The following is a 115,343-nucleotide window of genomic DNA, read 5'->3' as shown; positions in this document are numbered from 1 at the left end:
CTCCATGCGGGTGTCTCCTCAAGTCGTCGCCAACCAGACTGTGGGCACAGTGCCCGAACTCGGTGTTCCGGACCGTGCCACCGCCTCGTTGCCGACGGGTCGAGTCCTGGTCACCGGGGTGTGTCCGGCGGCGTGTGGCCAGTGAACCGCTGTGACGGGGCCCACTGGCAGTCACCGATGGCATGAAGCCCTTGCCTTGCTCCTGCCGGACATCCTGTACGTTCCTCTAAGGCGGACAATTGCCCTGTACAGCGGAGTGTCCACTGCTAACTACGACCGTAATCCGGCCGTGATTCCGAAGCTATGGGCCCGTGACCCGGGCGCCGGTTGATACGTAACACCGACCATCGGATCTCGGGCACACTGTGAGCCCCTCACCCCCATTCAGACGAAGGAGTCTGCGGATGCGCGTCCGTGACCTGCTCGCCCCCGGCGCCCCGCGGCTGCGGTTGCTCGCGGCCGAGGACGAGCTAGACCGGCAGGTCAGCGGTGTCATGACCACGGACCTGCACGACCCGGGCCGCTATCTGCTCGGCGGCGAGCTGGTGCTCACCGGCATGCTCTGGCGGACCGCACCCGAGGACTCCGAGCGCTTCGTGCGGACCATCGTGGCCGGTGGCGCGGTCGCCCTGGCGGCGGGCGAGGCCGAGGTCGGACCGGTCCCCGAGGACCTGGTGGACGCCTGCCGCCGGCACCGGATGCCGCTGCTCGCGGTCCCCGACGACATCGCCTTCAGCACCCTCACCGAGTTCATCGGCCGCCAGGTCTCGGCCGACCGGGCCGCCGACCTCGCCGCCCTGGTCGACCGGCACCGGCTGCTGGTCTCGGCGGCGGGCGGCGGCGGCCTGGACGCCGTGCTCGACCTGCTCGGCGGCGACCTCGACCTGGACTGCTGGGTGCTCACCCCCACCGCACGGGTGATCGCGGGGCCGGCCGACCGGCTCGGTGCCGAGGACCGTGACCAGCTGGTCCGCGCCCACCTCGCCGCCCAGCGCCAGCGCCGCCGACCCCCGCACCGGGCCCGGCTGGCCACCGGCTCGTACTCGCTGCTGCCCGCCTCCGCCACCCCGGAGACCGAGTCGCCGCTCGCCGACTGGGTGCTCGCGGTGGCCGGTGACGTCACCGAGTGGACCGCCAAGCGCCAGCAGCTCGCCGAGAACCTGGCCCGGCTGGTCGCCGCCGAGCGCACCCGCAGGGACGAGAGCCGCCGGCTGCGCCGCCGCCTCGCCGACGAGGTGCTGACGCTCCTTCAGCGCGACGCCGACCCGGCCGAGATCAGCAGGACGCTGTACGCCTCCTCGGCGATGGCCGCCCGGTACGAGGGTCCCGAGCAGAAGCCGATGGAGCCGGACGGCAGCTGGCTGGTGCTCAGCGCCGAAGGGACAGGCCTACCCGAAGGGGCGGTGCGTTCAATCCTGGAGGAAGCTCTCACCGACGCGACCGACCGCGCCCTGGTGGCCGGTGCGGGCACCGGTGCCGTGGTGGTGCTGCCGGTCCTCGAATCCGGCGTTCCCGCCGAGGCGTTGCGCGACCTGCTCGCCCCGCTGGAGGCCGGTCTCGGCTCGGAGGGCCGGATCACCCTCGGCGTCTCCGCCCCCGCCTCGGAGGCCGGTGGCCTGCGCGGCGCCCTGGAGGAGGCCAGACACGCCCGCCGGATCGCCGCCGCCCGGGTCGGCCGGGTCTGTGTCGCCGGACCGGAGGAACTCGCCTCGCACGTCCTGCTGTTGGCGGCGGTCCCGGACGAGGTCCGGCGTGCCTTCCGCAGCCGGCTGCTCGACCGGGTCATCGGCTACGACATCGAGCACCAGGCCGACCTGGTCCGCACCCTGGAGGCGTTCCTGCGCTCGGACGGCTCCTGGACCCGCTGCGCGGCCCAACTGCACGTCCACGTCAACACCTTGCGGTACCGGATCGGCCGGATCGAGGAGCTGACCGGCCGCGACCTCTCCCGCCTGGAGGACCGGGTCGACTTCTACCTGGCCCTGGAACTGGCCTAGCCGACAGGTCGCCGCACCCCCGGGGCCGATAACCTCGCGCCCGGGGGTCTGTTTTGCTGACGATGCGTCAGGGGGCTATCCGGAAGCCGAACTTCTGCTGGGCGGCCTGCTTGACCACCTCGGCGACGGACGCGGCCGAGCTGTCCACCCGCCAGTCGGTCGGCTGCTTGCTGCCGGGCCACTGCCTGCGCAGGTCGTACCAGACCAGTCCGATCAGGCCGTCGCTCGCCGCCGCGCCGCCGAACAGGTCGTCGATCTGGGCGACCTTGCGCGGGCCCTCGGCCACCCCGGTCTCGGCGATCAGCAGGGGCTTCCCGGAGAACGACCTGACCGTGCGGATGGTCGGGGTGAACAGGGTGCGGTAGTCGCTGCCGTCCTGCGGGCCGTAGTAGCCGATCAGGCCGACCCAGTCGAGGTAGTCGTCACCGGGGTAGTACGGGCGCAGCGCCGCCGGTGTGCCCGAGTCGCCGACGTGCGGGGTCCAGACCCAAATCACATTGGTGGTGGCCTGCTCCCGGAAGACGTCGTGGATGTGCCGCCAGGCGCTGACGAAGTCCGCGGGGGTGGCGTGGCCGGGACCCCACGCGGTCCAGCCGCCGTTCATCTCGGGTGCGAAGCTGATCACCAGCGGGCCCTGGTACGAGCGGACCTGCTGGGCGAACCTGACCAGGTAGGCGTCCTCGCCGCCCGAGGCGATCCGGGCGAGCGGCGCCTGCTCGGGCACCCAGCTGAGCATCGGGACCTGGCCGTTGTGCCACAGCTTGGTGTTGCCCGCCGGGTCGAAGTCGTCCCCCCACTCCTGGTAGTACTCGCGGATGTCCGGCTGGCGCTCGGCCTTGGCGGCGAAGGCGGTGACCGGTGCGAGATCGCCGACCGTCCCGTCGGACGCCACGCCGAACAGCCGTCCGCCGGGCCTGCGCAGGGCTGACGCGTCGTAGGGCGGGGCCGACGGCGAGGCCGTCGGGCCGGCGGCCGCACTGGTGGGTGCCGCGGTGGTGCCACCGCCACCGGTGCTGCACGCCGCCAGAAGCAGTGGGGCGACGACGGCCAGGGCGACCGCACGGCGGTTCCGGTACGGGAGTCCGCGGGCGGCGAGAGCGCTTCTGATCAAGGGTGGCCGTTCCTGGGCGGGATGTTCGGGCCGACTGCGTCGGTGGGCTTCCGCGCATCCTATGAGGTCGTCGGACCGGCCTGCGAAGTGTCATGTTCCAGGAGGAATTGCGATCAGGTCACAAGAGGTGCCCAGATCCACTCAAATCGAACATTGTCCCAGATTCGGTTAATGAGAGTGCATTACCGTCCTCCCTTGCAGCAGACACTGCTCCACGTTTCTTCGGAAAGGCCCGCCCTCGGTGGCACCACCACTTCTCCGATCCGAGCGTCCTGAGACCGGATCAGCCGCCCCGGCCGCGAGCCACTCCCCGGTCTTCGTCGACCAGTCCGGTACCCGCGGGCGCCGGATGCGCGGCTTCGGCTGGCTGGTCGGCCTCGCGAGCGCGATGGTCGCGGCGGCGCTCACCAGCAGCCTCATCGGCCTGCAGTCGCAGGCCCCCGCGCTCCAGGTGCCACCCCAGCCGTCCAGCACCATCGCGAGCCCCTGGCCGAGTGCCACCGGGCTGCCGGTCGCTCTCGGCTCGCCGATGGGGAGCCCGCCACCGGCCACCGGCTCGGCATCGGCGTCCGGTCACCCGGTCATCGGTCACCCGGGCGTCGGCGCCTCGGCCTCCGGCAGTGCGCGACCCGTCGGCACTCCCGCGGCCACCGGGAAACCGGCCGCCTCGGGTGCCCACCCGAGCCACTCCGCCGGCGCAACGACCGGTACCCACGCGGCGAAGCCGCAATCCACGGTCCAGCCCAGCCACCACTGACCGACGTCCCGTTCGTCCCGTTCCGGATCCAGGTACCCATGTCCCGCCATCAGCGCCGTCGGCAGTCGATCCTTCGGCCGCGTCGGCTTGCCGCCCCACCCCTGCGCTTCTTCCTCCCGGTGACCCTGCTGGTCTGCCTGCTCGCCATGCTCGTGCTGCGAGGCATGGCCACCAACGAGGTCTTCCACGACGAGCGGATCGCCGTCTCGGTCGACAAGACCACGGTGCCGCCGAACCTGCTGACCGGTGGTCCGATCATCGACGCCCGAGGCGCGAAGAACGACCACCCCGTCAGCTACTCCGTCCCGGACCACACCGTGGTGCTGAGCTTCGACGACGGCCCGGACCCGGTCTGGACGCCGAAGATCCTCGATCTGCTGGCGGCCCGCCACATCCACGCCACCTTCTTCGTCACCGGCTCGATGACGGCCCACAACCCGGACCTGATCCGCAGGATCGTGGCCGGCGGCAACGAGATCGGCGTGCACACCTTCACCCACCCCGACCTGGCGCTGCAGTCCAAGACCCGGCTCGCCTGGGAGCTGGGCCAGACCCAGCTGGCGCTGGCGGGCGTCGCGGGCGTGCACTCCTCGCTCTTCCGGCCGCCGTACTCCTCCACTGCGGACGCCCTGGACGACTGGACCTGGCCGGTGACCAAGGAGATCGGCAAGCGCGGCTACCTCACCGCCTTCATCGACTCGGACACCGACGACTGGAAGCGCCCCGGCGTGGACGAGATCGTCAAGACGGCGATGCCCAAGGTGCCCGGCAAGGGCGAGCTGGTGCTGCTGCACGACGCCGGTGGCGACCGCTCCCAGACGGTGGCGGCGCTCGGCCAGATCATCGACAGGCTGCAGGCCCAGAACTACCGCTTCGCCAGCATCGGTGAGGCCCTGGGCGCCTCCGACACCATGGTCCCGGTGCACGGCTACCAGCTCTGGGCGGGCAAGGCGTTCATCCTCTGCACCCAGATCGCGGTCCATGTGCTGCCCTGGCTGGTCGGCCTGCTGGCCGTGACCGGCGCGCTGGTCTTCGCCCGGTTCGCGCTGATGCTGGTGCTGGCCACCCGCCACGCCCGCCGCGCGCGCCGCCCGGACTTCTCCTGGGGGCCACCGGTGACCGGCCCCGTGACGGTGCTGGTCCCCGCCTACAACGAGCGCGAGTGCATCGCCAACACCCTGGTCTCACTGGCGGCCAGTGACCATCCGATCGAGATCATCGTCATCGACGACGGGTCCACCGACGGCACCTCGGAGATCGTCGAGGAGATGGCGCTGCCGAACGTCCGGCTGATCCGCCAGCCCAACGGCGGCAAGTCCACCGCGCTCAACAACGGCATCGCCAACGCCTCCCACGACATCGTGGTGATGATGGACGGCGACACCGTCTTCGAGCCGTCCACCGTACGGGAGTTGATCCAGCCGTTCGCGGACCCGGGCGTCGGCGCGGTCGCCGGGAACGCCAAGGTCGGCAACCGGGACACCCTGATCGGGGCCTGGCAGCACATCGAGTACGTGATGGGCTTCAACCTCGACCGCCGGATGTACGACTCGCTCAACATCATGCCGACCATCCCCGGGGCCATCGGCGCGTTCCGCCGCAGCGCCCTGGTCCAGGTCGGCGGGATGAGCGACGACACGCTCGCCGAGGACACCGACATCACCATGGCGATGCTCTGCCAGGGCTGGCGGGTCGTCTACGCCGAGCGGGCCAGGGCCTGGACCGAGGCCCCGGCCTCGATGCAGCAGCTCTGGTCGCAGCGGTACCGGTGGAGCTACGGCACCATGCAGGCGATGTGGAAGCACCGCCGGGCGGTGTTCGACCGGGGCCCGGCCGGCCGCTTCGGCCGGGTCGGCCTGCCGCTGGTGGTGCTCTTCGGCGTGCTGGCCCCGCTGCTCGCCCCGCTGATCGACCTCTTCCTGCTCTACGGGGTGTTCTTCGTGGACGCCCCGAGCACCCTCGGCGCCTGGGCCGCCGTGCTGCTGGTCCAGGGCGGCCTCGCCTGGTACGCCTTCCGGCTGGACGGCGAGAAGCCCTGGCACCTGGTCACCCTGCCGGTCCAGCAGGTGGTCTACCGGCAGCTGATGTACCTGGTCCTGCTGCAGTCCTCGATCACGGCGGTGACCGGCGGCCGACTGCGCTGGCAGAAACTGCGGCGCACCGGTGAGGTCGCGGCACCGATCGTGGAGGTCTGACCATGTCCGCTTCCGAGCCGTACGCCTTCGCCCCGGATCTGCACTCCGAGACCATCCAGCTGCGCATACCCCGGCAGCGACCCGACGCGCTGCCGGTCGAGGAGGGCGCGGAACCGGCCCCGGCACCCCGCAAGGGCGGTCGCGACCGCTACCTGGACCTGCTGCGGGCGCTGGCCCTGGGCCGAGTGGTGCTGTACCACAACTTCGGCTGGGCCTGGCTGCCGCTGGTCTTCCCGTCGATGGGCGTGATGTTCGCGCTGGCCGGGTCGCTGATGGCCCGTTCGCTCAGCCGTCCGGCGCTCAGCGTCATCCGGGGACGGCTGCGCCGCCTGCTGCCGCCGATGTGGCTGTTCGGCGCCGTTCTGATCACCGCCATGGTGCTCGACGGCTGGGGCCCGAACTCCGAGGGCCACCCGGCCTGGTGGTGGGGCAAGCTGGCGTTCTGGGTGCTGCCGCTGAGCACCCCGCCGTTCGGCGACAACCTGCACGGCTTCCACGGCGTGGTCGAGCCGACCTGGGCCGAGCAGATCGCGGTGCCGCTCTGGTACCTGCGCGCCTACCTCTGGTACGTGCTGCTCTCGCCGCTGATGCTGAAGGCGCTGCGCAGGCAGCCGTGGATCACGGTGTTCACCCCGCTCGCGCTCTCCATCCTGATCAACTCCGGCCTGTTCGACCAGGAGGGGCGGATCTGGGAGACCGTCACCGATTTCACCACCTTCGGCTCCTGCTGGATCCTCGGCATGGCCCACCAGGAGGGGCTGCTGCGCAAGCTGCCGCAGTACCTGGCTCCGTCGATGGCACCGCTGATCATGGTGGCCGGCATCTGGTGGCTGCTCAGCAGGCCGGTGGACGATCCGACCGTCCCCAGCGACCTGGACAGCGTGCCGATCGCCCAGGCGGTCTGGTCGTTCGGCTTCGTCCTGCTGCTGCTCCACCTCAGCCCGTCCTGGGAGCGCTGGCCCCGGCCGCTGGAACGCTGGAACGGCCTGATCAGCCTGCTGAACGCGCGGGCGGTGAGCGTCTACCTGTGGCACAACACCGCGCTGGTGCTGGCCATCCCGATCATCGACCGGCTCTGGGACGTCGACTTCATGTTCCAGCACGGGCAGTGGCTGCTGCGGAGCCACTGGTTCCCGCTGATGATCGCGCTCCCGCTGATCGCGCTGTTCGTCCTCTGCTTCGGGTGGATGGAGGACCTGGCGGCGAAACGTTCCCTCAGGCTCTTCCCGTGGCCTCGGCGCCAACGCGGCAAGCGCCGGCTCCCCGGACTCGACTGAGCCGCTGCCCGGAACCGCCCGGAACCGCCCGGAACCGCTCGAACCGCTACCTCGGGCCGCTCGAACCGCTCTCCGGGACCGGCTCGGCCGGTCCCGGAGTCGGCTGAGTGGCGGCTGGGGTCGCTGGACGGCCGATGAACCGGACCTGGAAGTGGTCTGGGAACGCAGAAGGGGCCCGCCGAAACGATTCGGCGGGCCCCTCCCGTGTTCCGGGTCAGTGCTGGACCGGGATGATCCCCGTCAGCCACTTGAAGACCTCGGGAAGCATGTTGCTCCAGACGTCCGTGGTGTGCGGGCCCGTCATCTCCTGGACGGTGACCGTGGTCGGCGCCTTGGCGGCGGCCTTCACGGCGAGACCGGACTCGTAGCCGTCACCCTTGTTGCCGGCCAGGAACAGCGCGACCTTCGGCGGGGTGGCAGCGGTCTTCAGGATGTTCAGCGGGTTGGAGATCTCGCGCAGGTGGGGGTCCTTCGCGGTGAGCGAGGCGTCCTCGGCCGCCGGGTCGTTGTAGCCGGAGAGGCTGATGCCGGCGCGGTAGCGGTTGGGGTGCGCCACCGCCAGCTTCTCGGCGCAGTGGCCACCGGCGGAGTAGCCCGCCACGGCCCAGCGGTCGGCGGACTCGTCCACCCGGAAGTTGTCCAGGACCATCTGCGGGACGTCCCGGGTGAGCCAGGTCTCCGCGTTGACCTTGCCGGGGACGTCGGCGCAGCCGGTGTCGGTGGTGTTGCCGAGCAGCAGGGTGCGCGGGGAGACCAGGATGAACGGAGCGACCTGGCCGCTCTCCATCAGCGGCTTCAGCTTGGTGGTGACGTGCAGCGATCCGTACCAGGTGGAGGAGGAGCCCGGCCAGCCCGGCAGCAGCTCGACGACCGGGAACTTCTTGTCCTTGTACGCCGGGTCGTCGTACTGCGGCGGGGTCCAGACCACGACCTCGCCGTCCACGCCGGACAGCTGGCCCTTCAGGTCGGTGGTCTTGACGTCCTTGGGGACCTTCGGGTCGTCGACCGACTTGAACTGCTGGATGACCTTGGGCCGGTCCTTGGTGGCCTGGTCCGGCGCCGCGTTCGGGTCCTCCTTCGGCACCGTCGGCACCGCCCGGATGTGGTTGCCGGTACCGAGCAGGTCGTCCCAGCTGCCGTAGATCAGGTTGGCGTTGTTGACCAGCACGAAGACCATCAGCACGGCCGTGATCTGGGCGAACAGAATCATGATCAGCCGGGTCAGGAACTGCAGCGGCTTGGGTCCGCGCACCCGCCCCCAGAGCAGCATGGCAACCGCGATCGAGATCGGCACGAGGATGATCGTGAGGATCAGAAATGGCTTACCAGTCAGTTGCATCTACTTCTCGTATCCGGGTTGCAGGCTGACCGGGCTCCGCTAGCCCGGCACGCTCTCCGATGGGATCAGACGGTCTCGAACGTGAGATCAGTTCTTCTTAAACCTGATGGGAAGCTGAGAGGAACGTCACATTTTGCTGGGAACCGGCTTGGTGCGGGGACAAGTCTGCCACTCGCCAGTACCGGTACGTCTAACGGGTCCTGGCCTCACGGGGCATCGCGCGGACCTGGCGTACCGTCACCCGCGCGGCGGTTCGGCGGCGGTGCGTGCGTGACGACCCGCCCGCCGCCCCCCGACACTGGTAGGCATGCCACGAACCGTAATGACGCTCCTCGCCCTCGCCCTGCTGGCCGCAGGGTGCAGCAGTACCGGCGGTCTGCGCGCCGAACAGGCCCGCAGCCGGGAGGCGAGCAAGGCGGGCGGCGCGGTCGACACCCCGCGCTGGACGGTCGCGATGGTCACGCACGCCGGCGCGGGTGACGCCTTCTGGGACACCGTCCGCAAGGGCGCCGAGCAGGCCGCGGCCAAGGACAACATCACCTTCCTCTACTCCAACGACGCGCAGACCCAGGGCCAGGTCCAGCTGGTCGACGCGGCGATCGACCAGAAGGTCGACGGGCTGCTGGTCTCGCTGGCCAAGGGCGAGGCGATGGCCGCCCCGCTGGCCCGGGCGAAGGCCGCCGGCATCCCGGTGATCAGCATCAACTCCGGCCAGGAGTTCTCGTCCCGCTTCGGCGCCCTCACCCACATCGGCCAGGACGAGAGCACGGCCGGCCAGGCCGCCGGGACGGCGCTGGGCACCCGGGGCCGCAAGGACGTCCTCTGCGTGATCCACGAGCAGGGCAACATCGGCCAGGAGCAGCGCTGCTCCGGGGCCAAGAGCTCCTTCGGCGGGCAGCTCCAGACGCTGTACGTGGACGGGGTCAACCTGCCCGACGCCAAGGCCGCGATCGCCGCCAAGCTCCAGGCCGACCCGGCCCTGGACACCGTCCTCACCCTCAGCGCCCCGCTCGCCGCCACCGGGCTGCAGGCGATCCAGGATGCCAGGCGCGGCGTCGAGCTGGACACCTTCGACCTCAGTAGCCAGGTGGTGACCGGCCTCCAGGGCGGCACGATCGGCTTCGCCGTGGACCAGCAGCCCTACCTCCAGGGCTACGAGGGCGTGGACCTGCTCTGGCTCTACCGCTACAACCTGGACGCCCTCGGCGGCGGGAAACCGGTGCTCACCGGACCGCAGGTGCTCACCAAGGACGACGCGAGCGCCCTGGCCCAGTACGTCGCCCGGGGTACCCGGTGAACACCGAGGTGCTCGCCCACGAGCGCCCGCTGCGGCGGCACCACTCCCGGCCGGAGCTCGGCGCGCTGCTCGCCGCCGTCGCGGTCTTCGCCGTCTTCTCCGTGGTGGCGGAGAGCTTCCTGCGGTCCGCCTCGATCGGCACCGTGCTCTACGCCGCCTCGACGATCGGGATCATGGCAGTCCCGGTGGCCCTGCTGATGATCGGCGGTGAGTTCGACCTCTCGGCCGGGGTCGCGGTGACCACCGCCGCGCTGACCTCCTCGATGGTCTCCTACCAGCTCACCGCGGTCACCTGGGTCGGGTCGCTGGTCTCGCTGGCGGTGGCCCTGGGGATCGGCGCACTGAACGGCTGGCTGCTGTCCCGGACCGGGCTGCCCAGCTTCATCGTCACGCTGGGTACCTTCCTGATGCTCACCGGCGCCAACCTGGGCGTCACCAAGCTGGTCTCGGGCACGGTCTCCACCAAGTCGATCGCCGACATGCAGGGCTTCGCCTCCTGCCACTGGCTGTTCGCCTCCCAGTTCACCGTGGGCGGACTCACCCTGAAGGCCACGGTCTGGTGGTGGCTGGGCCTGGTGCTGCTCGGCAGCTGGATCCTGCTGCGCACCCGCTTCGGCAACTGGATCTTCGCGGTCGGCGGCGACGCGGCCGCCGCCCGGGCGGTCGGGGTCCCGGTGGCCCGGACCAAGACCTGCCTGTACCTGGGCGTCGGCTTCTGCGCCTGGGTGCTCGGGCAGCACCTGCTGTACTCCTTCGACACCGTGCAGTCGGGCGAGGGCGTGGGCAACGAGCTGATCTACATCGTGGCGGCGGTGATCGGCGGCTGTCTGATCACCGGCGGCTACGGCTCGGTGGTCGGCTCGGCACTCGGCGCACTGATCTTCGGGATGACCAGCAAGGGCATCGTCTACGCCCAGTGGAACCCGGACTGGTTCAAGTTCTTCCTCGGCGCGATGCTGCTGCTGGCCGCGCTGCTCAACTCCTGGGTGAAGCGACGGGCGGAACGGGGGCCGGGCCGGTGACACTGCTCGAACTGACCGAGGTCGGAAAGAACTACGGGGCGGTCCGCGCGCTGGAGGGCGTCTCACTGGCGGTCGAGGCGGGGAAGATCAGCTGCGTGCTGGGTGACAACGGCGCGGGCAAGTCCACCCTGATCAAGATCATCGCCGGGCTGCACCAGCACGACGAGGGCCGCTACGCCATCGCCGGTGAGGAGGTCCGGCTCGGCTCGCCCCGGCAGGCACTGGACCGGGGGATCGCCACGGTCTACCAGGACCTCGCCGTGGTGCCGCTGATGCCGGTCTGGCGGAACTTCTTCCTCGGGGCCGAACTCGGCCGGTTCCGCCTCGACATTCCCAGGATGCGGGCCATCACCCGCGAGGCCCTGGCCCGGATGGGCATCGAACTGCCCGACGTGGACCGGGCGATCGGCACCCTCTCCGGCGGACAGCGCCAGTGCGTGGCGATCGCGCGGGCCGTCCACTTCGGCGCGAAGGCGCTGATCCTGGACGAGCCGACCGCCGCACTCGGCGTCAAGCAGTCGGGCGTGGTGCTCAAGTACGTGGCCGCCGCCCGGGACGCCGGGCTCGGGGTGGTGCTGATCACCCACAACCCCCACCACGCCTATCTGGTGGGCGACCACTTCACCCTGCTGAAACGAGGGAGGATGGCGGGTAGCCATCCGCGCTCGGAGATCAGCCTCGAACAGCTCACCACCGAGATGGCGGGCGGATCCGACCTGGCCGAGCTCTCGCACGAGCTCGGCCGCACCGACCCGAAGGAGCGTCCGCCGACGTGACCGTGATCCCGAGCGGCACCGCCCGGCCGCCAGTGCTGCCCACCCTCTTCGGCCTCGGCCCGCGCAACGCCGACCGGCGGCGCCGGGCCCTGCCCGCGAGCGTGCTGCGCCTGCCCACCATCGGTGTGGACATCGGCGGCACCAAGGTGGTCGCCGGAGTGGTCGACGGTGAGGGCAAGGTGATCGACCGGCTGCGCACCGAGACCCCGGACAAGAGCAAGAGCGCCAAGGTGGTCGAGGACGTCATCGTCGAACTGGTGCTTGAGCTGGCCGACCGGCACGACGTCCACGCGGTCGGCATCGGCGCGGCGGGCTGGGTGGACGCGGACCGCTCGCGGGTCCTCTTCGCCCCGCACCTGAACTGGCGCAGCGAGCCGCTGCAGGAAGCCCTCAGCGAGCGGTTCCGCTTCCCGGTGATCGTGGAGAACGACGCCAACGCCGCCGCCTGGGCCGAGTGGCGGTTCGGGGCCGGCCGGGGCGAGGACCACATGGTCATGATCACCCTGGGCACGGGCATCGGCGGCGCGGTCGTCCGGGACGGGTTCGTCGACCGCGGCAAGTACGGCCTGGCGGGCGAGTTCGGCCATATGCAGGTGGTGCCGGGCGGACACCGCTGCCCCTGCGGGAACCGGGGCTGCTGGGAGCAGTACTCCTCCGGCAACGCCCTGGTCCGGGAGGCCCGTTCGCTGGTCGAGGAGGAGTCGCCGGTGGTCGAACCGCTGCTCGCCCGCGCGGGCGGCAGCCGGGACGGGATCACCGGACCACTGGTCACCGAGGCGGCCCGGGCGGGTGACCCGGTCGCGGTCGAGCTGCTCTACGACATCGGCAACTGGCTCGGTGTCGGCATCGCCAACCTGGCCGCCGCGCTGGACCCCGGACGCTTCGTCATCGGCGGCGGCGTCTCGGACGCGGGCGACCTGCTGCTCGGCCCGGCCCAGGAGGCGTTCCGCCGCACCCTCACCGGACGCGGATTCCGCCCCGAGGCCCAGATCGTGCACGCGGCCCTCGGCAACGAGGCCGGCCTGGTCGGCGCCGCCGACCTGGCCCGCCAGGTCGCGCGGCGCTTCCGCACCATCAAGCGCCGCCGCTCCGAGCGGGCCCACCTCGGCTGAGCCGCGGAGGCTTCCGGCTTCCGGCTGCGGCTGCGGCGCGGTCGGCCGGACGTCCGGCCCGCCGGGCGGCGTGAGGGCGGGCAACTTCCGGTAGAAGTCCGTGAGTTGCTTCGGCGGGACGATGCTGTCGCCCCAGGCGCGCAGTTCGGCCTCGTGCGGGTAGGCGCTGCCGAGGGAGCGATGGACGAATGTACCGGCCGGTAGTGGCGTAAAGGCGTCCCCATGCGTCGTTGTGGTAACCGCTCTTCGTATGAAAGAACGGGGACTTGACGCTGTCTCAGGAGGCCCGCATGAGAGCTCTGGTCCGATTCGTCCCAACGCTCGCGCTGAGTACGGCCCTGATCTGTTCGGCCGTCGCCCCCGCGCAAGCCGAGGGCGCCGCACCGCCCAAGACGCCGGAGGCGGTCGGGTACGGCGGTGCCGTCGCCAGCGTGGACGCCGATGCCACGGCGGCCGGGATCGAGGTGCTGCGCCGGGGCGGAAACGCGGTGGACGCGGCTGTCGCCACGGCAGCCGCGCTCGGCGTCACCGAGCCCTACTCGACCGGTATCGGCGGTGGCGGCTACTTCGTCTACTACGACGCGCACACCGGCAAGGTCTCCACCATCGACGGCCGGGAGACCGCCTCCCGGAGTGCCGACTCCTCGCTCTTCCTGGAGAACGGCAAGCCACTGGCCTTCGCGGACGCCGTGACCAGCGGCCTCTCGGTGGGCGTCCCAGGCACCGCCGCGACCTGGCAGCGCGCCCTCGACCTCTGGGGCAGCCGCTCCCTCGCCGAGACGCTGAAGCCCGCCGAGCGGATCGCCGACCACGGCTTCGTGGTCGACCGGACGTTCCAGGACCAGACCGCGCTCAACCAGGACCGGTTCAAGGACTTCCCCGACACCCGGAGGCTCTTCCTGCCCGGCGGCCAACTGCCCGTCATCGGAAGCACGTTCCGCAATCCGGACCTCGCCGCCACCTACCGCGAGCTGGGCCGCAAGGGCGTGGACGCGCTCTACCGCGGCGATCTGGGCGCCGACATCGTCAAGACCCTCCAGCACCCGCCGGTGGACCCGGCCTCCGGACGCACCGCCCGTCCCGGGAAGGTGGACGCGGCCGACCTGGCGGCCTATCAGGTCGACCGCCGGCAGCCGACCCACGTCGACTACCGGGGCTACGACGTCTACGGCATCGCGCCGTCGTCCTCCGGCGGCACTACGGTCGGCGAGGCACTCGGTATCCTCTCGCACAGCGACCTGGCCTCGCTGAGCAGCACCCAGTACTACCACCGCTTCCTGGAGGCCAGCCGGATCGCCTTCGCCGACCGGAACCGCTGGGTCGGCGACCCGGGCTTCTCGGACGTGCCGACCCGGCAGCTGCTCTCACCGCAGTTCGCCGCCGCGCGAGCCTGCCTGGTCAGCCCCGACCACACGCTGACCAGCCCGCTCGCCCCCGGCGACCCGCGCCACCCGGCGGCCTGCGGGAGCAGCGGCCCGGCCGTGCCGGAGACGTACGAGGGCCAGAGTACCTCGCACCTGACCGTCGCGGACCGCTGGGGCAACGTCGTCTCCTACACCCTGACGATCGAGCAGACCGGCGGCAGCGGCATCACCGTCCCGGGACGCGGCTTCCTGCTCAACAACGAGCTGACCGACTTCTCCTTCACCCCCGTCACCCCCGGGGTGCCCGACCCCAACCTGCCGGGACCGGCCAAGCGGCCGCGCTCGTCCATCTCGCCGACCATCGTGCTCCGTGACGGCAAGCCGTTCTTCGCCACCGGTTCGCCGGGGGGTGCGACCATCATCACCACCGCGCTCCAGGTGCTGCTCGGCCGGATCGACCGCGGACTGACCCTGGAACAGGCCATCGCCGCACCACGGGCCAGCCAGCGCAACACCGCGCTCACCTACGCCGAGCCGGCGTTCCTGGCGCTGCCCGAGCGGACCGCCCTGGAGGCACTCGGGCAGAGCTTCACCGACGGCGGCGAGATCGGCGCGGCGACCGGTATCGAACGGCTGCCCGACGGCCGCTGGATCGCGGCGGCCGAACCCGTCCGGCGCGGCGGCGGTGCCGCGGCGGTGGTCCGGCCCAGCCGCTGAGCGCCGCGCCGCTCCGAAGGGGCGTTCCGAACGGGGGCTCCGAAGGGGTGTGAGGGGCGCGGGGAGCCGTCCGACCGGTGCGCCGGACGGCTCCCGCGCCTCCGGGGGCCGGGCGGAAGCACGGCTGCGGCCGACCTGTCGGTGGCGGGCGGTATGTTCGGGGTGGGAGCCTCCTGGGGCTCTCCGTCCGTTGTCCGCACCAGCTCCGCACGCCCGGGAAGGCCGCCCGTGACCGTCCGAATCGCCACCTGGAACATCAACTCCGTCACCGCCCGGCTGCCCAAACTGCTGGAGTGGCTCGAGGCCGCCAAGCCCGATGTGCTCTGCCTGCAGGAGCTCAAGTGCGCCACGGACAGCTTCCCCGCCGAGGCCGTCCGCGAGCTCGGCTACGAAGCCGCCGCCCACGGCACCGGCCGGTGGAACGGCGTCGCGATCCTCTCCCGGATCGGCCTGGACGACGTCGTCCGCGACCTGCCCGGGCAGCCCGGCTACCTGGCCGACGACGCGCTGCTGCCCGAGACCGAGCCGCGCGCCGTCGCGGCGACCTGCGGCCCGGTCCGGGTCTGGTCGGTGTACGTGCCCAACGGCCGCGAGGTCGACCACGCGCACTACCGCTACAAGCTGGAGTGGCTGGAGACGCTGCGCCGGGCCGTCCTGGAGGACGCCGCCGGGGCCCGCCCGTTCGCCGTGCTCGGTGACTTCAACGTCGCCCCGACCGACGAGGACGTCTACGACCGCGCCGCCTTCGAGGGCCAGACCCATGTCACCGAGCCCGAGCGCGCCGCCCTCGCCGCCCTCCAGACGGCCGGTCTGCAGGACGTCGTGCCGCGCCCGCTGAAGTACGACCGCCCGTACACCTACTGGGACTACCGCCAGCTCTGCTTCCCCAAGAACCGCGGCATGCGGATCGACCTCACCTACGGCAACAAGCCCTTCGTCGAGGCCGTCAGCGACAGCTACGTCGACCGCGAGGCGCGCAAGGGCAAGGGCACCTCGGACCACGCGCCCGTGGTGGTCGACCTGGCGCTGTAGCCGGGCTCCGGCCGTGCGCCGCCGGGCCCGTGGCCTACCCGAACGGGCCCGTGCGGTGGCCGTCGGTGTCGGCGCTGCCTAGCGTCGGGAGCGACAGGGCGTAGCCGTTCGATCACGTGGACGGCCAAGTCCCCGGCTGCGCCCGAGAAGCTGGAGGTACGGGCATGCGCATTTCGCGTACCGCCGCAGCTCTGCTGGGTGGCTCGGCTCTGGTCGCAGTCGCGGTCCCGGCTGCACTCAGTTCCGCGGCGCCTGAGACGCCGGCCAAGGAGGCCGAACAGGCCCTGGTCAGCCCGGCCGCAGCGGCTCCCGGGGAGTCGGTCATGGTCAGTGTCGCCTGCGGGAACACTGCCGAGAAGCGCGTCACCGCCAACTCGCAGGCGTTCGCGACCGGGAAGGCGACCCTGAACGCCGAGTCGGACGGGAGGTACAGCGGCACCGTGCAGCTGGCCTCCAAGGACGAGTTCACCAAGTTCGCGGCGGCCAAGTCCGGCAAGGGCGAGGACAACTGGGGCGTCGACGGCAAGTGCCCAGACGGCAGCAGCTTCGCCGGAGCCGTCCAGGTCGCGCTGGCCGCCGCCGGTCCCAACACCGGCCCGAACTCGGCCCCCGGGTCCGGCTCGGGCGGCGAGTTCGGCGGCAAGCCGGGCGCGGCGGGCCGCGACAGCGGGTCGGGCCGCGAGAACGGATCGGGTCATGAGAACGGAGCGGGCCAGGAGAACGGGGCGGGCCGCGAAGGCGGCGAGTCCGGGGGCAAGGCGGGTGGGGCGGGTCGTGACAGCGGCGCCGGCCACGAGGCCGGGGCAGGTCATGAGAGCGGTTCGGGTCGCGACAACGGCTCGGGGCATGAGGGCGGGGCGGGTCGTGACAACGGCTCGGGGCATGAGGGCGGGTCCGGCCACGAGAACGGTCGCGACGGGGGCTCGGGCCACGAGAACGGTCGCGACGGGGGTTCGGGCCACGACGGCGGCTCCGGCCACGGCAGTGAGTCCGGGCGCTACCCGCACGGCGGAATGGGCACCGGCCTCGGCGGTTCGATCGCCACCGACCCGCGGCAGCTGACCACCGGCGGTGTCCTGGTCGCGGCCGGGATCGCCGGCTTCTGGCTGCTGCGCCGCCGCAGCAACGCCGCCGGCCAGGACGGGGCGGAGCACTGAGCGGCTGGATGCAGACCTGCCTCAGGCGGCTCGCGCCTGGCGCAGGTCTGCATCCAGCCTCCGGTGACCCGTCGGCAGATCTTCGCGCTCAGCGCCCCGTGGAGTGGACCGGGGCGCCGAGCGGGGTCCGGGCTCCGTGCGGGCCTGCCGCCGTGACCTCTGCGGCCTCCGCTGCCTCCGGGGCGCTGGCCGACTGGGCGCGCAGGGTGCCGACGGCCAGCAGGTACTGGGCCGCGATGTAGGTCGCCATGATCCAGAACTCGTGCCCGGGCAGCTCGCGCCAGCCCGCCAGCTGCGTGGCGATCAGGGTGTCCGAGAGCAGGAACAGCGCCCCGCCCAGACCGGTCCGCCAGCCGAGGCCGGAGGAGGTCACGGCGGTGGAGGCGAGCAGCAGGCTGTACAGCGCGACCGGGAGCTTCAGGTCGCCGAGGCCGGGCCAGAGCTGACTCACCATGGCCGCCCAGGCCGCCGCGTACGCCGCCGCGACCAGCGCGGTGCGCCGGCGGTCGTCCAGCGCGCCCTGCTTGACGAACATCGTCACGTAGCAGACGTGCGCGGCCGCGAAGGAGCCCATCCCGGCCAGGAAGGCGGTGTCGCCGCCGACCTGGAGCAGGACGTCACCGCCGGTGCTGGCCGCCAGTGCCGAGGTGAGCAGCCTGGGCGTCCGCTCGGCCCTGGCCAGGGTGTGCGCGGCGAGCAGCGGCATCAGCGCGGGCTTGGTGGCGAGCTGCAGGGCGCTCGCGCCGGTGGCGATGGCGCCGAGATGGGCGGCGGAGGTGGCGGCGAGTCCGCCCAGCAGGCCGCGGGCGGAGCGCAGGCGTCGGGTGATGGTCATGCGGCGGTGCCCTCCGGGCGGTCGGTCGGGGTCGGCTTCCAGCCGGGGCCCTTGGTGAGGTGGCGGACCCGGTCGCCCCAGGTCTCGGCCTTGGCGAGGTCCCGGGCGATCGAGACGTACTCGTGGGTGGCCACCCGGAGCGGGTTGAAGGAGTTCAGGTCCTTCGTCAGGCCGAAGACCGGCCTGGTGGTCTCCGGGGTGAAGCTGCCGAACAGCCGGTCCCAGACGATCAGGATGCCGCCGAAGTTGCGGTCCAGGTAGCCGCCCTGGGAGGCGTGGTGCACCCGGTGGTGGGACGGCGTGTTGAAGACGTACTCGATCGGGCGCGGCAGGCGGTCGATCCGCTCGGTGTGGATCCAGAACTGGTAGACCAGGTTGGCCGAGGAGCAGAATGCCAGCGCGGCCGGGTGGACGCCGGCCAGGATCATCGGCACGTAGAAGGGCCAGACGGTGGCGCTAGTCCAGGGCTGGCGGAGCGCGGTGGAGAAGTTGTAGTGCTTGCTGGAGTGGTGCACCACGTGGCAGGCCCAGAGGATCCGGATCACATGGTGGCCCCGGTGCGACCAGTAGTAGAAGAAGTCCTGGGCCAGCAGCATCAGCGGTACGGTCCACCAGAGCACCGGGACCCGCAGCGGCGTCAGCTCGTAGAGCACGGAGTAGATCGCCACGATCGGGATTTTCCAGCCGGCGTCGAAGAGCATGCTGCCGAGGCCCATGGTGAGGCTGGTCGCGGTGTCCTTGACGCCGTAGCCCTGCTCGTCCTCGTCCGGATGGAGCCGGAGCGAGACGATCTCCAGGACGGTGAGCAGGACGAAGGCCGGTATCGACCACAGCACCACATCGGGCAGGTTCGGCATGCCCTGGACGATAGGCGACGGTGGGCGGCCTGCGGAAGAGGTTGTTACCGGTGCGTAGGATATCGGGTCCGGGCGTGCCGTCCGGTGCCCGCGGTGAAATTCCCGAGCGGGCCGGATGGTGCCACGGGCGAGCTCACCCACCGTCTAGTCTGGTGTGCGACATGGAGCAGCACGAGTACGCGACCGGCGCCGGGGAGGCGTCCGGAGGCGTGGCAGGCGGGCGCGGGGCGGGAGCGGGGCAGCTCACCGCCGACGCGCGGGTCGACGTACCCGGCGGGACGCGCACCGGCGTCCTGGTCGAGGCCGAGGTGTCCGCCGATGTCCGGGCGGCGGTGGCCGGTGAGAGTCGGGACACCGGGGCGGAGCGGCTCGCGGCGCGGCTCGCGGCGGCTGAACCGGGTGCCGCGCACGATCTCTTCGCGGCGGCCTTCGGCCTCTACGGGGCACGGCACTTCGGCGGGGTACTGGACTCCGGGCGGGCCGCGGTGGCCGGGACCAGCTGGTGGCACGGGCCGAGTGTGCAGCTCCCGGCCGGGCTCAGGTCCCGTGCGGGACGCCCGGTGCGGGGTCCGCGCCGGGCCCGCCGGATCGCCTCCGACGTGCTGCCGGCCGCGGTCCCGGCCACCCGTGGCCGCCATCGCAAGCCCGAGCGCTCGCCCGGCACCACCCCGCAGCAGATCGCGGTCGAACGGCGCACCGCCGCAAGGCTGTTGGTGGCGCACCCGGTGGTGACCGCAACCGGTCCGCACGGGGCGGGGTTTCCGCTGATCCACCGGCACGCGGACTGGTTGGCGGAACGGTTCCTCACGGTGCTCGGCTATCCCCTGACGGTCGGTCACTCGTACGCCCGGCTGCACAAGGCCGGGCTGCCGGGCCGAGGGCTGACCGGGTTCGAGCCCGCCGGGTACGCCTGCCTGGTGCGGGCGCTGGCGGCGCTGGCCGACGGGCAGCCGGCCGGGGTGGACGATCCTGCGGTCCGTCAACTTCTGGACGAGTGGCAGGTGTTGACCTGGAGCGAGGACGGCCGCCCGGTGGTCGACCGCGAACTCGCGCGCGCCCTCGGCCCGCTGGCCGCCCCGCCCGCGGCCGGTCCGGCCCTCTCCGTGCGGCGGCGGCTCGCCGAGGCGCCCGTGGTCCTGCTGGACGAGCTCGGTGCTCAGGAGCGCGGCTGGCTGCTGGAGCACCAGCACGCCGAGGCCGAGCTGTTCGCCGACTTCCTCGGGCTGGAGGCGGAGATCAGGAGCGAGGGCGTCGCCCTGCTCGACCCGGCCGACGAGCTCACCGACCTCGCCTTGCCCGGCACCGGCACGCTCGCGCAGGCCGCCCTGCTGCTGGTCGAGCGACTGGTGGAGGACCTGCGCCCGCTGCCCGAGGAGTCGGCGCCCCCGGCGGTGCTGATCCCGGACGCGCTGATAGACGGCGCGCTCGGCGACATCACCGACGAGTACGGCCTGGCGGCGGGCTGGCGCCGCGACTACCTGGCGGACCTGACGGCGTTCCGGCGCGACGCGCTCGACCTGCTCCACCGGATGCAGCTGATCGCTCCGGCGGGGCGGGCGTGGCTGCTGCGCGCGCCGGCCGCGCGCTACGCGCCGCCGCTGGAGGTGCACCGGGCGCCGGGCTCGGGGCGGCACTCCCGGCCGGGGTCGGGGGCCCAGCAGGAGCTGATGGCCTGAGGGCGGCTGCGCCCGGCTGCGGCTGCCCGATCGCCCTGGCGTTCGGGTACCGCCCGGGGCTGCCGGCCAGGCGGGTCAGCGGGCCGGGGCGCTGACGGCGAGGGTGTCCTGGCGGACGGTCTCGACCGTGGCGGCGACGCCGAGGCTGCCCAGGGCGATCGAGGCGGCGACGGCGGCGCAGGCGAGGACGCGGCGATGCCGCTGGGGGAGCGGGAACCGGTCCGGAGGAAGGGCCTGCGGGGCCGAGGTCGGCTGAGCGTTCATGTCAGAGAGCATTCCAGGAGGGTGTTAAACGGTGACTACGTCCGGGTGAAGTCTGGGCGGGGGCTCGGCATCGGGACATCTGTGCAGGTGGCGGGCGGGTGCGGGGCCGGTGGGCGGGGCACTTTGCGCCGCCGGCCGGGGCCGCGCGGGGTGCGCCGTCCGTTCGGGGCGTGAAGGCGGCGGGCCCGGTGGCGGCCGCGCGGACCGCGTGAGCCGCCGGGCCCGTACGGGGTGCGGCTGCCGCGTCGGTCGCGGGCGCGGAGCAGCCGGGGGGCGCAGGCGGCCAGCAGCTGCTGGGTCATGCCGTAGAAGAAGATCGGCAGCAGTACGGCCGGGTGGCCGCTGAACTGGCTGCCCGCCAGGGCGGCGGCCGCACTGGTGTTGTTCAGGCCGGTGGCCAGGGTGAGCGCGGCGGTGGTGTCCCGTTCGATGTGGGCCTGGCGTGCGGTGAGCCAGCCGGCCAGGAAGGGGACGGCGCACACCGCGCCGCCCGCGAGCAGGGCGAGGGCGACCAGGCGGGGCTCGGGCCGGCGGCCGATCTCGCCGAAGACCCCGGCGGCGTTGAGGTAGGTCAGCCCGAGCGCGTTGAGCAGCCCGAGCAGTCGCAGCCAGGGCAGCACGGCGGCGCGGAACCGTCCGCCGACCAGGCCCCGGGTGAGCCGCCGGGCGGCGAGTCCGGCCAGGCAGGGGGCGGCCACCCAGAGCGCCATGAACCCGCAGGTGGAGTCGGACCTGGCGAGCGCGTCCAGCACCTGGCGCGGGCCGCCGGCCTCGGGCTCCTCGGCGAGGACCAGTCCGAGCGGCACGGTGAGCGGGCTGAGCAGCGTGGTGGCCAGCACCAGGCCGAGGCCGAGCGGCGCGTTGGCCTGGGCCTTGGCGCCCCAGGTCTGGGCGGACCCGGCGACCGGCATGGTGGCGGTGAGGGAGAGCCCGACCACCAGCCAGAGCGCCTCGTGCGGGTCGGGCCAGCAGTCGGCGGCCCGTTCGGCGCCGAGCAGGACGAGCATCCGCAGGACCAGCGCCACCCCGAGCCCGGCCAGCAGCAGTCCGGGGCGCAGCAGCGCGCGGGCGGCGTCCGCCGCGCGGACCTCGAAGCCGCCGATGAACATCGCGGCGAGCAGCATCAGCATCGGCGGGTTGGCCCCGGGCACCGGGCGGCAGTGTCTGATCAGGGCGGCGGTCTCGGGGAGCACCAGGCCGAGGGCGCAGGCCGCGACGGTGGCGAGGGCCAGGTGGGCGCGGACGGCCCGGTCGGTGGTCACGGCCCGGCGGCCGGGCAGGCGTCCGCGCAGGGCCACGGGTCCGCGGGCGGGGCCGGGCGGGGCCGGGTGTTCGGCTGCGTGCGAGGGGCCCGTCGGGCGGGTCGAGCGCGGCAGTACGGACGCTCGTAAGGACATCGTGCGGGCCTTTTCGGCAGCTCGGGCGGGTGGTGCGTCGGCCAGCATGTCACTGATCTGACTGTCTGTAATGCTGGGTTGCGGTCGGTGACCGGACGGAAGTGTCCCGTCCGGCCTGCTTCGGCCGGACGGGGCACGGGAGTTGCGGCATCCGGCCGCCCGGTGCCGGGTGCCCGGATTTCACCCGGACGGAGGAGGCCGGTCACTGTGCTGTTCGGCCATCGCCTCGCCGACCGCGACCCGGACGGCGTCCCGCAGGCCGTGGGCCGGATGCGGCCGGGAAGGTCCGGGCGGAGAACCGTCAGGCTGCGTACGGGACGGTGGCCGGGGCGGCGGCCAGGCGGGCCGTCGCCAGGTACGCGGCCAGCGCGTCGCGGCTCCGGGTGAGGGTGTCGATCCGGCCGTCCAGGTCGGCCAGTTCGGCGCGCAGGGTCGCCAGCAGGTCGGGGCAGGCCTCCAGGGCGGGCAGCGGGCCGGTGGCGCACGGGAGGATCTCGGCGATCACCCTGGTGGAGAGGCCGGCCGCCAGCAGGCCGCGGATCTGACGGACCCGCACCTGGGCGTTCGCGCCGTACTCCCGGTACCCGCCGGAGGTGCGCTCCGAGTGGAGCAGGCCCTGCTGCTCGTAGTACCGCAGCAGGCGGGTGGAGACGTCGGTCAGCCTGGCGAGTTCCCCGATGCGCATATACGGGCCAACGCGGCCGTGCGGCCGGTTGTTCCGGGTGAACGGCGAGGTCACCGGTGCTGCTCGGCGAGGAAGTCCCGGACGGCGGCCAGCAGCTCGGGGCCGCGTTCGACGGCGACCAGGTGGCCGGAGGCGAGTTCGAGCAGCCGGGCGCCGGGGATGCCCTCTACGAAGATCCGGTGCTGGGCCGGGACGGACAGGGTGTCCTCGGTGGTGCTGACCACCAGGGTCGGCACGGCGATCTCGGCCAGGTCGCCGGTGACGTCCACGGTGCGGACCAGCTCGAACTGCCGGTGCAGGCCGGGCGGAGTGCTCGCGACCATCACCTCGGCCAGCAGGGCGAGTTCACCCGCCGAGTGCCGGTCGATCCACTCCGCGCTGAAGGCGAACGGGATGTTGAACCTGGCCCGCAGGGCCGGGCTGAGCCGCTCCGCCTCCAGCAGCGAGTCGACCAGCAGCCGCATGTGCGAACCGGTCCTGGCGACCCCGGCTATCAGCACCAGCGAGCGCACCCGCTCGGGGTGCCGGACCGCGGCCCGGACCGAGACGGCCGAGCCGAGCGAGAAGCCGACCAGGTCGAACGTCTCGTGCCCCTCCTCGACGGCCGCCTCGACCAGCCGGTCCGCCAGGTCGTCCAGGGTGAGCGGGCCGGGATCGAGCGGAGTGCCGCCGGAGCCCGGATAGTCCGGTGCCACCACGGAGTAGTGCTCGGAGAGCGGTCCGATCAGCGCACCCCAGTTCGCCTCGGCGCCGCCGCCCGCGCCGTGCGCGAGGAGGAGGCCGGGGCCGGAGCCCTTGGTGATCCGGGAGAGCGGGCGGGACGTCATGGTGTGCTCCTCGATGGGTCGTCGGGTGTGCCGGCCGGGACTGCCGGTACGCGATGCCGTCACTGAGGACGGTAGAGGTTGACACCCGTGTCAAGGTCAAGCCGTCCGCTGTCGGAGTCCTTCGGATCCGCCCTATCATCCGGGGCATGACAGGGCGGCGCGAGCCCCCAGCCACCCTCCGGGTGCTCGTGATTGCGCGCCGTCTCCCATCCGAGGTTCCGTCCCACCCCGACCGGAATGGATGCGACCGATGAATGCGTTCGAGTACGACCGTGAGCAGCGAGCGGCGCAGGCCGCCTCCGGCAGTGGACTCCCCTCCGGCGGTGTGGAGTTGTCCGCCCCGGTGGCCGGGATCGTCAAACCGCTGCCGCCCGAGTGGTTCGTCCGGCACGAGACCAACGCCGAGATGCGCTGGGACACCCTGCGCGAGAGCTGTACCGGCTTCCACGTCCCCACCGAGCGGTTCTTCGTCCGCAACCACACCGGCACCCCGGTGATCGACCCGGACACCTGGCGGCTCACCGTCACCGGTGACGGACTGCGCGGACCCGCCGTCGAGTTCGGCCTCGCGGAGCTCAGGCGGCTGCCGGCCACCTCGCTCAGCTCCGCCGTCGAGTGCGCGGGCAACGGCCGCAGCTTCTTCGCCGCCCAGCAGCGGCACAGCGTCCCCGGCACCCCCTGGACGCTCGGCGGCATCGGGGTCGCGAGCTGGCGCGGCGTGCGGCTGGCCGAGGTGCTGCGGCTGGCCGGACTGCGCCCCGAGGCGGTGGACGTGATGCCGGTCGGGCTCGACCCCGACTACGTCACCTCCGACGGCCGGAACCTGGGCCACGTCCGCCGCCCGCTGCCGATCGGCAAGGCGCTGGACGACGTCCTGCTGGCGTACGAGATGAACGGCGAGCCGCTGACCCCCGATCACGGCGCGCCGCTGCGGCTGGTGGTGCCGGGCTGGGTCGGGATCGCCTGGATCAAGTGGGTCGGCACCATCGAGGTCGCCGCCGGGCCGCTCCACTCACCCTGGAACACCGAGTTCTACCGGATGTTCGGCCCCGACTACCCGCAGCAGGGCGGTGCGCCGCTCGCCGGGCAGGTGGTGAAGAGCGCCTTCGAGCTCGCCCGGGGCGCCGCGCTCGCCGCGGGGGAGTGCCACCGGCTGCACGGCCGCTCCTGGTCCGGTGCGGGGACGATCCGTCAAGTCGAGGTGAGCACGGACGGTGGTCGCGGCTGGCGCCGCGCGCAGCTGCTGGACCGGCCGGATGCCGGCACCTGGACCCGTTGGAGCTTCGACTGGCGGCCCGAACACCCGGGCCCGTACACGCTGGTGGCGCGCGCCGGCGACCAGGAGGGAAACACTCAGCCCCGCCGCTCCCGCAACAACCGCGAGGGCTATCTGTTCGACGCCCTGGTGCTGCACCCCGTGATCGTTGTCTAGACCATGTGCGGTGACCTGCCCGTCACTCCTGGTAGGGTGCCGGGCTGACGCGTTCTCAATCTGTGAGCAGTCCTTAACGTCGATGAGACTTTGATGAACAGGGGCCTTTTGTGCGCGGATCGCCGGAGAACTGCGTCTAGCCTCGGCTGTGGGGGCAATCGACCGTATACGGTCCGTAGCCGCCTTCGAAGAACCCGCAGTCCACGAGACCGATAGAGCAGGTTGATGGAATCACGTGAAGTAGCGGACTTGAGTCTGCCGCCGCTCGGGACCACACCCGGGTCGGCGGGCGGGGCGCTGTGGCCGGTGAACCCGGCCGCCCCCGCACGGACCCTGATCGACGTGATCGAGGCCGCCGTCCAGGCGCACCCGGATGCCCCCGCGCTGGACGCGGGAGCCGCGGTACTCGACTACCGGACGCTGCTGGAGCAGGTCGACGCGCTCACCGGACGCCTCGCGTCCCTCGGCATCGGCCGAGGAGACCGGGTCGGTGTGCGCGTCCCCTCCGGGACGGCCGACCTCTACGTCGCGATCCTCGCGACGCTGCGCACCGGCGCGGCCTACGTACCCGTCGACGCCGACGACCCCGACGAGCGGGCCGCGATGGTGTGGGCGGACGCCGGAGTCTGCGCGGTGCTGGGCGCGGGGCTGGTCATCGCGACCGACTCCTGCAGACCCTCCGGCGGCCGACCCGGCGCGCCGGCCCCGGACGACGACGCCTGGATCATATTCACCTCCGGAACCACCGGACGCCCCAAGGGTGTTGCGGTCAGCCACCGCTCGGCGGCGGCGTTCGTCGACGCCGAGGCCCGGCTGTTCCTGCGCGGCCGTCCGCTGGCCCCCGGCGACCGGGTGCTCGCCGGGCTCTCGGTCGCCTTCGACGCCTCCTGCGAGGAGATGTGGCTCGCCTGGCGGCACGCCGCCTGCCTGGTCCCCGCCCCGCGCTCGCTGGTGCGGGCCGGCGCCGACCTCGGGCCGTGGCTGGTCGAGCGGCGGATCACGGTGGTCTCCACCGTGCCCACCCTGGTCGCGCTCTGGCCGACCGAGTACCTGGAGCAGGTCCGGCTGCTGATCCTCGGCGGCGAGGCGTGCCCCGAGGAGCTGGTCGGCCGACTGGCCGCCCCGCACCGCGAGTTGTGGAACACCTACGGCCCGACCGAGACCACGGTGGTCGCCTGCGCCGCGCTGATGACGCCGGGTGAACCGGTACGGATCGGCGCACCGCTGGACGGCTGGGAGCTCGCGGTCGTCGACGAGCAGGGCAAGCCGGTCGCCTGGAACGAGACCGGTGAGCTGCTGATCGGCGGCGTCGGCACCGCGCGCTACCTGGACCGGGCCAAGGACGCCGAGAAGTTCGTCAGCAGCCCGTACCTGCAGAGCACCCGCGTCTACCGCAGCGGCGACCTGGTCCGGGCCGATCCCGAGGGACTGGTCTTCGTCGGCCGGGCCGACGAGCAGGTCAAGCTCTCCGGGCGCCGGATCGAACTCGGCGAGGTCGACGCCGCCCTGCAGGCGCTGCCGGGCGTCCGCGCCGCCGCCGCGGCGGTCCGCAGTACTCCGGCCGGCGGCCAGGTGCTGGTCGGCTACCTGGTTCCCGACGGCGGCCCCGGCACGCCGTTCGACACCGCCGCCGCCCGGCTGGCGCTGCTCGACCGGCTGCCCCAGTCACTGGTCCCGCTGCTCGCCCTGGTGGACGACCTGCCGACCAAGACCTCCGGCAAGGTCGACCGCAACGCCCTGCCCTGGCCGCTGGCCGACCTCGCCCCGACGGCGCCCACCGGCCCCGCCCTGACCGGCACCGCCGGCTGGCTCGCCGGGAGGTGGCAGGACCTGCTGGGTCTGCCGGTGGCCGGCGACAGCGACTTCTTCTCGCTCGGCGGGACCAGCATCGCGGCCGCCAAGCTGGTCTCGGTGCTGCGCACCCGTCACCCCGGCGTCTCCGTCGCCGACGTCTACGCCCACCCCACCCTGCTCGCCCAGGCCGCCAGGCTCGACGAACTCGGCGGCCCGCTCGGCGGGACGCGCCTGGTGCGGCCCACCCCCAGGCGGGCGGGCGTGGTGCAACTGGCCTTCCTCACCCTGCTGTTCACCGTCAGCGGCCTGCGCTGGGTGCTGGCCCTGGCCGCGCTCGACAACCTGGCCGTGCTCGGCAACCTGACCGGACGGACGCTGGCCTGGGCCCCGTACACGCCGTGGTGGCTGATCGTCGCCGGTTGGCTGGTGCTGTACAGCGCGGCCGGGCGGCTGGTGATCGGGGCGGGCGCGGCCCGGCTGCTCACCGCAGGGCTGCGGCCGGGCAGTTACCCCCGGGGCGGCTCGGTCCACCTCAGGCTCTGGGCCGCCGAACGTGCGGTGGCCTCCTTCAACGTCGCCTCGGTGATCGGCACCCCCTGGGCCCGCCGCTACGCGCGGATCCTCGGATGCCAGGTCGGCGAGGACGTGCACCTGCACGCGATGCCGCCGGTGACCGGACTCGCCCGGTTCGGCGACGGCTCCAGCATCGAGCCGGAGGTCGACCTGGCCGGCTGGTGGCTGGACGGCGACGTGCTGCACCTGGGCAGTGTCGAGATCGGCACCGGCGCCCGGGTCGGCACCCGCAGCACCCTGATGCCCGGCGCCCGGGTGGGCGACTGGGCGGACGTCGCCGCCGGCAGCTGCGTCCTCGACGAGGTCGCCGCAGGTCAGCAGTGGCACGGCTCACCGGCCCGCCCGACGGCGGAGATGGGCCCGGCGGGCACCGGCTGGCCACTGCCCCGGCACCGCCGCTCCCGGCTCTGGAACGCCGCGTACGGGGTGGGGCTGCTCGGCTTCGGGCTGATGCCGCTGCTCGCCGCACTGCCCGCGCTGGTCATCCTGCTCTCGCTGCTCGACCAGGACCGCACCCTGGCCACCGCGATGGTCCAGCTGCTGATCGCGACGCCACTGGCGGTGCTGCTCTCGATGGTCTGCTACGCGCTGCTGCTGGTGGGCACGGTCCGGCTGTGCAGCCTGGCGATCAAGCCGGGACACCACCCGTCGCTCGGCCGGGTGGCCTGGTGCGTCTGGGTCGTCACCCGGCTGATGGACACCGCCCGCAGGTCGCTGTTCCCCCTCTACGCCAGTCTGTTCACCCCGGTCTGGCTCCGGCTGCTCGGCGCCCGGATCGGCCGGCGGGTGGAGGCCTCCACGGTGCTGGCCCTGCCCGGCCTGATGCGGGTGGACGACGGGGCGTTCCTCGCCGACGACACCCTGGTGGCGCCGTTCGAGGTGCGCGGCGGCTGGCTGCGGCTCGGGACCTCGCAGGTCGGCCGACGCAGCTTCGTCGGCAACTCCGGCATCGTCGGACCGGGCCGCACGCTTCCCGACAACTCCCTGGTCGGGGTGCTCTCCGACGCACCCCCGCAGGCCGAGGCCGGGTCCTCATGGCTGGGACGTCCCGGCTTCTCGCTGCCCCGGGTGGCCCGTACCGACGACCCCGGCCACACCTACGACCCACCCCGGCGGCTGGTCGTCGCCCGCGGGGCGGTGGAGCTGTGCCGGTTCGTGCCGGTGCTGCTGGTCGCCCTCCTCGGCGACCTGGCCTTCGGGGCGCTCCAGGAGCTGATCGACCATGACGGCCGGGCCGCGGCCGCCGCGTGCGCCGGGCTCATCCTGATGGGAGCCGGGCTGGCCGCGCTGATCACCACGACGGTGGCGAAGTGGGTGCTGGTCGGCCGCTTCAAGGCCGGTGAACACCCGCTCTGGTCCCACTTCGTGTGGCGCAACGAGCTGTACGACACCTTCGTCGAGGAGCTGGCGATGCCCTGGCTCGGCCAGGCCATCATCGGCACGCCGTTCCTCAACGTCTGGCTCCGCTCGCTCGGCACCCGGGTCGGACGCGGGGTGTGGTGCGAGACGCACTGGCTGCCGGAGACCGACCTGATCGCCATCGAGGCCGGTGCGAGCATCAACCGCGGGACGGTGCTGCAGACGCACCTGTTCCACGACCGGGTGATGCGGCTGGACACCGTGCACATCGGCGCGGGAGCCAGCACGGGCCCGCACTCCATCACCCTGCCCGGCTCGAACCTCGGTACCGGGGTGTCGGTGGGGGCCGCGTCGCTGGTGATGAGCGGCGAGTCGGTGCCGGACGGCACCCGCTGGCTCGGCAACCCGGTCGCGGCCTGGCCGGAGCCGGCGGCCGCGGGCGGCGCCTCCCGGCTGGTCGGCAGCGGCCCGGGCCGGGGCCGGTCACGCTCCCGGGGCCGACGGGGCACCGGGCGGCGGCAGGTGGGCAGCGGCGTCTGACGGTACGGCACCGGTTGCCGACGGCGGGTGGGGCTTCGGGCCCCGCCCGCCGTTCTGCCGGGCACACCGTGCGGGGTTCCGTACCGTCAGAGCGCTTCGTACGGCGTGAGCACCAGGCGGACCACGTCCTCCAGGCGGCGCCGGGCGTCGTCCAGCGTGGTGCGACCCGTCACCCAGGCGGTCAGTTCGCCCTGCCAGGCGTGGCCGACGATGTGCCGGACCACGTCGCCCGCACCGGGCGGGACCTGGGCCATCACCGCGTTCAGCGCGGCGTCGTCGGCCCGGACCAGACTCTGCAGCGCCTCGCTCGCGAACGGGTCGGTGGAGGCCGCGACCGAGACCCGCAGCCGGGCGAGCTGCGGCTGCCGCTGGTAGGCCCGCATCCCGTGCCGGACGAACCGCACCACCCGGTCGGTGCCGGTGGGCCCGCCGCGCGGGCCGCGCAGGTCCGCCACCAGGTCGGCCAGCAGCAGGCGGTGCCAGTCGGCGATCGCGGCGGCCAGCAAATGATCCTTGGAGGAGAAGTACCGGTACGCGGTTCCGAGCGCGACCCCTGAGCGCTCGGAGACCTGCTTCATCTGCAGGCGTTCGACCCCGGTCTCGTTCACCAGCGCGAGGGCGGCCGAGAGCAGATTCTGGCGGCGTTCGAGCTGACGGGGCGACATCGCCTCGATCGGGCGTGGTGACAGGTCAACCTTGGTCACCCGCACCATGATACGGGGCGGCCACCCGGGAGCGAACGACGCCTGATCAGCGCACCGCCCGCGCGAGCCCGGCCGCCGGCACCGGCCTACGGCTGTGCGGGGCGCGGCTGGTACTCGCGGACCAGGGCCTCCTGCACCGCGGAGGCGACCAGTTCGCCGTCCCGGTTGTAGAACTCACCGAGGGTCAGACCGCGCCCGTCGGAGGCGGACGGGCTGCGCTGTGCGAACAGCAGCCAGTCGTCCGCGCGGAACGGACGGTGGAACCACATCGCGTGGTCCAGCGAGGCCAGCATGACCCGGGTCGGCTCGGAGCGCTGCATCCGGGGCTTCTGGACGTGCAGCGCGGCGGTCGAGGCGAGCGTCAGGTCGGAGAGATAGGTGAGCGCGCAGACCTGGACCAGCGGATCGTCGGCCGGCAGCGGGGTGCCCGCCCGGAGCCAGACGAACTGCTGTGGCACACCCGGGAGTTCCGTCGGCACACCGGGTGCATCGGCCGGGACGAAGCGCATGTCGAGGGCGCGGAAGCCGCTGCTGCGGGCGTAGTCCTCCGGGGCCTTCGCGGCCCAGAGCGGGAACGGGTCCGGCAGCTCCTCGGGCCCCGGCACCGGAGGCATGGTGCGCTGCCGGGTCCCGGCCTCCTCGGGCAGTTTGAAGGAGGCGGAGAGGGTGAAGATCGCCTCGTCCCGCTGTACCGCGGTCACCCGCCGGGTGGCGTAGGAGAATCCGTCGCGGACCCGGTCCACCTCGTACTCGATCGGGCGCTGCGGGTCGCCGGGCCGCAGGAAGTAGCCGTGCAGGGAGTGCACCGTCCGGGCGGGGTCCACCGTCCGCCCGGCGGCGGTGAGGGCCTGCGCCGCCACCTGGCCGCCGAAGGTCCGGGTGGGCGCCCCGGCATGGCAGCTGCCCCGGAACAGGTTCTTGTCCAGCTGCTCGATCCGGAGCAGCTCGATGAACGAACCCACGGTGCCGCGGTCCGGGGCTTCCTGGCTGATGGCGTCGGTCACCTGCCCATACTGGCAGACGAGGGCCGTTCGACGGTGTGACCTGGGTTACCCGTAGTCTCATTTCAGGTGATGGAACGGGTTTCAGAAATGTCGGATGGTCGGTGTCCGGCCCCGGCGGCCCGGGGCGGGCACCCGGTGGTCAGACGGCGACCTCGTCGTCCTCGGCCGAGCGTCCGGTGACCGGGGTGTCGAGGTCCGGCACCAGCAGTTCGGCTCCCCTGGGCATCACCGCGACCGCGCGCCACCAGAGTTGGAGGGCGGGTGCCTCGGCGGGCTCGAACGGCCGGCCGGGGACGGGCACGGCGAGCCGGGCGCCGAGCGCGTGGGCGGCCGCGACCGTGCGTTCGGCGGGTTCCTCCCAGGGGTGCGGGGCGAGGTTGAAGGTGCACCAGTGGATCGGGAGCATCAGCGCTCCGCCCAGGTCGAGGTGGGCCCGGACGCCCTCCTCCGGCGTCATGTGCACCTCGGGCCAGAAGTCGCTGTAGGCGCCGATCTGCACCATGGTCGCGTCGAACGGACCGAGCTTGCCGCCGATCTCGGCGAAGCCGGGGAAGTAGCCGGTGTCCCCGCTGTGGAAGACCCGGTGCTCGGGCCCGGCCACCGCCCAGGACGCCCAGAGCAGGTGCGGGCTGCTCTTCGGCCCCCGGCTGCAGTAGTGCCGGGCGGGTGCGGCGGTCAGCGTGAGCCCCGCCACCTCGGCCGACTCCCACCAGTCCAGTTCGACGATCCGGTCGGCCGGCACTCCCCAGTGCTCCAGGTGCGCGCCGACGCCGAGCGGGACGGCGAAGACCGCGGGGGAGCGGGTCAGCGCCCGGACGGTCGCCATGTCGAGATGGTCGTAGTGGTCGTGCGAGATCACCACCACGTCCACCGGCCCCAGCCGGGCCAGTGGGACGGGGACCGGGTGCAGCCGCCTGGGCCCGGTCCAGGCGAACGGGGAGCAGCGCTCGCCCCAGACCGGGTCGAACAGCACCCGGCGGCCGTCCAGCTCGGCCAGCACGGTGGCGTGGCCCAGCCAGGTCAGCCGCAGCCCGGAGGCGGGCGGCTCGGCCAGTTCGACCGGCCGCAGCCGGTGCAGCGGGACGGCGGCGGCCGGGACCCGGCGCGGCCGGTTGGCGGTCAGCTGGGAGTGGGTGAGCTCCAGCGGTGAGCGGTCGTAGACCAGCCGGCGGGTCGGTACGGGGTTCTGGAAGGCGCCGTCCGCGAAGTTCGGCGAGGCGAGGACCCGGGCCAGCCGGTCGCCGGCCGGCTCCGCGCCGAACGCGTCGGCGCGGACCTTGCGCCAGGTGTGGCGCGGCAGGTCGCGGAGCGGTGGGAGGCCGGGGCCGAGGCCGGTGGCGGTGCCGAGCTGCGTGGTCAGAGTGGTGAACCGGGAGATCCAGGAGACGGAGCTGGGCACAGCACCTCCATGGGCACACAGCAACGCGCGCACGCAGCGGCACGGACGCGCGGGACAACGCGTACGAGCGGGTAGCGGACCCGCCGCCGTACGACATGCATCTGACCGGACCTTACCGTTCCGGCGGCCGTCGAACCCGGTGAACGGGGTACCGAGCACGCCGTTCGGTGGACCGTGCGCGGTTGTGGGCGTACGCGCCGACTGCCGTCGTCGGGCGGGCGTGAGCGCCTGCGGCGGCGGTGGCCGCCGCAGGCGCCCCCGGGGTGCACCGGGACGCGTGGGCCGGGCGTGCGGTGGGGCGGCGCGCGGGGTGGGTCGGGGCGCGTGGTCGGTCGGGTCGTGCGCCCGGCGTGCGGGCTCGGGCTCAGACCGCGTAGAAGCGGGTGATGGTCTCGGCCACGCAGTGCGGCTTGGGGCTGGTCTCGCTGCCGATGGTGAAGCGGACCACCGCCTGGACGCCACCGGTGACCTCGGTGGCCGAGAGCAGCTCGGCCGTGGCCCGGACCGCCGTGCCGACCGGCAGCGGGGCGGGGAAACGGACCTTCTCCGAGCCGTAGTTGAGGGCCATCCGAACGCCCTCGACGCCGTAGCACTCCTTGGCCAGGACCGGGATCAGCGAGAGGGTCAGATAGCCGTGCGCGATGGTGCCGCCGAAGGGGCTGTCCTTGGCGCGCTCGGGGTCGACGTGGATCCACTGGTGGTCGCCGGTCGCCTCCGCGAACAGGTTCACCCGGTCCTGGTCGATGATGTGCCACTCGCTGGTGCCGAGTTCGGTGCCGACGGCTGCGGTCAGGTCGGCGAGCGAGGCGAAGGTCGTCACAACGTGCTCCTGAGGGGGTGCTGCTGGCTGGACTCCGATTCCGCAGAGTATGCCTACTCGGGAGTCACCTGTCAGGAGTCACGTGCCCGGCGGGCTCCAGGGGCCGGCCGGGGCGGAGATCCCGACGGCTCGTCCGGTGGGGAGCGGCAGCCGGCCGCTGGGCAGCTCGGGAGTGATCAGCACGAACAGCTGCTCCTGGCCGGTCACCCAGGGGCGCGGACCGGCGCGCAGCAGGTGCTCGTGCAGGCCGGGGGCGCGGACCGGCTCGGCACGCGGTGGTCACGGTCCATGGCACCGATCGTGCCGCCCCCGCCGCCCTCCCCATCGGGCCCATGGTCCCTGAGCTGCGTCGATTCTCGGCCGTAAACGGCGGTAGCGGCCCGTGCGGCCGATGACACCGGTTCGCGGGCGCCGCGGCGGTAGCTTGTCGGCGGTAGGCCGGTAGTCCGCGGTCGTCGCGGGGCAGATCGACACCGATGGGTCGCGGCGACGGCGGGCGGGTGAGCCGGGTGCGCAGGTCGGCGTTGTGGGGGAGGGGGCGGTGCGGATGGGCGGCGGCATCGAACTAGTGGTGATCGGTGCGGACGGCGGGCCCGACCGCGCCCACGGCGGCTCCGCGCGGGCGGCCCAGGGGGCGGGGCTGCTCGCCGAGGTGCTGCCCGGACGCTGTTTCGACACCGGCACCAAGGGCTGTCGGGTGACCCTGGTGCCGCCGGACGCGGACGCCAACGCCATGCTCACCGCCCTGCGGTCGGCGGCCCAGAGACCCTCGCGCTGGCTGGTGGTCTGCCTGCTCGGCCAGCTGGTGGTCGATCCGCGCGGCCGGCGGCTGGCGCTGGTCGCCGGTGGCAGCACCTCCGACAACGCGTACCGGCGCGGGCTGGCCTGGGACTGGGTGGTCAGCACCATGGTCCACGGCGAGGCCGAGGACACCCTGCTGCTGGTGGACGCGGTCGCGGACCGGGAGGCGTGGGCCGCGCTGGAGCGCGGTGGGGAGGACGGCGCGGGCGAACTGCTCGCGCACTCGCGGGTGCCGCTGTGGGGGCGGGTCGGGCGGTTCGCCACCGGGCGGCGCGGGCGGGACACCGTCCTCCCCGGCGGGGAGGGCTCGTTCGCGTGGGCACTGGCGCGGGTGCTGGAGCACGGCGTACCGGGAGCGCCCGCGGCCGTCGGGCCGGCGGAGCTCCAGCCCGCGGTGGAGGCCGAGTTGGGTCCGGGCGCGGGGGCGGCCGGTGCCCGACTGCTCGTTCCCGGCCAGAACGGACGGCTGTTGATGCGCAATCGGGCCGCCGTGCGGGGTGCATTGGCCGGATTGTCGCTTTCCGAGGAACTGTTGGCGGTTCTGTGGCGAGAAAGTGCCCCAACGGATCCGCCTTCCGCGTAAGGTCAGGGGGCCCGAGGTGTTGCCGGGAAGGGGCGGGTGGCGAAGAATCGATGCCCGGAGCGGCACTGCGGGACGGCGGAAATCTTCTGGCGGCCATGGCAACGGATGGGGTCGGCCGCGATGAGGTGGGGCGATGCGGCAGCGCGGAAATGTGTTGCGCCCTGGGGCGGTTGGGATCAGTGGCGTGGTTCTGCTGACGGTACTCACCGCGTGCAGCGGTGAGGGATCGGCGGGTTCCACGGACCGGCTCGCCAGCCCTGGGGCCAGTGTTGCGACCGTGGCTCCGGTGACTCCTTCGGGTGGTTCGGGAACGGAGTCGATCGCGCCGACCGAAGGGCCCGAAGGAGCGGTCGGCCGGGTGGTCCTGAGGACGTATCAGAGCTGGTGGGACGCCAAGGTGGATGCTTTCGGACGACTCGATTCGGACGGGGCTCAACTCAGTGCGTACTCGGGTGGCCAGGCGCTCAGCGACTCGATGGCAAGTCTGCATCAGCTACACGAGGCCAAAATGGTGATGGTCGGTCTGCCGCGAACTTCTCCCCGGGTGAGTCAGGTCGATCTGAAAGCCAATCCGCAGACCGCAGTGGTGGAAGACTGCCTGGACGTGTCCGAATGGCACCAGGCCGACGCTGCGAGCGGTGCGACGAAAGATCCGCAGCAACGCCTGTCCCGCTATCTGGCGGTGACCAAGCTGCGAAAGTCCGGTAACAGCTGGCTCATTGTGGAAGTCACTCGTGAGGTGGGACGGACATGCTGAGGCCCCTTTGGCGTCTTCTCGTTGCCGCGGTTCTCTCTTTAGGGCTTGCGGCAGCGCTCAACCCAGTCGCGACGGCCGACCCGTCCGGTGACCCCAGCGGTGGTGTTGCCGGATGCAAGAACCTGTACATCTGTGTCGTCGTCACCGAACCCGGCGGGGGGACGCCGGGTGGTGGCGGCGGTACCGGGGGCGGGAGCACCGGGGGTGGTGGCGGCGGGGTGCAGATGTGCAGTTGGAACGGGCAGCAGTGGCCCTGCTGGGACGACGATCTCGGGTGGTTCAGCTCCTCGGACGGGTGCTACTACCACCGGATGAACCAGCAGCCGCCCGCCGGCGCCAAGGAGTGGGGCGGCCACGACCCGTCCGAGGGGGCGGTGTACGAGGTCAACTGCCGGGGGATCGACGGGCAGTTGACGCCGAAGGACCCGATGTTCTTCGCGCAGCCCCCCGGCGGGGAGCCTCCGCCGGACCGGCCGTACGACCTGGGGCTGAAGGCGCTGAAGACGATCCGGCTGGCCGCGCCCGTGCTGCACGCCGCCCCGACCGGTACCGCAGTGGTCGGCGTCCCGGTGTGGCTCTGGTACGACCGGGACGCCGCCACCACGGGCCCGCTGAGTGCCACCGCCACGGGACGGCAGATCAGCGTCACCGCCACCGTCACGCTGGCCGGTGTGCACTGGGACACCGGTGACGGCGCGGGCGTGGACTGCACCTCGCCCGGCACCCCCTACCACGCCGACGCCGGGGGCTCGCCCTCGCCCGACTGCGGCCACCTCTACACGACCGGCTCGGCCAGGCAGCGGGACGGCAGGTACTACCTGACCGCCACCCTGAACTGGAAGGTCACGGCGGTGGTCAGCGGGACGGGCGAGAAGGTGTTCGCCTTCGACTTCCCGGTCACCAGCGACCAGCCGCTCCCGCTGCGGGTCGGCGAGGTCCAGGTCCTCAACTGACCGTCGGCACCCGACCGCGCCCCACAGACAGTCCCCGTACGAAAGGCCGTAGCCCGGTGGAGAACCGAACCTTCGCGTCGCCGAGCCCCGGCACCGCCACCCTCGTGCCCGAACCGGCTCGGGCGGTGCCGCGCACCCCGCCGCGCACCCTGCGGGCCCGGCGCCGCAGGCCGGCCGTGCTGGCCATGGCGGTGGCGCTGATCGCGGCAGGCGGACTCGGCGGCGCGGTGCTCTACAACAGCACCGGCCAGCGGATCGCCGTACTGGCGCTGGCCCGTGACGTCCCGATGGGACAGGCGCTGACCGCCGACGACGTGGTGGTCGCCCGGATCGCCGGGGACCCGGCGCTGCGCCCGCTGGACGCCAGGGACCGGGACCGCACCATCGGGCTGCGTGCCACCACCGACCTGCGCCGGGGCGCGCTGCTGGGCAAGGCCGACGTCACCGCGGACCCGGCGGTGGAGCCCGGTCAGCAGATCGTCGGCGTCGCGGCCAAACGCACCCAACTGCCCGCCACCAGGCTGCAACCCGGCCTGCGGGTGCTGATCGTCGCGACCCCGGACCAGAGCCAGGGCGGAACCACCCGGACGCCGGACACGATGGCCGCCACCGTGGTCACCGTCGGCCGGGTGGACTCGGACGGCGGTCAGGTGGTCGACGTCGCCGTGCCGCCCGCGGACGGGCCCCGGCTGGCGGCCTGGGTGTCCACCGGCAGGTTCCAGGTGATCCTGGCGCCGCGGACGGCCGGTGCCACCGCCCCCGGCCCGTCCGGCGCCGGGTCCGGCACCCCGTCCTCCGGTGCCTCCAGCGCGCCCTCCAACGGGTCGTCACCGAGCCCGAGCGGCGCCGGCGGGGGTGGCAACTGATGGCCGTGGTCGCCGTCGTCGGCGGACCGGGCGCACCGGGCGCCACCACCGGCGCGCTCGCCCTGCTGCTGGCCTGGCCGCTCCAGCCCGGCCGCCGGATCCTGCTGGTCGAGTGCGACCCGGACGGCGGCGCCGTGCTGGCCGGCGCCCTGGAGGGCCGGGTCGAGGCCGTGTACGGGCTGCGCAACCTGGCCGTCGCCGACCGGCGCGGCCTGCTCGCCCAGAGCCTCTGGGAGCAGCTGATCGACCTCTCCCCGGCCGGCAACGGCGAGCGGCTGCTGCTCCCCGGACTGACCGACCCCGCGCAGGCGCCCGGCCTGGCGTACACCTGGGAACCGCTGGTCGAGACGCTCCACGCGCTCGAACCGCAGGGCTACGACGTCATCCTGGACCTCGGCCGCTCCGGTGCGGCCGGGGCCGGGGCGGTGCTCGCCCGCCGGGCCGACGTGGTCGCCGTCGCGCTGCGCAGCACGCTGCGCGGACTGAGCAGCGCCCGTCCCCGGCTGGCCGCGCTCCGCGAGGAGCTGGACAGCTCCGGCACCGGTGCGGACGCGCTGGGGCTGCTGCTGGTGGCCGAAGGCCCGTACCCGGCGGTCGAGGTGTCCCGGCAGTTCGCGCTGCCCGTGCTCGGGCTGCTCCCGTACGCCCCCCGCTTCGCGCGGGTGCTCTCCGACGGCGGTGACACCACCGACCGGCGGTTCGTCCGCTCGGAGCTGATGCGCACCGCCAGGTCGGCGGCCGACCAGATCCAGCTGCTCGTCCGGCGGCGCCGCCAGCGGCTCGCCCCGGCCCCGGCCCCGGCCCCGGCCCCGGCCCAGGACCCGGCCCCGCTCGGTCCGCCGGTGCACGCCGGCTGGTCGGCGCCGCCGGCCCAGCCCGGCGTGCCCTACCAGCAGCCCGTACAGCCGCCGATACCCGCCGGGGACACCGTCGCCGCGCCGCAGCCCGAGGTGCACCCGCTGGCCTACCCCGGTCCGGTGCCCGCCCCCGCGCCGTACGTGCCGCAGCCGCCAGCCCCCGCGCCGTTCCAGCCGCAGCCCCCGCAGCAGACGGCGTACGGGGAGGTGCTCCGTGCGCGGTAGCCCCCTGCACAAGGGCCCCGGCGGCACCGTGGACCCGGCCGAGCTGCCCTGGGCCACCGTCCAGCCGGCGGCGCCCGTGCGGCCGGCCGCCGTGCCCGGCGGCTCCTTCACCCCCGGACCGGTCCGCGGTACCGGCGTGCCCGCACTCCAGCCGGTCCCGGCCAAACCCGCGGTGGACCCGCAGGTCGCCCGCGAGCTCAAGCGCCAGGTCGCGGCCGAACTGCACCAGCAGCTCTCCCGGCTGGCCGACGGATCCGGCCTGGAGGCCGACCGGGCGACCCGGCGCCAGCGCGGCCGCGCGCTGATCGAGGAGGCGGTCGCCCGCTGGTCCGACGCGTACGCCCAGACCCACGGCATCCCGCCCACCAGGGACCAGGACCGGGTGCTCGCCGAGGCCGTCTACGACCTGCTGTTCCGGGCCGGGCGGCTCCAGCCCTACCTGGACGACCCCGAGATCGAGAACATCCTGATCAACGGCTGCGACGACGTCTGGGTCTCCCGGGTGCACCAACCGCTGCGCCAGGTACCGCCGGTGGCCGACACCGACGAGGAACTCGTCGAGCTGCTCCAGGACCTGGCCCGCCAGCACGGCGGCGGCGAGCGCAGCCTCTCCACCGCCAGTCCGACGCTCGCGTTGCGCCTGGAGGGCGGGATGCGCCTGCAGGCGATGACCGAGGTCACCCCCCGCCCGTACGTCGCGATCCGGCGCCACCGGGTCGCCTCGGCCACCCTCGCCGACCTGGTCCGACTCGGCACCGTGGACGCCACCCTGGCCGCCTTCCTGGCCTCGGCGATCCGGGCCAGGAAGAACGTGATGATCACCGGTACCCAGGGCGTGGGCAAGACCAGCCTGCTCCGCGCGATGGCCGCCGAGATCCCGCCGGACGAGCGGATCGGCACCCTGGAGTCGGAGTTCGAGCTCTGGCTGCACACCCTGGGCCACCTGCGCCAGGTGGTCCCGATGGAGGCCCGGGAGGGCAACGGCGAGCGCGTGGACGGCCGGATCGCGGGCGAGCTGACGATCGGTGAGCTGATCCCGGCCGCGCTGCGGATGACGCTGTCGCGGATCATCGTCGGCGAGGTCCGCTCCGGCGAGGTCGTCCCGATGCTGCGGGTGATGACCAACGGCGAGGGCGGTTCGATGTGCACCCTGCACGCGCGCGGCCCGCACATGGTGGTGGACCGGATCGCCGAACTCTGCCTGGAGTACGGCGCCCACATGACCGACAGCCTCGCCTACCGCCTGACCGCCAACGCCGTGGACCTGATCGTGCACGTCGCCATGGTCGACGAGACCGCCGTCGGCGGCCGCCGCCACCGCTTCGTCTCGCACGTCCTGGAGATCACCGGCCTCGGCGAGAACGGCCGGCCCGCGATGAACACCGTCTTCGGGCCGCGCCCTGAGCACGGCGAGCCCCGGGCCGTCCCGCACACCCCGCCGCAGTGCATCGACGACCTGCGCCGGGCCGGTTTCGACGCGGCGCTGCTCCAGAACCCGTACGGGAGTTGGGGCGCACCACTGTCGCTGCGGATCGGCGGCCTGCGGTGATGCTGCTCTTCGTACTCTGCGGCCTGCTGGTGGCGGGCGGCGCGGTCGCGCTGGTGGTCGGTCTGCTCGGCGGGCCGCTCGAGGAGCGCGACCGCAACCCGATGAGCGGGCGGCTGCACACCTTCTGGTACGGCGCGCCGGGCAGCCCGACGGCCCAGGTCGCCCGGCTGCGCCGGATCCAGACCGGCCTGGCGCTGGCTGGGGCGCCGACGGCCTGGCTGTTCACCGGAGTCCCGCTCACCGCCCTGCTGGTCCCGCTCGCCGTCTTCGGCCTGCCCTGGCTCTTCGACGCCACCCGCTCCGACACCCGCCGGATCGAGCGGCTGGAGGCGCTCTCCGAGTGGACCCAGCGCCTCGCCGACGTGCTGCTGCTCGGGGTCGGCCTCAACCAGGCGATCCTGACCAGCCGCCGTACCGCCCCGCCCGCCCTGGAGAGTGAGATCGCCGAGCTCGCCGCCCGGTTGCAGTCCCGCTGGCGCCCCGAGGACGCGCTGCGCGCCTTCGCGGACAGCCTCGCCGACGCCACCGCCGACAAGGTGCTGGCCGCGCTTCTGCTGCGCGCCGGGGACAGCGGTCCCGGGCTCGCCCGTGCGCTGGCCGACCTGGCCGAGTCGGTCCGCGAGGAGGTGCGCCAGCGCCGGGCGATCGAGGCCGACCGGGCCAAGCACCGCACCACCATCCGCTGGCTGGTGACCATCATCGTGAGCGTCCTGGCGGTCGGCTCGTTCAACCGCCACTACACCGCGCCGTACGGGACGTTCGTCGGCCAGGCGGTGCTCGGCGTGGTCTCCGCCGCCTTCGTCCTGGTGATCGCCTGGATGCGTTCGCTCGCCCGGCACACCCCGCCGCCCCGCCTGCTGGAGGCGGACCGGCGCAGCAAGGCGGGCCGACTGCCCGGCGCCGAACCGGAGGAGTCCCCCGACCCGTTGCTGAAGGAGGCGCGGTGATCTCGCCCTGGGCCGTGCTGGCCGGTGCCGTCGCGGCCGGCGGCATCGCGCTGCTGGCCGCCGAACTCCGCCCGTCCCCGCCGGACCTGGGCCAGGCCCTGGACCGGCTGCACCGGGTGCCGTCCGAGCAGGCGGTGGACGGCGAGGACCGGCAGTCCTGGTACGACCGGGTCGGCGAGCGCTCGCTCGGCCTGCCCGGCACCCGGATCCCGCGCCAGCAGCTGGCGTTGATCGGCCGCACCCCGGCCCGCTTCATGGCGCACAAGCTGCTCTTCGCGCTGATCGGCCTGCTGCTGCCCGGGTACCTGGCGGCGATGGCGCTGGTGGTCGGGTTCGGCCTGCCGGTGGCGGTGCCGCTGCTGCTCGGACCGGTGCTGGCGCTGCTCGGCTGGCTCGTGCCCGACGCGATCGTGGCCGGTGAGGCGAAGGAGGCCAGGACCGAGTACCTGCACGGGCTGGTCGCCTACCTCGAACTCGTCGCGCTGGAACGGGCCGCGGACTGCGGTCCGGCCGAGGCACTGCGGCGGGCGGCGGCGGTCGGCCGGGGCACCGTATTCCGCCGGATCCGGGACGCGCTGGAGCGCGCCGCCACCGACCGGCTGCCGCCCTGGGAGGGGCTGGACGCGCTCGCCGTCGAGCTCGGCCTCACCCCGATGCAGGACGTGGCCGACATCATGCGGATCTCGGGCACCGACGGTGCCGCCGTGTACGACACGCTGCGGGCCAGGGCGAAGAGCCTGCGGGGCGAACTGCTCGCGGAGGAGCTGGCCGGCGCCAACGCCGACAGCGAGCGGATGGTCGCTCCCGGTTCGGTGCTCACCCTGCTGATGACGGCGCTGATCGTCTTTCCCGCCCTCTACCAGATGCTCAATGTTGTCTAGCCGCCCGCCGCTTCGTCTGGAGACCAGTCACCATGAACCGAACCCGGAATCTGCTCGCAGCGCTGCTGCTGCCCCTGCTGCTGCCGGTGCAGCTCGCCATGTCCGTCTTCTTCCACTACCGGATGGGCCGGGTCCGCGCCGCCCGCGCGGCCGGGGACCGGGGTGCGATCACCATCGAACTGGCCCTGGCGGTGGTCGGGTTGGTGGTGGTCGCGGGGATCATCGTGGGAGTCCTCTACAGCCTGGCCGGCAAGGTCAAGAGCAAGGTGAACGACACCCCGATCGATGTGCCGAACCCGACGTGATCCGGCGTCCCGGCCGGGCCAGGCCGGGACGCACCCGGTCGGGACGCGTTCGGCCGGCCCGCACCTGGTCGGCCCGCACCTGGTCGGCCCGCACCTGGTCGGCCCGCACCTGGTCGGCCCGCACCTGGTCGGCCCGCAGCTGGTCGGGCCGGGGGTGCGACCGGGGGTCGATGACGCTCAGTCTGGCCATCGTCTTTCCGGCCGTGCTGTTGATGGTGGTGCTCGTGGTGCAGGCCGCGCTCTGGTGGTACGCGAGCCAGGCCGCGCTCACCGCCGCCCGGGAGGGCACCGACGCGGGCCGGATCAGGGGCGGCACGCCGCAGCGGGCCGTCCAGCGGGCCTCGGACTTCCTGGACCGGCAGGGCAGCCTGGCCGAGCGGGTGGAGGTCGTCCCCGGCGGGGACGCGCAGATGTTCAGCCTGCGCGTCTCCGTTCGGGCGCAGAGTCTGCTGCCCGGGATGTCGGGGATGACGATCGTCCGCCAGGTGACCGCCCCGCGCGAGAAGTTCGTCCCGCAGGGCGGTCGGCCGTGAGCCGGGCGGCGGACCGGGGAAGCGTCGCGGTCGAGGCCGCCCTGATCATCCCGGTGGTGGTGCTCTTCGTGATGATCGCCGTGGTGGCGGGGCGTATTCAGACCACCGGCGGGGTAGTGGATGCGGCAGCACGGTCCGGCGCCAGGGCGGCCTCGCTCGCCCGGAGCCCGGAAGGCGCACGGCAGGCAGCGCAGGACGCGGCGCAGGAGGTGTTCCGGGACCAGCGGGTGCCGTGCAGCGACGCCTCGGTCGCCCCGGTCGAGTACGGCACCATCAACAGTCCGACCGGCCAGCTCACCACCGTCAGCGTGACGGTGAGCTGCAAGGTCGCACTGGACTACCTGGCGGTGGGGGGAGTACCGGGGAGCAGGACCATGACCGGCCGGTTCACCTCGGTGATCGACCGGTACCGGGGAACCGGATGACCGGGCGCTGAGCGGAAGTACGCAGCATCGGGTTCAACCACCTGGTGGGGGAGGGGAATTGATGCCACGCCTGAACGGACGTGGGAGGAACGCGGTACCGGACGCCGGAGCGGTCTCCACCTTTGTGGCGATCTGCGCCGCCGGACTGGTCGTGGTGGTCGGCATAGTGCTCGACTGCGGCGGGCGGCTGCGCGCGATCGAGAACACCGACGCCCGCGCCCAGGAGGCCGCCCGGGTGGTCGGCCAGCAGCTCGACGAGGCGGCGGTGCTGCGCGGCGACGGCTACTCGGTGATCGGCGCCCGCCAGCACGACCTCGACGTGGCCACCCGCGCCGCCGACGCCTACCTCGACCAGTACCACCTGAGCGCCGACGTCAGCTTCAAGGACGACCACACCGTCCAGGTGAGCATCGACACCTCGTACCGCACCGCGCTGCTCGGCGCGATCAACGTCAACACCCTCCCGGTGCACGGCCAAGGCACGGCCACCCTGGTGCACGGAGTCACGGAAGCGGAGAACGGCTGATGGCCGCGCCACGAGCCAGGCACCACGCCCACGGCACCCGTACGGACGCGCCCGCCCACGGCGGCGGCGCCCCGGGCTCGCCCGGACCGGATCGGCGGCGGCCGGTGCCGCTGCGCCCGAACAGCCCTGGGCGGACCGCCGGTTCGGTGGCCTCCGCGCTCGGCGCGCTGATCGCGCTGGCCGCGCTGCTGGTCGGCCTCCCGGCGCTGCTGCTCTACGGCACCCTCGCGGTCCTGGGCATGGGCGACCCGGCGACCGGCGGGTTCGTCGCGATGCTCACCGGACCCGACGACGGACGGCTCTTCCTCTGGGTGCTGGTCGCGGTCGGCTGGATCGCCTGGCTCTGCTTCGCACTGTCCGTCCTGCTGGAGATCCCGGCCCAGTTGCGCGGCCGGATCGCCCGCCGGATCCCGGCCTTCGGCTGGAGTCAGCGGATCGCCGCCGGACTGGTCGGCTCGGTCCTCGCCATCCTGCCCGTCGCCGGCGGCGCCTTCGCGGCCACCCCCGAGAAGGCCCATGCGGCGGTCGCCCCGGCCCAGTTGACCGCCCGCGCGCTGCCCGCCGCGCTGCCCGCCGCGCCGGTGGCCCCGACCCTCGCCCCGGCGGCCGACCAGCACCCGACCTACACGGTCAGGGACGCCCGCCCGGCGGACAGCCTCTGGTCCATCGCCGAACGCCAACTCGGCTCCGGTGAGCGGTGGGTGGAGATCGCCAAGCTCAACACCGGCCGCACGATGGACGATTCGGGTACCCGGTTCGACGCCGACCGGGCCATCCAGCCCGGCTGGAACCTGCTCATGCCCGGCGACGCCAAGGCGGACGGGACGGCGACGGGCACACCCCCCGAGACGCCCCGGGGCAGCGGCGCCGGCTCCACGGCCACGCCTGCGGGCGGGCAGCACGCCAACGTCACGGTGCACGCGGGCGACACGCTCTCGGCCATCGCCGAGCGGGAGCTCGGCTCCGCCGAGGGCTGGCCCAAGCTCTTCGAGGCCAACAAGGGCGTGAGCACACCCGACGGGGAGCGGCTGACCGACCCGGACGTGCTGGCTCCCGGCATGGTCCTCGCCATCCCCGGCGCCCAGCCCCCGGCCCCGGCCCCGGCAACCCCCGCCCCCGGGACGGCCGGTACGACCAGCACGACCGGTACGACGCAGTCGGCCCCGGCCCCGAGCACGCCCGGGTCCGGCTCGGCCCCGACGCCCGGACCGACCTCGGGCCACGGCCCGGCCGTGCCGCCGTCCAGCGCCGGGCCCTCGGCGCCGCCCGAGCACAAGTCGCCCACCGCCAAGCCGAGTTCGACCACCAAGGCGGCGGTCCCCAGCGACGACTACAGCGTCGCGCTCGCCACCTCCACCGTCGGAGTGCTGCTCGCAGCGGTGCTGATCGGAACCGTGGGCCGCCGCCGGGGCGACCAGCAGCGGGCCCGCCGCCCCCGGCACCGCATCGCCCTCCCGGCCGGCCCCGCCGCCGACTTCGAGGCCGAACTGAAGGTGCGCCAGAGCGACACCGGCCTGGACCTGCTGAACCGGGCGCTGCGCACCCTGGCCCGCAACACCGTCCGGACCGGCAAGCGCCTGCCCGCCCTGGTCGCCGTCCGGGTCACCGCAGGGCGTACCGTCGAGCTCCATCTCGCCGGGCCCTGCGCTCCGATCGCACCCTTCCGGGCCGCCCACGCACCGAACGTCTGGTGGTGCCCCGAGGACTCGCCGGAACTGCTGTCCGCCACACAGGCGGCCAAGACCTCGGCGCCGTACCCGGCCCTGGTCACCCTGGGCACCGCGCCCGACGGGGCCGTGGTGCTCGCCGACCTGGAGACCGTACGGCTGATGCACCTGTCCGGGCACCCGGACGACGCACGGGACGTCCTGCGCACGCTGGCGGTCGAGCTGGCGCACAGCCCGTTGGCCGACCGGCTGCACCTGCACCTGATCGGGCTCGCCGAGGACCTGCCGCTCACCGGCCCGGCGGTGGAGCGCGTCCACCGGTACGACAGTCTGGAGGCGGCGATCGCGGCGCTCGGCCCGCGCACGGCCAAGGCCAGGGCCACCCTGGTCGCCGCCGAGGCGGCCAGCCCCCGGGACGCCCGCAGCCGGGGGCACGCGGACGAGTCCTGGGTGCCCGAGATCGTGCTCTCCGCGCAGCCGCCCGGCGGGAGCCTGCCCGCCGAGCTGGGCCGCCTGCTGGACGGCACCCCGCGCACCTGCCTCGCCGTGGTCACCCGGGCACCCGAACGCGGCACCGGCCCGGTCGCCCGCTGGACCCTGCCCAGCAGCGGGACCGCCACCATCCCCGGCCTGCACCTGACCGTCGAACTCCAGAAGCTCGGCCCGGAGCAGTACGACCACATCGGTGAACTGCTGCGGGTCGCCTGTGACAGCACCCAGTACCCCGCGCCCGACTGGACCCTCGACGGCCCGGGCGGCGACCTCGACGCGGCGGAGATCCCGCTGCCGCCCGTGCCGGTGCTGGCCACCGTCGGGGCACCCTCCGGCGCGGCACTGGCGCTGCCGGTGGACCTGGCCGGGGCGCAGCTGGTCACCCGGATGATCGGGACCGGTGCCAGCCCGTTCGCGGGCACCGACCCGACGGTGACACCGGCCCCGCGCCTCGCCGGGGCTTCGGCTGGCGGGCCCGGTGCCGCTGCGGGGGCTGCCGCCTGGGCTTCGGCTGTCGGGGATTCGGCTGGCGGGCCCGGTGCTGCCGGATCAGCCACCGCGCCCGAGGCCCGCGACGACGGCCGGGTGGCCCCGGCCGCGCCGGTGCGACCGTCCGCCCGGCACAGCGCCAACGGGATCGGCCTGCACAGCAACGGTTCGGTGCCCGGCTCGCCTCCGCTGCCTGCCGGGGCCGCCGGTGCCGCTGCGTCCACCGTGCCGGCCGTGCGTCCTGTGCGTCCTGTGCGTCCCGCGATTCCGCCCGTCCCGCCCGTCCCGCTCGTCCCGCTCGTCCCGCCTGTCCCGCTCGTCCCGCCCGTGCGGCCCGGGGCCGACGTGCCGTCAGTGCCGGCCGCCGAGCCTGTGCCTCCGGCGCCCCCGGCGTCCCCCGCCGCCCCGGTGGCACCCCCCGAGCCCGTGCCGATGCACGACCCGGCGCCCCCGGCGGACGCCTTCGGCGGTCCGGCCGACCAGGCACGCCCGGCACCGGTCACCCCGGTCCACCCGGTGGCGCCGGTGAACCCCGTGCCCTCGGCGTCCGGTTCCACTCGCAGCGACAGTGACGACCTGCTGGCGATCCTGCGTTCCCCGGAGGCGCACGCGACCCGTACCGCTCCCCGGATCCGCCTGCTCGGACCGGTGGACGTCCTGGGTGCGGCCGGTCCCGCCGAACCGTCGGCCATCCCCCGGCTGACCGAGCTGGCCGCCCTGCTCGCGCTCCGGCCGGGCGTCGAACACGGCGCGCTCGACCGGGCCCTGCACCCGGGCGCCGCGCACCTGGCGGCCGAACAGCCGGGCTCCGAACCGGACGGCTCAGGGACCGCGGCGGACCGCCCCGGCACCCCGCTGCCCGCCAAACTCGCCGAACTGGCGGGCTGGTTCGGCAGCTCCACCGACGGCCGGGCCTTCCTGCACCCGGACACGCCGGACGGCTACGCCTTCGCCCCGACCGTGACCTGTGACTGGGACGAGTTCCGCAGCCTCTACCGGCGCGGCATGCGCAGCACCAGCAGCACCGCCGACGCCGCGCTCGCGCATGCCCTCGCCCTGGTCCGCGGCGCCCCGTTCGCCGAGGCCCCGACCACCGCCTACGCCTGGGCCGAGGCCGAACGCCAGGACATGCTCGCCGCGATCGTCGACACCGCCCACGAACTCGCCGCCCGCCGCCTCCAGTACGGCGACCACCGCAGCGCCGAGGCCGCCATCTTCCGCGGCCTCGCCGTCGCCCCGGACATCGAACTCCTGCACCGCGACCTCTTCTACACCTACGCCTCGGCCGGTGCCCGCGACCAACTGGTCCGAGCCGTCAACCGACTGGACGCCCTCAGCCGCCGAACCGGCCGAGATCTGGACGCCGACACGGTCGCCCTGCTCCGCGACCTGCTCGCCGGGAGCTGACCGGCCCGGTCGGACTCGGCGACTGTGATAGCCGGTGGCCGTGCTCGGTTCCGAGTCCAGGGGACAGGTCAGGCCGGTGGCGTGTCCCAGCACGTGACCGACCGTGATCCCGTCCCCCGGCACGATGGCCGCCTCGACGATGACCTGAACCGCCATGAGGCCAATCCTCCCGCCCCGGCGGCCAACCGCAATGTCCACGCGTCGGCGTACACCCGAACGTGCTCAGGCAGGTGTACGGCTGCGTTCCCGGTCTTCGTTGGCCTCAGGCTGGCGGCAGGCGCCCCCGACTCGGTACCTGCACGTGATTGCTCTCGGCGGACCGACCCGATCAGTGCCCACGGACCGCGGAATCTCACACTTCCGCGGGAACCCCTGCTCGCGAGATCGCGGACCCTGCACCCGGGCCGGGTTGGCGCACCGGGTGCCGGAGCCGGTGCCGGTGTGTGCGCTGCCGGTTCAGCGGGGGCTGGACCAGGCGCTGATGCCCAGCTTTCCGGTGGTGCCGAGGTCCATCAGGATGGTGATGCTCTGTGCCCGGGCGCCGGGACGAGGCGTGATCTCCAGGTGACTTCCGTTGACCGGAGCGGAGTTGACCTCCGTCACGGTGTTCCTCCAGGCCAGCCCGAACACCGCGCGCTCGCCGGGCTTCAGGGTCAGCGGTGTGGGTCCGGCGTCGAAGCGGTCGATGACGGCGATGGCGGAGGCGCCGTGGCTGACCGCGATGTCGAACGGCTCCCGCTGGTCGTCCAGGACGCGGACGGTCGGGTAGCCGTTCAGGGCGTAGGGCCGAGTGCCGCAGTTGGTCAACTCGACGGTCAGGGCGCGCAGTCCCATCGCCGCGTCGGGCTCCCCGGCCCGGAGGGCGACCCCCGAGGCCGGGCACGGTTCGGCGGTGACGGGGGCGGCACTGGGGGTCACTCCGTACGGGACACCCGACGTATCGAGCGTATCGGCGTGGACCCGCGGGAACGGCGCGGTAGCCGCCGTGCCCGAGGCCGACCGGCCGGGGACGGTGGGCGCGGACACGGCGCGGGCGGATGCGGTGGGCGCAGGCCCGTCGGCTGCCGGCCCGGTCGCGGCCGAGGACTTCGACCCGCAGGCGGTGAGCAGACCGGCCGCCGAGAGCAGCAGGCCCGCGGCGGCGAGCGAGGTCCGGCGAGTCCTGACCGCTGTCGTATCCATCTGCTCATCGTGTCACAGTCCTTGACTCTCCCTTTGCCCGATGTGATGAAGTGCCTCCTCCGAGGGCGTCGACGACCCGGGACCGAGGAGCCTGGTGGTGTGCCAGGAGGACGGCTCTGCCACCTGTTCGTCGTGGCCGACCGGATCCGGTATCCAGGGCGTCCGATCTCGCGTTCGAATCGTCCGATCCGGCGTTCGGGCCCTCGGGCCTGCCGTTCGGACACCTTCCGCCGGCACGCCGGGCAACGGCGGCGCGCGTCCGTCCGCAGCGGCGCGATCGAGGGGCCCGGCCTGGCTCGCCCGTGGGATCACACCGTAAGGTGGCGAGATCGCGCGTGGTGAAGGGCACCACGGCGGGAGATACGGACCTCGCGTGAACCGCGGGGCGGGGCGGGAGACCGGCGGTGGCGGACCTCACATCGACCTCCGGGAGTGGCAACAGGCCTCCCGGCACTGGCGATACGGCCCCGCTTCCCCCGTACCCCACGGCCCCGCCGGCCGTGCCGGGTCCGCCGAACCCGCCGGGCCCGCCGACCCTGCCGGCTGTTCCGGCCGGGTGCGCCGAGGCGCAGCCGTACCAGGGGGAGGCCGGGCCGACGGTGGAGCGCACCGCCGTCCTGCCGCCTGGCCCCGACGGTCCGGACGGGCCGATGCCCTCCACCGGGTGGACCGGCTTCATGCCCGTGATCCGGCCCCAGCAACCGGCCCCCGCCGTGTCCGCCGCGCCTGCCGCGCCCGTCGGTTCGGTGGCGGTGGGAGCGAGCCCGGGGCTCGGCGGTGGGCCGCGCGGCCGGATCCTGGTGGTCGAGGGCGGTTACGGTGCGTCAGGCCGGCGCTCCTGGGGGCGCAGCGGTTCGGCGCAGGCGCCGGTGCTCTCGGCGATGCTGGCCGGTGTCTCGCCGTCGATCCTGCTGGCGGCGGACGCCGTGGACGCCGTCCACCTGCCCGGCGCCAGTGACCCGCAGAGCGTTCTCGCCCACCTCAGGGCCGCCGCCCGCCATGCGGGACCGCTGCTCGTCCACCTCGGCGGCCACCTGATCGCCGACCGGCGCGGCGGCCAGCTCTACCTGACGCTGCGTGACTCCAAGGCGGGCACGATCCGCCAGGACGGCCTGCCCTGGTCGGCCGTCGCGGCGGAACTGCGGCACCGCCCGGCCGAGTGGGACACCCTGGTGATCGCCGACCTGAGCGCGGACCAGGCCGTCTGGCCGCAACTCCAGAGCACCATCTCCCCGTTGACGGACGGTGTGCCGCTCTGGGCGGTCGTCGCCCCCGACCCGGAGCAGATCGGCACCTTCACCCGCGCGTTGACAGAGGCACTGCACGGCGGCCGTCCGGGGGCGGAGCCCGTCCTGACGCCGGAGCAGCTGCGCCAGCAGGTGCACTCGGTGCTGCGGCCCGACGTGATCATCCACAGCTCGCACCCGGCCGACCGGCCGCTGTTCCGCAACACCGCCCGCCACTTGGGCGAGGCGGAGCCCCGGCCGTACGACGGGCCGCGCCCGGCCGCGGTGCTGCCGAAGCCGCCCGCGCGGGTGGCCCGGCAGCGCCAGGCGGCGGCGAACCGGGTGATCCTGTCCAAGGGCGCAGCGGAGGCCGGGGCGCCGGAGCCGACGATGCAGCGGGCGGCGTCGCGCAAGCCGGTCTCACTGCTCAAGCCCGGTGTCCCGCCGACGCCGCCCCGTCCGGTGCGCCCGGTCTCCCTGCTGAAGGTGGCGCCGCAGCAGGTGCTTGATGCGCCATGGTCCGAACCCGCCGAGGCGGGAGTGCCCTCGGTGAGCCTGTCCAAGGCCGGCCCGCTCCCCGTGGCGGCGGATCCGGCGCCGCAGCCCGAGCCGCTACCCGAGCCGCAGCCCGAGTCGCTGCCGGAACCGCAGCCGTACGAGCGCGCCGAGCCCGCCGCCCTGGTCGACCTGGGGAAGTCACCGGCCCCGGCCCCGGAGCCGGCCCCCGAAGCCGTGCCGGACAACCCCGTCGACACCTCCGTCGCGGCCTCCGCCCAGGCCGCCGTGGAGCCGGAGCCGGCCCCGGCCCCGGAGTCGGCCCCCGAGGCCGATCCGCTCGCCGGGTACCGCGAGGCGATCGCCCGCATCGTCCGCAGCGCCGACGCGGGCGAGCACGAGAGCGCCACCGAGCTGGCGCTCGAACTGGAGCGACAGGCGGTGTCCACCCACGGACCGGTCGCACCGGCGGTCCTGCAGGTCCGTCAGGTCCGCGCCCACGTGCTGCGGCTGTCGGGCCGCCCGGAGCTGGCCGCCGAGCTGTACCGCGAGGTGGCCCTGACGCTGCTCCGTGCCGAGGGGCCCGAGCATCCGGAGACCCAGCGGGCGGCGACCAACGCGGAGGCGTGCTGGCGCTCGATCAAGGACCGGACCGAGGCGATCAGGGTGGCACCGGAGATCATCGAACTCCGCGCCTACCTGCCGGGGCCGGACGGCCGCAAGCTCCGCGCGGCCGAGCGCTACCTCAAGCAGCTGGTGACCGCCGAGATAGAGACCCAGCTCTGACCCGGCCGCCCCGTCAGCGCCCGGCGATGGAGTGCACGAACCGGGCCCCGTCGATGGTGCCCAGCCCGCTCGCCAGGTCGTAGCCCCGTACGGCCTGGTAGCCGTCGACGCCGCCCCAGGAGTTGTTGCCGGCCGTCACGTCGACGATGCCGCTCTGCCGTGCGGGCAGCCGACTCAGGCTGTACATCCGCCAGTTGAGCTGCCCGAGGCGGTGCCCGGCGAGTTGGTCGGCGAGTGCGACGATGCCCGAGAAGATCGGGGTGGCCTCGCTGGTGCCGCCCGTGAGGTGCCAGCCGGCCTGGTGCGGGTCGTAGGACTCGTACGTCCAGGCCGCGCCGTCCACCGCCGCGCTCATGCTGATGTCGGGGGTGCCCCGGTGGTCGCCGGTGACCTGGGCGACTCCGGCCTGGTACCAGGGGCGGGCGAAGACGCCCGAGATGCCGCCGCCACCGGCGCCGTACTTGTCGTTCCAGACCCGGTCGGGCGCGGTGCGGTTGCCGCTGTCGTCCAGGGTGAGCTGGGTGCCGCCGACCGAGGTGACCAGCGGGTCGGAGGACGGCCAGGAGTCCACCCGGTACGGGTAGAGGCTGCCCGCGGCCGCCGTGGAGTCGGTGGAGTCGGTGGCGCCGTTGTCGCCGGAGGCGGCGAGCACCGTGACGCCGTGCTGGGCGGCGGCCTTGAAGGCGTACCGCAGGTCGGTGAGGGAGCTGAAGGCACCCTGGTCGAAACCGGGGAAGGTGTTCTCGGTGGCGCCGAAGCTCTGCGAGACGACATCAGCCCGGCCGGCGTCGATCAGGGCCTTCTCGGCGTCCATCATCTCCGGCAGGCCGGTCACCCCCTCGGTCTCGGCCACCGGGGTCTCGACCAGCACGATGTGCGCGTCCGGGGCGATGGCGTGGGCGTACTCGACGTCCAGGGTGCTCTCGCCGGCCCAGCCCAGGTGCTCCTGGTTGGCGGGGTCGAAGGGCGGCACCTTGCCCCACTTGACCACCTCGACCTCGGTGTCGGGGATGCCCCACTGCCGGTCGAACGTCTCCAGGTCGTGCTGGATGGTCGGCGAGCCGAAGGAGTCCACGATCACGATGGTGCGGCCCTTGCCGGTGATGCCCTCCCGGTAGAGCGGGTCGAGGTGGTACGCCGCGCGGTACTGGAGCGGTGAGTAGCAGTGCAGGCCGACCTTGGCGACGCAGGCCGAGGTGGCCATCGGCGCGCTCAGCCCGAGGGCGCTGATGTGCCCGGCGGAGGCCGGGCGGACGTGCACCGCTGCGGGGGCGGCCGTGGCCCTGCCGCCCGGGCCGGTGCCGGCGGTCAGTGCGGCGGCTCCGGCGGCGAGCAGCGCCGCGGTGCGGACCGCGGTGGAGTGGCGGGGACCGCGGCCGGCGGGAAAGGCACCCATGGGACTCCTTCGGAGCGACGGTTCGACACGGACTCCGACCGTGGACGGTCGGCCCCGTCATCTCATCGGTCCGGGGCCGGTCGGGCCATAGTCGGATCGGAGGTGCCGGGTGGCCCCTACCGGCCACCTGAATAGGTAAAGGCCGACCCCGGTCCTGGTAACGCCACACCGGGATCGGCCATCCGACGGACAGCCCGTCACCTGTTCAGCGCGCTCCGCCGTTCACGTACAGGGTCTGGCCGCTGACGTAGGAGGCGTCCTCGCTCGCCAGGAAGGCGACCACGGAGGCGATCTCCTCGGGCTGTCCGACCCGGCGCAGCGGGGTGCGCTCGGCGACCTCGGCCTGGTGCGACTCGGGCGTGGCGCCGACCCGCTCGGCGGTGGCGGCGGTCATCGAGGTGGCGATGTAGCCGGGGGCCACCGCGTTGACGTTGACGTTGAAGGGCCCCAGCTCGATCGCCAGCGTCGCCGTCAGCCCCTGGATGCCCGCCTTGGCGGCGGCGTAGTTGGCCTGGCCCCGGTTGCCGAGCGCCGAGCGCGAGCTGAGCGAGACGATCTTGCCGTACTTCTGCTTCACCATGTACTTCTGCGCCACGTGGCTGCAGTTGTAGGCGCTGGTCAGGTTGACCGTCAGGACGGCGTCCCAGTCCGCCTTCGGCATCTTGAAGAACAGGTTGTCCCGGGTGATTCCGGCGTTGTTGACCAGGATGTGGATCCCGCCCAACTCCTCGGCCACGGCGGCGAACACCGCCTCCACCGCGTCGTAGTCCGCCACGTCGCAGCCGTACGCCCGGGCCGTCCCGCCCTTCGCGGTGATCGCCTCGGCCGTGCCCTGCGCCCGCTCGGCCGTCAGGTCCACCACGGCGACCGTCGCCCCCTCCTCGGCCAGCCGCAGCGCGGTCGCCGCGCCGATCCCCTGCGCCGCGCCGGTGACCACGGCGATCCTGCCTGCAAAACGTGCCATGCCAACTCTCCTCGGTAGCTCAGTCTCTGTGAACGTGACCGGGCGGGCGCCCGGAGCCTGCGGACCCGGACGGTCAGACACTCTCGACCACGACGGCGCTGCCCTGACCCACGCCCACGCACATCGTGGCCAGGCCGCGCCGGGCGCCGGTGCGCCGCATCCGGTGCAGCAGGGTGGTGAGGATACGGGCCCCCGAGCCGCCCAGCGGGTGGCCGAGCGCGATGGCGCCGCCGCTCGGGTTCACCAGTTCCGGGTCGAAGCCCAACTCCCGCACACAGGCCAGTGCCTGGGCGGCGAACGCCTCGTTGAACTCGGCCTCCTCGATGTCCGGAACCTGCCAGCCGACCCGGCCGAGCAGCTTGCGGGTCGCGGGGACCGGGCCGATGCCCATCACATCCGGGTGCACCCCGGCCGAGGCCCCGCCGACGTACCGGCCGAGCGGCTCCAGCTCCAGCTCGCGCAGCGCCTCTTCGCTCACCAGCAGCAGCCCGGCCGCGCCGTCGTTCATCGGCGAGGCGTTGCCCGCGGTCACCGTGCCGCCCTCCCGGAAGACCGGCTTCAGGCGGCCCAGCTTCTCCAGCGTGGTGTCCTCGCGGATGCTCTCGTCCTGGCCGACGGTCACCCCGTCCGGCCGCAGCACGGGCAGGAGTTCGGCGTCGAAGTGCCCGTCCTTGCGGGCGAGGGCCGCCCGCTGGTGGCTGCGCAGCGCGAACTCGTCCTGCTGCTCCCGGGTGACGCCGTACCGGGTGGCGACCTCCTCGGCGGTATCGCCCATCGAGAGCACGCCGTGCAGCTCGGTCATCCGGGGGTTGGTGAGCCGCCAGCCGAGCCGGGTGTCGTAGGTCTCGATCCGGTGCGGCAGTGCCTCGTCGGGGCGGGGGAGCACGAACGGGGCGCGGCTCATCGACTCGCAGCCGCCCGCGATCACGATCTCGGCCTCGCCGGAGCCGATCGCCCGCGCGGCCGTGGTGACGGCCTCCATGCCGGAGGCGCAGAGCCGGTTGAGCGTGGCGCCGGGCACGGTGTCCGGCAGCCCGGCGAGCAGGACGGCCATCCGGGCGGCGTTGCGGTTGTCCTCCCCGGCCTGGTTGGCGGCGCCCCAGTAGACGTCGTCGATCCTGGCCGGGTCCAACTGCGGTACCTGGTCGAGCAGTCCGCGCAGGACGCCGGCCGACAGGTCGTCGGGCCGTACGGTGGACAGCGCGCCGCGCAGCCGCCCGATCGGGGTGCGGCGGGCGGCGGCGAAGTAGACGGGACGCACTTCTTCGGGCTCCTCTACTGTCTCTGCAGATTCTGCTGGTGGGTCCGGGGGTGCTGGTGGGTCCGGGGCTGCGGGTGCTTCAGAACGCGTTGATGCCGGTCAGCGCCCGGCCGATGAGCAGCTTGTGGATCTGGCTGGTGCCCTCGTACAGGGTCATCACCCGGGCGTCGCGCAGCTGCTTGCCGACGGGGTACTCGTCGATGAAGCCGTAGCCGCCGAAGACCTGGAGGGCGTTGTTGGCGGCCCGGACCGCGGCCTCGGAGGCGAACAGCTTGGCCACCGAGGACTCGGTGGCGAAGGGCAGGCCGCGCTCGATGTGGTCGGCGACCCGCCAAGTCAGCAGCCGGGCCGCCTCGACGTCCACCGCGATGTCGGCGAGCAGCTCCTGCACCAGCTGGTGGGAGGCGATGGGCTTGTTGAACTGCTCGCGCTCCTTGGCGTAGGCGACCGCCGCCTCCAGGCAGGCGCGGGCGATGCCGACGCAGCCGGCCGCGACCGACATCCGGCCCTTGGCGAGCGCGGCCATCGCCACCGTGAAGCCCTTGCCCTCCGCCCCGAGCCGGGCGCTGTCGGGCACCCGTACGCCGTCCAGCGACAGTTCTGCGGTGGCCTGGCCGCGCAGGCCCAACTTGCCGTGTATCTCCCGGCGTTCGAAGCCCGGCAGGTCGGTGGGGACCAGGAAGGCGGTCACCCCGCGATGGCCCTGCCGGTCCGGATCGCTGCCGCCGGTGCGGGCGAAGACCAGCGCCACGTCGGCCCAGGTGCCGTTGGTGATGAACATCTTGGCGCCGGTGATCAGCCAGCTATCGCCGTCCCGGACCGCCCGGGTGGTGAGGTTGGCGGCGTCCGAACCCGTGCCCGGCTCGGTCAGCGCGAAGCAGGCCAGCGCCTCGCCCGAGGTCAGCCTCGGCAGCCAGTACCGCTTCTGCTCCTCGGTGCCGAAGGCGTTGACGGACTTGCCCACCAGACCGAGCGAGACCGAGACGATCCCGCGCACCGCCGAGTCGCCCCGGCCCAGCTCCTCCAGCACCAGGCAGTACGCCAGGTGGTCGCCGCCGCTGCCGCCGTACTCCTCGGGGATGGTCAGCCCGAGGAAGCCGAGCTCGGCCAGCTTGCCGATGACCGTGCGGTCCACCGACTCGGCGCGGTCCCAGGCGGCGGCGTGCGGCACGATCTCGCGGTCGGTGAACTCGGCGGCCAGCTTGCGTACGGCGGCCTGCTCCTCGGAGAGTTCCAGGTTCATCGCAGTGGTCCCTCGTTCTCGTCTCTTCCTTGCCCGAAAGGGCGGAACGAATAAACTAGCGGTGCAAGTTTTTCCTGGACTGTAGCCCGCCGGACCCGGCTCTGGGAAGAGGCGCCCGGCGGACGGCTGCGAGAATGACCCGCCGAACACACATCCGTCACACATCCGCAGGAGGCGATGATGGCGCGCCCGCGCACCCCGCTGCTCAGCCGCGACCGCATCGTGACGGCAGCGCTCGCGCTCGTCGACGCCGAGGGCCTCGAAGCGCTCTCCACCCGCCGCCTGGCGGCCGAGCTCTCGGTCAGCGGGCCCTCGCTCTACAACCACTTCGCCACCAAGGACGAACTGCTCGACGCCGTGGTGGACACCGTGATGGGCGAGGTCGACCTCGGCATGTTCGGCGCCGGCGGCGGGACGGACTGGCGCGGCGCCCTGCGCGACTGGGCCCGCTCCTACCGCGCCGCCCTCTCCGCCCACCCCAACATCGTCCCGGTGCTCGCCCAGGGGCCGGGCCGCCGGCCCAACGCGCTGCGCCTCGCCGACGCGGTCTTCGGCTGCCTGGTGGACGCGGGCTGGCCGCGCGGGCAGGCGACCCGGATCGGCGCGCTGATGCGCTACTTCATCACCGGCTCGGCGCTCGCCTCCTTCGCCGCCGGGTTCCCCGAGGACGCCCGGCTCTACGCCGCCGAGTACCCGCACCTCGGCGAGGCCCACCTGCTCGCCGAACACCGCCGCAGCATCGACGACGGAGCCTTCGAGACCGGACTCCAGGCGCTGCTCGACGGCCTCGCCCTCCGCTTCCCCGCCCCGGAGGCCACGGGGTGAGGCGGCGGTCCCGGCCGGTTCACCAGGGGATGGGCCCGGTCCTGGCAGCGGTGCGAGTCGCCTGATCGGCCGCCGACAGGTCCAGGGCCTCCGCGCGCGCCGGCAACTCCCGGATTTCGCACGGGTGGGACCGGGGACGCACGAGGGGCCCGCACCCCGTGGTGCGGGCCCCTCGGTGGGCGTGGGCGGGCGGGTCAGCCCATGTCCTCCAGGCGGATGCCCTTGGTCTCCTTCATGAAGCGGGCCACGAAGACGATCGACAGCGCCGCGAACGCCGCGTAGATCGCGTACGTCGCCGAGAGGTTCCAGCGGGACATCGACGGGAACGACACCGTGATCGCCCAGTTGGCGACCCACTGCGCCGAGGCGGCGACCGACAGGGCGGCGGCGCGGATCCGGTTCGGGAACATCTCGCCGAGCATCACCCAGACCACCACACCCCAGGACAGGGCGAAGAAGAGCACGAAGGCGTTGGCGGCGACCAGGGCCACCGTGCCCTGGAGGTCCGGGATGTGGACGTTGCCGCCGCTGCCGGTCGCCGAGCTGAACGCCCAGGCCGCCGCGCCCAGCGAGACGGCCATACCGGCCGAGCCGATGATCGCGAGCGGCTTGCGGCCGATCCGGTCGACCAGCAGGATCGCGACCACGGTACCGACGATGTTGATGATCGAGCTGGAGAAGCTGATCAGCAGCGAGCTGCTCTGGTCGATGCCCACGGACTGCCACAGGATCGACGAGTAGTAGAAGATCACGTTGATGCCGACGAGCTGCTGGAAGACCGAGAGCCCGATACCGACCCAGACGATCGGCAGCAGACCGAAGCGGCCGCCGAGCAGGTCCTTGAAGCGCGGCCGGTGGTCGGAGGCGATCAGGCCCTGGATCTCGGCGATCCGCGCGTCGGCGTCGACGCCCTCGCCCTCGACCTCGCGGAGCACCGTGCGGGCGTCGGCCAGCCGGTCCGCGGAGATCAGGTAGCGCGGCGACTCGGGGATCATCGAGGCGAGCACGAAGTAGACCACGGCCGGGACCACGCAGATCCCGAGCATCCACTGCCAGGCCTCCAGGCCGAGCAGGCGGCCGCGGGTGTCACCGCCGGCCGACTCCGCCAGCACCCAGTTGACCAGCTGCGAGATGGCGATGCCGAGCACGATCGCGGCCTGCTGGAAGGAGGCCAGCCGGCCCCGGTACCTGGTCGGCGCGACCTCGGCGATGTAGGTCGGGGCGATCACCGAGGCGATGCCGATCGCGGCGCCGCCGAGCACCCGCCAGAACGCCAGGTCCCAGGCGGCGAAGGGCAGCATCGAGCCGACCGCGCTGATGGCGAACAGGACGGCCGCCACCTTCATGACTCGAATGCGGCCGTAGCGGTCGGCGAAGCGCCCGGCCAGTGCGGCGCCGACCGCGGAGCCCAGCAGCGCGGAGGAGACGATCAGGCCGGTGACACCGTCGCCGATGCCGAACCGGTCCTGGATCCCGGTGACCGCGCCGTTGATCACGGAACTGTCGTAACCGAACAGGAAGCCACCGAGAGCGGCGGCTGCGGTGATGAAGACGACGAAGCCGAGCCGGTCCGGGGCCTGCGCCCCGGACCGTTGGGGCTGCTGGGTGACGCTCACGATGTGACTCCTGTACTCAACGCTGAGGCGCTGAGATAGTAACCGCATCGTTTAAAGCTTGTACATCAGACCCTGGCTGTCGTCGCATTCTCTTCAAGACTTGAACAAAGACTTTCCATCAGACCCACTGGGCGGCCGGCCCGCCGCCGTCAGGCGTGCGCCCCGACCGGTTCCGCCAGCGACAGCCCGAACCGCCCCTGCTCATCGGTCCACCACTCGGTCAGCCGGAACCCGGCCGCCGTCAGCTCGTCGGCCACCCGGGACCGCCGGAACTTCGCCGAGACCTCCGTCCGCAGTTCCTCGCCCTCCTCGAAGTGCACCGGCAGGCTGAGCGCACCCACCTTCACCGTCTGCGGCCGGCGCGAACGCAGCCGCATCTCGATCCACTCGGCGGCCGGGTCCCAGAGCGCGACGTGCTCGAACTGCTCCGGGTCGAAGTCCGCCGACAGCTCGCGGTTCACCACGGCGAGCACGTTCCGGTTGAAGGCGGCCGTCACCCCCGCCGCGTCGTCGTACGCGGCGACCAGCACGGACGGCTCCTTGACCAGGTCGGTGCCGAGCAGCAGCGCGTCGCCGGGCTCCAGTTCGCGGCGCAGCGCGGCGAGGAACTCGGCCCGCTCGGCGGGCAGCAGGTTGCCCAGGGTCCCGCCGAGGAAGGCGACCAGCCGAGGCCCGTTGCCGGGCGGCAGCCCGAGGCCCTGGGTGAAGTCGGAGACGATCCCGTGCACCGCGAGGCCCGGGTACTCCCTGGTGAGGGCCTGCCCCGCCGCCGCCAGCGCGCTCTCGCTGACGTCCACCGGTATGTACGCCCGCAGGCTGCCCACGTCGCGCAGCGCGTCCAGCAGCAGCCGGGTCTTCTCGGAGGAGCCGGATCCCAGCTCCACCAGGGTGCGGGCCTTGGTGACGGCCGCGATCTCCCGGGCGCGGGCGGTCAGGATCTCCCGCTCGGCCCTGGTCGGGTAGTACTCGGGCAGCCGGGTGATCTCCTCGAACAGCTCGCTTCCCCGGGCGTCGTAGAACCACTTCGGCGGCAGCCACTTGGGACTCGCGGTGAGACCGCGCTGCACGTCGTGCCGGAGTGCGCGGCTGAAGTGGTCGGCCGGAAGCAGTCGGGTGAGGTCGAAGGTGCCCATGGTGCGGAATTCCTCTCACGGTGCTGTGGATCGAGCAATGTCCATGGAGTGGGGCCGGTACTCAGCCGAGGGGCCGGACGGTCACGCCGCCGCGGTCGGCGAGCAGCAGCGACCGGTCCGGCGGACGGATCCAGCCGGGCAGGTCGTCGTACGGCTCCGAGGCGAGGACCACCGAGTCGGGGCCCGTCCGGTAGCAGAGGCTGTCGCCCCAGACCGTGGCGGCGATCGAAGTCCCGTCGGTGAGCAGCAGGTTGAGCCGGGCCTCGGCGCAGTGGTCCGCGGTCTCCCGGACGGTACGGGCGAGGGCGGTGTCCAGCGGGTCGCCCGCGCGCAGCCGGTGCAGGGTGAGCGCCCAGAGCAGCGCGGAGTCGCTGCCGGCCGCCAGGTCCAGCAGTTCCTCGGGCGGCAGCGCGGCGGCCAGTTTGCCGAACTGGTGCGGCCAGCCGGGCAGCGCGCCGTTGTGGCTGAACAGCCAGCGCTCGGCGCCGAACGGTGCCGCCGCCGCCTCGCCCGCCGCGCAGCCGTCGGTGGCGGAGCGTACGGCGGCGAGCAGGGCGCCGGTCCGCACCACCCGGACGAGGTCGGCGAAGGAGGGGTCGGCCCAGATCGGCCCGGCCCGCCGGTAGCGCGCCGGGACCGGGTCGTGGTCGGCGTACCAGCCGACGCCGAAGCCGTCCACGTTCATGCTGCCGTACTGCTGCAGGCGCGGCGCCCAGGACTGCCGGGACAGGCTCGCCGGCGGGTCGAGCACCAGCTGCCCGATCGCCACCGGCGGCCCCAGATAGGCGAGATGGCGGCACATCAGGTCTCGTCCACCGAGACGGCGGTGCGGAAGCCGGAGAAGATCTGCCGCCGGATCGGGTAGTCCCAGTTGCGGAAGGTCCCCCGGCAGGCCACCGGCGCGACGGCGAAGGAGCCGCCGCGCAGCACCTTGTACTCCGGGCCGAAGAAGACGTCGGAGTACTCCTTGTACGGCCAGGCCCGGAAGCCCGGGTACGGCAGGAAGTCGCTCGCCGTCCACTCCCACACGTCGCCGATCAACTGCCGTGCCCCGTAGGGCGACTCGCCCGCCGGGTAGCTGCCGGCGGGCGCCGGCTGGAGGTGGCGCTGGCCCAGGTTGGCCCGGTCGGCGGTGGGTTCGGCGTCGCCCCACGGGTAGCGGCGGGAGCGGCCGGTGGCGGGGTCGTGCCGGGCGGCCTTCTCCCACTCGGCCTCGGTCGGCAGCCGCCGCCCGGCCCAGCGGGCGTACGCGTCGGCCTCGTACCAGCACACGTGCAGCACCGGTTCGTCCCCGGGCACCGGTTCGGTCACCCCGAAGCGCCGGCGCAGCCACCGGCCGCCCTCGCGCTGCCAGAACAGCGGGGCTTGGAGGCTGGCCCGCCGGCGGTGCTCCCAGCCCTCGGGCGTCCACCAGTGCGGGTTGTCGTAGCCGCCGTCCGCGATGAACTCCTGGTAGGCGGCGTTGCTCACCGGGGCGGTGTCCAGCCGGAAGGCCGGGAGCGAGACCTCGTGGGCGGGGCGCTCGTTGTCGAGCGACCAGGGTTCGGTGTCGGTGCCCATGGTGAACGGGCCGCCGGGGACGAGGACTTCGGCGGGCAGCCGCCCGAGATCGGCGGCCGGCGGCGGGGGAGCGGACAGGGCGGCCGGGCCCGGCCTGAGCTGATGGGTGATCAGCATGGTCTCGTCGTGCTGCTGCTCGTGCTGGGCGATCATCCCGAAGGCGAAGCCCTCGTCCAGCAGCGGCACCCCTTCGAGCGGACTGGCGGCGAGCAGGTCGAGGACCCGGCCGCGCACCTCGTGCGCGTAGGCGCGGGCCTCGGCCGGGGGAAGCAGCGGCAGCGTGGGGCGGGCGGCACGCGGGTGCTCGAACGCGTCGTAGAGGGGGTCGATCTCGGGGTGCATCGGATCGCGGCCGCCGACGTTGCGCAGCAGCCAGAGCTCCTCCTGGTTGCCGATGTGCGCGAGGTCCCAGACCAGCGGCGACATCAGCGGGGAGTGCTGGGCGGTCAGCTCCCGCTCGTCCACGCAGTCGGTGAGCGCGGCGGTCCGGGCACGGGCGGCCAGCAGCTCGGCGGCTATCCGCTCGCGCAGCGGTTCGGGGCCGGTGCGCTCCGGCGGGAGACGGTCGGCGTTCAGCATGGTGCGGTCTCCAGGGGGACGGGGTGGACACCTGCCCGCAGGGCGTCCAGCTGGTCGTCGGCGGGACATCGGCCCCGCGCGGGGTAGCGTTCGGCGAACTCGGTGAGCGCGGCGCGCAGCCGGCCGCTGCCGGGGCGGCGGGCGAGGGCCTGTTCGGCCGCGCCGAAGCAGGTCAGTGCGGCCCGGCGCAGCGCGGGGTCGGCCATGGCCAGGGTGGCGGCCCGCCGCCACAGCTCGGAGCGCGGCGGCAGCAGGCTGGAGGTGTCGAGCACCTCCAGCGCGCCGAGCGCGGTGTCGGCGGCGACCGGGTCGTCCAGCAGCCCGGTGACCAGCGCGAGCGGGGCCAGCCAGCCGTTGCCCGGCTGGGCGTCGATCATGCGAAGTTCCAGGTGACCGCGCGGGCGGACCGGCGGGAACAGCGTGGTGCAGTGGTAGTCCAGGTCGGCCAGGGTCGGCGGGCGCTCGCCGTCGCCGCGCAGCCATTCGCGGAAGGTGCACCCGGTGGGGGCGGCCCAGGAGCGGCCGTGGTCGCGGCGGACGCAGAGCAGCTCGGCGTCCAGGACGTAGCGGGCCCAGTTCCCGCGCGGGTCGCCGTCGGCGAGCCGCGGTGCCAGGGTCCGGGTCGGGTCCATCCGGGACCAGACCATCTGCCGGGTGGAGCGGTGACCGGTCGGTTTGCCGTCCAGTAACGGCGAGTTGGCGAAGGCGGCGACCAGCACCGGGCCGAGCCGGTGCAGCAGCTGCCAGCGCGCCGCGTACGAGGACGGGCCGCGCGCGGTCCCGGCGTCCACGCAGACCTGGAGGGACGCGGTGCCGCACATCATGATCCGGCCCCACGGGCCGGTGCGGTCGAAGTGCCGCTCCATCGCCAGATAGCGGGGGTGGGAGAGCTGCATCAGCCGCTCGCGCGCCAGCGGATCGGTACCCGAACCGGTGAGGCGCAGGCCCTGGGCGGCGAGGGCGGCCCGCAGGGTGCCCTGGTCGAGCAGCAGGCCCTCGGCGCAGTCTCCGGGGCTGTCGGAGGGCGGGGAGCTGAGCTCGACCTGCCCTCCGGGTTCACGGGTGAGACGGGAACCCGCGGGGAACAACGGGCCGTCCGAACCGGGGTGTTCGCCGTCGGGATCGGTGGGCAGTGCCGCCAGGGCCTGCTCCAGCCGGTGCGGCGCCACCGCTGAGCCGGGGTTCTCGGCGTCGTGGACGAACCACTCCGCCTCCACGCCCACCAGCCTGGGCGGTCCGATCTTGAAGCAGATCGCGGCCAGATGACCCTCCGCGTTCGCCTCGGTCAGCGGCGGCACATCCGTGCGCGGGGGTATGTCCGTCAGTGGGTCTGTCAGCGTTTCGGTCAGCGGGCTCACCTCGGTCGGTGGTGGGGGCTGCGCTGTCGGGGGCGCCTGTTTCGGTCGTACGGCTGTCACCGGACTCACCATCCTCAAGCCGCGGTCGCGGCCCGGTTCTCCTGCCTCAGTCTGCTACGAATCAAACATCTGCGCCGACCGGTTCGTGCTCGGCTCCGGCGAAGCAGCAGGTCAGTGCCGGGGCACCGGAACCGGTCAATCCCGGTGCGCGGAGCCGGTCAGCGCCCGGGGACAGGATCGGTCAGACGGGTGAGCGCGGCCTCGAGCAGCGGCCGGGGCAGGGCGTAGTTGAGCCGCAGGCACCCGCGTCCCAGCAGACCGAAATCGGTGCCGTCCGAGAGCTCCACGCCCCGCTCCGCCAGCAGGACCTCACGGGCCCGGTCGGCCGGCAGACCCAGCGCGGCGGCGTCCAGCCAGACGAGGTACGAGGCCTCGGGACGGGAGAGCAGCGCGCCGTCCGGCAGCGCGGCCAGCACCAGGTCGCGGGCGGCGACCAGCCCGCCGAGCAGGCCGTCCAGCCACGGGCCGCCGTGCCGCAGCGCGGCCCGCTGCACCACCTGTTCGAGCAGACCGCCCTCCCAGAGGCCGTAGCCCGCCATGAGGGCGGTCAGCCGCTCCCGCAGGCCGGGGTCCGGGACCAGGGCGAAGCAGCTCGGCACACCCGAGGTGTTGAACGTCTTGCCGACCGAGTTCAGCGTCACCACATGCCGAGCCGCCTCCCCGGCCACGGCGACGGCCACCGGCTGCGACAGCCCGTGGTCGGGATGGACCAGATCCCCGTGCACCTCGTCCGAGACCAGCAGCCCGCCGGCCGCGGCGGCCGCCCGGGCCAGGGCCCGGATCTCGTCGGCGGTCCAGACCCGCCCGGACGGGTTGTGCGGGCTGCTCAGCACGATCAGATCGGTGCCGTCCCGGGTGAGCCCGGCCACCGGCAGCCGGTAGCCGAGCCCGTCCGCGGCCAGCGGAACCGGGCGGCACCGCAGCCCGGCCGCGTCGCAGATCTGACGGAATCCGATCCACTCGGGTGCGGGAAACGCCACCGGCCTGCGGGGTGCGGCCACCTCGAACAGCAGCCGCAGCGCGGTCCGGGGACTGAACGGCAGCAGCAGCACCCAGTCCGGGTCCACCACCACCTCGTGCCGCTCCAGGTACCAGGCCGCGACCAGCTCCCGCCCGGCCGGGTCGCAGACCGTGTACCCGTACGCGGGGTGCCGGGCCCGCTCGGCCAGCGCCGCACCGATCTCCGGTGGGCCGGGCAGGTCCATGTCCGCCAGCCCGAGCGCGATCCGCCCCGCCCCGGCACGGGCCCACTTGATGCTTCCGGTACCGCTCCGGTCGAACCCCTCCACCAGACCTCCCCAGGGGACGGCTGCCTGCCGGACCACACGCTAACCCCCGTGCGGCCCCGAGGTGTTGTCCACGGCCCGAACGGGCTCGCGGGAGACCGCGCGCGGTGCGTACGCTGCGAGGTTCGAAAGGGGAGGGATCATGAACGAGATCAGGCACGCGGGGGACGAAGTCACCCTCTTCGTAGCACGCCGGGTGGAGCCGGGACACGAGGAGTCCTTCGAAGGGTGGGCCCGGGCCATCCTCGACAGGGCCACCGCACACCCGGGCAACCTCGGCACCGGCCTGCTGCGCCCCGCCGGGCCGGGCGAGCCCTGGCACCTGCTGCTGCACTTCCAGGACGACGCGGCCTTCGAGTCCTGGCAGCAGTCGCCGGACCGGGCCGAGTGCTTCGCCAGGATGGACGGGCACCATGTCGAGGTGGCCCGCCGCGAACTGCACGGCATGGAGGGCTGGTTCGCCACCACCCCGGCCGGGGCCAAGCGCACCCCGCCGCCGCGCTGGAAGATGGCCGTCGCCTCCACGCTCGCCATCGCACCGCTCACCGTCAGCGCGAGCCTGCTGGTCACACCCCACCTGACGGACCTGCCGGTGGTCCCGCGCACCCTCCTGATGGCACCCGTCATCAGCGTCCTGATGACCTACCTGGCCCTCCCCGCCGTCACCCGCACCCTCCGCCGCTGGCTCTTCCCGACCTGACCCCGCAGGGGCGGCACTCCAGACGCGAGCACTTCAGGGGCTGCACTTCAGGGGCGCGGGGAACCGCGCGACCAGCCCGAACCAGCGGTGCACGGCTCTCGCGCAGTTCCCCGCGCCCCTGGGGTGTGCCTGGCTTACGGGTCGCCGACATGTGAACGGACTCACCGGGTTGCCCGCGCAGTTCCCCGCGCCCCTGGTGGAAATCGCACCATTTGGGCCACTCGGCTTGCAGGCAGCGAATGATGATAGGAAGATCTCGATGCCTTACTGTCCGCTCCAGCTCCGGAAGGGTTGCCGCCATGGGACGACCGAACTGGGTCCCCGCCGGAACTGATCTCGACAAGCCGAACGCCGCCCGGGTCTACGACTACTACCTCGGCGGCTCCCACAACTTCGAGGCCGACCGCGAGATGGCCCGCCGGGCCATCGAACTCTGGCCCGACCTGCCCGCCATCATGCGCTCCAACCGGGCCTTCCTGCGCCGGGCGGTCCAGCACGTCGCCGAGGCGGGCATCAGCCGCTTCCTGGACATCGGCTCGGGCATCCCGACCTTCGGCGCCGTCCACGAGATGGCCAGGGGCATCCGGCCCGAGGCCCGGGTGGTGTACGTGGACCGCGACCCGGTCGCGGTGGCGCACAGCCGCCTGCTGCTGGCGGACGACCTGCTGAGCGAGGTGGTCGAGGCCGACCTGCGCTCGGTCGAGGACCTGCTCGCCCGCCCCGAGGTCGCCGAACTGCTGGCTGCGGGCGAACCCGTCGCGGTGCTGCTGGTCGCGGTGCTGCACTTCATCACGGACGACGACGAGCCCGCCAGGCTGGTGTCCACGCTGCGCGACGCCCTGCCGCCGGGCAGCGCGCTGGTGCTCAGCCACGCCTCGATGGAGGGCCGCCCGGACCAGGCGGGACCGCACCAGGACCTCTACCGGCGCACCCCGACCCCGCTCACCATGCGCGGCCGCGACCGGATCGTGGAGCTGTTCGACGGCTTCGATCTGGTCGAACCGGGAGTGGTCTACCTGCCGGAGTGGCATCCGGACAACCCCGAGGGGATCGGCCCGCACCCGGAGCGGATGTCCGGTATGGCCGGAGTCGGGTTCCTGCGGTGAGCACGGCTCCGCCTGAGGGGACCGTCCCGCCCGAGCGGCACGGTCGGACGGGCGGACGCGACCGCACCGGCGGGCACGACAGCACAGACCTGCACCACCCGACCCTCCCCACTCACCCGTCCCATCCGGGCCACCCGCACCAGGGCCGCCCGGACACCCGGCCGGACCGCTACGAGAGCGCGACCCGCTTCCACGAGGAGTGGGCCCGGCTGCTCCAGGCCGGCCACGGTGTGGCGATCCACCCCGGCATCCTGCGCCGGCTGGTCTCCCGGACGGCGGGGCTGCTGCACCGCGCGCAGCTGGAGCAGCCGTTCCGGCCGGACTTCGCCGCCGAGGCGGGCGCCCTGCTGGTGGACGCCCGGTTCACCGACCCGGCGGTACTGGCCCGCGCGGTCGAGCTGCTCCAGATCCAGCCGCTGGACGGGCGGGGCCCGGCGCTCTGCGGCGCCTTCGCGGCAGGCTGGGCGGCGGCGCTGCGCGAACGGACCCTGCGCGAGCAGGAGGCCATCCGGCTGGCCGCCGACACCGCGCGCCAGGAGATGGAGAAGGCCCTGCGCGCCTCCGAGGCGCGGTTCCGGGCGCTGTTCGAGAGCGCGGCCATCGGCATCGGCCTCGGCGACGTGGACGGCAACATCCTGGCGGTCAACCGTGCCCTCCAGGAGCTGTTCGGCGCCCGCCCCGAGGACCTCCAGGGGCGCCGGGTCGGCGATCTGGTGCACCCCGAGGACACCCCCGGCGTCTGGGAGGCGTACGAGGAGCTGATCTCCGGCAAGCGGGACTACTTCCAGTTCGACAAGCCGTACTACCGGCACGACGGCGAGGTGGTCTGGACCCATCTGACCGTCTCGCTGATCCGGGACGACGACGGCAAGCCGGTCTACCAGGTGGCCATGCTGGAGGACATCTCCGACCGCTACCGCCTCCAGGAACGGCTGCGCCACCAGGCCACCCACGACCCGCTGACCGGGCTGCCGAACCGGGTGGCCTTCTTCGAACGCCTGGAGAAGCTCTTCGAGGAGCCCGAGCCGGGCGCCCGTTTCGGCCTCTGCTACGTGGACCTGGACGGGTTCAAGGTGGTCAACGACAGCCTCGGCCACGACACCGGCGACCAGTTGCTGGCGGCGGTGGCCGGTCGGCTGGAGGCCGCGCTGACCCCGCTCGGCCACCTGGTGGCGCGGCTCGGCGGCGACGAGTTCGTCGTCCTGCTGGAGAACTGCCGGGGTGAGCAGGAGGCGGTCGCGGCGGCCAAGACGGTACTGGCGGCGCTCGCCAAGCCGGTGCTGATCGGGGACCACCGGCTCGCGGTCGGCGCCAGCGTGGGCGTGCTGGAACGGCGGGTCGCCACCACCACGCCGGGCGCGGCCGTCCGGGCCGCCGACCTGACGCTCTACCGGGCCAAGGAGGCCGGGCGCGGCCGCTGGACGCTCTTCGACCCGACCGAGAACGCCCGCGCGGTCAGCCGCTACACGGTCTCGGTCCGGATGCCCGTGGCCCTGGACCGGGGCGAGTTCTTCATCGACTACCAGCCGCTCTGCTCGCTCGCGGACGGTTCGCTGGTCGCGGTCGAGGCGCTGGTGCGCTGGCGGCACCCGGAGTTGGGCGTGCTCGGCCCCGAGGAGTTCATCGGGATCGCCGAGGAGACCGGCCTGATCATGCCGCTCGGGCGCTGGGTGCTGGAGCAGGCGTGTACCCAGGCTGCCGCCTGGGTACGGGAGTTCGGTGACGCCGCCCCGCAGCTGAACGTCAACCTGGCGGTCCGGCAGGCCCGCAGCGCCGGACTGGTCGGCGACCTGGAGCGGATCCTGCGCTCCACCGGACTCAGCCCGGACAAGCTCCAGTTGGAGATCACCGAGTCCACCGTGGTCGGCCCCGAGGACGAGGCGCTCAAGTCGCTGCACGCGGTGGTGGACCTGGGAGTCTCGCTGGCGGTCGACGACTTCGGCACCGGCTGGTCCAACCTCGCCTACCTGCGTGACCTCCCGGTCTCCGGTCTGAAGATCGCCGGCTCCTTCGTCGGCGACCTGCACGACCCCGGCAAGGACACCCACCTCGGCTGGCGGATCATCAGCGGACTGGTCTCGCTCGCCCACAGCCTGGGCCTGACCGTCACCGCCGAGGGCGTCGAGAACGGGGCCGACGCCGACCGGCTGCGCCTGATGGGCTGCGACTGGGCCCAGGGCTGGCACTTCGGCCGCCCCGCCCGCCCGGCCGACATCGCCCGCCGCATCGCCGGGAGCAAGCTCCCGCCGCGTCCCTGAGCGGTCCGGCCCGCACCGTGCGTAGGCCGATGCCCACCCTGCTCGTATCGGTGAAAGCCCATCCTGCCGTATCGGTAAAAACCGGGACAGAATCCCTTGACGCGGTGTGAAGGATCTGCCAATGATGGAGCTCGGCGCCGCTCCCGAGTGCACTTGCCCGGAGCGTGGAGGCTCGCCGGACGCCCACGCAGACCCACCGCCCAGACGGTGCGTCCTACCGCTCACCGCCCGGCCCGGGTACGCCCTCGGGTGTCGGCGTGCCCGTCGTGGGACACCCCTGGACCACCGCGACGCCTGGTGCGCTTCCCGTGTCGGGTCGGCAGCGCACCGGCGTCCGCGGGTTCCCGGTGGCCGGCCCCCTACCGAGCGGTGCCGGGCCCGGACGGGTCGCTGGCGGGAGCGGCTCAGGCGCCGACCGGCAGCAGCGGGAGGCCGTGGCCCCGGGTCAGCTCGGTGCCGGCCGCCTTGGTGTGCAGGTAGCGGACGTTGCTCTCGGAGAGGTGCACGCCGGTGGGGACGCGTTCGGTGACCGCGATGCCCAGCGCGGTGAGCTGGGCCGCCTTGTCGGGGTTGTTGCTGAGCAGGCGGATGCCGGTGGCGCCGAGGGTGGTGAGCATCTGGGCGGCCGCGGTGTAGTCGCGGCCGTCCTCCGGCAGGCCCAGGGCGGTGTTGGCCTGGTAGGTGTCGAGCCCGGAGTCCTGCAGGGCGTAGGCGTCCAGCTTGTTGTAGAGGCCGATGCCCCGGCCCTCCTGGCGGAGGTAGAGGAGGTAGCCGCCGCTCTCCGCGATCCGCTCGGCGGCCTCGCGCAGCTGGGGGCCGCAGTCGCAGCGGTCCGAGCCGAAGACGTCGCCGGTGAGGCACTCGGAGTGCAGGCGGACCAGGGGCGTGTCGGTGGGCTCGCCGAGGCGCAGGGCGAGGTGTTCGGCGCCGTCGGCCAGGCCGTGGAAGGTGTGGACCTCGGCCTCGACGCGGTAGCCGTCGCCGAAGGTGAGCGGGATGCGGACCTGGGAGCGGACGGTGGCCGGACCCGGCCGGGAGCCGTGCTGCTGCTGGTGCTCGGGGTGGGGCATGCCGGGCCTCCGGTGGTCGCCAGGTGGCGGGGCGCCACGTGGTAGGTCGCAAGTGTTTCGAACTTGAAACGGCTCGTCGGGCTCGACCGTACACTGTAGTTCGAATTTGAACAACTATGATTTCTCCCGGCTCCGCGCCCGGTCCGACAGCCCCGTTCGGCTCAGCATCCCCGTCCGCCCGTGCGACCCCGCACGCAAGCTGGTGGAGGGGTGCTGCCGAGCGTAAGGAAGAGCATGTCCAAGGCATTCGGATTCGTGGCCTACGGCGGGCCGGAGAACCAGGAGCTACTCGACCGTCCCACCCCTTCGCCAGGCCCGGGTCAGCTGCTGATCGCGGTCCGGGCGGCCGGGGTGAACCCCGTGGACTGGAAGATCCGGCAGGGCTATCTGGGCACCGGGCAGCCGCTGCCCGCCGTGCTCGGCTCCGAGGCGTCCGGGGTGGTGCAGGCCCTGGGCGCGGGCGTCGAGGGCTTCGCGGTCGGCGACGAGGTGTTCGGCAGTGCCGTGGCCGGCGGCTACGCCGAGCACACCCTGCTGGACGCCGCGACCACCGCGCACAAGCGGCCCGACATCAGCTTCGCGCAGGCCGCGGCGCTGCCGGTGGCCGCGGCGACCGCGTACGACGCGCTGCGGCAGCTGGATCTCACGGCGGGGCAGACGGTGCTGATCCTCGGTGTCGCGGGCGGTGTCGGCAGCGTCGCCGCCCAGCTCGCCAAGGGGCACGGGCTGACCGTGCTCGGCACGGCGGGGGACCGCAACCGGGCCTACGTGGAGTCGCTCGGCGCCACCCAGATCCGGTACGGCGACGGCGTGGCCGACCGGATCAGGGCCGTCGCTCCGGACGGTGTGGACGGCATCGTCGACCTGGTCGGCGGCGACGACGCGCGGGCCGTCGCGCCGCTGCTCCGCGACCCGGCCAAGCTGGTCTCCGCCGTCGACCCGACCACCGCCGCCGAACTCGGCGGTGCGTTCGTCCGGCGCAGCCGCACCGCCGACACCCTCGAAGCGCTGGCGAAGCTGGTCGCCTTCGACGCGCTCGACCAGCACATCGCCGCGACCTACCCGCTGGAAGACGCCGCCCGCGCCCTCGCCGAGGTGGAGTCGGGCCACGTCCGCGGCAAGCTCGTCCTCGACCTCGGCTGATCGGAGGCCCATCGTGAAGATCACCAGCCCCACCGTCAACGCTCCCTGCTGGGTCGAACTGGGCACCTCCGACCCCGAGGCCGCCAGGACCCTCTACCGCGAACTCTTCGGCTGGCGGGCGGAGTCCGACCCGCGCGAGGAGGTGGGCGGCTACACCCGGTTCTTCGTCGGCGACGCCCCGGTCGCCGCGATCAGCCCGATCTCCTCGCCCAAGCAGCGGACCGCCTGGCTGGTCTGCTTCGCCTCGGCGGACGCCGACGCCACCGCGGCGGCGGTCGCCACCGCCGGCGGCAAGGTGCTGAAGGAGCCGACGGACCTCCGCGACGAGGGCCGCTTCGCCGTGCTCGCGGACCCGTCCGAAGCGGTCTTCACCATCTGGCAGGCCAATGCGTTCAAGGGCGCCGGCCTGCTCAACGAGCCGGTCTCGCTGGGCTGGGTGGAACTGGCCACGCGGGACACCGCCGGCGCCAAGGAGTTCTACAGCCGGGTCTTCGGCTGGAGCGTCACCGTGAGCGAGATGTACACCCAGTGGGGCCTGGCGGGGGACGACTTCGGCGGCATGCTCGACATGGCCGAGCAGTTCCCGCCGGACGTACCGCCGTACTGGATGCCCTACTTCGCGGTCGCCGACGTCGACCTGACCGCGGAGCGGGCCGCGGGGCTCGGCGCGACCGTCATGCTTCCGCCGACGGATGTGCCGGGAGGGCCGCGGCTGGCGGTGTTCCAGGATGCGCAGGGCGCCAGGTTCGGCATCCACACCGCGGGCGCCGAGGGCTGAGGCCCGGCCGGCCGGGCTCTCAGGCGTCGGTGGTGGTGCGGGAGGGCTCGGTGGCGGGTGCGGCCGTCGCCGGGCCCTCGGGCGTGCGGCGGGGGCGGAGCAGAGCGAGGGCGGCGGCGCCCAGGGTGACGGCGAGGGCCGACACCGGTGCCCAGTCGCCGAGCCGGTCGTACCAGGTGCGGGCCGCCGGGTCGGCGAGCGGGAGCCGGACGGTGAGCGCGCCGTCGGCCGAGGTGTCCAGGTGGGCCAGCCGCCGGCCCTGCCGGTCGTAGGCCACCGAGTCGCCGGTGAGGGCGGCCTGGACCACCGGACGGCCGGTCTCCGCGGCGCGCAGCGCGCCGAGCGAGGCGTGCTGGGCGGGCGCCCAGGTGTGCTGGAAGGTCGAGGTCGAGGACTGGTAGACCAGCATCCGGGCGCCGTCGTCCGCCGCCGTGCGGGACATGTCGGGGAAGGCGGACTCGAAGCAGATCAGCACTCCCAGCGGCAGCGGACGGCCGTCGTGGGCGTCGGCCTGGACGAGGTGGAAGCCGGTGCCGGGGACCCGGTTCTCGCCCGCCGCTCTGCTGACCCCGGCGATCCAGCCGAGGGCCGGCCGCAGCGGGATGTACTCGCCGAACGGCACCAGGCGGATCTTGCGGTAGCGGGCGGCGATCCCCTCGGGCGTGACCAGGACGGCGTCCTTGGAGATCCGGCCGTCGGCCTTGCGGGCGTCCTCACCGACCAGGAGCTGGGCGCCGGTTGCGGTGGAGAGGCTGCGCAGCCGGTCCACGGTGGCGGTGTCGCGGTCCAGGTCGTCGGTGGTGCTGCTCTCGGCCCAGACCACCAGGTCCAGCGGCTGTCCGATCAGGCGGGTGGTGATCCTGACGCCGGCGTCGAACCGGGTGTCGGGGTCCGCCGTGCCGCCCGGCTGGACCAGCGCCACGGCCGCCTGCCCGGCCGGCGAGGGCTGGGTGCGCAGCGCGAACAGCAACGGGCCCGAGGCCACCGCGAGGACCGCCACCCCGGCGGCCAGTACCCGGACCGACACCTGACGGTGCGTCAGGAAGATGACCGCCCCGGTGTTGGCCGCCACCACGGCGGCGCTCACCAGCCAGGCCCCGCCGACCGAGGCCAGCGCCAGTACGGCCGGGTGCTGCCACTGACTGGCGCCGAGCAGCGCCCACGGCCCGCCGAGCGCGTGCCAGGAGCGCGCGTACTCGCCGCTCACCCAGACCGACGGGACGACCACCAGCGCACCGAGCGCCCGCCGGAGGGTGAGCGGCGGGTGGAGCAGCCGCCGGACCGCGAGCCCGAGTGCGGCCTGCAACGCCCCGAAGAGCACGGCCAGCGGGAGCAGTGCCGGGCCGATCGAGGGGATCAGCCAGTACATCGCGGCCAGGATGAAGCCGGCCCCGAACCACCAGCCCCGAACTGCCGCCTCCCGTCCGCTCGGTGAATGCTGCATCAGCAGCAGGCCGGGTACCAGCACGACCCAGGCCAGCGCGGCCAGGCCCGGCGCGGGGAAGGTGAGGACGGGCAGTGCACCGGCGAGGAGCGCCGCGAAGCGGGCGGAGCGGGGCGTCATGCCCCGATTGTCCGCCCGAACGGCACGACTTCCCAGGTCGCCGACGCCGGTGTGTTCGTTTTCAGGGGCGCCGGGAACCGCGCGACCGGCCCACTACGGACGTGGACGGTCTCCCGCGCACGCAGTTGATCGGGCAGAGCCCCGCGCCCCTGAAAGGCTTCCCGCTTGCTCCGGGAAGGCGGACTCAGCCGTTGCCCTCCAGGTCGCCCTCGGTCTCCAGGAAGGCGGTGCGCAGCGCGTCGATCAGCTCCGGGTCGGGCTCGGCCCACAGGCCGCGCTCCGCCGCCTCCAGCAGGCGCTCGCTGATGCCGTGCAGCGCCCAGGGGTTGGCCGCGCCGAGGAACTCGCGGTTGGTCGGGTCCAGGACGTACTCCTGGGTGAGCTTCTCGTACATCCAGTCGGCGACCACGCCCGTGGTGGCGTCGTAGCCGAACAGGTAGTCCACGGTCGCGGCCATCTCGAAGGCGCCCTTGTACCCGTGCCGGCGCATCGCCTCCAGCCAGCGCGGGTTGACCACGCGGGCGCGGAAGACCCGCGCGGCCTCCTCGGTCAGGGTGCGGGTGCGGACCGTCTCGGGCCGGGTCGAGTCGCCGATGTAGGCGGTCGGGGCCTTGCCGGTGAGGGCGCGGACGGTGGCCACCATGCCGCCGTGGTACTGGAAGTAGTCGTCGGAGTCCGCGATGTCGTGCTCGCGGGTGTCGGTGTTCTTGGCGGCGACGGTGATCCGCTTGTACGCGGTCTCCATCTCCTCGCGGGCCGGGCGGCCGCCCAGGTCGCGGCCGTAGGCGTAGCCGCCCCAGACGGTGTAGACCTCCGCCAGGTCGGCGTCGGTGCGCCAGTCGCGGCTGTCGATGAGCTGGAGCAGGCCCGCGCCGTACGTGCCGGGGCGGGAGCCGAAGACCCGGACGGTGGCCTTGCGTTCGTCGCCGTGTACGGCGAGGTCGGCCTGGACGTGGGCGCGGACGAAGTTCTGCTCGTCCGCCTCCTCCTGCCGGGCGGCCAGGCGCACCGCGTCGTCCAGCAGGTTGACCACGTGCGGGAAGGCGTCCCGGAAGAAGCCGGAGATGCGCAGCGTCACGTCGATGCGCGGGCGGCCCAACTCCTCCAGGCCGATGGCCTCCAGGCCGGTGACCCGGCGCGAGGCGTCGTCCCAGACCGGGCGGACGCCCAGCAGGGCGAAGGCCTCGGCGATGTCGTCGCCCGCCGTGCGCATCGCGCTGGTGCCCCAGAGCGAGAGGCCGACCGAGGGCGGGAACTCCCCGTCGTTGTCCGCCCGGTAGCGCTCCACCAGGGAGGCGGCCAGCGCCTGGCCGGTCTCCCAGGCCAGCTTGCTGGGGACGGCCTTGGGGTCGACGGAGTAGAAGTTGCGGCCGGTCGGCAGCACGTTGACCAGCCCGCGCAGCGGCGAGCCGGACGGACCCGCCGGGACGAACCCGCCGTTCAGCGCGTGCAGGACGGCGTCCAGCTCGTCGGTGGTCCGCGCGAGTCGGGGGACGACCTGGCGGGCGGCGAAGTCCAGCACGTCGCGGACCGCCTCGGGGTGGCCGACGGCGACCTTCTCGACCGCCTCCGGCGCCCAGTCCTCGGCCTCCATCGCCTCGACCAGCGCACGCGCCTGGGCCTCGGCCGCGTCGGTGGCACCGAGGGTCAGCGCGGCCTCGTCCAGGCCGAGTGCCTCGCGCAGACCGGGCAGCGCGCTCACGCCGCCCCAGATCTGCCGGGCCCGCAGGATGGCGAGCACGATGTTGATCCGGTCCTCGCCGGCCGGGGCCTGGCCGAGGACGTGCAGGCCGTCCCGGATCTGGGCGTCCTTCACCTCGCACAGCCAGCCGTCGACGTGCAGCAGGAAGTCGTCGAAGCCGTCGTCCTCGGGGCGCTCGTCGAGGCCGAGGTCGTGGTCGAGCCGGGCGGCCTGGATCAGGGTCCAGATCTGGGCGCGGATCGCGGGCAGCTTGGCCGGGTCCATCGCGGCGATGTTGGAGTGCTCGTCGAGCAGTTGCTCCAGGCGCGCGATGTCGCCGTAGGAGTCGGCGCGGGCCATCGGCGGGACCAGGTGGTCGACCAGGGTCGCGTGCGCGCGGCGCTTGGCCTGGGTGCCCTCGCCCGGGTCGTTGACCAGGAACGGGTAGACCAGGGGGAGGTCGCCGAGGACGGCGTCCGGGCCGCAGGCGGACGACAGGGCGGCCGTCTTGCCCGGCAGCCACTCCAGGTTGCCGTGCTTGCCGAGGTGGATCACCGCGTCGGCGCCGAAGCCGCCGTCCTGCCGGGAGGCCGCGATCCAGCGGTAGGCGGCCAGGTAGTGGTGGCTCGGGGGCAGGTCGGGGTCGTGGTAGATGGCCACCGGGTTCTCGCCGAAGCCGCGCGGCGGCTGGATCAGCACCAGCAGGTTGCCGGAGCGGATGGCGGCCAGCACGATGTCGCCGTCCGGGTTCTGCGAGCGGTCCACGTACAGCTCGCCGGGCGCCGGGCCCCAGTGCCGCTCGACCTGCTCGCGCAGCTCGGCGGGCAGTTCGGCGTACCAGCGGCGGTAGTCGGCGGCCGGGATGCGGACCGGGTTGCGGGCCAGCTGCTCCTCCGTCAGCCAGTCCTGGTCGTAGCCGCCGGCCGCGATCAGGGCGTGGATCAGCGCGTCGCCCTCGTGCGAGTCGTCATCGGCCGAGTCCAGGCCGGGCAGGTCCGTGCCGAGGTCCATGCCCTCCGCGCGCAGGCGGTGCAGCAGCCGGACCGCGCTGGCGGGAGTGTCCAGGCCGACGGCGTTGCCGACCCGGGCGTGCTTGGTCGGGTACGCGGACAGGACCAGCGCCAACCGCCGCTCGGCGGCCGGGATGTGGCGCAGCCGGGCGTGCCGTACCGCGATGCCCGCGACCCGGGCGGCCCGCTCGGGGTCGGCGGCGTAGACGGTCAGGCCGTCCTCGTCCAGCTCCTTGAAGGAGAACGGGACGGTGATCAGCCGGCCGTCGAACTCGGGGACGGCCACCTGGGTGGCGGTGTCCAGCGGGGAGAGGCCGTCGTCGCTCGCCTCCCAGGCCGCGCGGGACCAGGTCAGGCAGAGCGCCTGGAGGATCGGGCGGTCGAGCCCGGCGAGCGCCCCCGCGTCCCAGGCCTCCTCGTCGCCGCCCGCCTGCGCGTCGGCCGGGCGGGTGCCGCCGGCCGCGAGCACGGTGGTGACGATCGCGTCCGCCTGGCTCAGCTCGGCCAGCAGCTCGGGCTCGGCGCCGCGCAGCGAGGAGCAGTACAGCGGCTTCGGGCGGGCGCCCTGGTCCTCGATCGCCCGGCACAGGTCCTCGACGAAGGCGGTGTTGCCGCTCATGTGGTGGGCGCGGTAGTAGAGCACCGCGATGACCGGGCCGTCCGCGTTCCGGGGGGTGCGCTCCAGCGGGCCCCAGGCCGGGGCGGAGGCGGGCGGCGCGAAGCCGTGCCCGGTGAGCAGCACGGTGTCGGAGAGGAAGGCGCCGAGCTCGGCCAGGTTGGCCGCGCCGCCGTGCGCCAGGTAGGCGTGCGCCTCGGCGGCGATCCCGGCGGGCACCGTGGACAGCTCCATCAGCTGGGCGTCCGGCGCCTGCTCACCCGTCAGGACGACCACCGGGCGCGGGCCCGCGAGCAGCGCGTCCAGGCCCTCCTCCCAGGCCCGGCGGCCGCCGAGCAGCCGGACGACCACCAGGTCGGTACCCTCCAGCAGGGCGGGCAGGTCCTCGGCGGTCAGCCGGGCGGGGTTGCCGAGGCGGTAGCCGACCGGGCCCTGGGAGGCGCGGGCGCTCAGCAGATCGGTGTCCGAGGTGGAAAGCAGCAGGATCATGCGAAGGCCCTCCCGGCCAGGTCGGTGCTCCGAGCCGAAGGGCGCGCCGCCGCCGAGGACGATGGGCGGCAGGCGAGCGGCGGAAGAGGGAGCGAGGGAGCGGAAAACGTCAGCGTCGGCTCAGGGTGCCCGGAGCGTCTCTGCGGCCCGACCGGGGCCGGGTCCGAGGGCGGGCGGGTCGCGGCAGCCCGTACGGGCACGCGGCAGCGCATAGGTCTCAGGCCTTCCTCGGGGTCCGCGCCCCGGGGGGTCCCCCCGGCCGCAGGCCGGGGAAGCATGGAGGACGGCAGGAGTTCCTGGCTCCCACGGCGTGAACCGTGGTCACAGTGGCGGGACCGCACCGGGTTTGCACCGGTTTCCTCCCCTTGGCGCCGTCGCTGGCGTGGACGGCCCACCGGGACCGTCCGGGAGCATCGTACGGGGTGGGGCTGAGCTGGGGGAGTGCCGACCGGAAGTGTGATCGACGGGACGCTGCATCCGGACCGGCAATCTGTATGCTCGCCGCCATGCCACCCACACCCGACGCCGCCGCAGCGGGCCCCGGTGCGCCCGACCGCGGTCGTTCGGACGCCTGCCCGGGGGCCCTTCGCCTGCATACCGCCGACGACGGCGCGCTCGCCAGGATCCGCACCCCCGGCGGCCTGCTGACGGTCCGTCAGGCGCTCGCGCTCGCCGACGCCGCCGAGCAACTGGGCGACGGCGAGCTGGAGACCACCTCGCGCGGCAACGTCCAGCTGCGCGGCCTGCCTTCGGACTGCGGCCGCGAACTCGCCGACCGGCTGCGTGCCGCCGGGCTGCTGCCCTCGGACACCCACGAGCGGGTCCGCAACATCGTCGCCTCCCCGGCCGCCGGGCTCGACGGACTGGGCCACGCGGACGTGCAGTCCTGGGTGCGCGAGCTCGACCGGCGGCTCTGCGCGAGCGAGCCGGTGGCGCAGCTCTCCGGCAAGTTCCTGTTCGCCCTGGACGACGGACGCGGCGACATCGCCGCCCTGGACGCCGATGTGACATTGATCGCAACCGCGGACGGCGGCGCCCTGCTGCGCCTCGGCCGCGCCGCCACCGCCCGCCGGGTGCCGCCCGGTCAGGCGGTCGGGCACGCCCTCGCCGCCGCCGAGGAGTTCCTGCACGCACTGCGGGCCACCGGCACCAGGGCCTGGCACCTGCGCGAGGTGCCGCAGCTGCTCGACCCGGGTACGGAAGCCCTGCCCGCGCTGCCGGGCGCGGCCCCGGCGCCGGGCGTGCTGCCCGGCGGCCTCTCGGTCGGCCTGCGCTTCGGCCGGGTCGGCGCCGCCCGCTGGCGGACCCTGGCTGCGGCCGCGGCCGACGGGCTCCGGCTGACGCCCTGGCGCGGCGTGGTGCTGCCCGGCGCACCCGCGGAGCGGCTGCCCGAGCTGGCCCGCGCCGGGTTCCGTACCGACCAGTGCTCGGCCTGGGAGCGGGCCAGCGCCTGCACCGGCCTGCCCGGCTGCGCCAGGTCGCAGGCCGACGTACGGGCGGACGCCGCACGGGCGTTGGACGCGGCGGCCCCCGGCGGCCTGCCCGTGCACTGGTCGGGCTGCGAGCGGCGCTGCGGACACCCGGCGGGGGAGTGGGTGGACGTGCTCGCCACGGGGCAGGGCTACCGGGTGGCCCGGATCGGCACGTCGGAACAACCCCCGGCAGCAGCACTCCCCTTGTCAGTGAACGTGACGACAGAGCAGATGGCCGAGGCAGTGGCCGAGGCCCGGAGGACGAAGTGATCGAGTACGAGAAGGACGGCGCGGCCATCTACCGCCAGTCCTTTGCCACCATCCGGGCCGAGGCCGAACTGGCCCACCTGCCCGCCGACGTGGCGCAGGTCGCCGTGCGGATGATCCACGCGTGCGGCATGACCGACCTGGTCGAGGACCTGCTCTGGTCGCCCGGCGTGGTCGCCGGCGCGCGCGCCGCGCTGCACGCCGGTGCGCCGATCCTGTGCGACGTCTCGATGGTCGCCAGCGGTGTCACCCGCAAGCGGCTGCCTGCCGACAACGAGGTGGTCTGCACCCTCTCCGACCCCTCGGTGCCCGAGCTGGCGCAGAAGATGGGCAACACCCGCAGCGCCGCCGCGATGGAGCTGTGGCTGCCCCGGCTCGAAGGCGCGGTGGTCGCCGTGGGCAACGCGCCGACCTCGCTGTTCCGCCTGCTGGAGCTGATCGAGGCCGGTGCCCCCCGCCCGGCCGCCGTGATCGGGGTACCGGTCGGCTTCATCGGCGCCGCCGAGTCCAAGGAGGCGCTGGCGGCGCACCCGTCCGGGCTGGAGCACCTGGTGGTGCGCGGTCGGCGCGGTGGCAGTGCGATGGCCGCTGCCGCCATCAACGCGATTGCGAGCGAAGAAGAGTGACGGAGCATCAGGAGAGCGGTACCGGGCGGCTGTACGGCGTCGGCCTGGGCCCCGGCGACCCGGAGCTGGTGACCGTCCGGGCCGCCGCGCTGATCGGCCGGGCCGACGTGGTGGCCTACCACAGCGCCAGGCACGGCCGTTCGATCGCCCGCTCGATAGCCGAGAGCTACCTGCGCGGCGACCAGATCGAGGAGCAGCTGGTCTACCCGGTCACGGTCGAGACCACCGACCACCCCGGCGGCTACCGGGGCGCGCTGGACGAGTTCTACGAGGAGGCCGCCGCCCGGCTGGCCGCCCACCTGGACGCGGGCCGCACCGTCGTGGTGCTGGCCGAGGGCGACCCGCTCTTCTACGGCTCGTACCAGCACATGCACAAGCGCCTGGCCCACCGGTACCCCACCGAGGTGGTGCCCGGTGTGACTTCGGTGAGCGCGGCCGCCGCGCGGCTCGGCACACCGCTGGTCGAGGCCGAGGAGGTGCTGACCATCCTGCCCGGCACCCTCCCCGAGGAGGAGCTGACCGCGCGTCTGGCCGCCACCGACTCGGCGGTCGTGATGAAGCTCGGCCGGACCTTCCCGACCGTGCGGCGGGCGCTGGAGCGGTCGGGCCGGCTGGCGGAGGCCCGGTACGTCGAGCGGGCCACCATGGCGGGCGAGCGCACCGTGCCGCTGGCCGAGGTGGACCCCGGGAGCGTCCCGTACTTCTCGGTCGCGGTCCTGCCGAGCCGGATCGGGCTCGCCCCCGTCGAGCAGGCTTCCGTCGAGCCGGCCCCCGTCGAGCAGGCTTTCGTCGAGCAGGCCCCAGCCGAGCAGGCGTCGGCACCGGACGGTGCCGGCGAGGTCGTGGTGGTCGGTCTCGGGCCGGCCGGACCGCTCTGGCTGACCCCCGAGGCGCGCGGTGAACTCGCCGCCGCCACCGACCTGGTGGGCTACACCACCTACATCGACCGGGTGCCCGTCCGCCCCGGCCAGCAACGGCACGGCTCCGACAACAAGGTCGAGGCCGAGCGCGCCGAGTTCGCCCTCGACCTGGCCCGGCGCGGACACCGGGTGGCCGTGGTCTCCTCCGGCGACCCGGGCGTCTTCGCGATGGCCACCGCCGTGCTGGAGGCCGCCTGTGAGGAGCCCTACCGCTCGGTGCCGGTGCGGATCGTGCCCGGGATGACGGCCGCGCACGCCGCCGCCTCCCGGGCCGGCGCCCCGCTCGGCCACGACTACGCGGTGGTCTCGCTCTCCGACCGGCTCAAGCCCTGGGAGGCGGTGGCCAAGCGGCTGCGCGCCGCCGCCGAGGCGGATCTGGTGCTCGCGCTCTACAACCCCGGTTCGCAGATCCGCACCACCCAGGTCGGCCTGGCCCGCGACCTGCTGCTCGAACACCGCGCGCCCGACACCCCCGTGGTGATGGCCCGCGACGTGGGCGGCCCGACCGAGCGCGTGCGGACCGTGAAGCTGGCCGAACTCGACCCCGCCCAGGTCGACATGCGGACCATCCTGCTGATCGGCTCCTCGCAGACCCGGGTGGTCCGCCGCGACGACGGCACCGAGGTGGTCTGGACCCCGCGCCGCTACCCCTCGGCCTGATCCGCCTCCGGCGGAGCGTCGGTCAGCTCCCGACGCTCCGCCGGAGAACCGTTCTGCCAGGGAACCGCTCTGCCGGGGGTGCGGCCGTCCGATAACCAGTCGGCCGACGGCGATCCTCCCGCTAGCATCGCGGCTCATGACGACCAACGCCGAGACGGCGGACATACTCGACAGCGCCCTCGCCCGGATCACCGCCGGGTACGTCTTCCCCGAACGCACCGCCGCCATCGACACCGCGATCCGCGGCCACCTCGCCGCCGGATCCTACGAGGGGCTGGCCGCGCCGGAGTTGTGCGCCGCGGTCACCGCGCACCTCCAGGAGGCGTGCCCCGACAAGCATCTGCGGCTGCTCCACCAGGAGGAGCCGCAGTCGGTGGAGGAGGAGCCGGAGGAGCTCGCGCAGGCGAACTTCGAGGCGATGTCCCTGGCGGCGAACTTCGGTGTCCAGCGGGTCGAGCGGCTCGACGGCAACATCGGTTACCTGGACCTGCGCCTGATCGCGGAGCCCGGTCCGGCCGCCCGCACCTACGCCGCCGCCATGGAGATCCTCGCCCACACCGAGGCCCTGGTCATCGACCTCCGGCAGAACCGGGGCGGCTCACCCGCGGGCGTCGCCCTCTGGTGCAGCTACTTCTTCCCGGACGGCGACACCCACCTCAACGACATCTACGACCGGACCACCGACTCCACCCGGCAGTACTGGACCTCCACCCACCTGCCGGCCCCCCGCTACCTCGACCGGCCGGTCTACGTACTGACCAGCGGCTCCACCTTCTCCGGTGGCGAGGAACTCGCCTACAACCTGCTGGTCAACGAGCGCGCCACGCTGATCGGCGAGACCACCAGGGGCGGCGCCCACCCCACCGCCCGGATCGCCGTCAGCCCGCACATCACCGTCGCCGTGCCGACCGCCCGCTCGATCAACCCCGTCACCGGCACCAACTGGGAGGCCGTGGGCGTCGTTCCGGACATCGCCGTCCCGGCCGACCAGGCGCTGGACGTCGCCCTCCGGGAGGCGCTGAGCCAGGTCGCCGGGTAGGCCCCGTCGGGCGGCCCGCCCCCGACCGCCAGGGCGGCGGGTGTCAGGGGGCGAGGCCGGCCAGCCAGGCGATGGCGCCCGGGACGTCCGGGGTGGCCGGGACGCCCCGGGGCAGCTCGGGGCGCCGGACGATCACGACCGGGAGGCCGAGCTCGCGGGCGGCCGTCAGCTTCGGAGCGGTGGCCGCGCCGCCGCTGTCCTTGGTGACCAGGACGTCGATCCGGTGCGCGCGGCAGACGGCCCGTTCGCCGTCCAGGGTGAACGGCCCCCGGTCCAGCAGGACTTCGGTGTGCGGGGGCATCGGGGCCTCGGGGGCGTCCACCGACCGCGCCAGGAAGTAGTGGTCGCCGAGGTGCGCGAAGGCGGCCAGCCCCTGGCGCCCGGTGGTCAGGAAGACCCGGCGGCCCAGGCCGGGCAGGGCGTCGGCCGCCTCGGCCAGCGAGTCCACCGGATGCCAGCGGTCCCCGGAAACCGGCACCCAGCTGGGACGCCGCAGAGCCAGCAGGGGAACATGTACCTCGGCGGCTGCCTCGGCCGCATTGCGGCTGATGGTTCCGGCGAAGGGATGGGTGGCGTCGATGAGCGCGTCCACGTGCTGCTCGCGCAGCCAGGCGGCCAGCCCGGACGGCCCGCCGAACCCGCCGATCCGCACCTCCCCGGCGGGCAGTCGGGGCTCGGCCACCCGGCCCGCGAGGGAGCTGGTCACCCGCAGCGGTGGCACACCCGGCGGCTGCCCGGCGGCGAGCCGCTCGGCCAGCCGCCGGGCCTCCGTGGTGCCGCCGAGGATCAGGACGTGCCGCACGGGCATGGGAACTCCAGGGGATGTACGTGGCTGAGACGGGAGGCCGCGCCGCACAGCTCAGGAGCAGCGGGCTGCGGCACGGATGGACGACGGGCGCCTGCGCGACGGCGGCGACCGCCGCCGCGTACACGGCACTGCTGACCGGAGAGTTCCCCGACCCGGTGACGATCACGCTGCCCAGGGGGCAGCAGCCCGCGTTCGCCCTCGCCATCGAGGAACTCTCCTGCCACCAGCGGGAACTGACTGGTCATCAAGATGCCGTCGAGGGGCGGGCCTGGGCGATGGCCGGCGTGGTCAAGGACGCCGGGGACGACCCGGACGTCACCCACGGCGCGCTGATCCGGGCCACGGTCCGGCACGCGCCGCCCGGGAGCGGGACGGTCTTCCGCGCCGGGCCCGGCGTCGGCACGGTGACCAAGGCCGGACTGCCGCTGCCCGTCGGCGAACCCGCGATCAACCCGGTGCCCCGGCAGATGATGCGGGACACGGTCGCCGAGATCGCCGCCCGGCACGGCGGCAGCGGGGACGTCGAGGTCGAGATCTCCGTCGACGACGGCGAGGAGATCGCCCGCTCCACCTGGAACCCGCGGCTGGGCATCCTCGGCGGCCTGTCCATCCTCGGCACCACCGGCATCGTGGTGCCCTACTCCTGCTCCGCCTGGATCGACTCCATCAGGCGCGGTGTGGACGTCGCCCGTGCGGCCGGGCGTACCCACGTCGCCGGGTGCACCGGCTCGACCTCCGAGAAGGTCGCCACCGCCGTGCACGGGCTGCCCGAGGACGCCCTGCTCGACATGGGCGACTTCGCCGGGGCCGTCCTCAAGTACCTCAAGCGCCACCCGGTCCCCAGACTGACCGTCGCCGGAGGCTTCGCCAAGCTCTCCAAGCTCGCCGCCGGCCACCTCGACCTGCACTCCGCCCGCTCCCAGGTCGACAAGGGCTACCTGGCCGAACTCGCCGAGCGGGGCGGCGCGGACGAATCCCTGACCGCCGCCGTCGCCGCGGCCAACACCGGCCTCGAAGCGGTCCAGCTCTGCTCGGCCGCCGGGGTGCCGCTCGGCGACCTGGTCGCCGAGGCCGCCCGCGCCACCGCGCTCGGCGTGCTGACCGGCTCGCCGGTCGCGGTCGACGTCATCTGCATCGACCGCGCCGGGAACATCGTCGGCCAGGCCCCACCGGCCGGAGGGGCGGGAGCAGCCGGAGCAGCTGGAGCGGCCGGAGCGGCCCACCGGAACTGAGCCGGCCGGCCACGCGCCCGCTAGCTGCCGCACGGCTCGTGCGGCCGCTCGCGTTCCGGTGAGTACAGGTGGCTGTCGCGGAACTGCTCGGCCCCGAGGGTCCGGCCGACCAGGATGACGGCGGTCCGCAGCACCCCGGCCTCCTTCACCCGCGCCGCGATGTCACCGAGCGTGCCCCGCAGCACCAGCTCGTCCGGGCGGCTGGCCATCGCGACCACGGCGGCCGGGCAGTCGGCGCCGTAGTGCGGCAGCAGCTCGTCCACCACGCTGTCCACGTACCGCGCCGCCAGGTGCAGGACGAGCAGCGCACCGCTGCGCCCGAGGGTGGCGAGGTCCTCGCCTGTCGGCATCGGCGTGGCCTGCCGGGCCACCCGGGTGAGGATGACCGTCTGGCCGACCGTCGGCACGGTCAGTTCCCGCTTCAGCGCCGCCGCAGCAGCGGCGAACGCGGGCACGCCGGGCACCACCTCGTACGGGATGCCAGCCGCGTCCAGCCGGCGCATCTGCTCGGCGACCGCGCTGAACACCGACGGGTCGCCCGAGTGCAGCCGGGCCACGTCCAGCCCCTCCTCGTGGGCGCGGACGATCTCGGCGATGATCTGGTCCAGGTTCAGCTGGGCGGTGTCGACCAGCCGGGCGTCCGGCGGGCACTCGGCGAGCAGCTCGCGCGGCACCAGGCTGCCCGCGTACAGGCAGACCCCGCTGGCGGCCAGGATCCGCTGGCCGCGCACGGTGATCAGGTCGGCGGCGCCGGGGCCGGCTCCGATGAAGTGGACGGTCATCAGGTGTGCGCTCCCTGGGTGTTGGTGCGGGCGTGGGGCCGGCCCGTGCTCTGCGGTTCTTCGGGTGCTGCGGGGCCGGTCGGTTCTTCCGGCTCTGCCAGTTCTTCCGGTGCTCCCGGTTTGACCACCGACCACTGGGTGACCGGCATCGCCTGCCGCCAGCCGGTGAACCCGCCGACCGGTACGGCGTGCGCGACCGCCAGCCGCAGCAGCTCGCCGCCGTGCCTGCGGTACCAGGCGGCCAGCAGGGCCTCCGACTCCAGGGTGACCGTGTTGGCGACCAGCCGTCCGCCGGGCGGCAGCGCGTCCCAGCAGGTCTCCAGCAGGCCGGGTGCGGTGAGCCCGCCGCCGATGAACACCGCGTCGGGGGTGGGGAGTTCGGCCAGGGCAGCGGGTGCGGGACCGGTCACCACGGCGAGCCGGGGCACGCCGAGTGCGACCGCGTTCCGGGTGATCCGTTCCGCCCGGACCGGGTCGCGCTCCACGCTGACGGCCCGGCAGGAGCGGTGTGCGCGCAGCCATTCGATCGCGATGCTGCCCGACCCGCCGCCGACGTCCCAGAGCAACTCGCCCGGCACCGGCGCCAGTGCGGCCAGCGTCGCCGCCCGGACGTGGCGCTTCGTCAGCTGCCCGTCCGACTCGTACGCGTCGTCGGGCAGACCGGGCACCAGCGACCGCCGGGGCGCGCCGGGCGCGGCCGTGCACTCGACGGCGATCAGGTTGAGCGCGGCGCCGGGCCCGTACGGCCAGTCCTCGGCGCAGCCGTCCAACTGCCGCTCCTGCGGGCCGCCGAGCTGTTCGAGCACGCGCAGGCGGCTCGGGCCGTAGCCGCGTCCGGTGAGCAGCGCGGCGACGGCGGCCGGGGTGTCCGCGTCCGCGCTGAGCACCAGCAGCCGGCGGCCCGGGTGCAGGGCGAGGGTGAGCGTGTCGAGCGGCCGCCCGACCAGGCTGACCACCTCGGCGTCCTCCAGCGGCCAGCCGAGCCGGGCGCAGGCGTACGAGACGGAGGAGGGGTGCGGAAACACCCGCAGCCGCTCCGGCCCGACCGTCTCGGCCAGGGCGCGGCCGATGCCGTAGAACATCGGGTCACCGCTGGCGAGAACCGCAAGGGGCTGGTCCGCGTGCTCGGCGAGCAGTCCGGGAACGGCCGGGCGCAGCGGGGAGGGCCAGGCCAGCCGGGCGGCGGCGACCTCGGGCGGGAGCAGCTCCAGCTGGCGCGGGCCGCCGATCACGGTGTCCGCCGCGCGCAGCGCCGCCCGTGCGGGTTCGGCCAGTCCGGCCCAGCCGTCGGCGCCGATCCCGACCACGGTGACCGGCCCGGTGGCCGACCCGGTGGGGGCCTGCCCGTCGGCGGTCGGCCCGGTCGAGTGCGCGGGGTCCGCCGGTCCTGGCGGCACGGGCGGCGTGGCGGTGGCCAACGGGCTACTCCTCTGCTGGTGGTCCGGCGCTGGTGGTCCGGCTGCCGGGCGGCTCACGGTCCGCGCAGGTCGGAAGGGGCAGGCCGCAGCCTACCTGGGCCCGTACGGGCCGCTGCGGGCGCCCGGATCACCCGGTTCGGACAGCTGGGAGATTCGGGCACGGGCACGTACGGCCCGGTCGTCGGAGTGGCCTGCGGCGGGTATCAGCCAGGTGCTGAGCCGTGGAGCGAGAGGAGCGGCCGATGGGCGGCACGGGCCGGACGGGGGCGTGGGTGGTCGACCGGGGGCTGCGGTGGGTGGCGCGCAAGGTGCCGGAGCCGGGGCGGTACGGGGTGCTGGTGGCGGTCTCGGTGTGCGGGGTGTGCCGGACCGATCTCCACCTGGTCGAGTGGGATCTGCCGACGCACCTGCCGGAGTGCACGCCGGGCCACGAGATCGTCGGCCGGGTGGTCCGGACCGGGGCCGCAGTGGCCGGGCTGGCGCCGGGGGACCGGGTCGGAGTCGCCTGGCTGGGGCGGACCTGCCAGGTCTGCCGGTACTGCCGCTCCGGCCGGGAGAACCTGTGCCCGCACTCCCGCTACACCGGGTGGGACCTGCACGGCGGGTACGCCGGCCTGGTGGTGGCCGACAGCCGCTACGTCTACCGGCTGCCGCCCGGCATCCCCGACGAGGAGTGCGCACCGCTGCTCTGCGCGGGCATCATCGGCTACCGGGCGCTGGCACGGGCCGAACTGCCGCCCGGTGGACGGCTGGGCGTCTACGGCTTCGGCGCCTCCGCGCACCTGACCGCGCAGCTGGCGCTGGCACGCGGCGCGACCGTCCATGTGTTCACCCGGTCCGAGGAGGCACAGCGGCTGGCCCTGGCCCTCGGGTCCGCGTCCGCGCAGGACGCGTACGCGGGCTCCCCCGAACCGCTGGACGCGGCGATCCTGTTCGCGCCGGTCGGGTCGCTGGTACCGGTCGCGCTCGAAGCGCTCGACCGGGGCGGGACGCTGGCGATCGCCGGGATCCACCTCACGGACGTCCCGGCGCTCGGCTACCGGCGGCAGCTGTTCCAGGAGCGCACGCTGCGCAGCGTCACCGCCAACACCCGCGCGGACGGCCTGGCCTACCTGGCCGAGGTGGCGGCGCACCCGCCGGTGGTGCACCTCCAGCGGTACGCCATGGCGGAGGCGGCCGAGGCGCTGGCGGACCTGGCGGCCGGCCGGATCACGGGTGCGGCGGTGCTGGTCAACGACGGTTTGCCGGACTCCGCCCGGCCGGGTGCCGGTCAGGCCGGTCAGAAGGACGAGTTGTAGCGCTCCAGGTAGGCGGCGAGCTGGGCGATGTCCGCGTCGTCCCAGTCGGTGAGGCGGTCGAGGAAGGCGATCCGGCGCTGCTCGTGAGCCGCGCGCATGGCCTCCAGGCCGGCCGGGGAGGGGCGCAGGATCTGGCCGCGGTGGTCCTCGGGGTCGGTCTCGCGCACCAGGTAGCCGAGCTTCTCCAGGGCACCGACCTGGCGGCTGACCGTCGACTTGTCGAGCATGAAGTACGCGGCCAGGTCGGCACCCCGGCAGCCGCCGCGCTCGGTCATCAGGTCGAGCATGCTGAACGCGACCAGTGACAGTTCGGGGTGCAGCTCGGCGGCCCGGCTGCGGGCGCGTCGGGCGAAGGCGGTGAGCTCGCGCTGGATCGACCGGAGGGCGTCGTCGCGGGAGGGTGATGCGGCTTTCTCGTTCACGGTTGTATAGTACATCCAGATGAGTTGTATTCACCAACCTGTCCGGACATGCGGTTGCATTTGCCAACTAGTTGACCCGGTCGCGAGATCACGAGAAGGACCGCACGGACCATGACCGCACCCCAGGGGACCGCACCCGCCGGTCCCGCCGTCGCACCCGCCGCCCATGCTGCACACGCCGCGCACGCCGCACCGGGCCTGCGGCACAGCCTCCGGCACATCGCCGTCCACCTGCTCACCCCGCTGCTGATGTGCCTGGGCATGGCCCTCGCCTACCAGGGCGCGTTCCACCAGCCCGAGCCGCACCACCTGAAGGTCGCCGTGGTCGGCACGACGCCGCAGGCCCAGGTGCTGGCCCAGACCGTCAAGGACCGGGCCGGCGACGCCCTCGACGTCACCACGCTGCCCGACCGGCAGGCCGCCGAGCAGCAGCTCCGTGACCGGAACCTGGTCGGGGCGTTCGTCCCCGGCGCCAGGCACCCCGAACTGCTCGTCGCCAAGGCCAACTCCGACACCTCCGCGATGGCCGCCGAGGCCGTGTTCCAGACCGTCACGGCCCAGCAGGGTGTCCCGCTCGCCGTCACCGACGTCGCCCCGCTCAGCAGCGGCGACCCGACCGGCCAGGGGATCTTCTTCCTGCTGGTCGCACTGAGCATCGGTTCGTACGGCAGTGTGGCCGTGATCGGCTCGGCGGGCGCGGCGGTGAGCATGCGGGTGCGCGCGCTGATCGGCCTGGCGACCTCGCTGGCCGTCAGCGTGATCGGGATCGCCACCGCAGGGCCGCTGTTCCACATCGTCGACCACCACCGGGCCGCCGTCTGGGCGCTCGGCTGGCTCTACTCGGCCGGCATCATCGCGATCGGCACCGGTCTGCACATCTTCCTCAAGCGCTGGACCACGCTGACCCTGATGGTGCTGTTCGTGATGCTCAACTTCACCACCTCCGGCGGGATCTACCGGCCCGAGCTGCAGGGCGGCTTCTTCGGCGCGCTGCACTCGTTCTGGAACGGCGCCGGGTTCGTGGAGGGCGCGCGCAGCATCCTCTACTTCGACAGCGGTGCGGGACTCGGCGGACGGCTGCTCTCGCTGGCGCTCTGGCTCGTGGCGGGCCTGGCCGTGATGGCTGTCGCGGGCGGGCACGAGCGGCGGCAGGCGCTCCAGGCATCCCCGGCATCCCCGGCGTCCCAGGCTTCCCCGGCGTCCCGGGTGGCGGACGAGGAGGAGATGGAGGAGGCCGTCGGTGTCTGACACCCGGATCAGCCGTTCTCGGGCGAGTGTCCCTGACGGGTTCCGGCGAGCGGCAGGCGGGCGACCAGCAGGGCCCCGCGCTCGGACGGTTCGGCGGTGAGGGTGCCGCCGTGGTGGCCGGCGATGTCGCGGGCGATGGCCAGGCCGAGCCCGGTGCCGCCGTGGTCGCGGCTGCGGGCGTCGTCGAGGCGGGTGAACCGTTCGAAGACCCGGGCGCGGTCCGCGTCCGGGATGCCGGGCCCGTCGTCGAGTACCTCCAGCACGGCGGTGCCCTCGGGGTGGGTGCGCAGGGTGAGCCGGATCTGCTGATCGGCGTGGCGCTGGGCGTTGTCCAGCAGGTTGGTGAGCAGCCGGGTGAGCCAACTCCGGTTGCCGGTCACGGTGATGTCCGGCTGGAGCCGGGTCAGCACGGCGATCCGGTCGCCGTGCCGGCCGGCGACGGCGGCCCGGCAGAGCTCGGACAGGTCCAGGGGCTCGGTCCTGACCGGGTCGGCGGCGTCCAGCCGGGCGAGCAGCAGCAGGTCGGAGGCCAGGTCCTGGAGCCGGACGGTGTCCTCCAGCGCGTCCTTGACCAGGTCGGGCCAGAGCGCCGGGTCCGGGTGGGCCATGGCGACCTCGAGCTGGGTGCGCAGCACGGTGATCGGACTGCGCAGTTCGTGCGAGGCGTCGGCGATGAACTGGCGCTGCCGGGCGCCCGCCTCCTCCAGCCGGTCGAGGGTGCTGTTCATGGTGCGGGCGAGGCGGGCGATCTCGTCCTCGGCGGCCGGCACCGGGACCCGCCGGTGCAGGCGGTGCTCGGTGATGTCGGCGACCTCGGCGCGGATCGCCTCCACCGGGCGCAGCGCCCGGCCCGCGACCCACCAGGTGACCCAGGCGACGGTGCCGAGCACCAGCGGCAGGCCGACGGCGAGTGCGGCCTTGGTGATCTCGTCGGCCGCGTCGGCCTCGCGCAGTGAGGTCCCGGTGTAGATGGTGAGCGGGCCGCTGGGGGTCTGGGTGGTGACGGCGACCAGGCGCTGGTCGTGGTCGTCGTCCACCGGCCCGCCGGACCAGGTGGTGCGGAGGGCGCCGTCCGCCGGGCGCAGGTGGGCCACCGGCGGCTTGCCCGCCAGGTTCTGGCTGGCGGCCACCACCCGGCCGTTGGCGTCCACCGCCTGGATGAAGTCGGCGCCGTGGGCCAGCGGCACCAGATCGGGCAGCCGTCCCTGCGCGGCCAACTGTGCGACGGTGTCGGCCTGTTGGGCGGCGGCCCGCTCGGCGTTGCGGCTCAGGTTGGCGTGCAGGATGGCGAGCAGGGCGAGGGCGGCCGTGCCGAGCGCGACCGCCACGACCGCCGTCGCGCCGACGGTCGCCCTGGCCCGGACGGAGTCCGGCCACAGGCGGCGCAGGGTGCGCAGGGCGCGTGCGCGCAGCAGGGCGCCGAATCCGGCCGGACGGTTCCGGGTCGCCGCGGTCACCCCCGCACCCCCGCGCGGCGCCGACGCGGCTCTCCCGGACGGTTCCCGGTGCCTGATCTCCCGATGCCTGATTTCCCGGTGCCCGATCGCGCCGGGTGGGCGCTAGCCACCGTCGGCCGCCAGGCGGTAGCCCGCGCCGCGGACGGTCTCCAGCGCCGAGCGTCCGAAGGCCGTGTCGATCTTGCGGCGGACGGCGCTCACGTGCACCTCGACCAGGTTGAGGTCCGCCTCGAAGGCCGAGTCCCAGACCTGGTCGAGGATCTCGCGCTTGGGCACCACCTCTCCGGCGCGCCGGGCGAGGTACTCCAGTACGGCGAACTCCCTTGCCGTGAGCCGGACTTCGGCCCCACCCCGGGTGCAGGTCCGGCGGGCCGGGTCGATCGCCAGGTCGCCGACGGCGAGCGTCTGCGGCAGACGGCGGCCGGTGCGGCGGTGCAGGGCGCGCAGCCGGGCGACCAGGACGACGTACGAGAACGGCTTGGAGAGGTAGTCGTCGGCGCCGGTGTCCAGTGCCTCGGCCTCGTCGTACTCGCCGTCCTTCGCGGTCAGCATCAGGATCGGCGTCTCGTTCCCGGCCGCGCGCAGGCGGGCGCAGACGCGGTAGCCGTTGAGCCCCGGCAGCATGATGTCGAGCACGATCACGTCGTAGTCGCGCTCGATGGCCAGCCACAGGCCCTGGTTCCCGTCGTGCGCGACGTCCACGGCGAAACCCTCGGCCTGCAAGCCCCGCTGCAGGGCCTGGGCCAGCCGTTTCTCGTCCTCGACCACCAGTACGCGCACGGGGTCCAGGGTCGCACACCGGCTCCGGCGGCGGCTGAAGCGGTCTTCAGCATGCTTCAGGCCAGCTTCAGCAAGGCGTGGCCATGCTGGGCGCCGTGCGGTCGGCGCAGGTCCGGCCGGCTGAGGAGGAACGCCAGTATGTCCCAGTCCGTCCCCCCGGAGTCGTTCGAGGCCGCCGGGACCGCTGCGGAGCCCGTCGCTGCCGCCAAGGCACCGTTCCGGGACCGGTACCTGCGCCTGCCGAGGCGCCGCCCCCGCCTGCTGGCCCTGGGCGCGGCCGTGGTCGTCCTGGGGGTCGCAGGCGTGGGAGCCGCGGCTGTGGTCCACCACGGTCTGGAGCACGAGGGCGGCCGGCACGGCCACTTCGCCGCCGGGCACGAGGGTGCGGGCGAGGGCCACCACGGCGAGGACGCGTCGAACCTCGGCGAGGGCGGTGACCATGCGCACGGTCACGGCCGGAGCGGCCACGGCGACGGCGAGGGCGGCGGGCTCCCGGGCGCAGACCGGTCCACCGATGGCGCGGAGCTCGCGCCCGCGCCGATCCCGGCCGTTCCGGCGGACCAGGCGGTCGCCAAGGCCGTCGCCGCCGTCCCGGGAGGCAAGGCGGACGCGCTGCGGGTCGTCGGCCAGCAGGGCGGCGGCAGCGCCTGGGCGGTCGAGGTGCTCGGTGCGGACGGCGTGCGCCACCTGGTCACCGTGGACGGAACGGCCGGTTCGGTGACCGGCAACACCGTCCTCTCCGCGGCGGCGGGCCAGAACTGACCGCTGCCTCCCCCCGCCGCCCGCACCGCACCTCGCGGAGCGCCGGGCGGCATCCGTACCCCCGGTGAGCAGCACCGGGAGAACCACCCGGTCCGCCACACCCCCGCAGCGGCCTCCCCGCCGCTGCGGCGGGCCGGGTGCACAGCGGCCTCCGGCCGGGCGGACGGTGCCCGACGGAGGCCCGGCGGCGTACGGCCCGGTGCCGCCGAGCCCCGGTGTGGCCGGCGGAGCTTCCCGGCCGACCCTGAGTGGGTTTCGGCCAGTACCCCGGTGGAAGTCGGGGGCGGCTCCGTCCTGTGGGGGAGCCGAGGCCAAGGTGCGGCAGGTAGACAGGAGTTGTCCTGGTGGACGGTCGGCCGCAGCTCCAGCGGCCGGGCCACGGTCGGTCGGTGCATCCGGCCGGGAACGGGAGGGATCATGGCTGACGCACGGTTAGGGCACGGGCTGCGCCGCGCGGGTCTGCGGGTGGTGATCGGGGTGCTGGCGGGTGCCACCGCCATCGGGGTGGTCGCACCGGCGGCGTTCGCGGCAGGCCCGGCCCTCGCGCCGCAGCGGGCCGAGGTGGCGGCACTGCCCGCAGCACCCGCAACCTCGGTCTGGGACAAGGACCTTCAGGGTGCGCTGAACGGCGCGGTCGCCAACCGGGGCGACTCCGCCGTGCTGGCCTCGGTCCGGGTGGACGGCCGTACGGTGTGGAAGGGCTCGGGGGGAGTCTCCGACCTGGCGAGCGGCGCGCCGGTGGATGCCGACGGCGCCTTCCGGATCGGCAGTGTCACCAAGACCTTCGTCTCGACGGTGGTGCTCCAGCTGGTCGCCGACCACAAGGTGCGCCTGGACGACCCGATCGAGCACTACCTCCCCGGGGTGGTTCCGAACGGGCAGCACATCACGGTCCGCCAGCTGCTCAACCACACCAGCGGGATCTACAACTACACCGAGGACCCGCAGTTCGAGCTGAAGACCGACGCCGACCTCCGGCAGTGGCTGCGGTCCGGCCGCTGGAAGACCTATCAGCCGAGGGAACTGGTGGACATCGCCACCGCTCACGCCCCCGGCTTCGAACCCGGCACGAAGTGGTCGTACTCCAACACCAACTACATCCTGGCCGGGATGCTCATCCAGCAGGTCACCGGCCGCAGTTGGGCGGACCAGGTCGAGCGCCGGATCATCCGCCCCCTCGGCCTGCAGCACACCTTCATGCCCACCACCTCGGCCGCGATTCCCGGGCCGAACGCGCACGGCTACCTCAAGATGCCGTCCGGGCCGGTGGACATCACCCTGTTCAACCCCTCGGTCGCCTCCTCAGCCGGTGCCGGGATCTCCACCACCGCCGATCTCACCCGGTTCAACGCCGCCCTGCTTGGCGGGCGGCTGCTGGGCCCGGCCGAACTGGCGGAGATGAAGACGACCGTCCCCGCCGCCCCCGGCCTCGACTACGGCCTGGGCCTGATGAAGCTCCAGGGCACCTGTGGCGATCTCTGGGGCCACAACGGCAGTACGCCCGGCTTCCTGACGTTCGTCCTCGGCGACGCCGAGGGGCACCGCCAGGTCGCCGTCTCCTACAACCCGTACGACCCGGCGTACGCGGGGCCGAGCGGGCAGGCCGTCAACCGCCTGCTGAACTCCGGCGGTTGCGGCACCACGTCCGCCGCATCCGCCGCAGCCGAGCCGGCGGCGCCGGGTACGGCCCAGCAGCCCGCCCTCGCGGACCCGGGCGTGTTCCTGCGGTTCTGATCCCGTCCGGGCCGCCGTGGCCCGCTCCCTTGGGTGCGGGCCACGGCGGCCGTCGGCGGAACCACCGATCGGGAACCACCGATCGGGAACCGTCGGGCGGTCAGACCGACGCTTCCGCCGGCTGCTCCAGGTACTCCTCGCGGACCTCCTTCGGGCCGAAGGGCCAGATCCGTTCGGTCCGCGACCAGGCCAGGTAGGCGACAGCGCCGACCGCGACCCAGGCCAGCGACCACTCGATGGGGTGGAAGCCGGGTGAGTTGCGGTCGGCGTAGCCGTAGATGACGAGCCAGCCGATCGCGGCGAGGATGCTCGGCGCCGGGTAGAGCCACATCCGGTACGGGCGGGCGAGGCCGGGCTGGCGTCGGCGCAGGACCGTCACCGCGAGGATCTGGGCGAGGGCCTGGACCAGCACCATCACGGTGGTGAGCAGGTCGATCAGGATGGTCAGCGGCGGGTGTTCGGCGCTGCTGCCGAGGTGCCGGCTGAGGAGGAACCCGGCCGCCGTCACCGCGCCCATGGCGGCCAGCCCGTGGACGGGGAACCCGTGTCGGGGATGGAGTCTGCCGAAGGAGCGGAAGAAGACCCCGTCGCGCGCCGCGTCGTACGGCACCCGGGAGCCGCCGAGCAGCCCGGTGAGGATCGAGGCGAAGGCGGTGATCAGGATGAGCACGGTGACGACGTCGGCCGGCCCGCTGCCCCAGGTGCGTTCGAGGACGGCGGAGGCCACCGACTGGGAGGCGACCGAAGCGGGGTCGAGCATCTCCCGCCAGTCGATCACGCCGAGTACGCCGATCTGCAGCAGCAGGTAGATCGCCATGATGCCGAGGATGGAGAGGATGACGGCGCGCGGCATCACCCGGCCGGGGTTCTTCACTTCGGCGCCGAGGTAGGCGGCGGTGTTGTAGCCGAGGTAGTCGTAGATCCCGATGGTCAGACCGGCGGCGAACCCGATCCAGAACTGGCCGTGCGTCAGCTCGATCGCGTGCGCGGGCCAGCTGAAGGCGCGGGACGGGCTGAAGTGGGTGTAGGCGGCGAAGATCACCGCCGCGACCGTCGTGATCATCACGCCCCACATCACGGCGGTGATCCGGGCGATGCTCTCCACCCGCCGCCAGAGCAGCAGAACCACCAGCCCGATGACGGCCAGACCGACGAGGTCGCCCTGCCCCCTGGACATGTCCGGCCACAGATAGCCGAGGTACTGCACGAAGCCGACCACGCCGGTGGACATGATCAGGGGGATGAACAGCATCGCGGTCCAGACGAAGAGGAACGGCATCAGCCGTCCGCTGCGGTACTGGAAAGCCTCGCGAAGGTAGACGTAGCTGCCACCGGAACCGGGCATCGCGGCGCCGAGCTCGGCCCAGACCAGTCCGTCGACGAGAGCGAGTAACGCCCCGGCGATCCAGCCGACCACGGCCTGCGGCCCGCCGAAGGCGGCCACCATGAGCGGGATGGTGACGAACGGTCCGATCCCGCACATCTGGCTCATGTTGATGGCAGTGGCCTGGAACAGGCCGATCTTTCGGGTCAGTTCTGGGGGCACCGGGGAACCTCCGTGCGCAGGGGAGGGGAGAAGGTCTGAACGACCAGTGAGGGGGCTTAAGTTAAGGATCCTTACTTACTGCGTCAAGAGTCGGCGCCGAACCCGGTCGGTTCCGGCGGAGAGTCCCACGGGCCGCCAACGGGCCGCATAGGGTGGCACGTACTGCTGCCGTACCTGCGACAGGGGTACGTACACCGGCGGTACGTACACCGGTAGCACACGTCGCCAGTGACGGCGCCGGCAGCGACCGCGACACCCAGGAAGGCAACGGAGGCAACCATGGGCGCCCACCCGGCAGCCGGGTCCGACGCAGCGCCGGGAGCACCCGCCGAGGCGGCGGCTCCCGGGCAGCCGTGGAGCCCGCAGCGGCTGCGCAGCAACAACGAGTGGCTGCTGCTGGAACGGCTGCGCGCCTGCGGCTCCGCCTCCCGGGCCCAACTCGCCCGGGACACGGGGCTGTCCAAGCCCACCGTCTCCGCCGCGCTCGCCGCGCTGGAGCGCGCGGGACTGGCCCGCGAGGCCGGGCTGCTCGCCCCCGAGCGCGGTCGGGTCGCCGTGCTGTACGAGCCGGACCCGACGGCCGGGTACGTCCTCGGCATCGACATCGGCCGGGGCCGGCTGCGGGTCGCCGTGGCCGACCTGGCGGGGGAGACCGTCGCCCGCCGTGACGCCCCCAACCGGGGACGCAGCGCCGACGCGGTCGCGGACGCGGTGATCGCCGAGGCCCACGCCGCCATCGCCGAGGCCCACTTGACGCCCGGGGACGTGGTGCACGCCGCCATCGGCACCCCGGGGGTGTGGGACGAGCACGAGCAGCGCGTCCACTTCGCCCGCAACCTGCCGGGCTGGGGCAGACGCGGCCTGTTCGACCGCATCCGCTCCGGCCTCGACACCGTGATCAGCGTTCACAACGACGCCAATCTGGCGGCCCTCGGCGAGTACGAGCGCGGTGCGGGCGCGGGCAGCCGGCTCTTCGTCTACCTGCTGATCGGTACCGGCCTCGGGCTGGGCGTGGTGTCCGGCGGCAGGCTCCAGCACGGTGCACACGGTGCGGCGGGGGAGATCGGGTTCCTGCCGATGCCGATGCCGATGCCGATGCCGATGGCGGCGGCAGGGGGTGCGGACGGTGTGCCGGGGACGCTGGAGTCGGTCGCGTCGGCCGAGTCCGTGGTCCGTACCGCCAAGTCGCTGGGTCTGCGCGGAGCGTCGACGGCCAGGCAGGTCTTCGACGCCGCCCGGCGCGGAGACCCGGCCGCGCTGGCCGCCGTCGAGCGTGAGGCGGACCAACTCGCCTACGCGGTCGCCGTGGTGTCCGCAGTCCTCGACCCCGACCTGGTCCTGCTCGGCGGCGGCGTCGGTCAGAGCGCGGACCTGCTGCTCGGCCGGATGGAACGGACGCTGCACCAACTCTCGCCACTGCGGCCCAGGTTGGCGCCCAGTCGGCTGGGGGAGGACGCGGTGCTGATCGGCGCGCTGGCCACCGCGCTTCGCACGGCCCGTCCGACGGTCTTCGAACGCCGTACCGACGCGGTGGCCGACCGGCCGTAACGACCGGGGGCCGGCGGCCGCCACCCCGTCGCCCCCGTGCCGCGTGCAGCGCTCCGTACCGGCAGTGCCCTCCGTACCGGCAGTACCGGCAGTGCCCTCCGTACCGGCAGTGCCGTCAGTGCCGTCAGTGCCGCGCGGCCGCCGGCAGGACGAGCACCGCGCTGCCGACCGCGCGCTCGCCGCCCGGGTCGGAGGGCCGGCCGACCAGGCCGGTGTGGGCGGTGTACATGGCCGAGGAGCCGCCGCCGTCCAGGTTCATCGCGTCGACCGCGCCGAGGGCGCGCAGCACCTTGGCCTCCTCGTCCAGGGACAGGCCCTGGCTGTAGCCGGGGCGGCGGCCGTCGGTCTGGAGCAGGATGATCCGGCCGTTGCGGTCGGTGCCGATCGCGGTGCGCGGGTTGCGGCGGATGCCCCAGCCGTAGAAGTAGGACGGCTCGCCGGGGTGGACCAGGCCGTCCGCGACCGGGCGGATGTCCGGGACCCCCTGGGAGAGGAGCTTGGGACCGCCACCGACCACGGAGTCGTCCGGGCCGAACCGCACCTCCCGGCCCCGGCCGTCCGTCACCGTGCTCTCCACGGTGACGTGCCGTCCCACCGGGAGGCTGCCGGTGAGCCACCCGGCCTCGGTGCCGATCGCCTGCACGACCGTGTCACCGGCCGGGACGGGCCTGCCGTCGCGCGGGCCGACCGACACCACGGTACCGGCGGGACTGACGACCGCCTGGGCGCCGGGTCCGGCCGGGGGCGCGGAGCCGTACTCCGGGGTGAGGACCACGGTCTCGTCCGCCTTGGTGCAGGTGACGTCCATCAGCGGTGCGGGGCTGGGCCGGTCGCCGGGCTGGCCGCAGTTGGGGATCAGGCCGGGGGTGCGGTTGAGGCCCGCCACGGGGTGGACGCCGCTCTGCTGGCGGAGCCCGACGGCCGTGGTGAGTTCGGCGAACTCGACCCGCCGGCCGCCGTCCCGCAGGATGGCGCTGATCCGGCCGTCGGTCGCCTCGTGCAGCAGTTTCCCGTGCTCGACCACGGTGCCGATCGACTGGCCGGGCGTTCCGGCGGCCGGGTCGATGACGAAGTACCCGCCGTTGACCGCCGCCAACGCACTGCCGGAGAGCGCCAGTTGGGAGGTGGTCCGGCGCCCGGTCTGGCCGGGGCCGTGGGACTCCTCGATCCGGCCCTTGAAACGGCGCGGGTCGATCACCAGCTCGTGCAGGACCCAGGGCCCGGCGGTCTGGGTCCGCTCGCCGCCGGTGAACATGCTGACGCCCTTGAAGCCGAGCGGCTTCAGCCGCCTGGCAGCCGCGTTGGCCGCGTCCTGGTCGCCGAAACCGCCGATCTGGACCGTGAAGCCCTGCGAGCCCGCCGGGAGGTCCCGGTAGGTCGGGTTCTTCTCCTCGACCACCGACGGCCGGTAGCCCGCCTTCGTCAGCCGGGCCGCGACGGCGGTGGCCCCGGCCCTGGTGCCGAGGACGGACGCCGGCGCGTCCGGGTCGGGCGAGGGCGGCAGTTCGCCGCTGGGGATCGCCACGTCCACCGTCCAGTGGTCACCCGGCGCGACCCGGCCCCGGACGATCGTGGTCAGCGTTACCCCGTCGGCCAGTGTCTGCGTGGTGCGGGTCTCCGGCAGTCCCGCCGACCCCAGCGGCAGGCCGGCTGCCGCCCGGTCGGCCTGCGCCGCGCCCATGGTGAACGGTGCGACGACCGCGAGCAGTCCGGCGAGCGCCGCCGCCCGCGGGCGAGTCCGTACGGCCATGTCTTCCCCTCCAGTGCCCCTCGGCCGACCCAGTGCCCCTCGGTCGACGCCGTTCTCACGGCCTGACCGCAGCCTGACAACCCGCCGTTCCGTCCGCCACCGCGGACGGGTGAACGGCGCACCAGCGTTCGATGTCGGCGGGCCGTACGTCCGCTGCCCGTACCTCCGCTGCCCGTACCTCCGCCGGTCACTTGCTCCCGGCGGGCCGGGCGGCCGGGCGGACCTGGACCACGAACACGGCGATCAGTACCGCGAGCACGGCGAAGACCAGGCCCATGGTGAACGCGCCGGCGATGCCGTGCACCAGGACCTGCTGGGCGTAGGGCGCGGGCAGACGTCCGGTGGCCCTGAACCGCGCGAGCTGCGCCGTCGTGCCGTGGTGCAGCAGGTGGGCGACCTGCCGGGCGGCCTCGCTGCTGCTCGCCGCGCCGTAGACGGTCACCAGGATGGACAGCCCCAGCGAACCGCCGACCTGCTGGGTGGCGTTGAGCGTACCGGTGGCCGCGCCGGTCTCGTACGGGGCGACTCCCGAGACGGCGTTCAGCATCATCGGCACGAAGAGCGAGCCCATGCCGAAGCCGAAGAGCAGTGTCGGGCCGAGCACACCACCGGTGTAGCTGCTGGTCGCGGAGGTGTGGCTGAGCCAGAACACCCCGCCCAGCACCAGCAGCGAGCCGCAGACCATGAACGGTTTGGGGCCCAGCCGCAGTTGGTTCCGGGCCGCGACCTGCGCGGCGACCACGATGGCCGCGCTGATCGGCAGGAAGGCGAATCCGGCGCTGAGCGGACTGAAGCCCAGGACGTCCTGCACGAACAGGGTGATGAAGAAGAAGACGCTGAACATGGTGGCGGACAGGCAGAGCGCCAGCGCGTAACTGCCGGACCGGTTGCGGTTGCGGAACAGGTGCAGCGGCGTGATCGGCTGGGGCGTCCGCCGCTCGTGCCACAGGAAGAACGGCAGCAGCACCAGCGCGGCACCGAACGCGGTGAGTGTCCAGCCGTCGGTCCAGCCGTGCTCGGACGCGCGGATGAAGCCGAACACCAGCGCGGCCGTGCCCAGGGTGGCGGCGAACGCCCCGGTCAGGTCGGAGCGGCCGGGGTGCCGGTCGGACTCGTTGATGTACAGCGGGGCCAGCAGGGCGATCGCGATGCCGATCGGCACGTTGACGAAGAACACCCAGCGCCAGGACAGCCACGAAGTGAGCATGCCGCCCGCCAGCACCCCGATCGCACCGCCGCCCGCCGCGACCGCCGAGTAAACCCCGAAAGCGCGGTTCCTGGCCCGGCCCTCGGCGAAGTTGGTGGCGATCAGCGCGAGCGCGGTCGGCGAGGCGATGGCGGCGCCCACCCCCTGGAGCGAGCGCGCGGCGAGCAGCCAGGTGGCCGAGGTGGCCACGCCGCCGAGCAGCGAGGCGAGGCTGAAGAGCAGGATGCCGACGATGAACACCCGGCGGCGGCCGAGGATGTCACCGGTCCGGCCGCCGAGCAGCAGCAGCCCGCCGAAGGTCAGCGTGTAGGCGTTGACGACCCACGAGAGGCCGGTCGTGGAGAACGCCAGGGCCTGCTGGATGTGCGGCAGCGCGACGTTCACGATGGTGATGTCGAGTACCACCATCAACTGGGTGGCGGCGATGACGGTGAGGGCGATTCCTGGGTGCCGGCCGCGTCTCGCGCGCGCGGGCGGAGCCTGGGCCAGGGCGGCTGAAGAGGCCATGGCGGTGTCCCCTGGGGGCTGGGAGTGAACGACGACGTTCACTAGAATCGAGACTAGCCGCCGGGGACATAGGGGCACAACAGTCAATGCCGACATTTGCCGTGGATGTCGGCGGGTGTCCGTGCTGGGTGTGTCCATGGTGGACGTCCGTCGCGGGCGGCTGTCCTGGACGGTCGTCGTGGAGATCTTCCGAGGAGGTGCAGCAGCGGTGCAGAAGCAGGCCGAACCTCCCTGCGGACGGCTGACGGGCGCCCCGGTCCGGCGGCGCGGCCGGGTGCTGGAGAACGCCATCTTCGAGGCGACCCTCGGCTGTCTCGCCGACTCCGGCTATGCCTGGCTCACCATGGAGGGCGTAGCCGCCGCGGCGCAGACCGGAAAGGCGGCCCTCTACCGGCGCTGGTCCTCCAAGGAGGAGCTCGTCCTGGACGCCCTGCGCGCCTGCCTGCCCCCGGCCGGCCCCGCGCCCGACACCGGCAGCCTCCGTGCCGACCTGGTGGAACTGCTCACCCGGATGCGGGCCGCGATGCTCTCCGAGCCGGGCGCGGCGGCGCGGGCCGTCATCAACGAGGCCGACCGCGAGCGGGCCCGCGCCGTGCTGGAGCTGGTCCTGGCCCGCGTGGTCGACCCCACGGCCCGCCTGATCACCGAGGTCCTGGCCCGTGGTGTCGCCCGCGGCGAGGTGCGGCCCGAGGCCGTCACCCCGCTGGTCGTGGACGTGGCCCCGGCGCTGATGCTGTACCGGGCCAAGCTGGGGCTCGGCGCATCCAGCGGATCCGGGGCGGAGGCCATCGTGGACGAGGTCCTGCTCCCGATCGTCCGGCCCTGACCCGCCGGCCTGAGCCGGGCCGACACGGTGATCACAGGTACCCCTCTTCGGGTCGGTCTCCGAATGGCTGATGCCGAGCCAGAGACCATGGCCCGCTGGGGATCTGCGTGCCGATCCGATCCGGTCCGGGACAGGGGGCGGCTAACCCCGGGTGACCGACAGCGAGTGGCAGGTCCAGGAGAGTTCTCGCTGCCGTGGACCTGGGCGTGGGTGGTAAGTGCCGTCGCTCACCGAGAGGTTCACGATCAGGTACGCCTGCCAGGACGGTCCGACACCGCGGCCGTCGGAGAAGACGAGCACACCGTTGACGTACCAGAGGACCGAGCTCGCGCCGAGCACCACCCGCAGGTCCGCGGTGGCCCCGGGGGCCACCGCCCCGGTGGGGTCGGTCCAGTAACGGTGGCCGTTGCGGACGTTGTTGGAGAGCTCCAGCAGGCCGGGGTTGTCCGGGTGGTACTCGAAGACGTCCACCTCGTTGTCGCCGTTGCGCCAGGTCCAGATCGCGGGCCAGGCGCCCAGGCCGACCGGCAGGGTGACCCGGGCCTGGAGGGTGTCGCCGGTGCGCACCTGGAAGGCGCCCGGACTGCCCTCGGTGGTCAGCAGGTTGCAGTCCCAGAGGCCGTCGGGGCGCGGCGTCGCGGTGAACCGCCCGTCGGGGCAGTACCGGTTGGTCAGGTGGTCCAGCTTGTGGTCGCCGCGGTTGGTCGGACCCATCCGGGGATAGGCGCTGGAGCTCCCGGCGATCCACTGCTGCGTCGAGCCGAAGTCGGCCTGGAACACCACGCGGTGCGCGGTGGGCCCGCCCTCGCCCTGCCCACCCTGCTTGCTCTGGTCGTCCTGTCCGGACCACCGGGACCGCCAACTCCGCCGCCAGGACTGAACGTTTCGCCAGAGTCGCATGGTCGTCACCTTCCGTGCTCGGGATTTCACGCTGGGTGGTGTACCCGGTGGTGGTGCGGTCGATGCGGACTCCACCGGTCCGGGCGGCCGGGAAGGTCGTCCGGTGAAAGGGCTGTGGCGGAAGGGGTGTGACGGAAGGCCGTGATTGGGAGGTGCCGAGGCGGAGAGTGGTGCGGCGGCGGGGTGTTCGTGGTCGGGAGGCGCGCAGTTCAGCGCCCCGCGCTGCCCTGCTGTCCGGGCGACCGCCGCGCCGTCACCTCGATCTCGATCTTCATCCGCGGATCGGCCAGACCGCAGACCATCATCGTGGCGGCCGGCCGGATCTCGCCGAAGCAGCGGCGCAGGACCGGCCAGCAGGGCTCGAAGTCCGCACGGTCGGGCAGCAGGTAGTGGACCCGGACCACGTCGGCGAAGGAGCAGCCGGCCTCGGCCAGTGCCGCGCCGATATTGTGCAGGCACTGTTCGGCCTGCTCCACCACCTCGTCGGAGATGGTCATGGTGCCGTAGTCGAACCCGGTGGTGCCGGAGACGTGCACCCGGTCCCCGTCCACCACGGCCCGGGCGTAACCGATCTGCTCCTCGAAGGTCGAACCGCTCAGGATCGCGCGTCGCTCTGTCATGCGGTGAACGCTAGGAGGACCGGCCGCCATACGTCCAATACTTCGGATCGCTCCGTGTGATACCTCTGGCGCTATGGACCGCCCCGAACTCGCGCTCCACCAGCTGCACGTCTTCGCGGTGCTCGCCGAGGAACTCCACTTCGGCCGCGCCGCCGTCCGCCTCGGCATCGCGCAGCCGCCGCTGAGCCAGCAGATCCGGCGGCTGGAAGAACGGGTGGGGCATCCACTCTTCGCCCGGGGCCCGCGCGGAGTCTCCCTGACCCCGGCCGGCCGGGAGCTGCTGCCGGCGGCGCGCCGCGCGCTCGACGAGCTCGCCGCCGGGCTGGACGCCGCCCGGCGGATCGGCAGTGGCACGGCCGGCCGGCTCCGGGTGGGCTTCGCCGCCTCGCTCGCGCTGACCGTGCTGCCCGCGCTGCTGCGCAGCTACCGTGAGCGGTATTCCCAAGTGGACCTGGAGATCCGGGAGATGACCACGGCGCCGCAGGTGGCCGCCCTGCACGAAGGGGAGATCGACGTCGGTCTGCTCCGGGAGCCGCCCGCCGCCCCTGACCTCGACACGCGGGTGATCCTCTCCGAGGGCTTCGTCGCCGTACTGCCGTCCACCCACCCGCTGGCCGCCCAACGCGCCGTACGCGTAAAGCAGTTGGCAGAGGAGCCGTTCGTACTGCTGCCGCGCGCCATCGGGCCGACGGTCCACGACCGGATCGTCGGCCTCTGCCGGGCGGCGGGATTCGAGCCCGCGATCGCCCAGCGAGCGGTGGAGTGGCAGACGGTCGCCGCCCTGGTGGAGGCGGGGCTCGGCGTCTCGCTCGCCCCCGCGAGCATCCGCCGGATCCGCCTCGGCGGTGTGGCGTACCGCAGGATCGAACCCGGCACCGCGCGCACCACGGTGGCGATCGGCTGGCGTCGTGACGACCCGAACCCGCTGCTGCTGCACTTCCTCGAGGTCGCCCACGACTGCTTCGGGAGCGGCTGACCCGGCAAGCAGCCGCCCGTATCCGGACCACATCGGCCCGGATCCGGGCGGCAGCCGGGATCGCCTACGTCCGGTCCGTCCGGTCCGTCCGGTCCGTCCGGGGCTACCGGTCGGCCCGGTCCACCGTTTCCAGTGCGTCGATCAGCGCGGCCAGCCCCTCCTCCGCCTCGCTGTCGGTCAGCGTGAGCGGCGGTGCCATCCGCAGTGTGTTGCCGTGCAGACCGCCCTTGCCGATCAGCAGACGGCGCTTCCTGGCCTCCTCCAGCACGGTCGCCGCCAGTGCCGGGCTCGGCTGTCCGTCCTCCGGGTCGACCAGGTCGACCGCGAACATCAGGCCCTTGCCACGGACCGCCCCGACGGTCGGGAGCTTCTCGGCCGCCGCGCGCAGGCCCGCGATGAGCCGGCTGCCGATCCGGTGCGCGTTGGCCTGGAGGTCGTGGTCCAGCAGGTAGTCGACGGTGGCGTTGGCCGCTGCCGTCGCCAGCGGGTTCCCGCCGAAGGTGGAGATGCCGTTGGCCGGGAGTCCGTCCATGAGGTCGCCCCGCGCGACCACGCCGCCGATCGCGAGGCCGTTGCCCAGCCCCTTGGCGAAGGTCATGGCGTCCGGCGTCACACCGTGGGCGCCGATGCCCCAGAACGTCTCCCCGGTGCGCCCCCACCCGGTCTGGACCTCGTCCGAGATCAGCAGGATCCCGTACTCGTCCAGGACCTGCTTGAACTCGCGCAGCAGCCCGTCGGGCACGGCCGTGAACCCGCCGACGCCCTGGATCGGCTCGACCAGCAGGCAGGCGACATCGGTGGCGGTGGCCGTGGCGAGGCAGCTGCGCAGATCCTCGACGCAGAACCGCGCGTACTCCCGGTCCGACAGCTGCGGGAACCGCTCGCGATCGGTGCCGTGCAGGTAGTGCACATTCAGCGGGGAGAGCGAGGAGTTCTTCCAACTCCGGCTCCCGGTGACGGCGGTCGCGGCGTACGACCGGCCGTGGTAGCTGTTGCGCAGGGCGAGCACCTGGTCGGAGCGGCGGGCGTGGGTGGCCAGCAGCAGGGCCGTCTCGTTCGCCTCCGTACCGGAGTTGGTGAAGAAGACCTTGGCGTCCGGGATGCCGGAGAGCCGCGCCACCTTCTCCGCCAGCTCCACCTGGGAGCGGATCAGGTAGAGCGTGGAGGTGTGGACCACACCCGTCCTCAGCCGGCGCTCCACCGCTTCGCGTACCTCGGGGATGTCGTACCCGAGCATGTTGGTGAGGATCCCGCCGAAGAAGTCGAGATAGCTCACCCCGTCGGCGTCCTGAACGTGGCGCCCCTTGCCGCTCACGATCTCCAGGGGGCTGTCGTAGTAGAGCGCCAGCCAGGCCGGCAGGACTGCGCGATGCCGTTCCAACAGTTCCGACATGTCAGGTCTCGCTCTCCTCTCGGGCAGGCGAACCGACCGGTCGCCGAGCCGTGCCGCGATGTTACCTGCATCACACTGTCGATGGTGCGGTCTTCGTGGGAGTCGGCCGGTGCGGGAGTCAACCGTGCGGGAGGTCGCGGTGGTGGCGCGGCGTGGTGAAGTCCCGCAGCAGGGCCGCCCCCGGCGCCAACTGGGCCCAGGGCCCGTCGAGTTCCAGTACTGCCAGCGCACAGGTGGGGAACTTCTCGCGGACCCGCTCCAGGCTGTCGCCGACTGCCGAGCCCGCGAGTGCCGAGGTCAACTCCTGCACGGCGGGCTGGTGCCCGATCAGCAGCACGGTCTGTGCCGCTGCGGGTACTGCGCGCAGCACGTCGGCGAGTTCCCCGGCCTGCGCGCCGTACAGCCGTCCGTCGTACTCCGCGGTGGGCGCGACCGCCCAGCGCGCCGCGACCAGTTCCCAGGTCTCGCGGGTGCGCCGGGCCGGCGAACACAGCACCAGATCGGGCAGCGGGCCGAGCGCGAACAGCCGGTCGCCGACCTCGGCCGCATTGCGACGGCCGCGCGGCGCCAACGGCCGGTCGCCGTCCGGCACATCGGCGGGCCAGGCGGACTTGCCGTGGCGCAGCACGAGCAGCCGTGGCGACCTGTCCCCACTTACACCTCGTCCCGGCATCGGGCCGTACCTCCCTCGTGAAACAGCGCCGTACCTGCACCGTGGATCTGTGGATCTGTGGATCTGTGGATCTGTGGATCTGTGGGTCCGTGGAACAGTGCCGTGCTCCCGCCGCGGCACCGGGCCGTACCCCCCATCCTGGGACCTGGCCGGCCCGAACGGCCAGGCCGCCGCCCGGCGTGCGCGTACGGTCACCCGCCGACCGCGGTGAGTGTCCACCAACAGCGCCACGGTGGCGGCGAGCGTGGTGGCGGGTGTGGTGAGCAGCCCGAGGCGGGTGAAGTCGCCGAGGGTCGGGTCGGTGCCGTGGTCGCGCAGCACGCGCCGCCGGAGCAGGGTCGCCAGTGAACCGACGTAGGCACCGACGTAGGTGAGGTCGCGCCGACCGGCCCGGCCGCGGTGGTGCGCCGCTGCCCCAGCGCTCGTACGCCCAGGACCAGGGCCCCGGCCAGGGCGGCTGCCAGCACCGCCAGGGTGAACGCCACCGCCCGGGCCGGGCCCGTCAGCGCGGCGAACCGGGTGAAGGTCAGGCCGCCGGCGGCGACCGCCAGCAGATCGGCGGGGGTTCGAGACCGCTCTTCGTCGGCGCACGGCTGCGCGGGCATCAGGACGGCGGCCGGGAACCCGACGGCCGGCAGCAGCGCCCGGGTCTGGCTCCAGGCCTCGGCGGGGGAGAGCGCGCCGGTCGCCACGACGGCGGCGGCCGGGACCGCAGCGGCGGCCTCGGGCCGCACGCGCGGCCTGGCGACGGCGAAGGTCGGCGCCGCCGGCAGGAGCAGGACGGAGAGGGCCCCGGCGGCGACGGTGCTCGGAACTGCTCCCTGCGGACGGCGGCGGATCCCGCTGATCCTCGCAGATCGGCCGGACCTGTCGGTGGGTCACCGGGTGACGGCCTGCCATTCCTCGCGCCGTGCGGTGACGGTTCGCCACTCGCTGTGTCCTGCCCAAAAGTTGTGTCAGGATCTGGTCAATTGGCCATTTTGGAGAAAGTCATTAAACCTTCACATTTTCCCCTGTTTCCGGTTGTGTTTGCCCCGGTCGAGTATGAGGATGGGTTGAAGGGGAAGGCTTCGAAAGAAGGTCTGATCATGGCATTCCTCGGACAATTCATCTCGTTCGGCCGTGACGGTGGAGGCGGCGACGGCGGCGGAGGCTACGGCGGCGGCGGAGGATACGGCGGCGGAGGCCGCGGTGGCTACGGCCGCGACTTCGGCGGCTATGGCGGCTATGGAGGCCGTGGAGGCGGCGACTGGGGCGACGGCGACTGGGGCGACGGCGACTGGGGCGACGGCGGCTACGGTCGCGGCGGCCGCGGTGGACGTGGCGGATACGGGCGTTAGTGACTATCCAACTCGGTGAGTATCCAAACTCTGTGAGAGCGGGCCGGGCATTCGTGCCCGGCCTTGCTGTTCCGGCAGCGTTCCGGGCGGCTGAGAACGACCGGGCTCGGGGACGAGCGAAAAGGCCGTGAGATGACGAGGAAACGCAGCGTACGGTCGGCTGTGCGGCGGTTGCTCACCGTCGCCGAAACGTCCGACGTGGTTGCCGCCGCGCCACCGGTTCCACTTCGGGACATCTTCCGGCGTTTCTGGCCGTACACCAGAGGCGGCCGCCGCTGGCTGGCGGTGCTGCTGGCCCTGGTGGTGACCGGTCCGGTGGTCGAGGCGGCCGAGATCTGGCTGTTCAAGATCGTGATCGACGACATGCTCGTTCCGCACAACCTGAGCCTGTTCCTGCCGATCGCCCTCGCCTTCGCGGGGCTGACACTGATCTCCGGTGTGCTGGCCTTCTCCGACAGCGTGACCTCCACCTGGGTCAGCGAGCGCTTTCTGCTGAGCCTGCGGTCGGACGTGTTCCGGCACATCCAGGGGCTGTCGCTGGGCTTCTTCGAACGCCGTCGGCTCGGCGACGTCCTGTCCCGGGTGACCGGTGACGTCGACGCGGTCGAGACCTTCCTGCTCTCCGGGATCGTCAGCGCCCTCGCCCAGGTCGCACGGCTGGGCATCTACGTCGGCCTGCTGCTCGTGCTGCGCTGGGACCTCACGCTGGTCGCGCTGATCGCCGCGCCGATGTTCTTCTTCACCGCCCGCCGCTTCGCAGGGCTGATCAGGGAAGCCTCCCGGGAGCGCCGTCGGCGCAGCGGATCGATCAGTGCGGTCACCGAGGAGACGCTCGGCAACATCGCGCTGGTCCAGGCGTACAACCGGCAGGACTGGGAGCACGCCAGGTTCCAGCGGGAGAGTGTCGGCCGGTACCACGCGGCGATGGCCTCGACCCGGATCGGGGCGCTGTACGGCCCGACCGTCGACTTCATCGAACTGACCGGCGGCATGGTGGTGATGGGCCTCGGAACCTGGGAACTCGTGCACGGACGGCTCTCGCTGGGTGGGCTGATGGTCTTCCTCGCTCTGCTGAGCAGGCTCTACGGTCCGATCCAGGGCATGTCCGGGCTCGGCAACACGTTCTACTCCGCCTCCGCCTCGGCGGAGCGGATCATCGAACTGCTCGACCAGCGCCCGCAGGTGACCGAGCCCGAGCACCCTCGGACGCTCGGCCGCGCCCGGGGCGGCGTCGAGTTCGACGGTGTCTCCTTCCGCTACCCGGAGGTCGACCGGCTCGCGCTGTCGGATGTGTCGTTCACGGTGGCGCCGGGGGAGACCCTGGCGCTGGTGGGAGCGAGCGGTGCGGGCAAGTCGACCGCCGCCAAGCTGCTGCTGCGCTTCTACGACCCGGTCGACGGGGCGGTACGGCTCGACGGGCTCGACATCCGTGAACTGGCCCTCGCCGAACTGCGCGAGAACGTCGCGGTGGTCCTCCAGGAGACGCTGGTCTTCCACGGCACAGCCCGGGAGAACATCGCCTACGGACGACCCGGGGCGAGCGAGGCCGAGATCCGCGCTGCGGCGCGGGCGGCGGACGCCCACGAGTTCATCAGCCGGCTTCCGGACGGCTACGACACCGTGGTCGGCCAGCGCGGCCGGCTGCTCTCCGGCGGCCAGCGCCAGCGGCTCGCCATCGCCCGCGCGATGATCCGGGACGCCCCCGTCCTGGTCCTCGACGAGCCCACCACGGGTCTGGACGCCGAGTCGTCCCGGCGGATCATGGGCCCCCTGCGCCTGCTGATGGCCGGCCGCACGACGATCATCATTTCGCACAACCTGCTGACGGTGCGCGACGCCAACCGGATCGTCCTGCTCGAACACGGACGGGTCGCCGCCCACGGCACCCACCACGAACTGCTCACCCGCAGCCCGGCCTACGCCTACCTCAACCAGCTGCACCGGCCACCGGGCGAGTCAGTCGAGGTCCTCCCCTGAGCCCGGGCCTGAGCCTGGACCGCGTCCGAGGAGGGCCGGTGCCCGGTGGTCACTGCTCCGACGGCACGGTGACCACCGGGCAGTGGGCGCGGTGCAGCAGTCCGCGCGGGACCGAGCCGAGCTGCATGCCGGTGAAGCCGCCGTGTCCGCGCCGCCCGACCACGAGTGCGAGCGCGTGGGCCGACGCCTTGGCCAACTCCTCGACGGGGTGGCCGCGGAGCACCTCGTGGGTCAGCTCGACCTCCGGGTACCTGCCGGTCCGCCCGGCCGTGGTCTCGTAGAGCGTCCGCCGCACCTGCTGGAGCACGGCGTGCTCGTCGGCGTGGAAGAACTGCGGCGGCTGCCACACCCACAGGGCGCGCAGGCCGGCGCCGCGCCGTGAGGCGAGGTCGAAGGCCCAGTCCACGGCGGCGGCGGACGACCGGCTGCCGTCCACCCCGACCACCACGTAGAGCGGGTCCTGGGTGACGTGCTCCGGATCGCGGACCACGGCCACCGGACAGGCGGCCCGAGCGATCACGGGCGCGGCCACCGCGTGCGCACTGAGCACCTCCTCGGCCCGGGAGAGGCTCCATGACCCGAGGACCACGAGCTCGGCGTGCGCCGACTCACGGAGCAGCACCCGGCGTGCGCTCCCGTCCACGACCTCGCTGGAGATCTCCAGGTCCGGATGCTTCTCCCGGGCCACCGCCGCGGTCTCGTCGAGCAGCTGCCGACCCCGCTGCCGGAGGTCCGCGTGGTACGCCTCGCCGTAGCCGTGGCGATCGTGGACCCTCGGGGGGACGATGTGGACCAGCCGTAGCGGCAGGTCCCGGCGCGCGGCTTCGGCGGCCGCCCAGGACGCCGTGAGCGGCCCCCGGTCGAGGGCGTCGACGCCGAGGACGATCGGACGGCGTTCGCTGGCGGCTGTCATGGCTCCTCCACCGGGTGCTGTGGCCGCCGCCCCCGGTCGGAGGCGGGTGGCCGAGGGCGGCAGGGCCGCGCGACCCGTCCGCTGCTCCCGGTCTCGCGGCAGGGCGCCGGTCGGACCGGAAGCGGGTCAACCGACATTCTCTTCCGGCCCGGGGCTTTCCGCGTCGGCGGGATCGGCCGACCGGTGGGCCTACCGCCTTTCCCGTGGTGCCCCAGGACGGTCGGGACACCGCTCGCGGATCCGGCGTTGCGAGCGCAGCGTGGAAGGTACCCCCGAGTGCAGCGAGGTGATTCGGTATGGATACGAATGACTCGGCTCCCCGCATCGTGGTGGGCGTCGACGGATCGCCCTCCTCGGGTGCCGCGCTGCGCTGGGCCGTCCGGCAGGCCGGGCTGATCGGCGGGACCGTGGATGCCGTGGGCGCGTGGGAGCCCCCGGTGGCGTACGGGTGGTCGGCGCCGGTGGTCGACACCACTCTCGACGAGGAGGCCGCTCGCCGGGCGTTCACCACCGAGCTGCGCGAGGTGCTCGGGGACGCCTGCCCGGTGAAGGTGAACGGGCGCCTGGTGCTCGGCCACCCGGCCGCCGTGCTGCTCGAAGCGGCGAACGACGCCGAGCTCCTGGTGGTGGGCAACCGCGGCCGGGGCGGCTTCGTCCGGGCGATGCTGGGCTCGGTGAGCCAGCAGTGCGCGCTCCACGCGACCTGCCCGGTGGTGATCGTCCGCCCGGAGTGAGCGGCCGGGGGCAGTGCAGTGCCACCGCTGCCGCGTTCCGTACGACGACTCGGGGCGCGACGTCCCGCTCGGTGCGCGGCCGCAGCCCGAGCCGCCGTCGCAGCGGACACCGAACCCTTCCCGGGCCGAATCCGGCACCCGGCCCCGCTCCGAATCCGTGCGGATCGGCGGATGGATCCGAACGACCCGAGCGCCGCCGATCGGTTCGGTCGCACGATAGGTGTGAGGGCATCCGCCTCACCGCGTACAAGCGAGGAGCCCGCGATCATGTACTGGTACGACCATGGAACGAACGGCTGGGGTTTCGGCCTGCTGGCCATCAGCATGGTGCTCTTCTGGGCACTGATCGTCCTCGGGATCGTCGCCCTGACCCGCTACCTCGGCCGGGCGCAGCAGTACCCGGCCGCCTGGCCGCAGAGCCGGCCACCCGCCCGGCCCACGCCGGAGCAGCTGCTCGCCGAACGCTTCGCCAGGGGTGAGATCGACGCGGACGAGTACCGCCACCGCCTGGAGGTCCTGCGATCCGGATCAGGGCCGACCGCAGGCTGACCCGACCAACCAGGAGACCGCCATGGCCGCCATGTCCCCGGACGCCGCCGCACTGGAGAAGCTCGTCTCCGCCGCCGTGGCCGCCCCGTCCATTCACAACACCCAGCCCTGGCACTTCCGCCTGTGCTCGGGGACGGACACCCTCGAAGTCCGCTCCGTGTCCGAGCGGTCGCTGCCGACCATCGACCCCGACGGCCGGGCCCTGCACATCTCGGTCGGCGCGGCGGTGCTCAACCTCCGCACCGCTGCCCGACACTTCGGCTGGGCGCCGGAGGTGCGCCTGCTGCCCGACCCGGCCGAACCCGGCCTGCTGGCCACTGTCCGCCTGGAGGAGCCGTCCCAGGTGCAGCCTCCGGGTACGGCCGAGCTGTACGAAGCGATCCGGCACCGGCACACCGTCCGCACCCCGTTCGGCGGCCCGCCGATCGCCACCGGCGTACGCGGCGAACTCGTCGAGGCCGCGCACGCGGAGCGGGCGATGCTTTACTTCCCCGACCGGAAGGAGACGGCCAGGCTGCTCCACCTCACCGCCGAGGCCGAGCGCCGCAGCACCACCGACCCCGCGCGCCGCAGCGAGAGCCGCCGCTGGATCCAGGGGCCGGACGGCGGCCCGTACGGCCTCCCGGCGGCCTCCCTCGGCCCGCAGGACGCCACCGGACGCATGCCGATGCGGGACTACTCCGCCCTCCGGCCCGCCGAGCACCTGCACCCCGAAACCTTCGAGGACGAGCCGTGCATCGCGGTGCTCGCCACCGAGCGCGACCGGCGGGAGGACTGGCTGCGCGCCGGGCTGGCGCTGGAGAACGTGCTGCTCACGGCGACCGTGCACCAGGTGAGGGCCTCCCTGTTGCACCAGGCCATGGAGTGGCCCTACCTGCGCTGGGAGGCCCGCGATCCGCACCTGGGCCCGGGGTGCGTCCAGATCCTGATCCGGCTCGGCCACGGACCGGAGGGCGAGCCCACCCCCCGGCTACCGCTCTCCGAGGTGCTGGACGTCGACGGTGGCTGACACGCCCGGCCTCCCGGGCATGGCCTCCGCCCCCGGCCGCCGGAACGTGCGGGCCCCGGCGGGTGGGTGGCGACCATCAGGTCCGTGGCGCGCATCGGCTTCCTGGAGAACCCTTGATGTGAAGGGAAAGGGCACAGCCGTGCCGCCCGAACGACGTCCGACGGGAGTGATCGGGGCATGAAGGCGTTCACCTGCCACAGGCCGGGCCGGGGGGCGGGTCATCCGCCGCTCCGGGCCCGGCGGGCTGCCGGACGCCTACGACGTCGTCACGTACGCCGGGCAGAACGGCACCCCTGAAGGTCGCCCTTCCCGGGACCCACCGCACCTCACCGCACACGCAGGGAGAAGCCACCGTGAACGAGAACGCCCAGCCCGCCGCCGCCGCACAGCGGCCCGATCCGGGCGCCATCGCGCGGCGCATCGCCGATCGGAGCGCCCAACTCGGCCTGACGGAAGAGATGTTGGCGAAAAATGCCGCCATGGCACCCGGCTACCTGCGGCATCTGATCGAGGTGGGGCCCGGCTTCGATCCCGGCGGGTTCGTCCGCATCGCCGCGGCACTTCACCTGACCCGCCGGGAACTGCTCGAAGGGCGCAGCGACGCTCCGTCGGGGCAGACCGGGCCGGCGCCCCGCCCCGTCCTCGTCCACCTCACCGAGCCGGAGTGCTGGGAGAAGCTCGGCACCCACGGCATCGGCCGGATCGCCCTGCCCGTCCGGCCGGGCCCCACGGTGTTCCCCGTCAACTACACGATCGACGCCAGAACGATCGTCTACCGGACGAATCCACAGGGCGGAGCGGACCCCGAGGCCGACACGGAGATGTCCTTCCAGGCGGACCACATCGACGATCACCTGAGCCGGGGCTGGAGTGTCCTCATCGTCGGCACGGCGCAGCACATCGACGACCCCGAGACCATCCAGCACCTCGCCCAACTACCGGGCACGGAGCCATGGCCCGGTGGCGGCCGCCACCTGTGGATCCGAATCCAGCCCGAACAGATCACCGGCCGCCGCATCGACACCCTGTGAGATGTCGCCCCACCTGCGGCGCCCGGGATCGTCGAACCGCCTTCGGCGTGTGCCGGTCGTCAGGCCATGGACGGGCCGGCCGTGGCGTTCAGCCAGGCCCACTCGGACCAGGCGCTGAATCCGGTCTGCCACCGGTGGTGTACGCCGGTGGCGCTGGTGGCGAACACCTCGATCCGGCCGTCCTGGTTGTCGGCCGTCGTGATCTCGGTGCCGCCGGTGCCGAACGTCTCCCACGCCGACCAGTCGCCGTTCACGGCCGTCTGCCAGAGGTGGGTGGCGGTGCTGCCGTTGATGGCGAACACCTCGACCCGGCCGTCGGTCGAACGGGCGGAGGAGAGCTCGGAGTTGGCGGCGCCGCCGTTGGTGCCGGTCCAGTCCGACCAGGTGGTGGGGCCGGTCTGCCACCGGTGGAACACGCCGGTGGCGTTGGAGGCGAACACCTCCAGGCGCCCGTCGGCGTCGTGACCGACCGTCAGGCCGTGCCCGCCGCCGCCGAAGTTCTCCCATGCCGACCAGTCGCCGTTGACCGCGGTCTGGTACAGGTGGCCGAACGTGGTGTCCGACAGCGCGAACACCTCCAGCCGGCCGTCCGGCGCGTTCTCCAACTGGAGTCGTGAGTCGGCCGGACCGCCGAGGCCGGCCCAGTCGGCGAAGGCGCTGTTGGGTGCGGTCTGCCAGGTGTGGAACACGCCGGTGGCGCTGGAGGCGAACACCTCGATCCGGCCGTCGGCGTTGCTGCCGGCCGCGATGCGGGACCCGCCACCGCCGAGGCGGGCCCAGGCCGACCAGTCGGCGTTCGGCGCGTTCTGCCAGATGTGGTCCAGCTCGGCCCCGTTCACCGCGAACACCTCGAGCCGGCCGTCCTGGTTCGGCGCTATCGCCAGCTGGGCGTTGGCCGGTCCGCCCACCTTGACCCAGTCCGACCAACTGCCGTTGACCGCCGTCTGCCAGGCGTGCCAGACGCCGTCCGGGCCTGCGGCGAACGTCTCCAGCCGGCCGTCCGTGTCGCGGCCGGACACCACGCGGCCGGACGGGTACGGATGCGGCTTGGCGGCGCTGTCCTCGATGACGTTGTTGTAGCGGCGGGCGCTGTAGGAGCCGTTGGGGTGCCCGTCGAGGTAGGCGTCGTTGATGTTGGCCGTCAGGTGCTGGACCGGCGTCGACCCGAAGGTGTAGTAGGAGAAGCCGCCGTCGGCGTCGAGCCACCGGTCGAAGATGAACACGTGGTCGCTGTAGTTGTCCATGATGTCGCCGGGGCGCAGGTCGCTGCGCGCGATGGCGTACGAGTAGGTGTCCGACAGCGACCCGGTCCAGGCGTTGGCGTCGAGGTGCCAGGCCATCGAGACGTAACCCGAGCAGTCGCGGCGGTAGTCGAAGTCGCCGCCGGGGCCGGGTGAGTGGCCTTGCCCGTCGTAGGGGCCCGGTTGGTTGTCGACCCAGTACTGGGCTCGCGCGAGGATCTCACCGCGGGTGATCGGGCCGCCGAGGGCCGAGTCGGCGGAGGCGGTGCCGGCGGAGACGAGGCCGGTTCCCGCCAGGGCGAGTATGAGGGCGACGGCCAGCAGCAGAACGCGGGCCGCCTCTCCCGGCGCTCGCCGGAAGGAGCGGGGGCGGGGGGTTGACGTTGACATCTCGGTCTCAACTGCTCCTCTCGAACGGGTCACGGGCCGGTCCAGGCGGCGCTGCCGAAGGTGCCGTCGCCGTTCCACGCGCTCCAGCCGCCGTTGGGCGCGGTCTGCCAGATGTGCGAGATGTTCGCGCCGCCGGGAGCGAGGGCGAACACCTCCATGCGCCCGTCGGCGTTGTGGCTGACGTTCACGGTCGCGGACGCGGTGCCGAAGGAGCCGTTCCAGTCGCCCCAGCCGGCCGACGGTGCGACCTGTTCGCGTACTGCGATGGAGTTGCCGTTGGGTCCGAGGACGAAGACCGCCATTCGGCCGTCGGCTTCGCGG

Annotated in this window: 97 protein-coding genes and 1 riboswitch (1 of these 98 running past the window's edge); of the genes, 52 read left to right on the top strand and 45 right to left on the bottom strand. The window is 73.4% G+C overall.

Annotation, left to right across the window (positions count from 1 at the left end; genetic code table 11):
* On the bottom strand, positions 1-6 hold the 5' end (the start) of the coding sequence (locus tag UK12_RS00490) for an FAD binding domain-containing protein (RefSeq protein ID WP_045298163.1). Its footprint begins 882 nt before the window's first position; only the first 6 of its 888 coding nucleotides appear in the window; it begins with the start codon at positions 4-6; its stop codon lies beyond the left edge, outside the window.
* Between the two features lie 398 nt (positions 7-404).
* Between UK12_RS00490 and UK12_RS00485 the strand changes: the two genes are divergently transcribed.
* The gene (locus UK12_RS00485; RefSeq protein WP_045298161.1) at positions 405-1,997 is read left to right on the top strand and encodes a PucR family transcriptional regulator; all 1,593 of its coding nucleotides are present in this window, start codon (positions 405-407) and stop codon (positions 1,995-1,997) included.
* A gap of 67 nt (positions 1,998-2,064) precedes the next feature.
* Here the strand turns inward: UK12_RS00485 and UK12_RS00480 are convergent, their stop codons facing one another.
* Complete coding sequence (locus tag UK12_RS00480; protein WP_052681280.1) at positions 2,065-3,108, bottom strand: glycoside hydrolase family 26 protein; 1,044 nt, start codon at positions 3,106-3,108, stop codon at positions 2,065-2,067.
* 241 nt (positions 3,109-3,349) lie between these two features.
* Here UK12_RS00480 and UK12_RS00475 point away from each other — a divergent pair, with 241 nt between their 5' ends.
* Genes UK12_RS00475 through UK12_RS00465 form a run of 3 tightly spaced genes read left to right on the top strand, consistent with a single transcriptional unit; the run spans position 3,350 to position 7,337 of the window.
* Complete coding sequence (locus UK12_RS00475; RefSeq protein ID WP_156178472.1) at positions 3,350-3,865, top strand: hypothetical protein; 516 nt, start codon at positions 3,350-3,352, stop codon at positions 3,863-3,865.
* Between the two features lie 38 nt (positions 3,866-3,903).
* On the top strand, positions 3,904-6,060 hold the full coding sequence (locus tag UK12_RS00470; RefSeq protein WP_045298157.1) for a bifunctional polysaccharide deacetylase/glycosyltransferase family 2 protein: 2,157 nt from the start codon (positions 3,904-3,906) through the stop codon (positions 6,058-6,060).
* A 2-nt stretch (positions 6,061-6,062) separates the two neighbouring features.
* A complete protein-coding gene (locus UK12_RS00465; protein WP_082119169.1) occupies positions 6,063-7,337 on the top strand; it encodes an acyltransferase family protein in 1,275 nt (424 codons plus the stop codon).
* Between the two features lie 214 nt (positions 7,338-7,551).
* Here the strand turns inward: UK12_RS00465 and UK12_RS00460 are convergent, their stop codons facing one another.
* Complete coding sequence (locus UK12_RS00460) at positions 7,552-8,631, bottom strand: alpha/beta hydrolase (protein WP_197084429.1); 1,080 nt, start codon at positions 8,629-8,631, stop codon at positions 7,552-7,554.
* Positions 8,632-8,983: 352 nt separating this feature from the next.
* Here UK12_RS00460 and UK12_RS00455 point away from each other — a divergent pair, with 352 nt between their 5' ends.
* The 7 genes from UK12_RS00455 to UK12_RS36230 all read left to right on the top strand — a co-directional run bounded on the left by UK12_RS00455 (position 8,984) and on the right by UK12_RS36230 (position 17,153).
* A complete protein-coding gene (locus tag UK12_RS00455) occupies positions 8,984-9,973 on the top strand; it encodes a substrate-binding domain-containing protein (RefSeq protein ID WP_045298153.1) in 990 nt (329 codons plus the stop codon).
* Positions 9,970-10,995: an ABC transporter permease gene (locus tag UK12_RS00450; RefSeq protein ID WP_045298151.1), complete on the top strand. Its 1,026-nt coding sequence runs from the start codon at positions 9,970-9,972 to the stop codon at positions 10,993-10,995. Before UK12_RS00455 ends, UK12_RS00450 begins: the two co-directional genes overlap by 4 nt.
* Positions 10,992-11,771, top strand: a complete 780-nt coding sequence (locus UK12_RS00445) for an ATP-binding cassette domain-containing protein (protein WP_045298150.1) — start codon at positions 10,992-10,994, stop codon at positions 11,769-11,771. The genes UK12_RS00450 and UK12_RS00445 overlap by 4 nt, the downstream gene beginning before the upstream one ends.
* Positions 11,768-12,883, top strand: coding sequence for an ROK family glucokinase (locus UK12_RS00440; RefSeq protein WP_331386628.1), 1,116 nt, complete (start codon positions 11,768-11,770; stop codon positions 12,881-12,883). Before UK12_RS00445 ends, UK12_RS00440 begins: the two co-directional genes overlap by 4 nt.
* A 290-nt stretch (positions 12,884-13,173) precedes the next feature.
* On the top strand, positions 13,174-14,964 hold the full coding sequence (ggt, locus tag UK12_RS00435) for a gamma-glutamyltransferase (protein WP_045298148.1): 1,791 nt from the start codon (positions 13,174-13,176) through the stop codon (positions 14,962-14,964).
* 228 nt (positions 14,965-15,192) lie between these two features.
* Complete coding sequence (locus tag UK12_RS00430) at positions 15,193-15,996, top strand: exodeoxyribonuclease III (RefSeq protein ID WP_045298146.1); 804 nt, start codon at positions 15,193-15,195, stop codon at positions 15,994-15,996.
* Positions 15,997-16,160: 164 nt separating this feature from the next.
* Positions 16,161-17,153 carry a hypothetical protein gene (locus UK12_RS36230; RefSeq protein ID WP_052681279.1) on the top strand — a complete coding sequence of 331 codons (993 nt, stop codon included), beginning with the start codon at positions 16,161-16,163 and terminating at the stop codon, positions 17,151-17,153.
* 88 nt (positions 17,154-17,241) lie between these two features.
* Here UK12_RS36230 and UK12_RS00420 read toward each other — a convergent pair whose 3' ends face one another.
* On the bottom strand, positions 17,242-17,988 hold the full coding sequence (locus tag UK12_RS00420; RefSeq protein WP_045298144.1) for a lysoplasmalogenase: 747 nt from the start codon (positions 17,986-17,988) through the stop codon (positions 17,242-17,244).
* Positions 17,985-18,845, bottom strand: coding sequence for a sterol desaturase family protein (locus UK12_RS00415; RefSeq protein ID WP_045298143.1), 861 nt, complete (start codon positions 18,843-18,845; stop codon positions 17,985-17,987). The genes UK12_RS00420 and UK12_RS00415 overlap by 4 nt, the downstream gene beginning before the upstream one ends.
* A 161-nt stretch (positions 18,846-19,006) precedes the next feature.
* Here UK12_RS00415 and UK12_RS00410 point away from each other — a divergent pair, with 161 nt between their 5' ends.
* Complete coding sequence (locus UK12_RS00410; RefSeq protein ID WP_052681277.1) at positions 19,007-20,521, top strand: DUF2398 family protein; 1,515 nt, start codon at positions 19,007-19,009, stop codon at positions 20,519-20,521.
* 75 nt (positions 20,522-20,596) lie between these two features.
* Here the strand turns inward: UK12_RS00410 and UK12_RS00405 are convergent, their stop codons facing one another.
* The 4 genes from UK12_RS00405 to UK12_RS00390 form a co-directional block, all read right to left on the bottom strand.
* Positions 20,597-20,785, bottom strand: a complete 189-nt coding sequence (locus UK12_RS00405) for a hypothetical protein (protein WP_045298141.1) — start codon at positions 20,783-20,785, stop codon at positions 20,597-20,599.
* 35 nt (positions 20,786-20,820) lie between these two features.
* The gene (locus UK12_RS00400) at positions 20,821-22,182 is read right to left on the bottom strand and encodes a bile acid:sodium symporter (RefSeq protein WP_156178471.1); all 1,362 of its coding nucleotides are present in this window, start codon (positions 22,180-22,182) and stop codon (positions 20,821-20,823) included.
* Positions 22,183-22,483: 301 nt separating this feature from the next.
* Complete coding sequence (locus UK12_RS00395; RefSeq protein WP_045298137.1) at positions 22,484-22,867, bottom strand: MerR family transcriptional regulator; 384 nt, start codon at positions 22,865-22,867, stop codon at positions 22,484-22,486.
* A gap of 50 nt (positions 22,868-22,917) precedes the next feature.
* Entirely contained in the window at positions 22,918-23,694 is a 777-nt protein-coding gene (locus UK12_RS00390; RefSeq protein ID WP_045298135.1) for an alpha/beta fold hydrolase, read from the bottom strand.
* A 250-nt stretch (positions 23,695-23,944) separates the two neighbouring features.
* Between UK12_RS00390 and UK12_RS00385 the strand changes: the two genes are divergently transcribed.
* Entirely contained in the window at positions 23,945-25,126 is a 1,182-nt protein-coding gene (locus UK12_RS00385; RefSeq protein ID WP_052681276.1) for a sulfite oxidase, read from the top strand.
* 249 nt (positions 25,127-25,375) lie between these two features.
* The gene (locus tag UK12_RS00380; protein WP_063838184.1) at positions 25,376-29,392 is read left to right on the top strand and encodes a Pls/PosA family non-ribosomal peptide synthetase; all 4,017 of its coding nucleotides are present in this window, start codon (positions 25,376-25,378) and stop codon (positions 29,390-29,392) included.
* Between the two features lie 86 nt (positions 29,393-29,478).
* Here the strand turns inward: UK12_RS00380 and UK12_RS00375 are convergent, their stop codons facing one another.
* From UK12_RS00375 to UK12_RS44260, 5 genes are all read right to left on the bottom strand, one after another.
* Positions 29,479-30,096, bottom strand: a complete 618-nt coding sequence (locus UK12_RS00375) for a TetR/AcrR family transcriptional regulator (protein WP_063838189.1) — start codon at positions 30,094-30,096, stop codon at positions 29,479-29,481.
* A gap of 86 nt (positions 30,097-30,182) precedes the next feature.
* A complete protein-coding gene (locus UK12_RS00370; protein WP_082119163.1) occupies positions 30,183-31,100 on the bottom strand; it encodes an acyl-CoA thioesterase in 918 nt (305 codons plus the stop codon).
* A gap of 139 nt (positions 31,101-31,239) precedes the next feature.
* Complete coding sequence (locus tag UK12_RS00365) at positions 31,240-32,499, bottom strand: MBL fold metallo-hydrolase (protein ID WP_231590974.1); 1,260 nt, start codon at positions 32,497-32,499, stop codon at positions 31,240-31,242.
* Positions 32,500-32,863: 364 nt separating this feature from the next.
* The gene (locus tag UK12_RS00360) at positions 32,864-33,319 is read right to left on the bottom strand and encodes a MaoC family dehydratase (protein ID WP_045298133.1); all 456 of its coding nucleotides are present in this window, start codon (positions 33,317-33,319) and stop codon (positions 32,864-32,866) included.
* Positions 33,320-33,397: 78 nt separating this feature from the next.
* Positions 33,398-33,526 carry a hypothetical protein gene (locus tag UK12_RS44260; protein WP_269431980.1) on the bottom strand — a complete coding sequence of 43 codons (129 nt, stop codon included), beginning with the start codon at positions 33,524-33,526 and terminating at the stop codon, positions 33,398-33,400.
* Between the two features lie 340 nt (positions 33,527-33,866).
* Between UK12_RS44260 and UK12_RS00355 the strand changes: the two genes are divergently transcribed.
* From UK12_RS00355 to UK12_RS36220, 13 genes are all read left to right on the top strand, one after another.
* On the top strand, positions 33,867-34,703 hold the full coding sequence (locus tag UK12_RS00355) for a hypothetical protein (RefSeq protein WP_045298131.1): 837 nt from the start codon (positions 33,867-33,869) through the stop codon (positions 34,701-34,703).
* 184 nt (positions 34,704-34,887) lie between these two features.
* Complete coding sequence (locus UK12_RS00350; RefSeq protein ID WP_156178469.1) at positions 34,888-35,460, top strand: hypothetical protein; 573 nt, start codon at positions 34,888-34,890, stop codon at positions 35,458-35,460.
* A 218-nt stretch (positions 35,461-35,678) separates the two neighbouring features.
* A complete protein-coding gene (locus tag UK12_RS00345; RefSeq protein ID WP_156178468.1) occupies positions 35,679-36,413 on the top strand; it encodes a hypothetical protein in 735 nt (244 codons plus the stop codon).
* A 56-nt stretch (positions 36,414-36,469) separates the two neighbouring features.
* Positions 36,470-37,279 (top strand): SAF domain-containing protein, encoded by an 810-nt coding sequence (locus UK12_RS00340; RefSeq protein WP_063838183.1) that lies wholly within the window; start codon positions 36,470-36,472, stop codon positions 37,277-37,279.
* A complete protein-coding gene (locus tag UK12_RS00335; protein ID WP_063838182.1) occupies positions 37,279-38,361 on the top strand; it encodes a hypothetical protein in 1,083 nt (360 codons plus the stop codon). Before UK12_RS00340 ends, UK12_RS00335 begins: the two co-directional genes overlap by 1 nt.
* Entirely contained in the window at positions 38,351-39,910 is a 1,560-nt protein-coding gene (locus UK12_RS00330; RefSeq protein WP_082119162.1) for a CpaF family protein, read from the top strand. The genes UK12_RS00335 and UK12_RS00330 overlap by 11 nt, the downstream gene beginning before the upstream one ends.
* Positions 39,910-40,857, top strand: coding sequence for a type II secretion system F family protein (locus UK12_RS00325; protein ID WP_045298128.1), 948 nt, complete (start codon positions 39,910-39,912; stop codon positions 40,855-40,857). Before UK12_RS00330 ends, UK12_RS00325 begins: the two co-directional genes overlap by 1 nt.
* Positions 40,854-41,738 (top strand): hypothetical protein, encoded by an 885-nt coding sequence (locus tag UK12_RS00320; protein ID WP_045298126.1) that lies wholly within the window; start codon positions 40,854-40,856, stop codon positions 41,736-41,738. The genes UK12_RS00325 and UK12_RS00320 overlap by 4 nt, the downstream gene beginning before the upstream one ends.
* Positions 41,739-41,770: 32 nt before the next feature.
* Positions 41,771-42,043: a hypothetical protein gene (locus UK12_RS39295; protein ID WP_052681266.1), complete on the top strand. Its 273-nt coding sequence runs from the start codon at positions 41,771-41,773 to the stop codon at positions 42,041-42,043.
* 170 nt (positions 42,044-42,213) lie between these two features.
* Positions 42,214-42,576, top strand: a complete 363-nt coding sequence (locus UK12_RS39290) for a TadE/TadG family type IV pilus assembly protein (RefSeq protein ID WP_052681263.1) — start codon at positions 42,214-42,216, stop codon at positions 42,574-42,576.
* Positions 42,573-43,001 carry a TadE family protein gene (locus tag UK12_RS39285; protein WP_045298125.1) on the top strand — a complete coding sequence of 143 codons (429 nt, stop codon included), beginning with the start codon at positions 42,573-42,575 and terminating at the stop codon, positions 42,999-43,001. Before UK12_RS39290 ends, UK12_RS39285 begins: the two co-directional genes overlap by 4 nt.
* A 61-nt stretch (positions 43,002-43,062) precedes the next feature.
* A complete protein-coding gene (locus UK12_RS00300) occupies positions 43,063-43,527 on the top strand; it encodes a hypothetical protein (protein WP_045298123.1) in 465 nt (154 codons plus the stop codon).
* Complete coding sequence (locus UK12_RS36220) at positions 43,527-47,582, top strand: LysM peptidoglycan-binding domain-containing protein (protein ID WP_052681253.1); 4,056 nt, start codon at positions 43,527-43,529, stop codon at positions 47,580-47,582. Before UK12_RS00300 ends, UK12_RS36220 begins: the two co-directional genes overlap by 1 nt.
* Positions 47,583-48,038: 456 nt before the next feature.
* Here the strand turns inward: UK12_RS36220 and UK12_RS00285 are convergent, their stop codons facing one another.
* On the bottom strand, positions 48,039-48,764 hold the full coding sequence (locus UK12_RS00285) for a DUF4232 domain-containing protein (protein WP_052681248.1): 726 nt from the start codon (positions 48,762-48,764) through the stop codon (positions 48,039-48,041).
* A gap of 500 nt (positions 48,765-49,264) precedes the next feature.
* Here UK12_RS00285 and UK12_RS00275 point away from each other — a divergent pair, with 500 nt between their 5' ends.
* The gene (locus UK12_RS00275) at positions 49,265-51,271 is read left to right on the top strand and encodes a hypothetical protein (RefSeq protein ID WP_156178467.1); all 2,007 of its coding nucleotides are present in this window, start codon (positions 49,265-49,267) and stop codon (positions 51,269-51,271) included.
* Between the two features lie 13 nt (positions 51,272-51,284).
* Here the strand turns inward: UK12_RS00275 and UK12_RS00270 are convergent, their stop codons facing one another.
* The 4 genes from UK12_RS00270 to UK12_RS00255 form a co-directional block, all read right to left on the bottom strand.
* Positions 51,285-52,667, bottom strand: coding sequence for a S53 family peptidase (locus UK12_RS00270; RefSeq protein WP_045298116.1), 1,383 nt, complete (start codon positions 52,665-52,667; stop codon positions 51,285-51,287).
* Positions 52,668-52,872: 205 nt separating this feature from the next.
* Positions 52,873-53,631 (bottom strand): 3-oxoacyl-ACP reductase FabG, encoded by a 759-nt coding sequence (gene fabG / locus UK12_RS00265; protein ID WP_045298113.1) that lies wholly within the window; start codon positions 53,629-53,631, stop codon positions 52,873-52,875.
* A gap of 73 nt (positions 53,632-53,704) precedes the next feature.
* Positions 53,705-54,892, bottom strand: a complete 1,188-nt coding sequence (locus UK12_RS00260) for a thiolase family protein (protein ID WP_045298110.1) — start codon at positions 54,890-54,892, stop codon at positions 53,705-53,707.
* Between the two features lie 79 nt (positions 54,893-54,971).
* On the bottom strand, positions 54,972-56,135 hold the full coding sequence (locus UK12_RS00255; RefSeq protein ID WP_045298108.1) for an acyl-CoA dehydrogenase family protein: 1,164 nt from the start codon (positions 56,133-56,135) through the stop codon (positions 54,972-54,974).
* Positions 56,136-56,315: 180 nt separating this feature from the next.
* Between UK12_RS00255 and UK12_RS00250 the strand changes: the two genes are divergently transcribed.
* Positions 56,316-56,960, top strand: coding sequence for a TetR/AcrR family transcriptional regulator (locus UK12_RS00250; RefSeq protein WP_045298106.1), 645 nt, complete (start codon positions 56,316-56,318; stop codon positions 56,958-56,960).
* Positions 56,961-57,154: 194 nt separating this feature from the next.
* Here UK12_RS00250 and UK12_RS00245 read toward each other — a convergent pair whose 3' ends face one another.
* The 6 genes from UK12_RS00245 to UK12_RS00220 form a co-directional block, all read right to left on the bottom strand.
* Positions 57,155-58,576 (bottom strand): sugar porter family MFS transporter, encoded by a 1,422-nt coding sequence (locus tag UK12_RS00245; protein ID WP_231590973.1) that lies wholly within the window; start codon positions 58,574-58,576, stop codon positions 57,155-57,157.
* Positions 58,577-58,725: 149 nt separating this feature from the next.
* The gene (egtD, locus tag UK12_RS00240; RefSeq protein ID WP_045298105.1) at positions 58,726-59,709 is read right to left on the bottom strand and encodes an L-histidine N(alpha)-methyltransferase; all 984 of its coding nucleotides are present in this window, start codon (positions 59,707-59,709) and stop codon (positions 58,726-58,728) included.
* A gap of 61 nt (positions 59,710-59,770) precedes the next feature.
* The gene (gene egtC, locus UK12_RS00235) at positions 59,771-60,511 is read right to left on the bottom strand and encodes an ergothioneine biosynthesis protein EgtC (protein WP_045298103.1); all 741 of its coding nucleotides are present in this window, start codon (positions 60,509-60,511) and stop codon (positions 59,771-59,773) included.
* Positions 60,511-61,848 (bottom strand): ergothioneine biosynthesis protein EgtB, encoded by a 1,338-nt coding sequence (gene egtB / locus UK12_RS00230; RefSeq protein ID WP_045298102.1) that lies wholly within the window; start codon positions 61,846-61,848, stop codon positions 60,511-60,513. The genes egtC and egtB overlap by 1 nt, the downstream gene beginning before the upstream one ends.
* Positions 61,842-63,206: an ergothioneine biosynthesis glutamate--cysteine ligase EgtA gene (gene egtA / locus UK12_RS00225; RefSeq protein ID WP_197084428.1), complete on the bottom strand. Its 1,365-nt coding sequence runs from the start codon at positions 63,204-63,206 to the stop codon at positions 61,842-61,844. The genes egtB and egtA overlap by 7 nt, the downstream gene beginning before the upstream one ends.
* Positions 63,207-63,424: 218 nt before the next feature.
* Complete coding sequence (locus UK12_RS00220; protein WP_045298101.1) at positions 63,425-64,555, bottom strand: aminotransferase class I/II-fold pyridoxal phosphate-dependent enzyme; 1,131 nt, start codon at positions 64,553-64,555, stop codon at positions 63,425-63,427.
* A 139-nt stretch (positions 64,556-64,694) separates the two neighbouring features.
* Between UK12_RS00220 and UK12_RS00215 the strand changes: the two genes are divergently transcribed.
* The 3 genes from UK12_RS00215 to UK12_RS00205 all read left to right on the top strand — a co-directional run bounded on the left by UK12_RS00215 (position 64,695) and on the right by UK12_RS00205 (position 68,616).
* Positions 64,695-65,252 carry an antibiotic biosynthesis monooxygenase gene (locus UK12_RS00215; RefSeq protein WP_045298099.1) on the top strand — a complete coding sequence of 186 codons (558 nt, stop codon included), beginning with the start codon at positions 64,695-64,697 and terminating at the stop codon, positions 65,250-65,252.
* A gap of 299 nt (positions 65,253-65,551) precedes the next feature.
* Positions 65,552-66,358: an SAM-dependent methyltransferase gene (locus tag UK12_RS00210; RefSeq protein WP_045298097.1), complete on the top strand. Its 807-nt coding sequence runs from the start codon at positions 65,552-65,554 to the stop codon at positions 66,356-66,358.
* Positions 66,355-68,616 carry a putative bifunctional diguanylate cyclase/phosphodiesterase gene (locus UK12_RS00205; protein ID WP_197084427.1) on the top strand — a complete coding sequence of 754 codons (2,262 nt, stop codon included), beginning with the start codon at positions 66,355-66,357 and terminating at the stop codon, positions 68,614-68,616. The genes UK12_RS00210 and UK12_RS00205 overlap by 4 nt, the downstream gene beginning before the upstream one ends.
* 404 nt (positions 68,617-69,020) lie before the next feature.
* Here UK12_RS00205 and UK12_RS00200 read toward each other — a convergent pair whose 3' ends face one another.
* Positions 69,021-69,686: a GTP cyclohydrolase II gene (locus UK12_RS00200; protein WP_045298096.1), complete on the bottom strand. Its 666-nt coding sequence runs from the start codon at positions 69,684-69,686 to the stop codon at positions 69,021-69,023.
* Positions 69,687-69,920: 234 nt separating this feature from the next.
* Between UK12_RS00200 and UK12_RS00195 the strand changes: the two genes are divergently transcribed.
* Complete coding sequence (locus UK12_RS00195; RefSeq protein WP_045298095.1) at positions 69,921-70,829, top strand: NADP-dependent oxidoreductase; 909 nt, start codon at positions 69,921-69,923, stop codon at positions 70,827-70,829.
* A gap of 13 nt (positions 70,830-70,842) precedes the next feature.
* Positions 70,843-71,607, top strand: a complete 765-nt coding sequence (locus UK12_RS00190; RefSeq protein ID WP_045298094.1) for a VOC family protein — start codon at positions 70,843-70,845, stop codon at positions 71,605-71,607.
* Positions 71,608-71,626: 19 nt separating this feature from the next.
* Here UK12_RS00190 and lnt read toward each other — a convergent pair whose 3' ends face one another.
* Positions 71,627-73,171, bottom strand: a complete 1,545-nt coding sequence (gene lnt / locus UK12_RS00185) for an apolipoprotein N-acyltransferase (protein ID WP_045298093.1) — start codon at positions 73,169-73,171, stop codon at positions 71,627-71,629.
* Between the two features lie 184 nt (positions 73,172-73,355).
* Entirely contained in the window at positions 73,356-76,967 is a 3,612-nt protein-coding gene (cobN, locus tag UK12_RS00180; RefSeq protein WP_045298092.1) for a cobaltochelatase subunit CobN, read from the bottom strand.
* Positions 76,968-77,235: 268 nt separating this feature from the next.
* Positions 77,236-77,387: riboswitch (cobalamin riboswitch) on the bottom strand.
* A gap of 86 nt (positions 77,388-77,473) precedes the next feature.
* On the opposite strand from cobN, the gene UK12_RS00175 reads away from it, so the two are divergent.
* The 4 genes from UK12_RS00175 to UK12_RS00160 all read left to right on the top strand — a co-directional run bounded on the left by UK12_RS00175 (position 77,474) and on the right by UK12_RS00160 (position 81,951).
* The gene (locus UK12_RS00175; RefSeq protein ID WP_197084426.1) at positions 77,474-78,709 is read left to right on the top strand and encodes a precorrin-3B synthase; all 1,236 of its coding nucleotides are present in this window, start codon (positions 77,474-77,476) and stop codon (positions 78,707-78,709) included.
* Positions 78,706-79,332 (top strand): precorrin-8X methylmutase, encoded by a 627-nt coding sequence (locus tag UK12_RS00170; protein WP_045298090.1) that lies wholly within the window; start codon positions 78,706-78,708, stop codon positions 79,330-79,332. Before UK12_RS00175 ends, UK12_RS00170 begins: the two co-directional genes overlap by 4 nt.
* Positions 79,329-80,912 carry a precorrin-2 C(20)-methyltransferase gene (locus UK12_RS00165; RefSeq protein ID WP_045298088.1) on the top strand — a complete coding sequence of 528 codons (1,584 nt, stop codon included), beginning with the start codon at positions 79,329-79,331 and terminating at the stop codon, positions 80,910-80,912. The genes UK12_RS00170 and UK12_RS00165 overlap by 4 nt, the downstream gene beginning before the upstream one ends.
* Before the next feature lie 136 nt (positions 80,913-81,048).
* Entirely contained in the window at positions 81,049-81,951 is a 903-nt protein-coding gene (locus tag UK12_RS00160) for a S41 family peptidase (RefSeq protein ID WP_045298084.1), read from the top strand.
* Between the two features lie 43 nt (positions 81,952-81,994).
* Here UK12_RS00160 and UK12_RS00155 read toward each other — a convergent pair whose 3' ends face one another.
* A complete protein-coding gene (locus UK12_RS00155) occupies positions 81,995-82,759 on the bottom strand; it encodes a cobalt-precorrin-6A reductase (protein WP_045298083.1) in 765 nt (254 codons plus the stop codon).
* Positions 82,760-82,779: 20 nt separating this feature from the next.
* Between UK12_RS00155 and UK12_RS00150 the strand changes: the two genes are divergently transcribed.
* Positions 82,780-83,991 (top strand): cobalt-precorrin-5B (C(1))-methyltransferase, encoded by a 1,212-nt coding sequence (locus UK12_RS00150; RefSeq protein WP_231590972.1) that lies wholly within the window; start codon positions 82,780-82,782, stop codon positions 83,989-83,991.
* Positions 83,992-84,011: 20 nt separating this feature from the next.
* Here UK12_RS00150 and cobM read toward each other — a convergent pair whose 3' ends face one another.
* Positions 84,012-84,773 (bottom strand): precorrin-4 C(11)-methyltransferase, encoded by a 762-nt coding sequence (cobM, locus tag UK12_RS00145; protein ID WP_045298080.1) that lies wholly within the window; start codon positions 84,771-84,773, stop codon positions 84,012-84,014.
* Entirely contained in the window at positions 84,773-86,191 is a 1,419-nt protein-coding gene (gene cbiE / locus UK12_RS00140) for a precorrin-6y C5,15-methyltransferase (decarboxylating) subunit CbiE (RefSeq protein WP_331386627.1), read from the bottom strand. Before cbiE ends, cobM begins: the two co-directional genes overlap by 1 nt.
* 242 nt (positions 86,192-86,433) lie before the next feature.
* Between cbiE and UK12_RS00135 the strand changes: the two genes are divergently transcribed.
* Positions 86,434-87,489: a zinc-binding alcohol dehydrogenase family protein gene (locus tag UK12_RS00135; protein WP_082119158.1), complete on the top strand. Its 1,056-nt coding sequence runs from the start codon at positions 86,434-86,436 to the stop codon at positions 87,487-87,489.
* On the opposite strand, the gene UK12_RS00130 is transcribed toward UK12_RS00135, so the two are convergent.
* Positions 87,471-87,911, bottom strand: coding sequence for a MarR family winged helix-turn-helix transcriptional regulator (locus UK12_RS00130; RefSeq protein ID WP_231590971.1), 441 nt, complete (start codon positions 87,909-87,911; stop codon positions 87,471-87,473). The two genes, UK12_RS00135 and UK12_RS00130, sit on opposite strands and share 19 nt — an antisense overlap.
* 111 nt (positions 87,912-88,022) lie before the next feature.
* On the opposite strand from UK12_RS00130, the gene UK12_RS00125 reads away from it, so the two are divergent.
* Positions 88,023-89,159 carry a membrane protein gene (locus UK12_RS00125; RefSeq protein ID WP_045298076.1) on the top strand — a complete coding sequence of 379 codons (1,137 nt, stop codon included), beginning with the start codon at positions 88,023-88,025 and terminating at the stop codon, positions 89,157-89,159.
* A gap of 8 nt (positions 89,160-89,167) precedes the next feature.
* Here the strand turns inward: UK12_RS00125 and UK12_RS00120 are convergent, their stop codons facing one another.
* Positions 89,168-90,616, bottom strand: a complete 1,449-nt coding sequence (locus tag UK12_RS00120) for a sensor histidine kinase (RefSeq protein WP_052681244.1) — start codon at positions 90,614-90,616, stop codon at positions 89,168-89,170.
* 102 nt (positions 90,617-90,718) lie between these two features.
* Positions 90,719-91,396, bottom strand: coding sequence for a response regulator transcription factor (locus UK12_RS00115; protein WP_045298074.1), 678 nt, complete (start codon positions 91,394-91,396; stop codon positions 90,719-90,721).
* A 138-nt stretch (positions 91,397-91,534) separates the two neighbouring features.
* On the opposite strand from UK12_RS00115, the gene UK12_RS00110 reads away from it, so the two are divergent.
* The gene (locus UK12_RS00110) at positions 91,535-92,158 is read left to right on the top strand and encodes a hypothetical protein (protein WP_045298073.1); all 624 of its coding nucleotides are present in this window, start codon (positions 91,535-91,537) and stop codon (positions 92,156-92,158) included.
* A gap of 417 nt (positions 92,159-92,575) precedes the next feature.
* Entirely contained in the window at positions 92,576-93,892 is a 1,317-nt protein-coding gene (locus UK12_RS00105; RefSeq protein ID WP_082119157.1) for a serine hydrolase domain-containing protein, read from the top strand.
* A gap of 100 nt (positions 93,893-93,992) precedes the next feature.
* Here the strand turns inward: UK12_RS00105 and UK12_RS00100 are convergent, their stop codons facing one another.
* Positions 93,993-95,438: an APC family permease gene (locus UK12_RS00100; RefSeq protein ID WP_045298072.1), complete on the bottom strand. Its 1,446-nt coding sequence runs from the start codon at positions 95,436-95,438 to the stop codon at positions 93,993-93,995.
* Between the two features lie 279 nt (positions 95,439-95,717).
* Between UK12_RS00100 and UK12_RS00095 the strand changes: the two genes are divergently transcribed.
* Entirely contained in the window at positions 95,718-96,986 is a 1,269-nt protein-coding gene (locus UK12_RS00095; protein WP_082119156.1) for an ROK family transcriptional regulator, read from the top strand.
* Between the two features lie 124 nt (positions 96,987-97,110).
* On the opposite strand, the gene UK12_RS00090 is transcribed toward UK12_RS00095, so the two are convergent.
* Positions 97,111-98,736, bottom strand: coding sequence for a phosphodiester glycosidase family protein (locus UK12_RS00090; RefSeq protein ID WP_045298070.1), 1,626 nt, complete (start codon positions 98,734-98,736; stop codon positions 97,111-97,113).
* A gap of 187 nt (positions 98,737-98,923) precedes the next feature.
* Positions 98,924-100,450 carry an MFS transporter gene (locus UK12_RS00085; RefSeq protein ID WP_045298068.1) on the bottom strand — a complete coding sequence of 509 codons (1,527 nt, stop codon included), beginning with the start codon at positions 100,448-100,450 and terminating at the stop codon, positions 98,924-98,926.
* A gap of 115 nt (positions 100,451-100,565) precedes the next feature.
* Between UK12_RS00085 and UK12_RS00080 the strand changes: the two genes are divergently transcribed.
* On the top strand, positions 100,566-101,276 hold the full coding sequence (locus UK12_RS00080; RefSeq protein ID WP_231590970.1) for a TetR-like C-terminal domain-containing protein: 711 nt from the start codon (positions 100,566-100,568) through the stop codon (positions 101,274-101,276).
* A gap of 141 nt (positions 101,277-101,417) precedes the next feature.
* Here the strand turns inward: UK12_RS00080 and UK12_RS00075 are convergent, their stop codons facing one another.
* Both UK12_RS00075 and UK12_RS00070 read right to left on the bottom strand, forming a co-directional pair.
* Positions 101,418-102,176: a hypothetical protein gene (locus UK12_RS00075; RefSeq protein WP_197084425.1), complete on the bottom strand. Its 759-nt coding sequence runs from the start codon at positions 102,174-102,176 to the stop codon at positions 101,418-101,420.
* A gap of 209 nt (positions 102,177-102,385) precedes the next feature.
* The gene (locus UK12_RS00070) at positions 102,386-102,796 is read right to left on the bottom strand and encodes a RidA family protein (protein ID WP_045298065.1); all 411 of its coding nucleotides are present in this window, start codon (positions 102,794-102,796) and stop codon (positions 102,386-102,388) included.
* A gap of 73 nt (positions 102,797-102,869) precedes the next feature.
* Between UK12_RS00070 and UK12_RS00065 the strand changes: the two genes are divergently transcribed.
* On the top strand, positions 102,870-103,772 hold the full coding sequence (locus UK12_RS00065; RefSeq protein WP_045298063.1) for a LysR family transcriptional regulator: 903 nt from the start codon (positions 102,870-102,872) through the stop codon (positions 103,770-103,772).
* Positions 103,773-103,875: 103 nt separating this feature from the next.
* Here the strand turns inward: UK12_RS00065 and UK12_RS00060 are convergent, their stop codons facing one another.
* From UK12_RS00060 to UK12_RS00050, 3 genes are all read right to left on the bottom strand, one after another.
* Complete coding sequence (locus UK12_RS00060; RefSeq protein WP_045298061.1) at positions 103,876-105,165, bottom strand: aspartate aminotransferase family protein; 1,290 nt, start codon at positions 105,163-105,165, stop codon at positions 103,876-103,878.
* Positions 105,166-105,283: 118 nt separating this feature from the next.
* Positions 105,284-105,793: a SixA phosphatase family protein gene (locus UK12_RS00055; RefSeq protein WP_231590969.1), complete on the bottom strand. Its 510-nt coding sequence runs from the start codon at positions 105,791-105,793 to the stop codon at positions 105,284-105,286.
* A gap of 236 nt (positions 105,794-106,029) precedes the next feature.
* Positions 106,030-106,572 carry a hypothetical protein gene (locus UK12_RS00050; protein ID WP_045298057.1) on the bottom strand — a complete coding sequence of 181 codons (543 nt, stop codon included), beginning with the start codon at positions 106,570-106,572 and terminating at the stop codon, positions 106,030-106,032.
* A gap of 237 nt (positions 106,573-106,809) precedes the next feature.
* Here UK12_RS00050 and UK12_RS39280 point away from each other — a divergent pair, with 237 nt between their 5' ends.
* Positions 106,810-107,178 (top strand): hypothetical protein, encoded by a 369-nt coding sequence (locus UK12_RS39280; protein WP_156178466.1) that lies wholly within the window; start codon positions 106,810-106,812, stop codon positions 107,176-107,178.
* Positions 107,179-107,310: 132 nt separating this feature from the next.
* Positions 107,311-109,155 carry an ABC transporter ATP-binding protein gene (locus tag UK12_RS00040; RefSeq protein WP_045298053.1) on the top strand — a complete coding sequence of 615 codons (1,845 nt, stop codon included), beginning with the start codon at positions 107,311-107,313 and terminating at the stop codon, positions 109,153-109,155.
* A gap of 49 nt (positions 109,156-109,204) precedes the next feature.
* Here UK12_RS00040 and UK12_RS00035 read toward each other — a convergent pair whose 3' ends face one another.
* On the bottom strand, positions 109,205-110,068 hold the full coding sequence (locus UK12_RS00035) for a universal stress protein (protein ID WP_045298051.1): 864 nt from the start codon (positions 110,066-110,068) through the stop codon (positions 109,205-109,207).
* Positions 110,069-110,364: 296 nt separating this feature from the next.
* On the opposite strand from UK12_RS00035, the gene UK12_RS00030 reads away from it, so the two are divergent.
* From UK12_RS00030 to UK12_RS00015, 4 genes are all read left to right on the top strand, one after another.
* On the top strand, positions 110,365-110,802 hold the full coding sequence (locus UK12_RS00030) for a universal stress protein (RefSeq protein ID WP_045298049.1): 438 nt from the start codon (positions 110,365-110,367) through the stop codon (positions 110,800-110,802).
* Positions 110,803-111,069: 267 nt separating this feature from the next.
* Complete coding sequence (locus tag UK12_RS00025) at positions 111,070-111,351, top strand: SHOCT domain-containing protein (RefSeq protein WP_197084424.1); 282 nt, start codon at positions 111,070-111,072, stop codon at positions 111,349-111,351.
* 22 nt (positions 111,352-111,373) lie between these two features.
* Positions 111,374-112,360 (top strand): Acg family FMN-binding oxidoreductase, encoded by a 987-nt coding sequence (locus UK12_RS00020; RefSeq protein ID WP_045298047.1) that lies wholly within the window; start codon positions 111,374-111,376, stop codon positions 112,358-112,360.
* Positions 112,361-112,713: 353 nt separating this feature from the next.
* The gene (locus tag UK12_RS00015; protein WP_045298045.1) at positions 112,714-113,391 is read left to right on the top strand and encodes a pyridoxamine 5'-phosphate oxidase family protein; all 678 of its coding nucleotides are present in this window, start codon (positions 112,714-112,716) and stop codon (positions 113,389-113,391) included.
* Between the two features lie 59 nt (positions 113,392-113,450).
* On the opposite strand, the gene UK12_RS40800 is transcribed toward UK12_RS00015, so the two are convergent.
* Entirely contained in the window at positions 113,451-115,022 is a 1,572-nt protein-coding gene (locus UK12_RS40800; RefSeq protein WP_197084423.1) for a hypothetical protein, read from the bottom strand.
* Between the two features lie 29 nt (positions 115,023-115,051).
* On the bottom strand, positions 115,052-115,343 hold a 292-nt coding region (locus UK12_RS00005; RefSeq protein ID WP_442973768.1), incomplete at its 5' end, for a hypothetical protein.

Origin of the sequence: Saccharothrix sp. ST-888 (assembly GCF_000955975.1) — a bacterium.
In the GTDB taxonomy this organism is placed as follows: domain Bacteria; phylum Actinomycetota; class Actinomycetes; order Streptomycetales; family Streptomycetaceae; genus Kitasatospora.
The sequence above is the reverse complement of the archived record's forward strand: the minus strand, read 5'-3'. Positions and strand labels throughout refer to the sequence as shown.

Excerpts from the sequence above, each read along its gene's own strand:
- UK12_RS36220 (WP_052681253.1), top strand. The coding sequence starts at position 43,527 with ATGGCCGCGCCACGAGCCAGGCACCACGCCCACGGCACCCGTACGGAC.
- UK12_RS00470 (WP_045298157.1), top strand. The coding sequence starts at position 3,904 with ATGTCCCGCCATCAGCGCCGTCGGCAGTCGATCCTTCGGCCGCGTCGG.
- UK12_RS00030 (WP_045298049.1), top strand. The coding sequence starts at position 110,365 with ATGGATACGAATGACTCGGCTCCCCGCATCGTGGTGGGCGTCGACGGA.
- UK12_RS00090 (WP_045298070.1), bottom strand. The coding sequence starts at position 98,736 with ATGGCCGTACGGACTCGCCCGCGGGCGGCGGCGCTCGCCGGACTGCTC.
- UK12_RS00025 (WP_197084424.1), top strand. The coding sequence starts at position 111,070 with ATGTACTGGTACGACCATGGAACGAACGGCTGGGGTTTCGGCCTGCTG.
- UK12_RS00085 (WP_045298068.1), bottom strand. The coding sequence starts at position 100,450 with ATGGCCTCTTCAGCCGCCCTGGCCCAGGCTCCGCCCGCGCGCGCGAGA.
- UK12_RS00155 (WP_045298083.1), bottom strand. The coding sequence starts at position 82,759 with ATGCCCGTGCGGCACGTCCTGATCCTCGGCGGCACCACGGAGGCCCGG.
- cobM (WP_045298080.1), bottom strand. The coding sequence starts at position 84,773 with ATGACCGTCCACTTCATCGGAGCCGGCCCCGGCGCCGCCGACCTGATC.
- UK12_RS00485 (WP_045298161.1), top strand. The coding sequence starts at position 405 with ATGCGCGTCCGTGACCTGCTCGCCCCCGGCGCCCCGCGGCTGCGGTTG.
- UK12_RS40800 (WP_197084423.1), bottom strand. The coding sequence starts at position 115,022 with ATGTCAACGTCAACCCCCCGCCCCCGCTCCTTCCGGCGAGCGCCGGGA.
- UK12_RS00465 (WP_082119169.1), top strand. The coding sequence starts at position 6,063 with ATGTCCGCTTCCGAGCCGTACGCCTTCGCCCCGGATCTGCACTCCGAG.
- UK12_RS00255 (WP_045298108.1), bottom strand. The coding sequence starts at position 56,135 with ATGAACCTGGAACTCTCCGAGGAGCAGGCCGCCGTACGCAAGCTGGCC.
- UK12_RS00325 (WP_045298128.1), top strand. The coding sequence starts at position 39,910 with ATGCTGCTCTTCGTACTCTGCGGCCTGCTGGTGGCGGGCGGCGCGGTC.
- UK12_RS00065 (WP_045298063.1), top strand. The coding sequence starts at position 102,870 with ATGGACCGCCCCGAACTCGCGCTCCACCAGCTGCACGTCTTCGCGGTG.
- UK12_RS00195 (WP_045298095.1), top strand. The coding sequence starts at position 69,921 with ATGTCCAAGGCATTCGGATTCGTGGCCTACGGCGGGCCGGAGAACCAG.
- UK12_RS00110 (WP_045298073.1), top strand. The coding sequence starts at position 91,535 with ATGTCCCAGTCCGTCCCCCCGGAGTCGTTCGAGGCCGCCGGGACCGCT.
- UK12_RS00210 (WP_045298097.1), top strand. The coding sequence starts at position 65,552 with ATGGGACGACCGAACTGGGTCCCCGCCGGAACTGATCTCGACAAGCCG.
- ggt (WP_045298148.1), top strand. The coding sequence starts at position 13,174 with ATGAGAGCTCTGGTCCGATTCGTCCCAACGCTCGCGCTGAGTACGGCC.
- UK12_RS00300 (WP_045298123.1), top strand. The coding sequence starts at position 43,063 with ATGCCACGCCTGAACGGACGTGGGAGGAACGCGGTACCGGACGCCGGA.
- UK12_RS36230 (WP_052681279.1), top strand. The coding sequence starts at position 16,161 with ATGCGCATTTCGCGTACCGCCGCAGCTCTGCTGGGTGGCTCGGCTCTG.
- UK12_RS00410 (WP_052681277.1), top strand. The coding sequence starts at position 19,007 with ATGGAGCAGCACGAGTACGCGACCGGCGCCGGGGAGGCGTCCGGAGGC.
- UK12_RS00395 (WP_045298137.1), bottom strand. The coding sequence starts at position 22,867 with ATGCGCATCGGGGAACTCGCCAGGCTGACCGACGTCTCCACCCGCCTG.
- UK12_RS39295 (WP_052681266.1), top strand. The coding sequence starts at position 41,771 with ATGAACCGAACCCGGAATCTGCTCGCAGCGCTGCTGCTGCCCCTGCTG.
- UK12_RS00105 (WP_082119157.1), top strand. The coding sequence starts at position 92,576 with ATGGCTGACGCACGGTTAGGGCACGGGCTGCGCCGCGCGGGTCTGCGG.
- UK12_RS00285 (WP_052681248.1), bottom strand. The coding sequence starts at position 48,764 with ATGGATACGACAGCGGTCAGGACTCGCCGGACCTCGCTCGCCGCCGCG.
- UK12_RS00095 (WP_082119156.1), top strand. The coding sequence starts at position 95,718 with ATGGGCGCCCACCCGGCAGCCGGGTCCGACGCAGCGCCGGGAGCACCC.
- UK12_RS00075 (WP_197084425.1), bottom strand. The coding sequence starts at position 102,176 with ATGCGACTCTGGCGAAACGTTCAGTCCTGGCGGCGGAGTTGGCGGTCC.
- egtD (WP_045298105.1), bottom strand. The coding sequence starts at position 59,709 with ATGGGCACCTTCGACCTCACCCGACTGCTTCCGGCCGACCACTTCAGC.
- UK12_RS00250 (WP_045298106.1), top strand. The coding sequence starts at position 56,316 with ATGGCGCGCCCGCGCACCCCGCTGCTCAGCCGCGACCGCATCGTGACG.
- egtB (WP_045298102.1), bottom strand. The coding sequence starts at position 61,848 with ATGCTGAACGCCGACCGTCTCCCGCCGGAGCGCACCGGCCCCGAACCG.
- UK12_RS00405 (WP_045298141.1), bottom strand. The coding sequence starts at position 20,785 with ATGAACGCTCAGCCGACCTCGGCCCCGCAGGCCCTTCCTCCGGACCGG.
- UK12_RS00200 (WP_045298096.1), bottom strand. The coding sequence starts at position 69,686 with ATGCCCCACCCCGAGCACCAGCAGCAGCACGGCTCCCGGCCGGGTCCG.
- UK12_RS00390 (WP_045298135.1), bottom strand. The coding sequence starts at position 23,694 with ATGACGTCCCGCCCGCTCTCCCGGATCACCAAGGGCTCCGGCCCCGGC.
- UK12_RS00035 (WP_045298051.1), bottom strand. The coding sequence starts at position 110,068 with ATGACAGCCGCCAGCGAACGCCGTCCGATCGTCCTCGGCGTCGACGCC.
- UK12_RS00020 (WP_045298047.1), top strand. The coding sequence starts at position 111,374 with ATGGCCGCCATGTCCCCGGACGCCGCCGCACTGGAGAAGCTCGTCTCC.
- UK12_RS00060 (WP_045298061.1), bottom strand. The coding sequence starts at position 105,165 with ATGTCGGAACTGTTGGAACGGCATCGCGCAGTCCTGCCGGCCTGGCTG.
- UK12_RS00125 (WP_045298076.1), top strand. The coding sequence starts at position 88,023 with ATGACCGCACCCCAGGGGACCGCACCCGCCGGTCCCGCCGTCGCACCC.
- UK12_RS00160 (WP_045298084.1), top strand. The coding sequence starts at position 81,049 with ATGACGACCAACGCCGAGACGGCGGACATACTCGACAGCGCCCTCGCC.
- egtC (WP_045298103.1), bottom strand. The coding sequence starts at position 60,511 with ATGTGCCGCCATCTCGCCTATCTGGGGCCGCCGGTGGCGATCGGGCAG.
- UK12_RS00400 (WP_156178471.1), bottom strand. The coding sequence starts at position 22,182 with ATGTCCTTACGAGCGTCCGTACTGCCGCGCTCGACCCGCCCGACGGGC.
- UK12_RS39290 (WP_052681263.1), top strand. The coding sequence starts at position 42,214 with ATGACGCTCAGTCTGGCCATCGTCTTTCCGGCCGTGCTGTTGATGGTG.
- UK12_RS00335 (WP_063838182.1), top strand. The coding sequence starts at position 37,279 with ATGGCCGTGGTCGCCGTCGTCGGCGGACCGGGCGCACCGGGCGCCACC.
- UK12_RS00215 (WP_045298099.1), top strand. The coding sequence starts at position 64,695 with ATGAACGAGATCAGGCACGCGGGGGACGAAGTCACCCTCTTCGTAGCA.
- fabG (WP_045298113.1), bottom strand. The coding sequence starts at position 53,631 with ATGGCACGTTTTGCAGGCAGGATCGCCGTGGTCACCGGCGCGGCGCAG.
- UK12_RS00455 (WP_045298153.1), top strand. The coding sequence starts at position 8,984 with ATGCCACGAACCGTAATGACGCTCCTCGCCCTCGCCCTGCTGGCCGCA.
- UK12_RS00415 (WP_045298143.1), bottom strand. The coding sequence starts at position 18,845 with ATGCCGAACCTGCCCGATGTGGTGCTGTGGTCGATACCGGCCTTCGTC.
- UK12_RS00040 (WP_045298053.1), top strand. The coding sequence starts at position 107,311 with ATGACGAGGAAACGCAGCGTACGGTCGGCTGTGCGGCGGTTGCTCACC.
- UK12_RS00070 (WP_045298065.1), bottom strand. The coding sequence starts at position 102,796 with ATGACAGAGCGACGCGCGATCCTGAGCGGTTCGACCTTCGAGGAGCAG.
- UK12_RS00355 (WP_045298131.1), top strand. The coding sequence starts at position 33,867 with ATGGGCGGCGGCATCGAACTAGTGGTGATCGGTGCGGACGGCGGGCCC.
- cobN (WP_045298092.1), bottom strand. The coding sequence starts at position 76,967 with ATGATCCTGCTGCTTTCCACCTCGGACACCGATCTGCTGAGCGCCCGC.
- UK12_RS00385 (WP_052681276.1), top strand. The coding sequence starts at position 23,945 with ATGAATGCGTTCGAGTACGACCGTGAGCAGCGAGCGGCGCAGGCCGCC.
- UK12_RS00420 (WP_045298144.1), bottom strand. The coding sequence starts at position 17,988 with ATGACCATCACCCGACGCCTGCGCTCCGCCCGCGGCCTGCTGGGCGGA.
- UK12_RS00270 (WP_045298116.1), bottom strand. The coding sequence starts at position 52,667 with ATGGGTGCCTTTCCCGCCGGCCGCGGTCCCCGCCACTCCACCGCGGTC.
- UK12_RS00175 (WP_197084426.1), top strand. The coding sequence starts at position 77,474 with ATGCCACCCACACCCGACGCCGCCGCAGCGGGCCCCGGTGCGCCCGAC.
- UK12_RS00135 (WP_082119158.1), top strand. The coding sequence starts at position 86,434 with ATGGGCGGCACGGGCCGGACGGGGGCGTGGGTGGTCGACCGGGGGCTG.
- lnt (WP_045298093.1), bottom strand. The coding sequence starts at position 73,171 with ATGACGCCCCGCTCCGCCCGCTTCGCGGCGCTCCTCGCCGGTGCACTG.